This is a genomic window from uncultured Chloroflexus sp. (assembly GCF_938091255.1).
Classification (GTDB): domain Bacteria; phylum Chloroflexota; class Chloroflexia; order Chloroflexales; family Chloroflexaceae; genus Chloroflexus.
The window spans coordinates 115,344-203,601 of record NZ_CALLJH010000007.1 but is presented as its reverse complement, the minus strand read 5'-3'; the positions used below and the strand labels follow the sequence as shown (position 1 = coordinate 203,601).

At 58.5% G+C, this 88,258-nt stretch carries 83 protein-coding genes and 1 tRNA gene (1 of these 84 running past the window's edge); 32 read left to right on the top strand and 52 right to left on the bottom strand.

Annotated features, from left to right (window positions below):
• The 9 genes from Q1A00_RS04020 to Q1A00_RS03980 form a co-directional block, all read right to left on the bottom strand.
• Positions 1–611 (bottom strand): restriction endonuclease subunit S (locus tag Q1A00_RS04020; protein ID WP_299755369.1); only part of this gene is annotated, 611 nt, incomplete at its 3' end.
• Positions 611–2,734, bottom strand: coding sequence for a class I SAM-dependent DNA methyltransferase (locus Q1A00_RS04015; RefSeq protein WP_299755366.1), 2,124 nt, complete (start codon positions 2,732–2,734; stop codon positions 611–613). The genes Q1A00_RS04015 and Q1A00_RS04020, both read right to left, overlap by 1 nt.
• A gap of 269 nt (positions 2,735–3,003) precedes the next feature.
• Complete coding sequence (locus Q1A00_RS04010; RefSeq protein WP_298482111.1) at positions 3,004–3,426, bottom strand: rhodanese-like domain-containing protein; 423 nt, start codon at positions 3,424–3,426, stop codon at positions 3,004–3,006.
• A 169-nt stretch (positions 3,427–3,595) separates the two neighbouring features.
• On the bottom strand, positions 3,596–5,362 hold the full coding sequence (sulP, locus tag Q1A00_RS04005) for a SulP family inorganic anion transporter (protein WP_299755363.1): 1,767 nt from the start codon (positions 5,360–5,362) through the stop codon (positions 3,596–3,598).
• Between the two features lie 9 nt (positions 5,363–5,371).
• Positions 5,372–5,869, bottom strand: coding sequence for a protein tyrosine phosphatase family protein (locus Q1A00_RS04000; RefSeq protein WP_298404046.1), 498 nt, complete (start codon positions 5,867–5,869; stop codon positions 5,372–5,374).
• A gap of 112 nt (positions 5,870–5,981) precedes the next feature.
• Positions 5,982–6,350, bottom strand: coding sequence for a rhodanese-like domain-containing protein (locus Q1A00_RS03995; protein WP_298404043.1), 369 nt, complete (start codon positions 6,348–6,350; stop codon positions 5,982–5,984).
• A gap of 103 nt (positions 6,351–6,453) precedes the next feature.
• Positions 6,454–7,029, bottom strand: coding sequence for a DsrE/DsrF/DrsH-like family protein (locus Q1A00_RS03990; protein ID WP_298404040.1), 576 nt, complete (start codon positions 7,027–7,029; stop codon positions 6,454–6,456).
• Positions 7,030–7,082: 53 nt separating this feature from the next.
• Positions 7,083–7,331 carry a sulfurtransferase TusA family protein gene (locus tag Q1A00_RS03985; protein ID WP_298404037.1) on the bottom strand — a complete coding sequence of 83 codons (249 nt, stop codon included), beginning with the start codon at positions 7,329–7,331 and terminating at the stop codon, positions 7,083–7,085.
• A 72-nt stretch (positions 7,332–7,403) separates the two neighbouring features.
• Positions 7,404–8,585 (bottom strand): MBL fold metallo-hydrolase, encoded by a 1,182-nt coding sequence (locus Q1A00_RS03980; RefSeq protein ID WP_298404035.1) that lies wholly within the window; start codon positions 8,583–8,585, stop codon positions 7,404–7,406.
• A 322-nt stretch (positions 8,586–8,907) separates the two neighbouring features.
• Here Q1A00_RS03980 and Q1A00_RS03975 point away from each other — a divergent pair, with 322 nt between their 5' ends.
• Both Q1A00_RS03975 and Q1A00_RS03970 read left to right on the top strand, forming a co-directional pair.
• Positions 8,908–9,486: a peroxiredoxin family protein gene (locus Q1A00_RS03975; protein ID WP_298404032.1), complete on the top strand. Its 579-nt coding sequence runs from the start codon at positions 8,908–8,910 to the stop codon at positions 9,484–9,486.
• A gap of 69 nt (positions 9,487–9,555) precedes the next feature.
• Positions 9,556–10,134, top strand: coding sequence for a peroxiredoxin family protein (locus tag Q1A00_RS03970; protein WP_298404030.1), 579 nt, complete (start codon positions 9,556–9,558; stop codon positions 10,132–10,134).
• A gap of 196 nt (positions 10,135–10,330) precedes the next feature.
• Here Q1A00_RS03970 and Q1A00_RS03965 read toward each other — a convergent pair whose 3' ends face one another.
• Complete coding sequence (locus Q1A00_RS03965; protein WP_299755357.1) at positions 10,331–14,848, bottom strand: right-handed parallel beta-helix repeat-containing protein; 4,518 nt, start codon at positions 14,846–14,848, stop codon at positions 10,331–10,333.
• A gap of 464 nt (positions 14,849–15,312) precedes the next feature.
• Between Q1A00_RS03965 and Q1A00_RS03960 the strand changes: the two genes are divergently transcribed.
• Positions 15,313–15,792 carry a hypothetical protein gene (locus tag Q1A00_RS03960; RefSeq protein WP_298404024.1) on the top strand — a complete coding sequence of 160 codons (480 nt, stop codon included), beginning with the start codon at positions 15,313–15,315 and terminating at the stop codon, positions 15,790–15,792.
• Positions 15,793–15,815: 23 nt separating this feature from the next.
• Here Q1A00_RS03960 and Q1A00_RS03955 read toward each other — a convergent pair whose 3' ends face one another.
• The 4 genes from Q1A00_RS03955 to Q1A00_RS03940 all read right to left on the bottom strand — a co-directional run bounded on the left by Q1A00_RS03955 (position 15,816) and on the right by Q1A00_RS03940 (position 19,470).
• Entirely contained in the window at positions 15,816–17,090 is a 1,275-nt protein-coding gene (locus Q1A00_RS03955; RefSeq protein WP_298404021.1) for an Nramp family divalent metal transporter, read from the bottom strand.
• Between the two features lie 284 nt (positions 17,091–17,374).
• Positions 17,375–17,450: transfer RNA gene (locus Q1A00_RS03950), tRNA-Arg, on the bottom strand.
• Positions 17,451–17,497: 47 nt separating this feature from the next.
• Positions 17,498–18,709: an anion transporter gene (locus tag Q1A00_RS03945; RefSeq protein WP_298404019.1), complete on the bottom strand. Its 1,212-nt coding sequence runs from the start codon at positions 18,707–18,709 to the stop codon at positions 17,498–17,500.
• Positions 18,706–19,470, bottom strand: a complete 765-nt coding sequence (locus Q1A00_RS03940) for an IclR family transcriptional regulator (protein ID WP_298404016.1) — start codon at positions 19,468–19,470, stop codon at positions 18,706–18,708. The genes Q1A00_RS03945 and Q1A00_RS03940 overlap by 4 nt, the downstream gene beginning before the upstream one ends.
• 169 nt (positions 19,471–19,639) lie before the next feature.
• Between Q1A00_RS03940 and Q1A00_RS03935 the strand changes: the two genes are divergently transcribed.
• Together Q1A00_RS03935 and Q1A00_RS03930 are read left to right on the top strand one after the other, a co-directional pair.
• Complete coding sequence (locus Q1A00_RS03935; RefSeq protein ID WP_298404015.1) at positions 19,640–20,179, top strand: DapH/DapD/GlmU-related protein; 540 nt, start codon at positions 19,640–19,642, stop codon at positions 20,177–20,179.
• Positions 20,180–20,283: 104 nt separating this feature from the next.
• Positions 20,284–20,943: a DUF1405 domain-containing protein gene (locus Q1A00_RS03930; protein WP_298404013.1), complete on the top strand. Its 660-nt coding sequence runs from the start codon at positions 20,284–20,286 to the stop codon at positions 20,941–20,943.
• A gap of 142 nt (positions 20,944–21,085) precedes the next feature.
• Here the strand turns inward: Q1A00_RS03930 and Q1A00_RS03925 are convergent, their stop codons facing one another.
• The 4 genes from Q1A00_RS03925 to menH form a co-directional block, all read right to left on the bottom strand.
• Entirely contained in the window at positions 21,086–22,537 is a 1,452-nt protein-coding gene (locus Q1A00_RS03925; protein WP_366144829.1) for an o-succinylbenzoate--CoA ligase, read from the bottom strand.
• A gap of 20 nt (positions 22,538–22,557) precedes the next feature.
• On the bottom strand, positions 22,558–23,466 hold the full coding sequence (locus tag Q1A00_RS03920) for a 1,4-dihydroxy-2-naphthoate polyprenyltransferase (protein WP_298404011.1): 909 nt from the start codon (positions 23,464–23,466) through the stop codon (positions 22,558–22,560).
• A gap of 62 nt (positions 23,467–23,528) precedes the next feature.
• A complete protein-coding gene (menB, locus tag Q1A00_RS03915) occupies positions 23,529–24,356 on the bottom strand; it encodes a 1,4-dihydroxy-2-naphthoyl-CoA synthase (RefSeq protein ID WP_298404008.1) in 828 nt (275 codons plus the stop codon).
• Positions 24,357–24,596: 240 nt separating this feature from the next.
• Positions 24,597–25,400 (bottom strand): 2-succinyl-6-hydroxy-2,4-cyclohexadiene-1-carboxylate synthase, encoded by an 804-nt coding sequence (gene menH, locus Q1A00_RS03910; protein WP_298404005.1) that lies wholly within the window; start codon positions 25,398–25,400, stop codon positions 24,597–24,599.
• A gap of 130 nt (positions 25,401–25,530) precedes the next feature.
• Between menH and lon the strand changes: the two genes are divergently transcribed.
• Positions 25,531–27,963 (top strand): endopeptidase La, encoded by a 2,433-nt coding sequence (lon, locus tag Q1A00_RS03905; RefSeq protein ID WP_298404002.1) that lies wholly within the window; start codon positions 25,531–25,533, stop codon positions 27,961–27,963.
• A 29-nt stretch (positions 27,964–27,992) separates the two neighbouring features.
• On the opposite strand, the gene Q1A00_RS03900 is transcribed toward lon, so the two are convergent.
• Positions 27,993–28,343, bottom strand: a complete 351-nt coding sequence (locus tag Q1A00_RS03900) for a DUF309 domain-containing protein (protein ID WP_298482115.1) — start codon at positions 28,341–28,343, stop codon at positions 27,993–27,995.
• 4 nt (positions 28,344–28,347) lie between these two features.
• On the bottom strand, positions 28,348–29,451 hold the full coding sequence (locus Q1A00_RS03895; protein WP_299755348.1) for a glycosyltransferase family 1 protein: 1,104 nt from the start codon (positions 29,449–29,451) through the stop codon (positions 28,348–28,350).
• Positions 29,452–29,830: 379 nt separating this feature from the next.
• On the opposite strand from Q1A00_RS03895, the gene Q1A00_RS03890 reads away from it, so the two are divergent.
• Entirely contained in the window at positions 29,831–30,883 is a 1,053-nt protein-coding gene (locus tag Q1A00_RS03890; protein WP_298403994.1) for a CehA/McbA family metallohydrolase, read from the top strand.
• Here the strand turns inward: Q1A00_RS03890 and Q1A00_RS03885 are convergent.
• Entirely contained in the window at positions 30,873–31,580 is a 708-nt protein-coding gene (locus Q1A00_RS03885; RefSeq protein WP_298403992.1) for a metal-dependent transcriptional regulator, read from the bottom strand. The genes Q1A00_RS03890 and Q1A00_RS03885 overlap by 11 nt on opposite strands.
• 170 nt (positions 31,581–31,750) lie before the next feature.
• Here Q1A00_RS03885 and Q1A00_RS03880 point away from each other — a divergent pair, with 170 nt between their 5' ends.
• The 10 genes from Q1A00_RS03880 to Q1A00_RS03835 all read left to right on the top strand — a co-directional run bounded on the left by Q1A00_RS03880 (position 31,751) and on the right by Q1A00_RS03835 (position 43,445).
• The gene (locus Q1A00_RS03880) at positions 31,751–32,527 is read left to right on the top strand and encodes an enoyl-CoA hydratase-related protein (RefSeq protein WP_298403989.1); all 777 of its coding nucleotides are present in this window, start codon (positions 31,751–31,753) and stop codon (positions 32,525–32,527) included.
• A gap of 60 nt (positions 32,528–32,587) precedes the next feature.
• Entirely contained in the window at positions 32,588–35,053 is a 2,466-nt protein-coding gene (locus tag Q1A00_RS03875; protein ID WP_298403987.1) for a PAS domain S-box protein, read from the top strand.
• A gap of 63 nt (positions 35,054–35,116) precedes the next feature.
• Entirely contained in the window at positions 35,117–36,367 is a 1,251-nt protein-coding gene (locus Q1A00_RS03870) for a M24 family metallopeptidase (RefSeq protein WP_298403985.1), read from the top strand.
• A gap of 87 nt (positions 36,368–36,454) precedes the next feature.
• Positions 36,455–37,807 carry an MFS transporter gene (locus tag Q1A00_RS03865; protein ID WP_298403983.1) on the top strand — a complete coding sequence of 451 codons (1,353 nt, stop codon included), beginning with the start codon at positions 36,455–36,457 and terminating at the stop codon, positions 37,805–37,807.
• Between the two features lie 67 nt (positions 37,808–37,874).
• The gene (locus tag Q1A00_RS03860) at positions 37,875–39,020 is read left to right on the top strand and encodes a glycosyltransferase (protein ID WP_299755342.1); all 1,146 of its coding nucleotides are present in this window, start codon (positions 37,875–37,877) and stop codon (positions 39,018–39,020) included.
• Between the two features lie 109 nt (positions 39,021–39,129).
• Positions 39,130–39,762 carry a lipopolysaccharide biosynthesis protein gene (locus Q1A00_RS03855; protein WP_298403979.1) on the top strand — a complete coding sequence of 211 codons (633 nt, stop codon included), beginning with the start codon at positions 39,130–39,132 and terminating at the stop codon, positions 39,760–39,762.
• On the top strand, positions 39,741–40,394 hold the full coding sequence (locus tag Q1A00_RS03850) for a YveK family protein (RefSeq protein ID WP_298403975.1): 654 nt from the start codon (positions 39,741–39,743) through the stop codon (positions 40,392–40,394). Before Q1A00_RS03855 ends, Q1A00_RS03850 begins: the two co-directional genes overlap by 22 nt.
• An 86-nt stretch (positions 40,395–40,480) precedes the next feature.
• A complete protein-coding gene (locus Q1A00_RS03845; protein ID WP_298403973.1) occupies positions 40,481–41,125 on the top strand; it encodes a CpsD/CapB family tyrosine-protein kinase in 645 nt (214 codons plus the stop codon).
• Positions 41,126–41,545: 420 nt separating this feature from the next.
• Entirely contained in the window at positions 41,546–42,232 is a 687-nt protein-coding gene (locus tag Q1A00_RS03840) for a response regulator transcription factor (RefSeq protein ID WP_298403971.1), read from the top strand.
• A 151-nt stretch (positions 42,233–42,383) separates the two neighbouring features.
• On the top strand, positions 42,384–43,445 hold the full coding sequence (locus Q1A00_RS03835; RefSeq protein ID WP_299755336.1) for an ATP-binding protein: 1,062 nt from the start codon (positions 42,384–42,386) through the stop codon (positions 43,443–43,445).
• A 165-nt stretch (positions 43,446–43,610) separates the two neighbouring features.
• Here the strand turns inward: Q1A00_RS03835 and Q1A00_RS03830 are convergent, their stop codons facing one another.
• The 4 genes from Q1A00_RS03830 to Q1A00_RS03815 all read right to left on the bottom strand — a co-directional run bounded on the left by Q1A00_RS03830 (position 43,611) and on the right by Q1A00_RS03815 (position 48,500).
• A complete protein-coding gene (locus Q1A00_RS03830) occupies positions 43,611–45,911 on the bottom strand; it encodes a penicillin-binding transpeptidase domain-containing protein (protein ID WP_298403965.1) in 2,301 nt (766 codons plus the stop codon).
• Positions 45,912–45,936: 25 nt separating this feature from the next.
• Positions 45,937–46,470 (bottom strand): rod shape-determining protein MreD, encoded by a 534-nt coding sequence (gene mreD, locus Q1A00_RS03825; protein WP_298403962.1) that lies wholly within the window; start codon positions 46,468–46,470, stop codon positions 45,937–45,939.
• Positions 46,443–47,351 carry a rod shape-determining protein MreC gene (gene mreC, locus Q1A00_RS03820; RefSeq protein WP_298403959.1) on the bottom strand — a complete coding sequence of 303 codons (909 nt, stop codon included), beginning with the start codon at positions 47,349–47,351 and terminating at the stop codon, positions 46,443–46,445. Before mreC ends, mreD begins: the two co-directional genes overlap by 28 nt.
• Positions 47,352–47,420: 69 nt before the next feature.
• On the bottom strand, positions 47,421–48,500 hold the full coding sequence (locus Q1A00_RS03815; RefSeq protein ID WP_298403956.1) for a rod shape-determining protein: 1,080 nt from the start codon (positions 48,498–48,500) through the stop codon (positions 47,421–47,423).
• Positions 48,501–48,887: 387 nt separating this feature from the next.
• On the opposite strand from Q1A00_RS03815, the gene Q1A00_RS03810 reads away from it, so the two are divergent.
• The 7 genes from Q1A00_RS03810 to Q1A00_RS03780 all read left to right on the top strand — a co-directional run bounded on the left by Q1A00_RS03810 (position 48,888) and on the right by Q1A00_RS03780 (position 56,073).
• Positions 48,888–50,978: a putative cobaltochelatase gene (locus Q1A00_RS03810; protein ID WP_298490012.1), complete on the top strand. Its 2,091-nt coding sequence runs from the start codon at positions 48,888–48,890 to the stop codon at positions 50,976–50,978.
• An 87-nt stretch (positions 50,979–51,065) separates the two neighbouring features.
• A complete protein-coding gene (locus tag Q1A00_RS03805; RefSeq protein ID WP_298403950.1) occupies positions 51,066–52,604 on the top strand; it encodes a S1 RNA-binding domain-containing protein in 1,539 nt (512 codons plus the stop codon).
• 135 nt (positions 52,605–52,739) lie between these two features.
• Positions 52,740–52,913 (top strand): 50S ribosomal protein L34, encoded by a 174-nt coding sequence (gene rpmH, locus Q1A00_RS03800; RefSeq protein WP_298403947.1) that lies wholly within the window; start codon positions 52,740–52,742, stop codon positions 52,911–52,913.
• Between the two features lie 93 nt (positions 52,914–53,006).
• Positions 53,007–53,414: a ribonuclease P protein component gene (rnpA, locus tag Q1A00_RS03795; RefSeq protein WP_298403945.1), complete on the top strand. Its 408-nt coding sequence runs from the start codon at positions 53,007–53,009 to the stop codon at positions 53,412–53,414.
• The gene (locus tag Q1A00_RS03790; protein WP_298403943.1) at positions 53,411–54,355 is read left to right on the top strand and encodes a YidC/Oxa1 family membrane protein insertase; all 945 of its coding nucleotides are present in this window, start codon (positions 53,411–53,413) and stop codon (positions 54,353–54,355) included. Before rnpA ends, Q1A00_RS03790 begins: the two co-directional genes overlap by 4 nt.
• 47 nt (positions 54,356–54,402) lie before the next feature.
• Entirely contained in the window at positions 54,403–55,068 is a 666-nt protein-coding gene (gene jag, locus Q1A00_RS03785) for an RNA-binding cell elongation regulator Jag/EloR (protein ID WP_298403940.1), read from the top strand.
• Between the two features lie 153 nt (positions 55,069–55,221).
• A complete protein-coding gene (locus Q1A00_RS03780) occupies positions 55,222–56,073 on the top strand; it encodes a PfkB family carbohydrate kinase (protein WP_298403937.1) in 852 nt (283 codons plus the stop codon).
• A 31-nt stretch (positions 56,074–56,104) separates the two neighbouring features.
• Here Q1A00_RS03780 and Q1A00_RS03775 read toward each other — a convergent pair whose 3' ends face one another.
• Entirely contained in the window at positions 56,105–57,955 is a 1,851-nt protein-coding gene (locus Q1A00_RS03775) for an APC family permease (protein ID WP_298403934.1), read from the bottom strand.
• 186 nt (positions 57,956–58,141) lie between these two features.
• On the opposite strand from Q1A00_RS03775, the gene Q1A00_RS03770 reads away from it, so the two are divergent.
• Positions 58,142–59,176 carry an ATP-binding cassette domain-containing protein gene (locus Q1A00_RS03770; RefSeq protein WP_298403932.1) on the top strand — a complete coding sequence of 345 codons (1,035 nt, stop codon included), beginning with the start codon at positions 58,142–58,144 and terminating at the stop codon, positions 59,174–59,176.
• Positions 59,177–59,204: 28 nt separating this feature from the next.
• Entirely contained in the window at positions 59,205–59,960 is a 756-nt protein-coding gene (locus Q1A00_RS03765; RefSeq protein WP_298403929.1) for an ABC transporter permease, read from the top strand.
• A 184-nt stretch (positions 59,961–60,144) separates the two neighbouring features.
• Here the strand turns inward: Q1A00_RS03765 and Q1A00_RS03760 are convergent, their stop codons facing one another.
• The 21 genes from Q1A00_RS03760 to Q1A00_RS03660 all read right to left on the bottom strand — a co-directional run bounded on the left by Q1A00_RS03760 (position 60,145) and on the right by Q1A00_RS03660 (position 78,911).
• Entirely contained in the window at positions 60,145–61,104 is a 960-nt protein-coding gene (locus tag Q1A00_RS03760; RefSeq protein WP_298403926.1) for a peptidoglycan DD-metalloendopeptidase family protein, read from the bottom strand.
• An 85-nt stretch (positions 61,105–61,189) separates the two neighbouring features.
• Positions 61,190–61,474, bottom strand: a complete 285-nt coding sequence (locus tag Q1A00_RS03755) for a hypothetical protein (protein ID WP_298403923.1) — start codon at positions 61,472–61,474, stop codon at positions 61,190–61,192.
• A gap of 234 nt (positions 61,475–61,708) precedes the next feature.
• A complete protein-coding gene (locus tag Q1A00_RS03750; RefSeq protein ID WP_298403921.1) occupies positions 61,709–62,167 on the bottom strand; it encodes an SRPBCC family protein in 459 nt (152 codons plus the stop codon).
• 17 nt (positions 62,168–62,184) lie between these two features.
• The gene (locus tag Q1A00_RS03745; RefSeq protein ID WP_298403919.1) at positions 62,185–63,354 is read right to left on the bottom strand and encodes an NAD(P)/FAD-dependent oxidoreductase; all 1,170 of its coding nucleotides are present in this window, start codon (positions 63,352–63,354) and stop codon (positions 62,185–62,187) included.
• Between the two features lie 205 nt (positions 63,355–63,559).
• Positions 63,560–63,997: a hypothetical protein gene (locus tag Q1A00_RS03740; protein WP_298403917.1), complete on the bottom strand. Its 438-nt coding sequence runs from the start codon at positions 63,995–63,997 to the stop codon at positions 63,560–63,562.
• 37 nt (positions 63,998–64,034) lie between these two features.
• On the bottom strand, positions 64,035–64,322 hold the full coding sequence (locus tag Q1A00_RS03735; protein WP_298403915.1) for a hypothetical protein: 288 nt from the start codon (positions 64,320–64,322) through the stop codon (positions 64,035–64,037).
• A 19-nt stretch (positions 64,323–64,341) separates the two neighbouring features.
• Positions 64,342–65,259 (bottom strand): (bacterio)chlorophyll synthase, encoded by a 918-nt coding sequence (gene bchG / locus Q1A00_RS03730; protein WP_298403912.1) that lies wholly within the window; start codon positions 65,257–65,259, stop codon positions 64,342–64,344.
• 59 nt (positions 65,260–65,318) lie between these two features.
• Complete coding sequence (gene bchU, locus Q1A00_RS03725; RefSeq protein ID WP_298403909.1) at positions 65,319–66,383, bottom strand: bacteriochlorophyllide d C-20 methyltransferase BchU; 1,065 nt, start codon at positions 66,381–66,383, stop codon at positions 65,319–65,321.
• A 32-nt stretch (positions 66,384–66,415) separates the two neighbouring features.
• Positions 66,416–66,919: a hypothetical protein gene (locus Q1A00_RS03720; protein ID WP_298403906.1), complete on the bottom strand. Its 504-nt coding sequence runs from the start codon at positions 66,917–66,919 to the stop codon at positions 66,416–66,418.
• A 33-nt stretch (positions 66,920–66,952) separates the two neighbouring features.
• On the bottom strand, positions 66,953–67,666 hold the full coding sequence (locus Q1A00_RS03715; RefSeq protein WP_298403903.1) for a lipase: 714 nt from the start codon (positions 67,664–67,666) through the stop codon (positions 66,953–66,955).
• Positions 67,667–67,677: 11 nt separating this feature from the next.
• Complete coding sequence (locus tag Q1A00_RS03710; RefSeq protein ID WP_298403900.1) at positions 67,678–68,361, bottom strand: alpha/beta fold hydrolase; 684 nt, start codon at positions 68,359–68,361, stop codon at positions 67,678–67,680.
• 3 nt (positions 68,362–68,364) lie between these two features.
• Positions 68,365–69,141 (bottom strand): hypothetical protein, encoded by a 777-nt coding sequence (locus tag Q1A00_RS03705; protein ID WP_298403897.1) that lies wholly within the window; start codon positions 69,139–69,141, stop codon positions 68,365–68,367.
• A 15-nt stretch (positions 69,142–69,156) separates the two neighbouring features.
• Entirely contained in the window at positions 69,157–70,038 is an 882-nt protein-coding gene (locus tag Q1A00_RS03700) for a hypothetical protein (protein ID WP_066783726.1), read from the bottom strand.
• A gap of 12 nt (positions 70,039–70,050) precedes the next feature.
• Positions 70,051–71,058, bottom strand: coding sequence for an alpha/beta hydrolase (locus Q1A00_RS03695; protein ID WP_298403894.1), 1,008 nt, complete (start codon positions 71,056–71,058; stop codon positions 70,051–70,053).
• A 15-nt stretch (positions 71,059–71,073) separates the two neighbouring features.
• Positions 71,074–72,177 carry an ArsA-related P-loop ATPase gene (locus Q1A00_RS03690; RefSeq protein WP_298403891.1) on the bottom strand — a complete coding sequence of 368 codons (1,104 nt, stop codon included), beginning with the start codon at positions 72,175–72,177 and terminating at the stop codon, positions 71,074–71,076.
• Positions 72,178–72,243: 66 nt separating this feature from the next.
• The gene (locus Q1A00_RS03685) at positions 72,244–73,467 is read right to left on the bottom strand and encodes an ArsA family ATPase (RefSeq protein WP_298403888.1); all 1,224 of its coding nucleotides are present in this window, start codon (positions 73,465–73,467) and stop codon (positions 72,244–72,246) included.
• Between the two features lie 46 nt (positions 73,468–73,513).
• Positions 73,514–74,848: a hypothetical protein gene (locus Q1A00_RS03680; RefSeq protein WP_298403883.1), complete on the bottom strand. Its 1,335-nt coding sequence runs from the start codon at positions 74,846–74,848 to the stop codon at positions 73,514–73,516.
• 43 nt (positions 74,849–74,891) lie between these two features.
• Positions 74,892–76,010 (bottom strand): hypothetical protein, encoded by a 1,119-nt coding sequence (locus Q1A00_RS03675; RefSeq protein ID WP_298490014.1) that lies wholly within the window; start codon positions 76,008–76,010, stop codon positions 74,892–74,894.
• Between the two features lie 60 nt (positions 76,011–76,070).
• Positions 76,071–76,313: a bacteriochlorophyll c-binding family protein gene (locus Q1A00_RS03670; protein WP_066783739.1), complete on the bottom strand. Its 243-nt coding sequence runs from the start codon at positions 76,311–76,313 to the stop codon at positions 76,071–76,073.
• Positions 76,314–76,396: 83 nt separating this feature from the next.
• Complete coding sequence (locus tag Q1A00_RS03665) at positions 76,397–77,596, bottom strand: TRC40/GET3/ArsA family transport-energizing ATPase (protein WP_298403874.1); 1,200 nt, start codon at positions 77,594–77,596, stop codon at positions 76,397–76,399.
• A gap of 439 nt (positions 77,597–78,035) precedes the next feature.
• Positions 78,036–78,911, bottom strand: coding sequence for a hypothetical protein (locus tag Q1A00_RS03660; protein ID WP_299755316.1), 876 nt, complete (start codon positions 78,909–78,911; stop codon positions 78,036–78,038).
• A gap of 201 nt (positions 78,912–79,112) precedes the next feature.
• Here Q1A00_RS03660 and Q1A00_RS03655 point away from each other — a divergent pair, with 201 nt between their 5' ends.
• The gene (locus Q1A00_RS03655) at positions 79,113–79,502 is read left to right on the top strand and encodes a globin (protein ID WP_298403868.1); all 390 of its coding nucleotides are present in this window, start codon (positions 79,113–79,115) and stop codon (positions 79,500–79,502) included.
• Positions 79,503–79,522: 20 nt separating this feature from the next.
• Here Q1A00_RS03655 and Q1A00_RS03650 read toward each other — a convergent pair whose 3' ends face one another.
• The 3 genes from Q1A00_RS03650 to Q1A00_RS03640 all read right to left on the bottom strand — a co-directional run bounded on the left by Q1A00_RS03650 (position 79,523) and on the right by Q1A00_RS03640 (position 82,161).
• Positions 79,523–80,413 carry an alpha/beta fold hydrolase gene (locus Q1A00_RS03650; protein ID WP_298403865.1) on the bottom strand — a complete coding sequence of 297 codons (891 nt, stop codon included), beginning with the start codon at positions 80,411–80,413 and terminating at the stop codon, positions 79,523–79,525.
• Positions 80,414–80,536: 123 nt separating this feature from the next.
• Positions 80,537–81,613, bottom strand: coding sequence for a DUF4097 family beta strand repeat-containing protein (locus tag Q1A00_RS03645; RefSeq protein ID WP_299755313.1), 1,077 nt, complete (start codon positions 81,611–81,613; stop codon positions 80,537–80,539).
• Between the two features lie 26 nt (positions 81,614–81,639).
• A complete protein-coding gene (locus tag Q1A00_RS03640; RefSeq protein WP_298482122.1) occupies positions 81,640–82,161 on the bottom strand; it encodes a phosphatase in 522 nt (173 codons plus the stop codon).
• A 188-nt stretch (positions 82,162–82,349) separates the two neighbouring features.
• Between Q1A00_RS03640 and Q1A00_RS03635 the strand changes: the two genes are divergently transcribed.
• The 5 genes from Q1A00_RS03635 to Q1A00_RS03615 are packed head-to-tail and all read left to right on the top strand — an operon-like array spanning position 82,350 to position 85,771.
• Entirely contained in the window at positions 82,350–82,844 is a 495-nt protein-coding gene (locus Q1A00_RS03635) for an NYN domain-containing protein (RefSeq protein WP_298405792.1), read from the top strand.
• Between the two features lie 13 nt (positions 82,845–82,857).
• Complete coding sequence (locus tag Q1A00_RS03630; RefSeq protein ID WP_366144830.1) at positions 82,858–83,721, top strand: class I SAM-dependent methyltransferase; 864 nt, start codon at positions 82,858–82,860, stop codon at positions 83,719–83,721.
• The gene (gene folB / locus Q1A00_RS03625) at positions 83,714–84,097 is read left to right on the top strand and encodes a dihydroneopterin aldolase (RefSeq protein WP_298405796.1); all 384 of its coding nucleotides are present in this window, start codon (positions 83,714–83,716) and stop codon (positions 84,095–84,097) included. The genes Q1A00_RS03630 and folB overlap by 8 nt, the downstream gene beginning before the upstream one ends.
• On the top strand, positions 84,094–84,753 hold the full coding sequence (locus tag Q1A00_RS03620; protein WP_298405798.1) for a RibD family protein: 660 nt from the start codon (positions 84,094–84,096) through the stop codon (positions 84,751–84,753). The genes folB and Q1A00_RS03620 overlap by 4 nt, the downstream gene beginning before the upstream one ends.
• A gap of 22 nt (positions 84,754–84,775) precedes the next feature.
• Entirely contained in the window at positions 84,776–85,771 is a 996-nt protein-coding gene (locus Q1A00_RS03615; RefSeq protein WP_298405800.1) for a zinc-binding alcohol dehydrogenase, read from the top strand.
• 136 nt (positions 85,772–85,907) lie between these two features.
• Here the strand turns inward: Q1A00_RS03615 and Q1A00_RS03610 are convergent, their stop codons facing one another.
• Together Q1A00_RS03610 and Q1A00_RS03605 are read right to left on the bottom strand one after the other, a co-directional pair.
• Positions 85,908–86,066 carry a hypothetical protein gene (locus Q1A00_RS03610; RefSeq protein WP_298405802.1) on the bottom strand — a complete coding sequence of 53 codons (159 nt, stop codon included), beginning with the start codon at positions 86,064–86,066 and terminating at the stop codon, positions 85,908–85,910.
• A gap of 223 nt (positions 86,067–86,289) precedes the next feature.
• Positions 86,290–88,258, bottom strand: partial view of a hypothetical protein gene (locus Q1A00_RS03605; protein WP_298482126.1) — the 3' portion only. It continues 2 nt past the right edge of the window; the window shows 1,969 of its 1,971 coding nt (coding positions 3–1,971); the start codon is cut by the window's right edge — 1 of its three bases falls inside, at position 88,258; its stop codon occupies positions 86,290–86,292.

Sequence of the window (88,258 nt, the reverse complement as noted above, 5' to 3'; positions counted from 1 at the left end):
GCGAGCAGGTCGCGTTTGTGGGCAATCAGCGCGTCTATGCGCGCCGTCTCGCGGTCGAGATATTCGGCGATGGCGCGCTGTTCGGAGAGGGGAGGAAGTGGCGTTGGAAAGTCATTGATGAACCTGTCTGGCACTCGTTTTTGTCCTGCTGTGCCATACATTTGTGTTTCACCCATGCCCCGAAACTGATGAGAAAGCGTCAGATAATACACAAATTGCCGCTCGATGAGGGGTGTGGCTCTGATGACATGCAACTCGGTTGTTCCAAAGCCTATTCCACTTGCAAGACCGAATGCTAGAGCGCCTTTGCCATTCTCAAAACTCGGCGTGATTTTTGCAACAATAACATCGCCATCTCGAAAGTAGGTAAAACCTTGTTTGATTTCTTTGAGCGGCTTCGTTAGTTCAAGGTCTAAAGTGCCATTCCCAACGCGCTCCATCGGTAAGAAAGAAACTTCGGTATCGTCAGGCAAATGAGATACTTCGGATTTGGACGGATTGATGCTTGCCACAAACTTCAACCTTCGCACATCCCAATGACTCGGAATCTCCCCCAGCCATTCCACGCCGGAGGGTTTATAACGCGGGTAAGGAGGGTAACGTCCGTCCATCACAGCCACTCCCGCAGCAGGTCGGCAATCTGGCGTTCTTTTTCCTGAATCTGGCGCGCCAGTTCGGCGGGGTGCGGCGGCGGGGTGTACTTGTAAAAGTAGCGGTTGAAGTTGATTTCATAGCCCACCACGCCCACCTTGCCGTCTTTGTCATCGCAGAAGGCTTGGTCAATCCAGGCGTCGTCCAGGTAGGGTTTCACTTCGCGCTCGAAGTAGGCAAAGACCATATCTTCGGTAGAGACGTTGCGATGCGCGGTAGAGACGTTGCAGTGCAACGTCTCTACGACGGGTGTCGGTGGGGCGTATTTGAGCGGCACGTTCTCGTGGTCGCGCAGGTCGGGGTCGGGTTCCCATTGGGGGAGAGCCGTTGCATGCAACGGCTCTACGCGGAAACGCACCGGCACGGGCAGGGCGGTCTCGTCGCGCTCGGTCAGGGCGTTCAGGATGGCTTTGCGCAATGTAGGGGTGATTTTTGGGATTTTTGGCAGAGACGTTGCATGCAACGTCTCTACGGCGTCATCCAGCCAGCGCAGGTACTCCGCCGGGTTGCGGCTGGGGCGGTCGGGCAGGCGGCGCAAGGCGTCCAGTAGAGCCGTTGCACGCAACGGCTCCTTCTCGCTCAGCGCGGCAAAGGCAGGCTGTTCTTTCAGCCGCTCGATGCGTTCCGGCGCGGCGTGGAAGTTCAAGCGCAAGGGGCGCTCGATGCGCACGCGGCGGTAGCCAAAGTCGGCGTTCTCGAAGACGCGGCAATAGTCGTTGTTCTCCATCGCGCGGTAGAGTTCCACAATATCCATCCCGTTATGCTGGCGCGTCACTAAGCGGCGCTTGTTGCCCAAACTGCGCGGGGTCATCGGCGCCCAAAAATCGGCGGCGTTGACCAGCGTCACCTTGCCCTTGCGCCGTGCACTCTTACGGTTGGTCAGAATCCAGATGTAGGTGGCGATGCCGGTGTTGTAGAAAATCTGCTCCGGCAGGGCGACGATGCCTTCCAGCCAGTCGTTTTCGAGAATCCAGCGGCGGATTTCGCTCTCGCCGCTGCCGGCGTCGCCGGTGAAGAGCGGCGAGCCGTTGAAGATGATGGCGATGCGGCTGCCGCTCTCGTCTTCAAAGCGCTTGGCGAGCATGTGCTGCAGGAACAGGAACGAACCGTCGGTGATGCGCGGCAAGCCCGCGCCGAAGCGCCCGTCGTGCCCCTTGGTCTCGTGCTCGTTGCGGATGATGTGCTCAACCTTTTTCCACTCCACGCCAAAGGGCGGGTTGGAGAGCATCAGGCGGAAGCGTTTGCCGGCGTGCCCGTCTTCGCTGAAACTGTTGCCGAACGCCAACCGACTTGGGTCTTCGCCTTTTAGCAACAGATCGGCTTTAGCGACGGCGTAGGAGGTGGGGTTGATTTCCTGACCGAAGAGATAGACTATCGGCGGCGAGTTCATCCCCTCGCTGCGCTCTATGATGGCGCGCCTAGCTTCAGTCAGCATACCGCCGGTGCCGCAGGCGGGGTCGTAGACTTCGATGATTTTGCCGGGCTGGATGAAACTGCCGTTTTCGCACAGCAGCAGTTCCACCATCAGGGCAATCACTTCGCGCGGGGTGAAGTGTTCGCCGGCGGTCTCGTTATATTGCTCGCTGAAGCGGCGGATGAGTTCTTCAAAGACCATCCCCATCTCGTGGTTGGGGACGCGGTCGGGGTGCAAATCCACTTCTTCAAAGGCTTTGAGAATCGGGTAGAGCAGGTTCGCCGCCTGCAAGCGCGAGACCTGCCGGCGGAAGTCGAACTTTTCGAGGATGTCCTGCACGTCGGGGCTGAAGCCGTTGAAGTAGGCGACCAGATTTTGCGCTAGGTCGCTTGGAGCGTTCAACAAACGTTCCCAATCGAACTCGGAGTAGTTGTAAACCGACGAGTTGCCCGCCGCTTTCGACAGCACAAGATGGAGATTTTCCAGTTTGCCTTTGTACGTATCATAGGCTTGGCGCACAGCGGCGCGGGTGGGCGCCATCGCCTGGTCGAGGCGGCGCAGCACCACCAGCGGCAAAATCACATCGGCGTACTCGTGCGGCTTGTAGTCACCGCGCAGCAGGTTGGCAAGGTTCCAAATCAGGTCGGCTTTTTCGCGGAAATTATTCATAGGACTGATATCCTGACGTGCAGCTATTGAGCTATAGCATTGTTACCCAACTCGCTAACCGGTAGCGCAATGCACTGATAGCAAAACTGTACATTATGCAAACGTCCACGTAGGTGCAGGTATAACAGTCACCCTATACGATTTGCCGATCATCAAACTAGCAGTATGCGGCAAACAGACGTTTGCGCGCAGCATACTGCCAGTACTGAATAACCCCATCTATATTACAGCACAACCGGTAGAAACGCACAACCGTGCGTCTCTACCGGTTACGGGCCAACCATCATCGCATAGCCGGCGGCCTTCCATGCGCGCATACCGCCGGCGACATTGATCGCCTCAAAGCCGCGTGAACGCAGCAGATCGCACGCTACTGCACTGCGATTCCCTGATCGGCAAATGCAGACAATCGGCTTATCGGTGGGCAATTCGTTCAAACGCTGTTCAAGTTCTTGCAGCGGGATGAGCGTCGCCTGCGCGATCCGTCCGTCTTGGACAAATTCCTGCGGCGTGCGCACATCAAGCAAGAAGAAATTTTCATTCTGATCAAGCATCGTTTTCAGGTGGGTTACGTTGATTTCTGCCGGCAGCTTGGTCGTCGCCGCCGGTGCGGTGTTCGTCGTAGTGGCTGGCCCGCAGGCGGCAAGCGTGACTAACACCAAGAGGAATACACTGATGAAAAAGCGTCGCATGGGTGTACCTTTCAAATCAGATAGCGACGTAGCACAACGATGCCGTTATGGAGGGCGGTTGTTCAACTGCCGCACAGCTCAGTAGAATTCGCACCGGCCGCCCCTTCCAGTAAAAGCGCGCTCCCCTGCGTAAGCAGGGGACGCCACCCAACACGATAGTTACGATATGTCAATCTCGGCATCCCAAGGCCAACATCGCAGCGTGGGTCGTCATGTGAATATGATCTTGGCCAATCTTATCGAGCAACTCCGACTGCTTGAGCCGATCCATGACCGGCCCTTTAATATCGGCAAGATGGAACTCGACGCCGGCGTCGTGCAGACTATCGATCAGACTGTCGAGGGTATGCAAGGCGCTTGAGTCAATGAAGTTGATTGCCGAACCGATCAGTACCAGATGCTTCACTTCTGGTCGTTCGGCCACAATCCGCAGCAGGGTCTGCTCGAGATAGCGCGTGTTGGCGAAATAGAGGCTCTCGTCAACCCGCACCGCGACCACGTGCGGCCATGTCTTAACCGGATGCCGCTCAACATTGCGGTAGATCTCACTCTCCCCCAATCGCCCCACAATCGCAATGTGGGGCCGGCTCGTCCGCCAGAGGTAGAGCACAAGTGCCGAGGCCACCCCAACAAAGATGCCGGTCTCGATGCCAAGCACCAGCACCGCGACGAAGGTGAGCAACCACGTGAAGGCATCGCCGCGGTTCGTGCGCCAAATCCGCTGCGGCTCGCGCAGATCGACTAACCCAATCACCGCGACGATCACAGTCGCGGCCAACACCGCCTGCGGCAAGTAATAGAAGATCGGGGTGAAGAAGAGCAGGATCAGGGCGATGCCGGCGGCGGTAATCAGCGACGCCAAACCGGTAATCGCACCAGCCTGCGCATTGACCACCGAACGGGCAAAACCGCCGGTCACCGGATAGCCGCTGAAGAAGCTGGCGGTGATGTTGGCTGCTCCGAGCGCAACCAATTCCTGATCGGGATCGATGGCTTGCCGGCGCTTACTGGCCAGCGCCTTCGCCACCGCAATGGATTCAACCACGCTCACCAGTACGATGGTCAGCGCCGTTGGCAGCAAGGCTTGCGCATCGGCCATCGTCATAGCAGGCATGCTGAGCGGCGACAAACCGGGAGGAATCGCGCCAACCACGGCCACCTTTGCCGTCTGATCGAGCTGAAAGGCCTGTGCGATCACAATGCCGAGAATGACGGCCAGCAGCGGCGCACCGCTCACGATCAGGGTAACGGCCAGCGGCGGCAACCCCGCCCGCCGCAGCAACGGGCGTAACCCCTGCCGGAAGAAGAGCAGCAGGCCAATGCTGCCCAACCCAATCGCCAGCGTTACAAGATTGGTCTGACCTAAGCCGGCAATCGCTTGGGCAATCGTCTCGTAGATATGTTCGCCGCCAATTCGGTAGCCAAGAATATATTTCAACTGGCCAACTGCAATGATTAGCGCCGAGGCGCTTGTGAATGCTGCCAGCACTGGGTGCGAGATAAAGTTAAGGATCGCTCCCAGTCGCAATACCCCTAACGCCAACTTGATTGCGCCGACCATGAACGCCAACAAGAGGACTAACTGGATATAGCGTTCGCTACCCGGCGTTGCCAGTGGACTAACACCACTGAAGACCAGCAGTGAGGTAATTGCCACTGGTCCGACTGAAAGCTGACCCGACGTACCGAGCAAGGCATAGACGATCAGCGGTGCTACCGAGGCGTAGAGGCCGATCTGCGGCGGCAGACCGGCCAACTGCGCGTAGGCCATGCTCTGGGGAATGAGCATGATGGCGGTGACAATGCCCGCCACTACGTCGCTCGGCAAATGCTCGCGCTGGTAGCGACGCAGCCAGTTCAGAAACGGTAGATAACGGTAGAGCGCCGCCAGCAGTGCGGCTTGAACGCCGGACTGGCGAGCAGAAACGGGCGCCATAATATCCCCCTACCCCTGCATACCAACGCGCTCGAAGAAGTCACCCGCGCAAAATGCAAACGTCTCCATCGCATCATCATCGTAGCCGGCAGCGCGTAGTTCGGCCTCGGCCTGCTCGCGCGTCCATCCTTGATGCATCATCCGGTAGAGCATCCAGATCAGACCGACACGAGTCGCGCTACGACAGTGGAAGATGAGCTTACCGGTTTCCGGGTCTTCGACAATGCGGGCAAACTCGGCCAGATGCTCCGGTTCAAGCTCGTAAGCCGGCCACGGTGCATGAATATAGCGCAAACCGGCAGCGCGGGCATTGGCCGCCTGCACTGCCGCCCGCTCAGGATCGCTACGGATATTCAAAACCGTTTTGTAGCCCGCTTCGGCAAAGCGTTGCCAGTCTTCCGGCTGCGGCTGCGCTGCGAGCAAAACCTGCTCGGTGACCGCATAGCTGCGCAGCGGCGCGACTTCAGTTTGGTGTTGTAAGGCGTTGCAAGAAGTCTGATGATGCATAGGTGTATCCTCGGCGAGGGCGATGCAGTGCGACGCCCCCACAACATGCGAATCTGTACAACGTACCGTTGGCGATTATCGAGGGCGGTAGAGACGTTGCAATGCAACGTCTCTACTGTTGGCGATGGATGGGGTAGCCGGCCCGTTGCCATGCTACCATCCCACCGACCACATTGGTCACGTTGGTGAAGCCATGGCGCTGGAGTATCTCACAGGCCACTTGGCTGCGGTTACCCGACCGGCAGATGCAGACGATCGGCTGATCCTTGGGCAATTCATTCATCCGCATCGCCAGCATCGGCAACGGCAACAGCCGCGCCCCAGCCACATGGCCGTCATAGGCAAACTCTTCGGGCTGGCGAACATCAACCAGCACCATCAGCTTGTGGGAGTCCAACTGGGCTTTCAACTCTTGCACGGTCATCGTGCCAATTTGATTGGCTTGCGTTTCACGTGGATTGCGAAATAATTGACGAAACATTGTCTCATTATCCTTTCTCAATAAATGACGGCGCGCCCTCTTTGGCCGAGTGATCGCGCCGTCGTCGATCAGATTTTGCTTTTGGCCTGCCTTGGCCCTTCTGTTAAATGAACAGGGTCACTTTGGACCGGGCGGCATCGCCAAGGAAAGTCGCCACACCACCGGTTTCCAACCCTTCGACCAGCTCTTCATCTTTGATGCCGAGCAACTCGCGCGACATATCGCAGACAACCATCCGCACCCCCAACTCACGCGCCATTGCAAAGAGTTCTTCTGGCGAAGCAACATCGTGCTGCTTCATCAAGCCTCGGATGATTTGTGCGCCGGCACCGAAGAAGTTCATCTGCGACAGACCCAGCTCACCCAGCTTGCCCGGCAGCATCGCGGTGAAGCCTTGTTCGAGCAGGTTTTTGCCGCTGAAGACCTTCTGCTTCTTGACCGCGCTGATACCCCAGAAGGTGAAGAACATGCTCACTTCGAGACCCATCGAGGCGGCGCCGGTGGCGATGATGAACGCGGCGATTGCCTTGTCAAGATCGCCAGAGAAGACGACCATTGCCAGCCGATCTTCGATCCCCTGCGCCGGCGACTGCTCAAGCGCGGCGACGCGCTGCTCGAGTTCGGCAATCCGGGCTAGCAGAGCTTGCGTATCAACGGCTTCCGTCATCGGTGTTGTCATTGATTTTCCTTCCTTCACGTATGTATTCCACCTGCCGGAGCAACCGCTTTGGGTTAGGCCGTGCGGCGCAGATAGTGAATGTACAGCTCCTGCCCATTCTCTTGCACGGTCTCTTGCGCAATCAGCTCGACATTCTTGGCCGTCTTGACCCACCCCTGAAAATCGGCCACCGAACCGCGGTCGGTCGAAATAACCTGCAACACCTGCCCCACCGGCAGCTCAGTAATCGCCTTGCGGCTCTTTACTAGCGGCATGGGGCACTTCGCGCCCTTTACGTCCAATGTCTGATCAAAATGCGGCATGTTGGTCTCCTCCTCTATTCACCGGCGGCAGGCGTATCACCTGCCGCCCAACTATTCTCTATTGTACGATACTCACCCGGCCAATGCACAGATATTCTTGCCCAACTCCAACTCGTTTGCCTTGCCCTCGCACGGTTCGACCAGCCCAATATTGACCCGCTTGATCTCGACGTACTCCGGCGGGAAGACCGGCAGGTGGCTGAGCACGAAGCTGGTGAACTCTTCCAGCGTGCGCGGCTTGAGGCTGTCGTTCTGCGCCAACACCTGCTTGTACGGCGCGGCAAAGATCCCGTTCCCGGCATCTTCATCAAGGGTGCTAAAGTGAGCCGGCAAGATCACGGTATCGTCGGTCAGGTGACGTGGCAGCCACTCGAACATGCTGCGGTAGAGGATCGGCGTCCACGCCTCACCTTTGCCACCGAGGTCAGGCCGGCCAAACGAGCGCAGGAAGATACCGTCACCGGTAAACAGGTAGCGACCGCCGTCCGGCGTTTCGGCAAGGAAGTTGACTTGGCCGAGCGTGTGGCCCGGATACCAAATCGTCGTCATCCGTACCTGCCCGATCTGAAAGACCTGCCCGTCGCGCAGCGGTTCGTAAGCAATCACAGCCGGCAGCATATCAATCGGGTGAATAGCATCGTAGGGGTGGATGTAATACGGCGCGCCGGTCTCTTTGGCCAGCGCTGGGCCACCACTGATATGGTCGGCGTGGACGTGGGTATCGAGAATAGTGGTGAGCTTCGCGCCGGCACCATCGATCACTTCGCGGTAGACATTGATGTGACGAAGCGGATCGACGAGTGCGGCCTGCCCATCGCTGATAATGGCAAAGCTGAGATCACCACGTGCCGGGCGAGCAATCTGAACGATCCGCCCCCAAGCAGCCTTCACCACATCACGCACATCGTAGTAGTTACCCCATCCGATCATGCCCTCGCTCAACGACACTGCCCGGTAGCCGTGGTTGTTCAGCACCTCAGCCACGTACTGCGAGGCGCCGCCCTTAGCGCAGATGACCACCACCTCTTCGACATCCTTCGGCAAGCGAGCCAGCGCAGCCTCTTCATCTTCGATAAAGTCGTAGTACGGCAGATTGAGCGTGCGCAACGTCGCATGCCCTTCAACCGGCATACGCTTAAACTCATCTTCGTTGCGCACATCGAGGATGAAGAGCGGCTGCGCACTTAGCAAGCGGGCATACAGTTCGCGTGGCGAAATCTCAGTGACGGTTGATTGATTCTGGGTGAATGTCATTGCTCTGCAACCCTTTCATTCTTTGTGAACCGATACACTTTTTTGGTTCACTGGTAGCATACCGCGCCAGCGTTAGAGCTATACGAGGGTTTTGTAAGGGTTTGGTAAGGAAAATGACACCGTTAGCCACTTCTTTCCGCTCGTCGATCAGAGAGCGTGCAACGCTTGTCCTTACCTCTCTCCTATACGAGATGATGCTCTCATTGACACGAGCCAGCATTTTCCCATCTTCCGTAACAACAATTCTCGCGTTTTACTACGATCACCAGCTAAACCTGAGGTATACTGAAAAATAGATCGCTATCCAATGAAAGGAATGACCATGGTTCGCCCACTCGTACCATTGACCGATACGTTTCTCAATGAACTCTTCCGACCGCGCGGCCCGACCAACGTACCACCGGTGGGCAGTGTCGCGCCCGACTTTACCCTACCTTACGCTCAATTTCTCAGCGGCCCGCCTGAAGATCGCGTTGAATATGGCCGCACCATCACGCTCAGTGCGCTGCGCGGACGACCGGTCGTGCTCAATCTCACCCGTATTTTCAGCGAACGAGTCTTCTGCCCCAACTGCGCACCGCACTTGGCTGCCCTACGCACCCAGTACGAAGAGTTTGCCCGTCGGAATGTTCATTTGCTGGTTGTTAGTAGCACCGATCTTGAGACAACCAGCTACGTCGCCGAGGTCTTGCGCGCGCCATACCCAATCCTGAGCGACCCAGAGTGGCGCGTCTTTACCCAATACGGCATGGGATCAGCAATGGGAGCACCACTCCCCGGAGTCTTCATTATCGACGCACAGGGTATCATCCGCTGGAATTGGGCCGCCCCCTTTTCACCGATCTTTTCACCGCCAGACATCGATGAATTGACCACCGTGCTCGATAGCCTTAACAACTAATAACCTCCGTTGTACGGGCACAGCACTACTGTACCCGTACAGCGTACCCTGCCGCAACAGGAGAACCCAATGGCACGACCCTTTATTCCGCTGACCAACAAATGGCGCCAAGAATTCATCCGCCCGCGCGGCCCGGCCAACGTGCCGCCTGTCGGTAGCGAAGCGCCCGATTTCACCCTCCCCTACGCCCAATTCCTTAGCGGCCCGCCCGAAGACCGGGTTGAATACGGTCGCACTATCACCCTCAGCGCCTTGCGCGGGCAACCGGTAGTGCTTAACCTCACCCGGATTGTCAGTGACCGCTTCTTCTGACCGCATTGCGCGCCGCAACTGGATGCGTTGCGGGAGCAGTACGAGGTCTTTGTGCAGCGCAATGCCCATCTGCTCGTGGTCAGCAGTACCGACCTCGACATGACTAGTTATGTGGCCGAAGTGTTACGCGCACCGTACCCTATTTTGAGCGACTCCGAATGGGGGGTGTTCTACCGCTACGGTGTCGGATCGTTACTGGGAGTGCCTCTCCCCGGTACCTTCGTCATTGACGCGCACGGCATCATTCGCTGGAGCTGGGTAGCGCCACTGGCAGTCGTGTTTACGCCGCCAAACCCGACAGAACTGGCGGCGGTGTTGGATAGGGTTGCTTCGTAGCCACTAAAATAGCAGGTGTGCCAGTTCACCCATCTGGCGTTGGAGCCATTCGATGGCATCACCCGCTTCTGAGCAAAAACAGCACCCTTCTCCTGCATAGCAGGAGAAGGGTAGGAGTAAGGGCAGACTCCCAATCGAAACCCTATGTCGCAGCTACAGGATGCGGTCAAGCGGCATATCTGGCCTCACGGACACACTACCTCGCCACCAACGGCACATACACCTCACGGCGCGTGCCGATCGTGAAGCTCATCGTGTACGGCGCTGCCAATGCATTCCCAGCGACATCCTTTACGCCTGTTGTTACGGTGACGCGGTAGACACCGTTGTGCAACAGGCTGCGTGGCGTTACCACTATATAATTGGCGCCACTGTCAAAGCGCACGCTCGCCGCCACCGATGTACCGTCACGGGTCAGCGTTACCGTCGTTGGTGTCAGCGTTGTCTCATCAAGCGCCTCCGACACCTCCACCAGCACAACCGGCCCATACACCACCCCCTCGGTATCAGTATAGATCGGCGTAGAAGCCAACCCGGTGGCATCCGCAAGGTTGCTCCATAATACCCGTGGCGGTGTTGTGTCGCCCTGCGGCGTCACCTCAATGCTCACCTGCGCCGCTCGGCTCGTGGACGTGCCGTTGCTCACGCGGAAGGTAAACGCATCAACGCCGGTGAAATCCGCGGATGGCGTGTAGGTCAAGTTCGGCGCCGTCCCGGTTAGGGTACCGCCGCGCGGCTGCTCCACCACCTCATACGTCAACGGCAGGTCACTGACCTCACGTCCGCGTAACGTGATTGCACGCGACGTGCGGTACGTCGTGGTGATAGATTGCGGCTCGGCCACCAGCGGCGCCACCAGATTCACCCACGTATTCGTCGGTGTCTCTTCCGGCACGCTGGGGAAATAGACCACCGCTTGGTTCGCCACCACCGTCCCCGACGCTAGACCGCTGCGCAATTGGACGGTGTAGGTAATGATTCCCTGCGAATCGGCGGCCCCCTTCGGGCCAAGCTCGCCAATGGTCCAGACCAGCTCACGAGTGGCGGGCAGATACGTCCCGCTGCGATTGACGAACGTCACTGTATTCGCATCGAGCGCGTCGGGCAGTTGATTGACTACGTACACCCCGTAGGCCCGCCCATCACCCTCGTTCTCGTAGCGAATGGTGTAGGTGATGGTCTGGCCGGGCAGCAGATCGCCTGCTGGGCCGGTGATGTCATTGGGGTCGCGCGCAATGACCAAGCGACTATTCTTCTGGCAATTTACGCCTGATTGCGATGATGAGGTGCATCCCACGCCGGGCACACAACACTCATTCAGCGCGCATGGCAACACTTCCGGCTTCGTGTAACAACCGCTTACACAGCGCCAAACGGTGCGGTTCGGCACGCCGACCCATTGATACAAATTCCACCACGCCTCTTCGCACGTCGTCAGATCACCGGTGCAATCATGGCTACTCGGATTCCCGGCACATTCGGCAAGACACTCGGTAAGATCCGCAATTTCGCCAAACACCGGCACATTATCAACCTTGACGAGATCCGACTTGATATCAGCCGCGCAATTGGCCAAATCAGCCACCTCTCGGCTTCTGAGCGCCATGACACAGTTCACGCCGGTGAGGGTGATGTCGATAGCATCCGACAATTTACCGGCTACCGTCTTCAAAGCTACCTTGCCGATGCAGTTACGCAAACAACAACCGCCATTGCTGCACAACTCCGGACTCATCAGAGTACCGGGCCACGCCGCTTGCCCGATCGCATCCCACGTGCCCCAGAAGCGTTCTTGGTCAGTGGCAATATTCCATTCCATGCCGCCAGTGCCATCGGTCACGCTAAACGAGCGGGCAGCAAAGGTAGACGCAAATGCTTTGGCACCATCGCTTTGGATCAAGCGAATACTCCGCTGTTGCGGATTGATAAACACCGCTTGGCTCACGATGCCAGTGTTCAAGGTGATTCGTTCGGCGCTGGCCCAGAGGTAGCCAGCCGCCAGCGCTTGGGCATGCAACGCTTGCAACTGCGACATACTCGCTGCGAAGGAATCCCATTGACTCCGGCTCAGGGTTTGGTACGCCGTCATCGTGGTGGGGGTGTAAGATAGATACGGCTCTAGATTGAGCAAGCCGGCATTGTAGTTTTGCGCGCTCAAGACCGTCGCCACGGTGTCAGGCTGATTGGGCGGAATGCCCCACCGGTACTGCACCCGCACCCACAACCGCCCTTGGGCACCGGGCATCATATCGCCTAACCGCCAAATCACCTGATGGCGCGCCGGCCAATAGACCCCGCCATCACTGCTCTCGATGTAATACGCCAATGACGGTAAGCGCATCATGACGACGGCGCCTTGCACCGTCATGGTCATCGGATTGAGATATTGCACCACGTAATCAACAATCTCACCGGGACTGTAGCGTTCCGGGCCGCCAGTGCGCAAGAGAATATCGGTTGCGGGCGCCTCACCGCTCTGCGGCGTCCTCAGCCACGGATAGAAGAGGATATTGTCGCCGACATCATCCCCTTGCCCACCGGGATTCTGGGTGGAGTGGTACGGCCCGCTGGAGTGGTCCCAATAGTTGTTGCGCGCATCAAGCACCGGCACATTTCCCCAATTGGCAACCGCTACTTCAGCCGTATCGTGCAGATGGTTGTACTGCAAGATTGGCGGCGTAGGCACATTCACGCTCTGGAAGTCAAAGCGTACACCTCGACTGGCCGAATGGTGAATTTCGCAATTCTGAATATTCACGACCGGCAAACCAACGTCAGGATAGCCCCAGCTTAGATCGACGCTAGCCCGTGTACGCCCGCCGCCATACGCCACCTCACAGTGGCGCAGCGTGACCGTCGCCCGCTGATAGGCAGAGATGCCCTCCCACCAACCCGGCGTTGGTGTGTTGGCGGTAAAGATAATTGGTTTCTCAGCCGTGCCCAGCGCTATTAGCGACGCCTGATCCGACACTTCTAGCCGGGTTTCGCTGTTGTATTTGTTTTTATCGAAGCGCAGGACAGTCCCCGGCGCCAACGAGAGCAGCGCATTGGATGAGAGAACAATATGATTGGTGACGCGAACCGGTATGCCGATGCCGTCGAGATCCCATTGCCGCCCGCGGCTCACCGTGCAACCCGGGATCGTCAATTCGTCAGTGCCGTTGCCGGTGGCCGTCAGGTTGCGCGCCGTGATCGAGCCATTGCAGTACCAGAGGAAAGCCGGGCCAACGTTGTAGGCAAAGTGCAGATCGCTTACGGTTGCATCGACGTTATGGTCATCCCAGTAAATGCCGCCACGATGATAATCCGTGTCGGCGCGCGTGCCGTTATTGGCGATTGTCAGATGACGCAACGTGGGTGAGATAATGCCATTCGAAGTATAGCTCCCGAATCCCGCCCAGCCGTTGTCGGCGATGCGGCCGCCGTCCCACGTTACATTCAGCACGCCGCCACTGCTTGTTTCTAGGTCAACACCAAACTTCCCGTTATCGGTAACGTCAACGTTGGTCAAGACAGCCGCCGCCGTACTGTTGCTGGGGGCGTATAAGAAGAGACCAGTCTCTCTATTATGGTGAATCCGACAATTCTCGACGGTAGCGTCGGTCGTATTGATTTCAAGACCGCCGTCGCCGAAGTGACCATCATGACCATAGCTGATGTCACAGTGGCTCAGACGCAGGGTGCTGCCAGACTGCGCCCACAACCCAAGCCAATAGGTTGGCGTCTGAGGCGACGCGCTGGTGAACACAATCGGCTGGTCTGCTGTGCCGACGGCCCGCAACGTGCCGCCATTGGCCACAGCAATGCCAAATCCGGGTTCAAACTGTAACCATGTCCCCGGCGCGACCGTGAGCGTGCGACCCGCCGGCACGATAAGCTGACAAAGCGTGAAACCGCATTTGGCGCCAAACACTGCCCCACCGAGGGTCACATCTTGGGCCAAGGGGCGGTTAAAACCGTCAATCGTCACCTCATTGCGCGTGTTGCCGCTAAAGGTAATATCACGGTAACTGGGCTGCATATTGATGGTGGATTGGAGAAGAGCATACCGCCAACTATTACCGGTATTCGCGTGGTCGGCGATATGCACCGAATGGATCGTTGGCGTCAACCCACCACCATTCAGGTAGATGCCCATCCGTCCGCCGGCGCGCACCTCACTGTTAGTCATCGTGAACTGCGCCCCGGCTTTGACTTCGATCTGCGCGTCACTCCAACCATCGAGTATACCGTTAAATAAGGAACCGCCCGCGTAGCGCACCTGTACGTAATCGAGCGTGGTCTCGCTACCCGACGTAAGCACCATGCCGTACCAGTCGCCCGCCGCAGGCACTGTGGCGCTGCTGTCGCCGTTGGTATCGCCACCGGCGCTATCGTCGGCGAGGCTGGTAAAGATAATCGGCTGTGCAGCGGTGCCCTGCGCAATCAGCCGGCCATCTACCCGCAGGCCGTCGCCCGTAGGGCCGAACTTTACAACCACCCCCGGCTGGATAGTCAGGGTCGCGCCGGCTTGCACAATCAGCACGCAGTTGTTCACCACATACACATTGCCGGTTACCCACGTCGTATCAGTCGTAATCGGGCTACAGGCCGGGATCACAGCTTGCAGATAGATGCGCCCCTCAGCAGCCGGTTGCACAGGCAGCACCGGTAATGATAGCGCAAGTATGAGCAGCAGTGAACTGAGGAATGAGGAACGGAGTACGGGGCGCATCACCTGCTCCTTTCTGCCATTCGAGCAAATTGACAAGGAGATGATAAGAGGAAATGAACGGGTGGAGACGGCGCCGTATCTATAAGGATGTTGCAATGATTGTACAGTTAACCAACAATATTATCCAGAAAAAGGAACTTTCCTGCCGGTTAACAAACATTATCTATCTTGATTTTGATGAAATATTTTTAATAAAATCGCAATAAATCTTGTGATTGTTTGAACTAAAAACTTTTTGTTGATAAAACACTAAAACAAGAGCATCCAAAAAATTAAAGACACGCTCCTAGCGCACGATTATTAACCGTTTATACACCAAAAAGCGAAGGCCACTAACCTTCGCTTGACAGAGAAAACATTGACCCACACTCGGGATGATGCCCGGCTACCTCCAGCTTCCATGCTGCACTGATTAGCGCTACACTACTGACAGGATCACGTGATAGCGGTGAGAGGATGAACAAATGAACCATACGCCAACCACAGTCATTTTCCCCACGCTGCTAGCCCGCAACCTCAACGGGCGCACGCTCACCTTGCCGGCAGAGTTCGGCGGCGCGCTTAACATCGCCATCATGGCGTTTCGCCGCTGGCATCAAGCGCTCGTTGACGCTTGGTTTCCGTTCCTTAACCCGCTGCTTGCCGCCTATCCTGACCTGCGAGCCTACGAGCTGCCGATCATCGGACGGCAATACACCCTTGCCCGCCCCTTCATCGACGGCGGGATGGCGTTTGCTATTCCTGATCCAGAAGTGCGCAATCGGACACTGACGATCTATAGCGATGTGCGGCAGGTGACGGCAGCGTTACAGATTCCCACCACCGAGACGATCACGCTACTCTTAGTTGATCGCACCGGACGCATCTTCTGGCGCGACACCGGCCCCTACACCGCCGAACGAGCGGCGGGGCTTGAGCAAACGCTGGCCGGACTGCGGCAATAATGGCTGATCGGGGTAAAACGGCGCTAAGCGATCACCGCCTGCACAATCAGCGCAATATTGAGCAAAATGATCACCGCAGTGATCACACTCGCGACAACAGTCGTCAGCCACCGATTGCGCAAACTGCCCATGAGGTGACGCTGGCTAGTGAACCAAATCAGCGGGATCAACGCAAAAGGCAGCGCAAAACTGAGCGCCACTTGGCTTAGCACCAACGCCCACGTGGGGTCGATCCCCAACGCAATGACCACAAGTGCCGGCGCCATGGTGATGATCCGCCGTACCCAGAGCGGCGTTTCCCAACGTAAGAACCCCTGCATGATCGTCTGACCGGCCAACGTACCTACTGCTGACGATGAAATCCCAGCGGATAGCAACGCTATCCCAAAGATTATGCTCGCTGATGAACCAAACAACGGCGTCAAACTCTGATATGCCCCCTCAATGGTGGCCACATCGTAGAGACCATGGCGATAAAAGGCGGTTGCAGCCATAATCATCATCGCGGCATTGACCAAACCGGCAATGCTGAGCGCAATGATCATGTCAACCAGCTCGAAACGATAAATAGCGCGCCGCTCAGCTTCGGTACGACCTACAATCCGTCGCTGCGTGAGTGCCGAATGGAGAAAAATCGCGTGCGGCATCACGGTGGCGCCAAGGATACCGGCCGCAAGGATGAGACTATCGGTTCCAGCAAGCTGGGGCACGACGGCATGAAAACTGACCTCACGCCAGTCAGGACGACCAAACGCCAGCTCGGCGACATAACAACCGGCAACGGTAAACAACAACCCCGCAATCACTGCTTCGAGGCGGCGAAATCCACGACGCTCCAAACCAATGATCAGCCACGTCACCAACGCTGTCAGCACACCACCCAAGAGCAATGGTAAGCCGAAGAGCAACTGAAAGCCGATTGCCGCCCCGATAAATTCGGCTAAATCAGTGGCAATAGCCGCTAGCTCGCTGATAAGCCACATCACCCAAACCACCGGCTGCGGAACGTGCTCACGACAGAGTTCAGCAAGACTATGACCAGTAGCAATCCCAACCTTCGCTGACAACGCTTGGATCAACATTGCCGCTAGGTTGCTGGCAACAACCACCCAAAGCAACATCACGCCAAAGCGGGCACCTGCCTGCACCGCGGTGGCAATGTTGCCTGGATCGATATATGCCACCGCTGCTACAAAGGCTGGCCCAAGGAATGGCAAGAGCCGAAGCACCCTTTGGTAGAACGACTCGAGATGAAAGAGTTTAGTACGGCTTGGGCGTGTATGAGGAACAGCATCCATCTTTAACCCGCCGGTAACAATGCTTAGGAAGCAGTAGGATCGTATCGGTATGGCAAGATTTTGTTTTAGCCAGACCTAAATCTCAATTTCTATCCTACCGTAATAACTGGGCAGCGTCAAGCGTATCGTTATCAATCAACGACATATCGGTAAGAAATCTTCCTTCACCAGCACGGGCTATAGGTGTGCCAAACCAATCCATTCATTTCGTCAAGCAGTTGCTGCGTTTCGTGCCAACATAGAACGAGCGCCGATCTGTTTCCAGATCGGCGCTCTATCCTCGATGGCGCCCCCGGCGCGACTCGAACGCGCGACACGCAGTTTAGGAAACTGCTGCTCTATCCCCTGAGCTACGAGGGCATTGCCCGTCCGAGTCTACCATACTCTGGATTGCCGTGCAAGATAGGTCACACTAGCACAAAACTTACCGCCACGGTCAAGATCGTCACCGGCAGACCCACCTTCAGGTAGGCGCCGAAGCTCACCTGCACTCCCCAGCGCGCCGCGAGTTCGGCCACGATCAGATTGGCGACCGAACCGAGCAGGGTGAGGTTGCCGGCTAGCGTTGCGGTGGCGGCTAGTGTCAGCCACGCGCGCTGCTGATCGGCAAAGGCCGGAATTAAGCCCTGCAACAGCAACACTGCCGGGACGTTGCTGATCAGGTTCGAGAGCACGACCGACACCAACCCGAACGGTACCATCCCGGCTTGAGCAAGTGGAGCTAGGGCCGTGAAGAGTAGCTCCGTCCACCCTTGCGTTGCTAGCGCATGGGTGACCACAAACAACCCGATAAAGAAGGTAAGTAACCCCCAGTCAATCGTCTTGAAGACTCGTTCGGGCCAGATGCGGCGGGTGGCGAGCAGCGCTCCGGCGGCAACAAAGGCGGCCAGCGGCACCGGTATGCCAACCAGAAAGGCGATCAGCATGAGACTGATCACGATCGCCGCTTTGCGTAGCAACGGACGGTAGACCCGCGTGCGCAAGACGTTGGGCGCCGCCAGCGCTCCGCCGCGAAATTCGTCGCGGTAGACGAGCGTTACAACAACCCAACAGATCACTAATCCGATCAACGCGGTCGGTGTTAGCGCAGCGGCAAAATCAAGGTAGGGAATCTTTGAGGCGCTGCCAATAATAATATTCTGTGGGTTACCGGTGATAGTGGCAGTTGAGCCGATATTGGCTGCAACCGCCAACCCGATCAAGTAGGGCAGTGGGTTGCGCCGCAAGGCGCGGGTCACATCGAGCACGATCGGCGTCATCATCAGCACAATGGTGTCATTCAAAAACAGCGCCGAGAGCACGCCACTTGCGCCGATGACTAACGCTAACAATGAGCGCGGGCCGCGGGCGAATTGCACCACGCGCTGGGTAACGATGCCAAAAAAGCCGGCCAGAAAGAGGCTACCGTTGATGACCATCATGCTAAACAGTAGCAAGATGGTGTTGAAATCAATCGCCTCATACGCTTGCTCTAGCGACATCGCACCGATGCCAAGCAGCAGCGCCGCTCCGATCAATGTGATCGTGGTGCGGTCGGCGCGTAGCAATGGCCAGCGCCCCGCTGCCACGCCAACAATCGTCGCGATCACAATCAACAATGTTAGGACAGGAACGATCATATGTCTGTGTGGAAACCCAATTGCCGGCTACATGCAAGTGCGGCCGCCCGCACCCGCGGCCCAAGCGCCTCGGCCCGCACCCGATCAAGCCGGTTGGAAGGCCCCGACAAGCTGATTGCTCCTACCACCTGCCCACGTCGATCAAAGATCGGTGCCGCGACGCAGCAAACACCTTCCTCCCGCTCTTCGTCATCGATGGCAAAACCACGTTCGCGCGCGATGGCTAGCTCGGTACGCAGATGGTCACGGTCGGTAATCGTCTTGTTCGTCCATCGCTCGAAGCGACCGGTTGCGAGGTACTGTTCGAGTTCAGACGCTGGCAACGCCGACAAAATAGCTTTGCCACCGCCAGTACAGTACAACGGCGTGCGTTGGCCGACTTCGGTGAACATTCGCACTAAGTGCGGGCTAGGGATTTGCTCTTGATAGACTGCGGCATCGCCCTGTCGAATAATCAAATTACTCGTCTCGCCGGTCTCAGCAGTAAGCTTCACCAGCTCGGCTCGCACAATGCGGATGAGGTCAAACCGACGGCTTTGCGCCGCACGCGCGGCAATTTCCAGCAATCGTGGCCCCGGCCCATACCGACGCGTACTTGCTTCTTGCGTTACATAGCCTCTGGCCGCTAAACTAGAAAGGAGACGATGCACTGTCGCTATCGGCAGATTGAGACGCTCGCTTAATTCTGAGACACTGAGATCATCATTTGCCAGCGCGAGCGCCTCTAACACATCGAAGGCACGATCAATTGACTGTACCATACATTTTCCGCCATCCAAAACATTTTTCCACTATAGTGTAAGGGAAAGCGCTATTTTTTGCCAGTTTCCGTTAGCTTCGCTGCTTACATCAACACTACTTGTTGAGAGTGTGGTCGGGACTATAATACAGGTACGTTCCTGATGATATCTCGCTACTCTATACCCACCTATGACCAACAGCATCGATTGTATCCACCCTGATGGCCTCGGCTCAACCGCCGAGCGCAAGGCCCGCCTGCGTAGCGCACCGCTACCCGGCCCGCACAATGCGCTCTGGTACTTTCCCCAATTGGCCGGCGGGTATCCGCGTATTATTCGCAATGCCGCGCTGATCCAAGTGGCTCGCTATACGCCGAGCATTCCGCTCAAGAACACGATCTATCGGCTACTTGGGGTTAACGTCGCTCCGCACGCTAGTGTCGGCCTGATGGTGATGTTCGATATCTTCTTCCCCGAAGACATTACCCTCGGTGAGAATTGCGTGATCGGGTACAATACGACTATTCTGTGCCACGAGGTGACCCGCTCTGAGTGGAAGCGTGGCCCGGTAGTGATTGGTGCTGACGTGACAATCGGTGCAAATTGTACCATTTTGCCGGGAGTAGTTATCGGCGCCGGTGCGACGGTTTCGGCCATGAGTCTGGTTAATCGCGATGTGCCACCGGGAGCGTTCGTGGGTGGAGTACCAATCCGACGGCTGGATCGATGAATGGTAACACCCCACGGTACTACCCACGGCTGGGCGGCTCCGATGATGATAATGGTACCGCCACACGGCGTGCGGCTCCATAATGAGTAGTGACAGAGGATCACATGCGCCACATTCGCCAATTTATCGACTGGGTATATGCATTTATCACCGGCCATCCGTTCATTTTCTGGATGTGTATGGCGCTCAATCTGTTCGGTGTCGTCTGGGGCGGGATTGTCTGGTATGGGCCGATGTTGGCCTCATCGCCGCTATGGGCATGGATCTTTATCCCCGACTGCCCAGCCGCCGCACTCTATGCCACCATTGCCTTCATCTTGATCCGCTATGGCCGCGCTGTGCCGTGGTTTACCGCCTTTGCTGCCTTCGCCTGCATGAAGTACGGCTTGTGGACATTGGCCTTCTGGTCGCGCCATTGGCTCGGCGCCGGCGCCGTCGAACCGCTCGAGCTGATGCTGTTTGTGTCACACATTGGCTTAACGTGCGAGGGTATTTTACTCGCGACGCGCATCGGCCCGCTTGGGATGGGCACCCGCGCTGCCGTAGCCGGCTTCTTTAGCTTGTCAATTGTGGTTGATTATGGCCTCGGTTTTCATCCGCCACTGACGTGGGTGGTCACGCCAGCCTTTGCCATGTGGACGGCAGTGATATTGACGAGTGGGCTGGGCTTCTGGCTGACCCGGCCGTCAGTCGTGGTCGCGCAGCAGATCGAGGCGCGCGGGTTGCAGCTTAAGAGTGATTACGGCGCACCACAACAAGATTGACGCAGGTCCCAATCACGTTGCGCCCTTTGCGCTCTTCGCATTTACATTGTTCTGTGCGTTCCAAAACATGCTCTAAGTCTGTCCCAATCACGTTGCGCCCTTTGCGCTCTTCGCATCCTTGCGTTGTCCATCCCTTGCACCTTCACGTCACTCGCTGCGCCAGCCATGCTCGCAGCTCGTGCCGGCGGAGCTTGCCTGCCGCTGTGCGCGGCAGTTCATCCACAACCACAATCGTGCGCGGCACTTTGTAGCCGGCCAGCCGCGCGCGGCAATGCGCAATTAGCTCCTCACTTGTCACTGGCTGGCGCAGCACCACCGCCGCAACCGGTTGCTGGCCCCATTCGGGGTCGGGTAACCCCACCACACCTGCTTCTGCTATAGCCGGATGCGCGAGCAGCGCCGCTTCAACCTCAGCCGGATAGATATTCTCACCACCAGCGATAATCAGATCACTGCGCCGGTCAACCACGTAGAGGTAGCCTTCCCCATCAAGATAGCCCACATCGCCGGTGGGCAGCCATTCGTCAGGCTGACGCGGCGACATTCCCAGATACCCCGGCGAAATGGTCGGCCCCCGCAGACAGATTTCACCCACCTCACCCGGCGCCGCGTCGTGGCCGTCTGGCGTCACAATCCGCAGCTCAACCGGCAACAGCGGCTTGCCCGCCGAACCGAGCCGCTGTAAGGCTTCGGCAGGAGCAAGCGTCGCCGCTTGCGACGCCGCTTCGGTCATACCGTAGGTCTGCGTCACCGGAATCCCGCGCGCTGCACACTGTTCGAGCAACGGTCGCGGCGCCGGGCCGCCGCCGAGCAAGACACAACGCAGGTGCGGCGGGAACGGCGCGGAATCAACGGCGAGCAACCGCTGCAACATCACCGCCACCAACGAGACGATGGTCACGCGCTGCACATCAAGATCACGCCGCACCAATGCCGGATCAAACCGTTCGTGCAAGATGACCGGAATGCCGTAAATCACCCCGCGCAGCAAGATGCTCAAGCCGCCTACGTGGAAGAGGGGCAGCACTGCAAGCCAGCGGTCGTCGTCGTGCAAACCAAGGTTGAGCATGGAGCCGATTGCGTTCCACCAGTGGTTACCGGCGGTGAGAATCGCACCTTTTGGCTGCCCGGTAGTGCCCGACGTGTAGATGATCGTATGCGGCGCGCTCAGGTTGATTGGCGGCGCCGGCGGCGGAGGCGCCGCTGCGGGGGCGGCCAGTTCTTCCAGCGTGATAATGGGCACAGCCCCCGCCGCTGCGCGCGCTGTCGCTATCAGTTCACGTTCGGTGATCAACAGGGTCAGCGCGCTGTCGCGCACTTGAAAAGCTAGCTCGGCAGCGGTAAGCCGGGTATTGAGCAGCACCAGCGTCACGCCGGCGCGCGGTGCAGCATGCACAACTACAGCGTATTCCGGCCGGTTGCGCGCTAGCAACGCCACGCGCGATCCCGGCGGCACGCTTTGGCCCAGCCGCACCGCCACCGCGCCCGCCCAGCAGTCAAGTTGGGCAAAAGTGTAGGTCGCTGCCGCGCCGATCAGCGCCGGCTGATGGGGACGCAGAGCGGCTTGCCGTGCTAGCCAATCGGGGAGTTGCATCATCACAGAAACAACAGCCTCTACCCTAACAACAACCCGATGGCAAAGAGCACCCCAAAGAACAGGTGCAACCTTCCGGTTCCGACCAATGCCTTATTCAACGCTCGCCCGCGCTCACGGTTGACGAAATCGATCAGGTTGAGCGCCATCGGCGCGGTGAGCCAAGCCAGCAGCGTGAACGGCGATTCACCGCCCCACATCCACGCCAGTGGCAACAACACAAAGGCGCCGATCACTAGCACCGCAAACTCGCTGCGAGCAAAGCGTTCGCCGAAGATCACCGCCAGCGTGCGCTTGCCCGCTTTGCGGTCAGTTGGCGCATCGCGCAGATTGTTCACCACCAGAATCGCCGTTACCAGCATCGCCACCGGTAACGCAGCCCACAATGCCACCCAACGGAATTGGCCGGTGTGGGCGTAGTCGGTGCCAATCACGGCCACCAATCCGAAAAAGACAAAGGTGAACAGATCACCAAGACCGTTGTAGCCGAGCGGAAACGGGCCGGCGGTGTAGAGGATGCCGGCGGCAATCGATAGCAACCCGATCACGAGGATCGGCCAGCCGGCTACGACGATCAGATAGATGCCGGCTATGGCCGCAATGCTAAAACTGATCAGCGCCGCCGCCAGCACCGTTTTGGCCGGCAACAGGCCGAGCTGCGTCACCCGTGGCGGGCCAAGCCGCTCACTGGTATCGGCCCCCTTCTTGGCGTCAAAATAGTCGTTAGCCAGATTGGTACCGATCTGGATAAAGAGCGCCCCTAGCAAGGCCGCCAGCATCACCAGTGGCTGAAACTGACCGGCGCTAAACGCGAGTGCCGAACCGACCAGCACCGGCACCACGGCGGCTGGCAACGTCGCCGGACGAGCGGCCATCAGCCACACCTTCAACCGTGACGGCGGCGCTGCCGGAGCTGCTTTAGAGGTCATCCTTGGGCTCCCTTTTGTGCATCAACGAGACCTGCACTCTCGCATCTTTGCGGTATCCTTCTTCACGGATAGCGCCGGAAGCGACGGAAGTTTGGTTTACGCTTTTCGAGAAATGCTTGCTTCCCTTCCTGTGCTTCCTCTGTGAGATAGTAAAGCAAGGTCGCATCACCGGCCAACTGCTGCAACCCGGCATAGCCGTCGGCGGCAGCATTGATGCTCGCTTTGAGCATTCGGATCGCTAGCGGGCTATGCTCCAAAATCTCACGCGCCCACTGCACCCCTTCGTCTTCTAGCCGCTCAAGCGGCACCACTGCGTTCACCAAGCCCATGTCTAACGCTTGCTGGGCATTGTACTGCCGACACAAGTACCAAATCTCGCGCGCCTTCTTATCGCCGACCATGCGGGCCAGCAGGTTCGAGCCGTAGCCACCATCGAAGCTGCCCACCTTCGGCCCGGTCTGGCCAAAGATGGCGTTATCGGCAGCGATGGTCAGATCGCAGACCACGTGCAACACATGGCCGCCGCCGATGGCATAGCCGGCCACCAGCGCGATGACCGGCTTGGGAATAATCCGGATCAGGCGCTGGAGATCAAGCACGTTCAGGCGCGGAATCTGGTCTTTACCGACATACCCGCCAACACCGCGCACGCTCTGATCGCCGCCCGAACAGAACGCCTTATCACCAGCGCCGGTAAACAGAATCACACCGATCCGCTCGTCGTCGCGCGCGCGCGAAAATGCGTCAATCAGCTCATTAACCGTTTCAGGCCGAAACGCATTACGCTTTTCGGGCCGGTTGATCGTGATTTTGGCAATCCCCTCGCCAGCCGCGTCGTGCTCGTAAATAATGTCAGTATAGTCGTGAACTTTGACCCACTCGATTGGCATACATCTCCTCGCTGTTGTCAGATTGGCAGCCTATAGATAATGTACCACAACCTTATCCGACCAACGTTCCCTATCATCTATTTCGGCCCGAAGGGTAAATGATTTGCTGTTCGATGTTCAATCGGAGAGCCGCACGGCCGTGCGGCTTTCCGGTCGGCAGGATGCCCGCGTTCCCGGATGGCCATCCACCGTTGTCGCCCGTTGTCACCCAGATGCCCACATTCCTAAATGGGGGGCTATTCACCATTCGCTATACATCATCAATCCCGCCACTACTTCTGGCTGCTCCAAATGTACGGCGTGACCGGCATCCGGCACGATCACGTGACGCGCATGTGGCATCAGCGCCGCCATCTGCGCTGCGATGGCACAGAACTTTTCGTCAAGTGCGCCGGTGATGAGCAGCGTGGGGGTAGCGATGGCTGGCAACGCCGCCCACAACGACGGCTGCCGCCCAACACTCAGGCCACGGAGAGCGTTGGCGTAGCCATGGGCGCTGCCGGCTAAGCGTTGTGCCCGCTGCACTGCGCGTACTGCCGCTGGTAAGCGTTGTTGCGTCGCAAAGATTGGTTGCTCCGCCCAGTAATCGACAAACCACTCAAGACCCTCGCGCTCGATCCGGGCCGCCAGCGCCTCATCACTCGCTAAGCGGGCTGCTCGTTCGGCTGGATCGGCCAAGCCCGGCGAGGCACCGATCAAGATTTGCCGCCTGACTCGTTCCGGTGCATGAGCAGTCAACAATAATCCGATCCGGCCGCCCATCGAATAACCGCACAGATCAACCTGTGCCAAGTGCAGGTGATCGAGCAGCGCCAGCAGATCGGCCACGCACTGCTCGATCGCATACCGCGCCGGATCAGCGGGAGCGTCACTCTGGCCATGCCCGATCAGATCAACCATCACCACCGTGTAACGGGCAGCAAGGGCCGAAACCAGCGGTTGCCACGTCTGAACGTTGCCGGTAAAACCGTGCAGCAAGAGCAACGACGGCCCCGCCCCGACGAGTTCGACGTGCAAAGTAATGCTATTGAGCGAAATCTTCACCGTATTCTTTCCGTGAACAACCAACAAGTAACGCGCAATCTGCCAGTATATGCTACACTGAACATACAACATATACCAATGCGCAGGCATATTGTCCATCGTATCTGTCGGCCTGCGCAGGAGCGAGGCTATGACCACGACTCCGGCCAATGAACAATCGACATCACCTGTGACCGACACAACGCTCGTCGAGCGTCCGGTGTTGCCTCTGCTCGATAGCGTCCTCTTTCCACAGATGCTAGCGCCGCTCTTCGTTAATGATGAGCGCGCAATCAATGCGGTAGAGCAAGCAGCAGCTGGCGACCGCATTGTCCTCGCAGTTGCTGCCCGTGGCCCGACCGAAGACTTCTCGGTTGGGATAAATGACTTGTACAGTGTTGGTGTAGAAGCCGTGGTACAGCGCCTGCGCCGCCTTCCGGACGGTACGCTGAGTATCGTGCTTGAAGGGCGACAACGCATGCGGATCGTTCGTGTGGTGGCTGAACACCCGGCGCTGCGTGTGCTGGCCGCGCCACTCGAAACCCCGCCGCTCGATGAAGATGCGGCACTGATGGTCGAGGCGCTTAGCCGCACGATCTTGACCACCTTCGAGAAGATCGTGCGTCTGTCGCGCAATTTGCCCGACGATGCCTACCTCACCGCCCTCAACAGTGCCGAACCCGGCGAGTTGGCCGATATCATTGCCGCCTTGCTGCCTATCTCGGTCGAAGAGCGGCAAAAGATCCTCGAATTGGTCGACGTCGAGCAACGTTTGCGTCAGCTCGAAATCTTGCTGGCAAAAGAGTTAGACCTGCTTGAACTCGAAAACCGTATCCATAGTCAAGTACAGCAGGAGGTTGACCGCAGCCAGCGTGAACTGTTCTTGCGCGAGCAGTTGCGCGCCATTCAACGCGAACTCGGTCAAGAGGATCCGTCGCGCCGCGAGATTGCGCTCTTGCGCGAACGGGCTGCCGCTGCCGGCCTACCTGCACACGCGATGGCCCGCTTCGAGGAAGAATTGGCCCGGCTCGATCTTATCTCGCCAATGTCACCCGAACATGGTATGTTGCGCACGTATCTCGATTGGCTGATTTCGCTGCCGTGGAGCAACGCTAGCCCAGAGAATCGCGATTTGCGCGCAGCCGCAGCGGTGCTCGAACGCAACCATTACGGTTTGCGCAAAGTTAAGGATCGCATCCTTGAGTACATCGCCGTGCGCCAACTGGCCGGCCCCGCCCGTCGCGCGCCCATCCTCTGCTTCGTCGGCCCGCCCGGCGTCGGCAAGACGAGCCTCGGTCAGAGCATCGCCGAGGCGCTAGGCCGCCGCTTCGTCCGCCTCAGCCTTGGCGGCGTGCACGACGAGGCTGAAATTCGCGGTCACCGCCGCACCTATATCGGCGCACTGCCCGGACGCATCTTGCAGCGGATGAAGGTGGCCGGCACGATCAACCCGGTCTTTATGCTCGACGAGGTTGATAAGCTGGGCAGTGATTTTCGCGGCGATCCAGCGGCAGCCCTGCTTGAGGTGCTCGATCCAGAACAGAACAGCACCTTTAGCGATCACTATCTCGATCTGCCCTACGACCTCAGCCAGACCCTGTTCATTACCACGGCCAACGTCGCCGACGCCATCCCTGACGCGCTGCTCGACCGTATGGAACTGGTGGAGTTGCCGGGTTATACCGAGGATGAGAAGCTACATATTGCCCGCCGCTTCCTCATTCCGCGCCAAATGACTGACAGCGGCCTGCCGCCGGCGACGATCCGGTTCGGAAATGAAGCGATCCACGCGATTATCCGCAATTACACCTACGAAGCCGGCGTGCGTAACCTCGAACGCGAGATTGGCGCGATCTGCCGCAAAGTCGCTCGTCGCATCGCCGAGGGCAAACGCTACCCACGCCAGATCACGCCACGCGCCTTGCCGAAACTGCTCGGCCCGCCTCGTTTTGAGATCGGTAAGGTTGATCCGCACGATCACGTAGGGGTAGCGATCGGTATGGTCTATACCAGTGCTGGTGGCGACATTATGCCGGTAGAAGTGGTGTTGATGGACGGCAAAGGCAACCTGCTGCTGACTGGCCAGCTCGGTGAGGTGATGCAAGAGTCGGCGCAGGCTGCGCTCTCGTTTGCCCGCGCTAACGCTGCGCGTCTGGGCATCGAGGGCCGCCACTTCGATAAGCTCGATGTCCACGTCCACGTCCCCGAAGGTGCCACCCCAAAAGATGGCCCGTCGGCAGGGGTGACTATCGCCACGGCGCTGATCTCAGCATTGACCGGCCGCACCGTGCGCCACGATATTGCGATGACGGGCGAGATTACCTTACAAGGGCGCGTTTTACCGATTGGTGGGGTAAAAGAGAAGGTACTTGGCGCGTACCGGGCCGGCATTCGCCAGATCATTCTACCTAAGCGCAACGAGCACGATCTGGCCGAGATTCCGGCAGTCTTGCGCCGGCAATTGACGATCCATCTCATTGAGCGGATTGAACAGGCGCTCGATCTGGTACTTGGCCCGCCACCACCGAAAGAGCCACGTCGTGCGCCGCGCGTTATCCCGCGCCGGTTGGATAATGACGATTAACGGGCAAGTCGCAGGGGCATAGCACGCTGCTATGCCCCTAGGTTAGGCCCCTCTCCGCTCGCCGGATCAGCCAGTATTGCCGCCATCGCCATGGCCAACGCCACCACATCGACTCCGCGATAGACTGCCGGCAATTGCGCCAGCCGGCGCTGCGCTTTGGCCCAATTGAGCCGCAAACCGCGCAGATTGCCCTGCCGCCACTTTACTAACGCCGCTGCGGTCTGGATCAAAGCCTTGTAAAACTCGGCCTCTTCCCCCTGCGCCGCGCGCCAGCAGATTTCCCATTGCTCGTGGGCATGCCAATACTCGCCGGCGTTGAAGAGCTGCATACCAGCCAGAAAGGGATCGGACACAAGGGTTGGTTCGGTCGTATGTTCCATCGTTTCAATCCATTATCAATGCCTCAAGCGTCCGCCGCGCACACGCTTCCCACGTGAACTGGCGCGCACGCGCCAAACCGCGTTGCCGCAGATCAGCGCGCAAGGCCGCATCATCATGCATGCGCATGATCGCGGCGGCAATAGCATTCGTATCGAGCGGGTCAACCAGCAACGCCGCATCGCCGGCCACTTCCGGCAGCGACGAGATCGTGCTGGTAATGACCGGCGCACCGCATGCCATCGCCTCTAGAACTGGTAAGCCAAAGCCTTCGTAGAGCGAAGGAAAGACAAACGCCAACGCACCGGCCAGTAGCGCGGGCAGATCGGCATCGGCTACATAGCCAGTAAAACGAACCCGATCGACAACGCCTAACTCGTTGGCCCGCCGTTCGATCGGTTCGCTCAGCCAGCCGCGCTTGCCAGCCAGCACCAGATCAAGATCGTAACCGGCAGCCAATACGGTCGCCAGCGCCTCAATCAGCCGCGCCAGATTCTTGCGCGGCTGCACCGTACCGATATACAAAAGATATGGACGTTGCGCCAAGCCGTAGCGCGCGCGCACAGCCGCAACACACTGCGGATCGTCCGGCGGTCTAACTTCCGCGCTCAAGCCAAGGTGCGTGACCATAATCCGGTCGGGATCGATCCCATACCAATTGACCAGATCGCGCTTGGTGGCATGGGAAACGGCCAGCACGCGCCGGGCCGCGCGTAAACTCCATCGCGTCGTCACCTCGAGTTCGAGCCGACGGCGAGCGGTATGCGCCTCGGGAAAGACCCGATAGCCTACATCGTGAATGGTCACTACCGTAGGCGGATGGAGCAGCGGCACGACATGCGCCGGCACAAACAACACCTGCGGGCGTGCGCGCCAACTGGCCGGCCCAAGGCGCAGATGCGTCCACAGTCGCGGCCAGCGAATATCGCGCACCTGCACTCGCTGGCTCAGCGGCGGTAACCGATCGTGCCCACCGTTGATATAAAGGCGAAATTGCACCTCCGCCGGCGCGATCCGGTCTAAGGCCGCAATCACCTCATAGCTGTAGCGTTCGGTACCAGTGCGCTGAGCAACCGTCGCCCGGCTGGCATCGATGTCAATGGTGATCATAACGTGGGTATAGTAGCATATCTTAGTAAACGCAAAGGCGCAGCGGGCGCCGAGAGCGCAAAGGTTTTTTAGGACGCACGGGCGCTGATAAACTGCCCGTTCTCCGCGCCGACCCACGCAAAGGTTTTTTGGAAAGCTGCTCCCCGTTTGTTATTGCGAGCTGCGCGTAGCGCGGCGAAGCAATCCCCACGAGAGCGAGAGCCATCCCTACACGCATTGGTGTGTGCGAGAGCAGGAGCTGGCTGCGGCCAATCCGCCCCGCATAATCACAGCCAGCACACGGCCCTGCCTAACACTTGACATCCACGCATCGCTAGTGTCGCTTTGCGGCTATACTATCTATAACAACCGCGTATCGATGTTACTAGCGGAGAACGCTATGAACTATCCCTTCATCTACCCCGGCGCAATCCACATGCATACCACCTACTCGGACGGATCGGCTACCTTTCCGCAACTCATTGCCGCTGCCCGTGAGGCTGGCCTGCGCTGGGTGATTGTCACCGACCACGACACCCTCGAAGGCTTGCCCTTTGCCGGCTGGCACGACGATGTATTAGTCATCGTCGGCCATGAAATCACCCCTAATCACAACCACTTCCTCGCCCTCAACGTTGACACGGTGATTAGCAACCAACTGCCACCGCAACAATTCATTGATGAAGTGTACAATCGCGGCGGCTTCGGCATTATTGCCCATCCCGACGAGCGAATCCGCAATTCGTTTAAAGACATCTACCGTTGGGATGACTGGACGATTGATGGACCAAGCCAGCGCGAAGGGCGCGTCGTTGGGCTAGAGTTGTGGAATTTGATGAGTGATTGGGGCGAGCACCTAACCGAGCGCAACAAACTGGCGCTGGTGCTCAACCCGCGCTTGGGCCTGAGCGGGCCGACGCTGGCGACTTTGTGGTGGTGGGATCGGCTGAATATGGCCGGTCGGCGCACCTTCGGTATCGGTGGCGTCGATGCCCACGGATTCAAACGCCAAGCGCCATGGGGCGAGATCGAGGTCTTTCCCTACCCGTGGATCTTCCGCACCCTTACCAACTACCTTCTACTTGCCGAACCGCTCAGCAGTGATGCGAAAGAGGCCACCAATCAGGTCTATGCTGCGTTAACCGCCGGACGTTGTTACTTTGCCAACCGGCTTGATGGCGAAGCGCCATCGATCATCTTCCGTCTCAGCCGGCCCGGTGAAACAGCGGAAATGGGCGACACGATCAGCCTCGCCGGCGGACCGTTGCTGGTAGAAGTTGATGTTGGCGTCGATGCGTATGCGCGTTTAATTGTGAACGGCGAAGTGATGACCAGCGGCATTCGCCGCATCCGCCAAACGGTTGACGACGACGGCATCTACCGCGTCGAAGCGTATTGGGGCGGCAAACCGTGGCTCTTTACCAACCCGATCTTCGTGACCGCTACGACGTAACTGCCGGCTCCTCAGTCTCAACTTCGATCGTGCGGGCCAAGCGTCGATCAAGCGGCACCGGGGCGGTATCGCAAATCTGCACCGTCAACGGCCCGTCAAATGGCGCACTGGCCATTACCACCACCCGCGCCCCGGGCACAAGACCGAGATCGGCCAGATAGCGCAGCCGTTCAGCCGCCTGATCACGCACCCGCGCAATCCGCGCCGGTTGGTGGAGCGGCAGATCGGCCAGCCGGATGGCGCGGGTGGCAGGCAACGCCCCATCAACGCCGGGGATCGGGTCGCCGTGCGGGTCAAAATCCGGGTAACCCAGTCGTTCGGCAATCCGCGCCTCGAGCTTCTCGCTGATGTGGTGTTCGAGCCGCTCGGCCTCTTCATGCACCTCATCCCAACTATAACCGAGCGCTTCGACAAGGTAGAGTTCGAGCAAGCGATGATGCCGGATCACCTCCAATGCAATTCGCTCGCCAGCGGGCGTCAGCACCACGCCTTGATAGGGCGTATGCTGCACCAGATTCATCTCGGCCAGCTTCTTAATCATCCCAGTAACCGAAGCTGGGCGCGACCCGCGCTGCTCGCCGAGCATCGTTGTCGTCACCGCACCGACCTGTTGTTGTAGCAGATAGATCGCTTTCAGATAATCTTCAATGGCCGGCGTAATCCGGTTGGACAGATTGGCATCTTCGACAGGGGTCAAGGCGCGTCTCCTTCTGGCGGCGCAAAACCCGGTTTTGCTGGCTTCAATGTACCATAGAGCAGCTACTTCCTGCAACGGGCGTGGTACAATCGGGTTACGACAACTAACGTAATGATGCTGCATTGTAATATCGTTACGCATTTACCGCCGTATATGAAGGAGCAACTGTCATGAGCGACGAACCATTGATCATCAGTACAATCGAAGGCCCAATCGCGATCGTAACTCTCAACCGGCCACAGGCGCTCAACGCCCTCAGCCCAGCACTCATCGATGATCTTATTCGCCATCTCGAGATGTATGACGCCGATGACTCGATCCGGGTCATCATCATCACTGGGGCCGGACGGGCTTTCGCTGCCGGCGCTGACATCAAAGCAATGGCCAACGCCACACCAATAGAGATGCTTACCAGCGGTATGATTGCCCGCTGGGCCAAAATTGCGGCCATCCGCAAACCGATGATTGCCGCTATCAATGGCTACGCGCTCGGCGGCGGCTGTGAGCTGGCAATGATGTGCGACATTATTTTGGCCAGCGAGACGGCCCAATTTGGCCAGCCTGAAATCAACATTGGCATCATTCCGGGCGCCGGCGGCACCCAACGCCTCACCCGCGCCCTTGGCCCCTATCGCGCCATGGAGATGGTCTTGACTGGCGCGACGATCAGCGCCCAAGAAGCCTACGCGCATGGGTTAGTGAACCGGGTCTGCCCGCCGGAAACCCTGCTTGACGAAGCGCGCCGAGTGGCGCAGACGATCGCCGCTAAATCGCCGCTTGCCGTGCAATTGGCCAAAGAAGCGGTGCGCGCCGCCGCTGAAACGACCGTGCGCGAAGGGTTGGCCATTGAGTTGCGCAATTTCTACCTCCTCTTCGCCAGCGAAGATCAGAAAGAGGGCATGCGCGCCTTTATCGAAAAACGTGCCCCCAACTTTAGCGGGCGGTAACTATGTTAGAGCGACCAACCAACCGGATCAAACCTTCCGCAATGCTCAGAGGACACAGTTATGGATATACACGAGCGATTGCGATCTCTTGAACGCGAAAATGCCATCTTACGTCAACAGCTCTCAATCCTCCGCGCACAGTTTACCGCGAGTTTGGCCGCTCAAGAGTTGCCGTTCGATATGGTCTTTCATCAATTGCCCATCCCAATGGTGTTGTTTGCACCTGATGGGCTGTCAGTGGCAATGAATCGGGCCAATGAACAATTGGTGGCGACCCCCATTGATCAGATTGTTGGGCGCTACAACATCTACCACGATCCGGCAGCCCAGAAGCGCGGCTTCGTCGCTGCCTTCGAGGCTGCTCGCCGCGGCCAAATCGCTGCTATGCCGCCAACTCCCTACGATACCGCCGAAGCCGAGATCGAAGGTCGAACTATTGATCAACAATTTTGGTCAGAAACAACCTATTTTCCGATCTACGATCACATGCACCGGCTAGTGCTCATCGGTGAAATGAACCGTGACGTGACCGATTGGGTGCGGATCCGCGAAGAAGAACAACGCCTTGCCGCCGAACTGCACGAACGCGAACGGCGCTTTGCCGCACTGTTTGATCAATTGAACATTGGGATTGTGGTCATTGAAGAGAGTGGCCGGATTATCGACTGCAACCGAGCCATCGCGACGCTGTTGGGGTTTGAGCGCGAAGAGCTGATCGGTAAGATGATCTTGCATCGCACCCATCCCGATGATCGCAACACCGATTTGCTGCTGTGGGAAGAATTACTCAACGGCAACCGCGATAGCTATACGATCGAAAAACGTTACCTGCACAAAGACGGTCATATTGTTTACGGTCGCATGACCTGTTCGGCGGTGCGTGACGAAGAGGGCAAGATTACGTTTCTTGTCCGCTTGATCGAAGATATTTCCGCCCAACGCGCTGCCGAAGCTGCGGTTGAAACCAGCCGCCGGTTGTTGCAAGACATTATCAATCAGATACCGGCTCTGATCTTTGTCAAAGATGCCGAAGGGCGCTATCTGATGGTCAACGAACGATTGGCTAAATTTTCTGGCTACGAACCGCCGGCAATGATCGGCAAGCGTGATGAAGATCTGTTTCCGCCGGCACTCGCCGATTACTACCGCTCGTTCGACCGTGAAGTCATGCGTCATCGCCGCCCGATCCAACGCGATGACGATCGCTGGACGGCTAATGGGTTGACGGCGTTTACCACCATCAAATTTCCGCTATTCGATCACGAAGGGAAGATCTACGGCATCGCCGGCATTGCAATCGACGTCACCGAACGGCGCCGGATGGAGCGCGAACGAGAACGGATCGAGCAGCAACTGCGCGAGACTCAGCGTCTTGAGAGTTTAGGGGTTATGGCCGGCGGGATTGCCCACGATTTCAATAATCTGCTCGTCGGCGTGTTAGGCAACGTATCGCTCGCCCTCAACGAACTACCAGACGATCACCCTGCTTATCCATTACTGGTGCAAATCGAACAAGCTGCGTTACGCGCCACCGAGCTGACTAATCAATTATTCACGTACACTGGCCGCCACCAACCCGAAATGCAACGGCTTGACCTGAGCCGGGCCGTGGAAGAGATGCAAACATTGCTGCGCAGTATCTTACCCAGACGGGTTGATCTGATCATCCAACCCTCCCCAACTCCATTACCAATCGAAGGCAATATTGCCCAGATCCAGCAGGTGTTGATGAATCTGGCCATTAACGGCGCAGAAGCCATTACCGGTAACGGCACCGTAACCATTATGACTGAGGCGCGTGAGGTCAGCGCCGATGAGATGGCCACGATGCAGATCGGCGCTGACCAGCCACCCGGATGTTACGCAGCGCTGATTGTCAAAGATACCGGCCATGGGATGGACGAAATCACCAAAGCGCGCATTTTCGATCCGTTTTTCAGCACCAAATTTACCGGTCGCGGCCTTGGCTTAGCGGCGGTGAATGGAATTGTGCGCGCCCACCACGGCGCGCTGCATATTGAAACCGAACCGGATCATGGCACAACGTTTACCGTCTTTTGGCCAATGACAACCCTTTCTGATACTATCTCAACCCCCCCTCAAGAGTCGCAACCGATGCAAGCAGTGATTGAACAACCGTTGGCTCAAATCGAACGATTGGCATTGGTCGTTGATGATGAGCCTGACGTGCGTGTGGTGGCGCAACGGATGTTGCGCCGGCTAGGATTCACCGTCTACGAAGCCGCTAGTGGCACCGAGGCGCACCAAGTGCTCGACCAGCATGGCTACCAATTAGCGCTCGCCCTCATCGACTTGACGATGCCGGGCCAAACGGGTGATGAGCTGGCGACCGAAATCCTCAGTCGCTACCCATCCTTGCGGATCGTTCTGATGAGTGGCTTCTCACAACAAGAATTACCGGCACATTTGCGAGCGAGCGGTATGGTCTCTTTTTTGGCTAAGCCGTTTACGTTAAGCTCACTCACTACGACAGTAACAGCAGCTCTTTCATCGCATGCGTTATAATAGTCGAGATTCAGGTTGAGCGATGACCCAACCCGGCGCTGTGTAGAAAGACGATCTCACGCTATGATCATCACCCCCGTTGTGACTTCGCTCCGTATGCAGAGCGATCTGCGCGCGCAATGGCTAGCTGAACGCTTGACGCTGCTGTTACCCGAACTAATGGAACGCGCCAAAATCGATTTGTGGATGGTGACTGCGCGTGAATACAATGAAGACCCAGTCATTATGACGTTGCTTCCAGCGCCGGTGATGAATGCCCGTCGCCGTACAATTCTGCTCTTTGCCCGTCGCCCTGATGGCACGGTCGAGCGACTGACGCTTGATCGCTACGGTTATGGCGATCTCTACCGGCAGGCTTGGGATCCTGACACCGAATCACAAGATGACTGCTTAGCCCGCCTCGTTGCCGAGTATGATCCGCAACGGATCGGGATCAATATGTCTCCAACCTTTGCTTTTGCTGATGGTCTGACCTACACTGAATACCAACGTCTCTGCGCCACCCTTGGCCCTCGCTACGCTGAACGTTGCGTAAGCGCCGAAACGATTGTCATCGGTTGGCTCGAACGCCGTATTCCAGCCGAATTAGCGGTCTACCCGGAATTAGTTGCGCTTGGTCATCGGATCATCGCTACCGCATTTTCGCGCGCCGTGATTACACCCGGCGTCACCACAACCGATGATGTCGTTTGGTGGCTGCGCCAAACGATGCACGAGGCCGGTGTGCAAGCTTGGTTCCAACCAACGGTCAACCTTCAAGCTCGTGGCATGCCATTTGACGCCCCGCCAACCCGCAACCGAATCTGGCCCGGCGATTTGATCCATTGTGATGTTGGATTTTGCCACCTTGGCCTATGTACCGACCAACAACAGCATGCGTATGTATTAGCGCGCGATGAAACCGCACCGCCTGCAGGGCTGATCGCCGCGTTAGCCCAAGCAAACCGGTTGCAAGATATCTTGTTAGCCGAGATGCGTGTTGGGCGTACCGGCAATCAGGTGTTAGCGGCAACCCGTGCGCGCGCGCTGGCCGAAGGTTTGCAACCTTCGATTTATTCGCATCCGCTTGGTTATCACGGCCATGCTGCCGGGCCGGCGATTGGATTGTGGGATCACCAAGAAGGTGTGCCCGGCGCCGGCGATTATCCTCTGTACGACGAGACTGTTTACGCCATCGAGTTAAATAATGTGGCGCCCGTGCCCGAATGGGGTCATCAACCGGTACGCATTGCCCTCGAAGAAGATGCTGCGCTGATCGGGGGCACTATGGTATGGTTGCATGGCCGGCAAACGCAATTGCACGTGATCGAATAACGATGGGTTCAGAGCAGGCATTGCTATAAAGGCGGTTCCCTTCCATTCTTTATCTGCTATCCCTTGATTAGCGATGAAGGAGGTCGCATGACTTCGGTGGCCGTGCCCGAAACCGATACCCGCCGCGCGATTATGACCGTGTTGTTCGTGGGTGTCTTTATGTCAGCGCTCGACTCGGCAATCATTGGCCCAATCGTGCCAGCGTTGCGGGCTGCATTTGCGATTGACAACACGCAAGTGGTGTTGGTCTCGATTATCTTTACCCTCTGTTCGCTGAGCAGCACAACGTTGATGGCCAGTCTAAGCGATCGCTACGGGCGCCGCAATGTCTACCTGCTCAATGTCTTTGGCTTTGCTATCGGTTCGCTGATGATCGCGCTGGCATCCGATCTGACGATGGTGTTGCTGGGGCGCGCCGTGCAAGGTGTCTGCGCCGGTGGCATTACCCCCACCGCTAGCGCCGTGATCGGCGATGTGCTGCCCTCGGCGGAACGGGCGAAGGCGCTGGGCTTAATTGGCGCGACTTCGGGGATGGCTTTTCTGGTCGGGCCGGTAATGGCTTCATTGATACTGGCCGTTGCCGATTGGCACTGGATCTTTTTACTCAATTTGCCGGTCGCCGCAGTGGTCATTTTTCTCGGGTGGCGCGCCTTGCCCCGCTCGGCTGCCCATCACGAAGCGGCCAATGGCGCTTTCGATTGGCAAGGGCTGGTGCTGCTGGTGCTGATCTTGGTCAGCACCACGCTCGGCATTAACCAATTGCTCGATCGCATCTTTGGGATGACCATTTGGCCGTGGCTCTTCCTCTTGGTCGCAGTGCTGACCCCCTTGCTCGCATGGCGCGAAACGCGCGCGCCGGCACCCCTGTTGCCACCACGGCTCTTTACGAACCGCCAATTGCAAGTGGTCTATCTGCTGGCCGTCGGTTCCGGCATCTCGATGGGCAGCATTATCTTCATTACTTCGGTCGCGGTGAATTTCGGCGTGCCAATTAGCCAAGCCGGCTTCTTCCTGCTGCCGCTAGTCTTCCTTGCCTCGGTGACATCGGTGATCGCCGGACGGTGGTTGCCGCGCATCGGTGGGCGGATGACGATGGTGACCGGCTACAGCCAATTGACGGTCGGCACTGCCCTGTTGGGTCTGCCCGAAGCGCCGTTCTGGCTCTTTGTCGTCGCAACGCTCATTATGGGTAGCGGCTTGGGCATTGTGGTCGGCGGCGCGTTGCGCGCATTGGTACTGGAAGAGGTGGCCGCCTCTGATCGCGGTGTCGCCCAGAGCGTCATCAATATCACGATTAGTATCGGCACGCTGATCGCCGTGGCGCTAATGGCCAGCATCGCCGACAGTTTTGACTTCCCAACCGCTTACCTTGTCTGCGCTGGCGCGATGGCGCTGATGACAGCGATGAGCTTCGCTCTCCGCCGCCAATACAGCAGGTAAACGCAACCGCAGGAATGTGCTATCCTATCCGGCAACGGCAACCGGCCGGATAGGATAGGTGTTGGCTATGCAGGTCGCACTGGTACACGACTATCTGAACCAATACGGCGGCGCCGAGCGCGTGCTCGAAGCCCTCCACGAGCTGTTCCCGGTAGCGCCGGTCTATACCTCAATTTTCGATCCGGCAACTATGCCGGCTGCTTACCAACACTGGGATATTCGCACCTCGTTTATGCAGCGCTTGCCGGCATGGCGCACCCAGTTTCGCCGCTACGTGCCGCTGTATCCCACTGCCTTCGAGCAGTTTGATCTGCGAGCCTATGATCTCATTATCAGTAGCTCGAGCGCCTTCGCTAAAGGAATCATTCCCCGACCGGGAGCGTTGCATATTTGCTATTGCCACACACCGATGCGCTTCGCTTGGCGCACCGGCGATTATGTCGCTCGTGAACAGATTAGCGGCCTCCAAGCACGATTGTTGCCGTTTCTACTCAATTATCTGCGTATGTGGGATGCTGTCAGCACTAATCGGGTCGATCTCTTTGTGGCCAATTCACGCGAGGTCGCCGGACGGATTGCCCGCTACTACCGCCGCCCGGCGATGGTGATCCCGCCGCCGGTCGATCTGCCACCCTATGAGCCACGCCAGCCCGAAGACTTTTACCTCGCAGGTGGGCGGTTGATCCCCTACAAGCGGCTGGAATTGGCGATCGAGGCGTTTAACCATCTGCGCCTACCGCTCAAGATTTTTGGTGATGGCCGTGATCGCGCGCGGCTCGAGCGGATGGCCGGCCCCCATATCGAGTTTCTCGGCTGGGTTGATGAAGCAACCCGGCTCGATCTGTTCGCCCGCTGCCGCGCCTTTATCTTTCCCGGCGAAGAGGATTTTGGCATTACCCCGCTGGAAGTATTGGCGGTTGGCCGGCCCGTCATCGCCTATGCTGCTGGCGGCGCACTCGAAACGCTCGTTGAAGGCGTAACCGGACGCTTCTTCTACCAGCCGACCGCCGCCGCGCTGGCCGCCGCCGTTGCCCTCTCTCGCACCGATCCAGTCGATTCGCTCACCCTGCGCCACCACGCCGAACAGTTCAGTCGTGAACGCTTCCTTACCGCTATGCGATCTTTTCTCGATGAGGCGTTGGCTGCCCAACGCGCTGGACGCCTGCTTGAGTTTGAGCAGAGTCTGTATCGCCAATCGGTTGCAGCAGGATGATCAGCAACGCAATGGCTAAAGTATAGTAAGATGAGCGAGAGCGGCAACGTCGCTGATCACTGTCGCTATCCGACCCCGCAATCTTGCATAAGACGCTATTATCTACACTATGGAACTCATCACGCTTATTCGCATTGCCCGCCGGTTTTGGCTGCTTATACTGCTGCCGGCACTGATTGCCGGCGGGTTGAGTCTCTGGTTCGATCTGCAAAAACCACCGCGGTATGCCGCAACATCCCGGTTGTTGATCACTTATCCGATTGTTGGGGCAGAAGACACGGTTGATAACTGGCAGATCACTGAGTTCTTGCTCGATGACTTGCCGCAAGTCTTGAGCAGTGCCGCGTTTGCCAACAAGCTACAGCCACTACTTGCTGCGCGCAACGTCCCCTTGACGACGGCTGAAATTCAGCAGGGGCTGCGCGTAACCCTACTACACCGCACCGTTGATCTACGTGGCGAGGCTGCCTCACCGCAAGCGGCCCAAGCATTGGTCGAAGCGGCAATTACGCTGTTGCAAAGCGACGGTCTCACCTTTTGGGGCCGCACCAACGCTCAGTTGAATGTGGTGGTACTCGATGGGGCTAGCGAGCCACAACCGATCGCTTCATTGCGCACGACGTTGTTCGATGCCGCCCTCCGCGCTGCGTTGGGCTTCGTTGCCGGGTTTGCGCTCGCGGTCGTCGCCGCTGTGCTGCGCCCGGCCCAAGGGGAACGCTTATGGAAATCCGCGACTATGTGAATGTGCTGATCAAGCGCTGGTGGGTGATTGCCCTCACTGCAATCGCGGCAGTGGTCGGCGCGTATGCGATCAGTAAGCTACTGCCGCAAACCTTCCGCTCGCAGGCAGTCTATCTAGCGCTGGCCAATCAAGCTGACAACGGCCTCAACATTGTGCTGCGCAACTCGATGAACAGCTACCGCGAGCTGGTGATGCAACCGAGCGTGCTCGACCAGATCAGCCAGCAGATCGGCCTCGACATCAGCGGCGAACGCCTCATGCGTGATGTGAACATCCAACCGCGCCCCGATGAGCAGAAGATTGTGATCGAAGTCGATCTGCCACGCCTCGATCAATCACAGGCGCTGGCCGATGCGGTCGGCGAACGGATTGTTGCCGAAGTCAACCGAATCAACGCCACCCTCGAAGGCACCGCTCGGATCAACGTTACTCGCATCCAACCGGCCCGGCTGGTCGAGATCCGGCCTAATACCCGGATCAACATGCTGGCCGGCGCGATCCTTGGCTTGGTGGTAGGCGTATTGCTGGCGTTTGTGCTCGAATACCTCGACGACACGCTCAAAACGCCGGAGGATGTGGAACGCTTTGTCGGCCTGCCAACCCTAGGGGCGATTCCGCTGGCCGAGAAGTGAGTTTTTCAGATGAAGGGCGGCAACGCTACTGCTGCGCCGCCCACCGCTTCACGCCTTCACGCTTATTGTAAAGACAGGCAGGAGTGATGCTCGTGACATCGTCGCCCGAGCAGATGTTGATCACGCTGCGCGAACCGGCCTCCGCCGCCGCCGAAGCGTATCGCACGCTGCGCACCAATATTCTCTTTTCGAGTCTCGATAAGCCGATCCATACGTTGCTGCTGACCGCCGCCGAGCCAACGCCGGAAAAGAGTCTGACCGCCGCGAATCTGGCCGTTACCATGGCCCAAGCCGAACAGCGAGTCTTGCTGGTCGATTGCGATCTACGCCAGCCGGCCCTACACACCATCTTCGGCATCTCGAACGAACAGGGTCTCACCAGTTCGATTCTCGATCAAGATGCGCCGCTCGCCATCCAGCCGACCGAAGTGCCGGGATTGAGCTTGTTGCCCAGCGGGCCGCTGCCTCCCCGTCCCGCCGATCTGCTTGGCTCACGCCGTATGGAAGGGCTGCTGGCCCGCCTGCGCCAAACCGCCGACATCGTGATCTTCGATACGCCGCCGGTGCAAAGCTACACCGACGCACTTGTTCTGTCTACTCGCGTCGATGGCGTCTTGCTCGTGGTGCAAGCCGGTCGCTCGCGCCGCGACCGCGTGCGCGAGGCGCGCCAAAAGCTTGAGAAGGTCAAAGCCAACCTGCTCGGCGTCGTTCTCAGCAACGCGCGGACGTGACCATAGCAGTGGCATAGCAGTGCTATACCCTATGCGGCACAGCAATCACTCCCCTTTCCCACTTGTCATTGCGAGCCGCACAGAGGGGCAGCATGGGGCCAGCGCCCTGCAGCGAAGCAATCTCTTGCAAGCGCAGAACCAGCCTGCTCAGGCATGCGCTTCGCTAAAGGGGGCTGACTGCGGTCGAGCAACACCCAGCGCGGCTAGACGCCGCCGCTCCCTCGCCATAGCGACATTGCCCCCGATCACGGAATCAGTCCGCTCCGGTATAATGCGCTTTAACAGAAGAATTTGCTGCGGGGACAGGGTACACCACGCTATTGTGTACCTCCATCATTTCCTCGCAACGACCCAAGAGCAGTCAAGCCGCGCGATATAGCCCATCCGGTAGACCACCTTGTCGCCAACGGTGAGGGATCTATGCAACCGACCATCCTCGTCGTCGATGACGAAGCCAGCATTCGCAACGTCGCCAAAGCCTACCTCGAACACGCTGGGTATCGTGTCTTATGCGCTACCACCGGCCCCGAAGGCTTGCAGATGGCGCTCGAAGATCAGCCCGATCTGATCGTGCTCGACTTAATGCTGCCCGGCATGGACGGGATGGAACTCGCTGCCCGCCTGCGCGAACGTTCCGACGTCTTCATTTTGATGCTCACCGCGCGCAGCGACGAGATGGATCGCGTCGCCGGTTTGCGCGTCGGCGCTGACGATTATTTAACTAAACCATTCAGCCCACGCGAGTTAGTTGCCCGCGTGGAAGCCATCTTGCGCCGGCGCCGCGGCAAACCGGCCAAGAGTTCGATTATGCGCTTCACCCACGTCGAAATCGACCCCGACACCCGCGAAGCGCGTGCCGCCGGCCAATTGCTCGAACTCACCCCCACCGAATTCGACCTGCTGCTGGCGCTCGCTCGCAACCACAACCGCGTTCTCAGTCGCGAAGACCTAATTGAAAAAGTATGGGGTGCTGACTTTTACGGCACCGACCGAGTTGTTGATGTCTACGTCAGTCAAGTCCGGCGCAAAATCGAAGCCCTTACCGGCGAAAACCTCATCCGTACCGCCCGCGGCGTCGGCTACCGATTCGTTGATACGCCGGCGTAGGAGGCAACCCTTAGGTTGCTAATCCCTAGGGGAGCCGCACGGACGTGCGGCTTTATGGAACGGATCGTTAGCAATGGGGTAGGAGCTGCACAGCCATACGGCGCTGCAGAACGATTCATTACCCAATTTAGTTATTGATCGGCATGCCAAAATGATTCACTTCTGGCGACAACTCCGCTGGCAAATCATCGGCGCCCAAATGCTGGTCGTTGTCGTTGGCGTGGTGGCACTCAGCCTCACCGCCAACGCCCTACTCGAACAGACTGTCTCTCCCGATCAACTTGCCACCGTGCGCGCAACCGTCATACAAGCCCTTACTGTCGCAGCGATCGCCGCTACCATCGCTGGCCTCACCACCAGCATCCTGCTCGTGCAAGTCATTTTGCGCTCGCTGCGCAGCATTGCCCGCAGCAGCCAGCGCATCGCCGCCGGTCGTTACGACGAGCGCGTACACGTGCCGGCCAGCGACGAACTGCGCGCCGTCGCCGAAAGCTTCAACCAGATGGCTGAAGCGCTCGAACAGATCGAACAGCGCCGCGTTGCCATGATCGGCAACGTCGCCCACGAACTACGTACCCCGCTGGCCGGCATCGAAGGCTACCTCGAAGGCTTAATCGACGGCGTATTGCCCAATGCCCCCGAAACCTTCATCGACATGCAACACGAAGTGCGCCGCTTGCGCCGCCTAGTTGACGATTTGCAGACACTATCGCGGGTCGAAGCTGGCCAAATATCCTTGCATTTCACTACGTTCGACATCAACGATGTCATTAGGCGCGTCGTCGCTCAACTGAAACCACAAGTGCTCGACGGCTGTCTACGGATCGTCTACGAATATAATGAATGGCCACTTCTTACCTACGCTGACCCCGACCGCGTCGCTCAAATCTTGCTTAACCTTATCGGCAACGCGATACGCTACACTCCCGAAGGTGGTTGCATTACCATCCGCTCTACCATCGCCGACGAACAAGTACAGGTTAGCGTGACCGACACCGGCATCGGCATCGCCCCCGAACACTTACCTTACATCTTCGAGCGCTTTTACCGAGCTGACCCGTCGCGCTCGCGGGCCAGTGGCGGCAGCGGCATCGGCCTCACCATCGCCCGCCATCTTGCATGGGCCATGGGCGGCGACATCAGCGCCGCCAGCGCCGGTCTTGGTAAGGGAAGTACCTTCACCGTCACGTTGCCACGGGGATCAGAGGGGTAACGTAAGGTATGCATCACGCCTGCCATCACGAGCGAAGAGATGGAGAATCAAAGCCTCACCTAAGGCTTGGCGAGAGCGAGGGAGATGCGACCATCACCAAACAACAACGGTTAGCAGTGCTAACATCGCTCTGTCTGGCTCCACCAGAATGGATACGTGTTTGCTCTACCGTGGTAACACTGGACAGAATGGCGGCGGATTTTCTGGCGGAGTGATCCCGAAGTAGGCCTGCATGATCTGCGTCACCGCCGGCACGGCAATCGTTGATGAACCATCATTGAGGTCACCGACACCTTCCACCAACACAACCACAACGATCTCAGGGTTTTCGTAGGGGGCAAACCCAACAAACCATGCATGACTTTGCCGTACCAACCGGCCATCGGCAGTGGTGAGCAACGGCCCAAACTCGGCTGTACCCGTCTTGCCGGCAATCCGCAAACCCGAGCAGGCTTCCCGTGCTGCAACACCCAAACCGTCAGTGATCGAAGCCCAGAGACCTTGCCGAATCGTCACCAGATGTTGTGGATCGATCGGTGCTTTTCCGATTGGCTCTGCTTGGATTTGCTGCACAAGCTGGCCATTCTCATCAACGATCCGGTCAACCACGTGCGGGCGATAGAGGGTGCCATCGGTCGCTATTGCGCCGGCAGCCACCGCCAGTTGCAGTGGCGTCACTTCGAGATAGCCCTGACCGATCGCGGTATTGTAGGTATCACCGGTCGTCCACGCTTCACGCAAGACCTGCGCCTTCCACGCCCGCGTCGGCACTCGCCCGCCAGCCTCACCAACTAGATCAATCCCGCTTGGCCGGCCAAAATTGAACCACGACAACCCCTCGACTAGTTGGTCAATACCGAGACCAGTGATCCGCAAGGCACGCTGATCAAGGTTGGTCGCCTGATCGTTGCCGCCAGCAATACTGGCGAAAAAGACGTTTGACGAGAGGCGCAGCGCATCACGCACATCAATCAGCCCATTGTCACGATTGCGCACCGAGTTGGGCAAAATAAACTCAGCGCCACTGCGTTCAATCAGGCGTAGCAGACCGGGATCACGGAGTTTCGTATCGGCAGCAATCACCCCTTGCTGCAACGCTACCGCTCCCACGAACTGCTTTAGTGTTGAACCGGGCGGATATTGACCGGCAATAGCGCGATTGGTAAACGGCGCTAGCCGCTGCAACTCGCGTTGCGCTTCGGCGCTCGGCGGTGCTAGCAATGCCCGCAGATCATTGGCCCGCGCCGGATCAACCCAGATATTGTTGTCGTAATCGGGCAGGCTGACCATCGCCAGCACTCGTCCGTTGCGCGGATCGAGTGCAACTGCAACCCCAGCCACGATGGGATCATATGCCCGTTTGTGCGCTTCGCGCACCGTTTGCCGCCGCTGCTCGCCTTCATTGATCCAGCGCTGTAAGATGCGCTCAACTTCGGCCTGAAACCGAGCATCAATGGTCAGCACCAGATCATGACCGTTGGCGACCGGGCGCAGCGTAGTAACATCGCTGACCGGGCGCTGCAACGCATCAACGAGCAATGAGTCAATACCCATCTGACCGCGCAACACCTGCTCATACGCGCCTTCAAGGCCATCTTTGCCAATCTGATCACTCGGCAAATAGGGCGGCAACCCAACACTGGCCGGATCAATGCGCTTGGTCATCAGTCCGCACGTTGGCGCGTTGGCCGTAATATCAACCAAACCTCGCAGCCACGAGCTGGCCGGATTCACGGCCACTAGCTCGCAGGCATTGATCCGGCCCACGTAACCGAGCAGGTGCGACAGCGAGGGAATGGCACTGCTCAACGGGTAACGCCGGCGGAAACCTTCGATCACTCGTGCGCCGGGCAAGTAATTGGCGTTTTCGCGCAATGCTAATACCAACTCCGGCGAAATATCCTCTTTAATCACGACCGGCTGGTAACTCCGAGCGTTGGCCTGTTGCAAAAGCTGTTCGACCGGATTGGCCAGTATTGCGACGTCGCGATAGGTTTGGCTAATCGTTAGTGCACGCAAGATATCGGGCGGAGCAATGGTAAGCGTGAGGGTCGTAGTTGACGTGAGCGAAGGCAGTGTCCCCAATACTGCTAACTCGGTGCGCAAGCCGGGGGTCGTTTCAATTGCGCTGGCAGGATCAATAATGAGAGTTGCCGGCAACCCGGCAATCTGCGCCAGCCGGGCCAACGTCAACGCCCGCTGCTCAGGCGCGCTGCTTGCTGACGGCAATTGGCCCGGCACCACTGCCAGATTATAGATCGGCACGCTCTCGGCAAGTAATGCCCCGCGCGCATCGAAGATCTCGCCGCGCCGCGGTTGGTTGGTCAGATACCGACGGGTGGTGACTTCAATATCGGCGCCAAACCGCTGCGCATCAGTTTGCACCAGTTGCAGTTGCGCCAGCCGCGCCACCAGCACAACCACCACGAGCAATAAGACACTCCGTAGCGCAATGATTCTCGCCATAACTGGGCATCAGCCTTTCGCTTATCTACCCATCCGCTCGCACCAACCGGTAAACAATCGCCACCGCCGGCAGGGTTGGAATCAAAGCCAGCAGCACCGATGGGGCCACCACCACCAACCCATACCTCTGCCAATCTGCGATTACCGGTGAGGTAATCAAGGCCAGCGTTACTTCGTAGATAACCGTACCAATAGCCACGGCTAGCAAAGGTACGAGCGGACGTTCTACGGCAAACCGCCGGGCAGCTAAACTGACAATGACCACTGCTAGGAGTTGGGCCACGGCATGGCTGCCGAGCGGCATAGTGCCCAACACATCAAGCGCCAACCCACCGTAAAATGCCCACCACACCCCGCGCATCAACCCGCGCACCGGTTCGGCAGTGCCGGCGCCAACCAAGGCGCGCGCAATTGCCAGTACCAGCAGGATCGGGACACTAAAGCCTGCGAGGCCCGTCAGCAACGTTACCTGCACGAGCGCCAGCGCCAGCAAAACCAAGGCCAGCCCCAGCTCGCGCGCCAGCCGTTCTTCTATTCGTCTTGGCTGAGAATCACCCACACGTAGCGCACCTGATCCGGATCGACAAAGGGCCTGATCGCACCTATCTGGCGCTGTCCCTCTTGCTGTACCGTCTCGATCGCACCGATCGGCACGGCTGCCGGCATCGCCGCCAGATCGAGTGGCAGATCAAGCGCCCCGCTCAAACCGGCGGTCACCACCCGCTCGCCCACCCGCATCGTTACGTTGCGATCGATTAATTCCACCCGTAAACGCGAGCCGCGCTGCCATTGACCTTGCATCAACCCTAACGGTGCGCCATCGGCCTGCAACAAACGCACGCTGAGCTGGCTACTGATATCGGTAATCATCAACACATCGGCGGTGCGCGGCCCCACAGCCTCTACGACACCAATGAGGGCCGGTGAGCTACCCGGTTGCTGCCCGATCACTGCCATTCCTACCCGCACACCATCCTCAGCGCCGCGCGCGATGGTTAACACTCGCCGCGCCGCATCGGGCGCGCGCACCATCACCTCAGCGCCGAGGATTTTCCATGGGTACGTGCGGGTAATGGCCAGTTGCTGACGTAAAAAGATATTCTCAACTCGCGCCTGTTCAAGTCGCAGCACTTCACTGTTGAGGCGCGCATTTTCCGCTTCCAGTTCAGCAATCCGGTTTTGCAACGCCGCCACGTCACGCGGTGTCGCCCACCACGACTCGATCATAGCACGGCGCTCGCTCAACCAGCCGGCTAGCGGTTGCACCGCCTCGCGCACTGCCAACCGCGCCGGCGCCACAATCCCTTGCCGGTCGAGGATGATTAGCAGTACGCTGATCAACGCCAACCCAACCGCTAGCGCGACTACTCGCCAATAATGACGATCGCCGCTGCGATCACGGCGTAATTTCAGTGGGCGATCATCGAGAAAGTCGCGCATGCGCTATCTCCGTACCCGCCTTCGCCTGCTAGTCAAGGGTAATCTGCTGTCGAGAAAGTCGCGCATGCGCTATCTCCGTACCCGCCGGCTCGTTTGCGCGCGCGTCAGAATATCTTGATAGACGCTATTATCGAAGTGTTCGACCATCTTGCCGGCGCCGCGAGCCACACACGAGAGCGGGTCTTGCGCGATATGCACCGGCATGCGCGTCTCAGCTGCAATCCGCTTATCAAGGCCATGCAGCAACGAGCCGCCGCCGGCCAGCATGATCCCATGCTCCATAATATCGGCCACCAGCTCCGGCGGCGTCTCTTCGAGCGCGGCCCGCACTTCGGCGACAATCGCATTCACCGGGCCGGCAATGCCCTCGCGTAACTCAACCGAGCTGATCTCGATCGCTTTGGGCAAGCCGGTTAGCAGATCGCGCCCGCGCAACACCACTTTAATCTCTTCATCAAGCGGATAGGCCGAACCCGCGGCAATTTTCGCTTTTTCAGCCATCCGTTCACCAATCAAGAGGTTGTATTCGCGGCGGGCAAACTGAATGATCGCCTCGTCAATCTCGTCGCCGGCGATCCGGATCGAGTGATTGATGACAATGCCGCCAAGGGCAATCACCGCAATCTCGGTGGTGCCGCCGCCAATATCAACGATCATCGATCCAATTGGCTCTTCGACCGGCAACCCGGCCCCGATCGCAGCCGCCATCGGCTCTTCCACCACGTAAGCTTCACGCGCTTTGGCATTCAGCGCCGCTTCGCGCGCCGCGCGCTTCTCGACTTCCGTCACACCCGATGGCACGCCGACCACCACCCGCGGGCGGGGATCGACTAACGGCAATGCGGCATAGGCATGCGCTTTCTTGATAAAGTAGGCTAGCATCTGCTCGACCACATCGAAATCGGCGATCACGCCATCCTTCAATGGACGCACCGCCACGATATTAGCCGGCGTTTTGCCTACCATCGCCTTGGCTTCCGCCCCGACCGCATGAACCTTCTTGGTGCGCGTATCGATGGCCACCACCGATGGTTCGCTAATCACAATGCCCTTGCCGCGCACATGCACTAACGTGTTGGCAGTGCCCAGATCAATGCCAAGATCGCGGCTAAAAGCGCCAAAAATCGTATTGAAGGGGTTGAAACCCACGAGTACACTCCACGTCTTACCCGCCGGCAGCCCGCTGCTGCCGTCACCAAACTCAACGCCGGGATAAGCCCGGATTGAATCGCTATATTATAGCATACTGGCCCACCGTAATTCAGACACGGATCCGTGTCCATCTACGTACCATTCCTCCACCCGCGTTCATCCGTCTCCCATTCTCCCCTGATCACGCACAGCGTCATTTGACTTTTCGGCGGCTTTATGACACAATTGCTATGATGCTTCGTTGCAAGCACGTGGACGTGTTCGCTGTAAGCATTGCCGTAGGTCAAGTTTGCTCGCCGGATGATGAAGATGCCACATCCCAACATTATGCGGCATTGCTGCTATGGCTTCTGGCTCGCATTGAGCTAGAAGATTTTTGTTGTCGTGAATATCACAAGCCTTCCGCAACGACCGGTCTATCCATTCTCCGCCATTGTCGGCCAAGAGCGGCTCAAACGCGCTCTGATTCTCAATGCGATCAACCCCCGCATTGGTGGCGTGCTGATTCGCGGCGAGAAGGGGACGGCCAAATCAACCGCGGTGCGCGCGCTGACGCGCTTGTTGCCATCGATCAACGTAGTGGTTGATTGCCCCTACAGTTGCGATCCCGACACGCCGGCGACGCTGTGCGCTTCTTGCCAAGCCCGTCTCGCGCAAGGGCCGCTGCCAACGATGGTGCGCCCGATCCGACTGGTGGAATTGCCGGTTTCAGCCTCGGAAGACCGGGTGGTAGGCTCGCTCGACCTCGAACACGCGATTACCGAAGGTCAACGCCGCTTTGAGCCGGGGTTGCTGGCGCAAGTCAATCGCGGTGTGCTCTACGTTGATGAGGTCAATCTGCTTGACGATCATCTCGTCGATCTGCTGCTCGACGCCGCAGCGATGGGCGTGAACACCGTCGAGCGCGAGGGTGTGAGCGTGTCGCACCCGGCCCGCTTCATCCTCGTCGGCACGATGAACCCCGAAGAAGGTGAATTGCGCCCGCAGTTGCTCGACCGTTTCGGCTTGGCGGTGGAAGTGGTTGGCCTGACCGATGTGAATGACCGTGTGGCCGTTATCGAGCGGCGCATGGCCTACGAAGCCGATCCGTTCGGCTTCATCCAGCAATGGCACGAAGCTGAGGAGTCATTGGCGCAACGAATTGCCGCTGCCCGCGCCTTGCTGCCTCAAGTGCGGATCGATCGCACCGACATGGCGGTTGTCGCCAGTCTCTGCATTGAGATGGGGGTTGATGGCCACCGCGCCGATCTGACCATCCTTGAAACGGCCCGTACCCACGCGGCTTGGAGTGGCCGGCGCATGCTGCTCGCCGAAGATATCCGGCTGGCCGCCGAACTGGCCCTGCCCCACCGTATGCGCCGCCAACCGTTCGGCGAAGTCAAGCTTGACGAGCAACGGATGGCCAGCATCCTTGACCAATATGGCAAGCGGGTCGAAGAGGTCAGTGCGCAGGCTGAAGTAAAAAAAAACCCTGACCTCACCGATGTGAGCAATGGCAACGATGAAGGCGGCAATGAGAGCGGCGGCGGCAGCGCCACGGTTTCGGTTGGCGGGGCCGGTACGCCCGAAGCGACCACGCCAACCGATGATCGATCAACCGGCGGTGCTGAATACAAAGCTGGGGACATCTTTAAGCCGCGCCGCCTCGAAGCGACGCCTGATCGCCGTCAACGTCACGCTCCCGGTCGCCGCTCGCGCTCGCGCACGACGCGCAAGCAAGGGCGCTACATTACCAGCCGTCGCGCCGCGCGTGTGACCGATTTGGCGCTCGATGCCACCTTGCGCGAAGCGGCGATCTATCAGCGTAAGCGTCGCACTGAGTTGATGCATACCATTGGCTCGCCCCATCGCCGGCATCCAAAAGTGTTGATTAAGCGGTCTGATCTCCGCCAAAAGGTGCGGGTCCGCCGCACGCGCAATGCGGTGTGCTTCGTGGTTGATGCAAGTTGGAGCATGGCCGCCGAAGAGCGAATGCAAGCCACCAAAGCCGCTGTCCTCTCGCTGCTGCGCGATGCTTATCAACGCCGCGATCAGGTGGGTTTGGTCAGCTTTCAGCGCGATTATGCCCGCGTGCTATTGCCGTTGACCAACAGCGTCGATTTGGCGCAACGCCGCTTGCAATCGCTGCCGACCGGTGGCAAGACGCCGTTGTCACGCGGTTTGATTACCGCCTTCGAGTTGCTCGAACGCGCTCGCCGGCGTGATACAGAAGTGGTACCGCTGATGGTACTATTAACAGACGGGCAGGCAAATGTGGCGCTGTCGGACTTGCCGCCCCAGCAAGAGGCGTACCGGATCGCAGAGATGATCGCCGCGCATCAGATCCATTCAATTGTGATCGATACCGAGCACCCGAATTTCGATCGGGGCCTCTCGCGCCGGCTGGCCGAATGTTTGCGCGGTGTGTACTATCGGTTGGAAGATCTGCATGATGACGGCCTTGTCCGTGCGGTGCGGCAGCAAATGCGCTCGTAATATACGTCGGTGTGCGTCCGGCAACGTGGTTGCTTGATGCCACAACCATAGCTTCGGTAATCGTTTACGTGAGGAGGAAGGTAGGAAATGACGGATCAGGTACGTAGGGATGAGGTCGCTGCGGGCGAGCTGCCTGACACGCCTCTCGCGGCAGCTACTGCTCCGGCGGCTGAGGCTGCCGTCGCCGCGCTTACTCAGCCGGCAGAGGCGGTAGCGCCTACCCCTGAGCAGGAGGCGGACCAGCCCGCCGCCGCAGGGGAGGCTGCTGATGCTCCGGCGGCAATGGCTCCAGCCACCGCAGATGAAGGTGCGCCCTCCGCGGCGGAACCGGCCGGCGCAAGTTTTACGCCGGTGGGTGAACAACAACTGCAAAAACCGCGCCGGTTGAAGGATTTGCAACCCGGCATGGAACTGGAAGGCAAGATTACGTCGATCGCGTTGTACGGCGTCTTCGTCGATATTGGCGTGGGCCGCGACGGTCTCGTCCATATCTCAGAAATGAGCGATCGCCGGATAGAGACGCCTTCGGAATTGGTGCAGATCGGCGATACGGTAAAGGTGTGGGTCAAGAGTATTGATACCGATGCGCGCCGGATCAGCTTGACGATGCGCGACCCTGCCCGGGCGGAAACGCCGCGCCGTGCGCGCCAACCGCAGCAACAATCGCAGCCGCGCCGTCAAGAGATCGACCGCGAGAAGCTGGCCAGTCTGCGCGTTGGTGATGTCGTCGAAGGTGTGATTACCGGCTTTGCCCCCTTCGGCGCCTTCGCCGATATCGGCGTCGGCAAAGATGGCTTGATCCACGTCAGCGAACTGGCCGAAGGTCGGGTTGAGAAGCCGGAAGATGCGGTGAAGGTCGGTGAGCGCTATCAGTTTAAGGTGCTTGAGATTGATGGCGAGGCTGCCCGCATCAGCCTGAGCCTGCGCCGGGCGCTGCGCACCCAGCGTATGCAGCAGCTTGAGCCGGGCCAGATTGTCGAAGGCACCGTTAGCGGTATCGCTACCTTCGGCGCTTTCGTTGATATCGGCGTTGGCCGCGATGGCCTCGTCCATATCTCGGCGCTCGCCCCGCACCGCGTGGCCAAGGTTGAAGATGTGGTTAAGGTCGGCGATAAGGTGAAGGTGAAGGTACTCGGTGTCGATCAGCAGAGCAAGCGGATCAGCCTGACTATGCGCCTTGAAGAGGAGCAGCCGGAAGCAGCGGCGAGCGCTGAGGCAAGTGAGCCGGCGGAAGAGGCCGCGCCTGCCCGTGGTGGCCGCAGTAACTTTGAGCGCTATACCGCGGCCGCACAGGCAGCCCGTGAGCGGGGTGAACGCGGCGAACGCAGCGAGCGCGGCGAACGCAGCGAGCGCGGCGAGCGGCGTGATCGCCGCGAACGGCGCAGCGCCCAGCCGGCTCCTGAAATGTATGTCGTCGGCGAGGAAGATGAAGACACCTTTGAGGGCAATGCTACCATTGAAGACCTGTTGACGAAGTTCGGCGGGCCGAGCAATCGCCGCGATCGTGACCGTGATCGCCGCCGCCGCGACCACGATGATGATGAAGACGAGATTGAGCGCCCATCGAACCGCCGCCAGCGCGATGCGATCCGGCGCACGCTCCAGCAAATTGGTCACGATGAATAAGCGCACCGCTTGAGGATGTTAACTGGCCTGCCGGCGACGTTGCCGGCAGGCGACTATTTGACATGCATCCAGCGCGACGAGTATAATGGCAACAGTTTTTGTCAATAAAGAGATAATCTCTGAGGAGTACATACAATGCCCAAGCGAACATGGCAACCGAAGCGTATCCCGCGCCGCCGCAAACACGGCTTTCGGGCGCGGATGGAGACCAAAGACGGGCGCGCAGTGCTCCGTCGCCGGCGTCTCAAGGGGCGCTGGAAACTGACGGTGAGTGATGAGCGGCGAGCGGTGCGCCGCGGACACCGCTAATGACGGGATGGGACGGGTTATCGCCTACAGAGTCGCCCTCAGCGGCTGGTCATTGCGCCATCTGTGGCCGATAGCCCGTTTGTTTTTTTACCTATGCGACGCGCAAATCGGCTCCGCCGGCCCGAACAATTTCGCCGCGTCCGGCAAGAAGGTCGCACCGTTACGTCACCGTGGCTGGCCCTAACTGCCGCACCGGGCCGGCGCAATGCAGTGCGCTGCGGGTTCGTCGCAGGCCGGCGGATCGGCGGCGCAGTGCAACGAAATCGGGCTCGCCGGCGCGTCCGTGAGGCAGTTCGCCTGTTGCTACCATCATTGCAGCGCGGCTACGATTTGGTCGTTATCATCCGCTCGCCTGAAGTGGTTGAAGCGCCCTTTAGCCAGTTACAAGCTGATATTGCCGCACTTCTGCGACAGGCCGGTCTCTTAAACACGCCGGAACCCGAATCAACTGCATCGACATCGGCAACCTCACATCCACAATACGAACGGGGATCATCATGAACATTTGGTCGGCATTTGTTGGTTTGCTCGAACAATTGCTGCTCTTCTTCTCATCATTGACTGGCAACATGGCGCTAGGGATCGTGCTCTTCACAATCGCGGCGCGCCTCGTTATTCTGCCCCTGACGCTCAGTTCGCTCCGTTCGAGCCGCCGTATGCAAGAGGTGCAGCCGATCTTGAAGGAGATCCAGCGCAAATACGGCAAAGATCCCCAGCGCCTCCAAGAAGAGACGCTGCGTGTCTACCGTGAACATAAGATTAATCCGGTCGGTGGATGTTTGCCGCTCTTGCTGCAATTGCCGATCTTTTTCGGCGTGTACCAAGCGGTGTATCACCTGATGGTGCCCGAACAACGGGTCAACCTGAGCGCCGCCGCCGCTGAAATGCTGAAAGACGAACGGCTGGCCCAGATCCTTGCCGCCCCCTTCTTTGGCATGGATCTCGGCGTTCCAGCCTTTGGCCCTAATGGGTTCGCCGGCTTCGCCTATCTTATCTTGCCGGTGCTCTCGATCGTCTTGCAGTTGATGCAACAGTTGATGGCGACGCCGCGGGTGCAAGATCCGCAACAAAAGGCGTTTACGCAGGCAATGTTGATTATGCCGTTCGTCTTCGGCTACATTGCCTTTACCTTCCCTACTGGCGCAGTTCTGTACTGGGTCATTAGCAGCGTCATTGGCGTCATCCAGCAGTATTTCACCTCGGGTTGGGGATCGTTGGCCAATTACCTGCGCTTCCTGCCCCCCGATAACCGCCCTGCCCCAGCATTATCGTTTGCGCCGGCACCTGCCGGTCAGGCGGCTGAAGCGCAACCTGAAACTCCAAAGGTTGATTTCTGGTCGGTGATGCGGCCGTTGACTGAAGCGCCGGTAGAACCGAGCGAGACCGCTGGCGAAGAGCATCGCGCAGCGCGCCAGCACCCAAACCCGCGTCGCCGTCGCTAGGGACAAGATACGTTTAAGCAACCGGTCACAGTGACCGAGAGGTGTCTATGAAGCGCATCGAGATCAGCGCGCGCACCGTCGCCGAAGCTGTCGAGCTGGCGTTGGCCCAATTGGGCCGCGATCGCGATGAAGTGGCGATTGAGGTGCTTGATCCGGGCGAGAATGGTGACGAAGCATTGGTGCGCGTCACCGTTGTCGAAGATGAAGAAGAGCGACCGTCCATCGAGAAGGTGAGCGCTATTGCCCAACGTATCCTCGAAGATCTGCTCGAACGCATGGATATCCATGCGTATGTGACGGCTGTTGTCGCGCGGGTGCCCGGCCCGCAGGGTGAACCGGAAGATACAATTACCTTGCACGTTGAGGGTGCCGACGAAGAGGCGATGGGGCTACTGATCGGACGCCGCGGCGAGACGCTGCGCTCGCTCCAGTTTTTGCTAAATCTGTTGGTGAGCCGGCGCGTGCATGCATGGCCGCAGTTGGTGGTTGATGTGGGCAACTATCGCCAACGCCGCCAAGAGTCCCTCGAAAGTCTTGCCCGCCGGATGGCGGAACGGGTGCGCCAGACCGGCCGGCCGATTATGTTGGAACCCATGGCTGCCTACGAGCGACGGATCGTTCACCTTGCCCTGCGCGACGACAAGACGATTTATACCGAGAGTTCCGGTGAGGGCGAGAATCGTAAGATTGTGATCTATCCGGCAAAATCGTAACCGGTAGGGGGCTGGTTGCTAACTGGCCCCCGCTTGTTTCTCGTTGACGACCTATCTTGCTTTTACGTCAAACGCGCCACGAGCGAGTCGTCGCCGTAAACTGTTGTTTCTCGTCTACGACCTATCTCGCCTTCACGTTTGCGCTGGCACCCTATGATTGATTTTGTTGCTATCGGCCACGTGACCCGCGATTTGCTGCCGGCTGACGCAACTGCCGCTGGCGGCACCGCTCGCTTCGCTGCGCTGCTGGCACAACGGCTTGGCTTGCGTCCGGCAATTGTCACCGCTAGCGCCGAACCGGCCCCCGTCGGGGTGGCATGGGCAAACATTGCGACCCACATTAGTTCAACCTTTGAAAACCGCTACACGCCTACTGGCCGACGCCAGTGGCTTCATGCAGTGGCACCGGCAATTAGCGCGACCGCTATCCCACTTGGCTGGCGCACTGCCCCCATCGTCTTGCTCGGCCCGGTCGTGCATGAATGCACCCCGACATTAGCTACAGCTTTTCCGAGCGCCTTGATCGGCGCCACAGCCCAAGGATGGTTGCGTGACTGGAACGATGACTTGCCATCACCTATTCGGCTGCGCCGCTGGCAACCCGCGCCCAAAGAACTGGAGCGCCTGCATGTGCTCAGTCTCAGCAGCGAAGATGTGGGAGGCGATGATGAATTAGCCGCCTATTATGCCGGCCTCACGCCGATCGGCATTGTCACCTACGGCGCACGCGGCGCGACGATGTTCTTGCACGGCAAGCCTCACCATATCCCCGCCTACCAAGCCCAAGAGTGCGATCCCACCGGCGCCGGCGATGTCTTTGCCACCGCCTTCCTCATCCGGCTGTGGGAAACTGGCGATCCCTTTGCTGCAGCCCGATTCGCCGCCGCCGCTGCGGCCTGTGCTGTAGAAGGGGTCGGTGATACGGCATTGCCCGATCGGGCGCAGATCATCCAGCGTATGGCTGGAGGTAACCGAGCAATTGATCATATCACGAGAAGATCGTAGGGGCATACACTGTGCGCCCCTCTCAACAAAATCACCGCTCTAACCGATACGGCACACTGGTCACGACATTGCCGCGTAATCGCAGGGTAGTTTTGATCAACAAACCGGTCTGGTTGTGCAACAGGTGTTCCCACCAACGCGCCGGCACAAATTCGGGCAAGATCACCGTGATCACATCATCACCATAACGCGTCTCGACCTCTTCGATGTAGCGCACAATCGGGTTGATCAGCGAGCGGAATGGCGATTCGAGCACGACCAGCGGAATATCGCACCCCCAATCGCGCCAGCGCGTGCGTAACTTCTCGGTTGCATCAGGATCAAGATCGACGTATACAGCGGTAACATTGTCGGGCGCGATCGAGCGAGCGTACTGTAACGCCGGCAACACCCCACGATGAATGCCGCTCACCAGCACAATCGCCGTGTGGCGGCGCAGTTCGGGCGGCAAGATAGCGCCGCTCAACGACAATTGCTCGGCCACGCGGCGATAGTGCAGGTTGATGGCGCGGAACATCAAGACCAGAATCGGGATGGCCGTGATCACCATCCACGCGCCATGAACAAACTTCGTGACCATTAAGATCACCAGCACGATCGCCGTGAGGAAGGCGCCGAAACCGTTGATCATGGCACTGTGCAGCCACCCCGGTTGGCGCAAACGCAAATGACGGCGAACCATGCCCGATTGCGAGAGGGTAAAGGAAGTAAATACACCTACCGCATATAACGGCAGCATAGCAATCTCATTAGCTCGAAAGATAACCACCAGCAGGGCTGAAAACATTCCCAGCACCAGAATCCCATTTGAGAAGACCAACCGGTCGCCTCGCGAGGCAAACTGGCGCGGTAAGAAGCGATCGCGTGAGAGGAAGGAAGCGAGGCGCGGGAAGTCAGCAAAGGCCGTATTCGCAGCCAATACCAAAATTAAGGCAGTCGCTACCTGAATGAAGACGTACACTGGCCCCACGCCAAAGATTGTACGCGCAATCTGCGAGACGATCGTCTCGTGAGTAAACTCATTCGGTACCGCTTGATGCGTGTACGCCAGCCACGTGATACCTAGAAACATCGTGACTAACAGCGAGATCATCCACGTGAGGGTGATCGCCGCATTGCGCGCCTCTGGCGGTTTGAACGCTTGCACGCCATCGCTGATCGCCTCAATCCCAGTCAGAGCAGTACAACCGGCGGCAAAGGCACGCAAAATCAACCACAGCGAGAGCGCCTCGCCGGTGGGAGGAATGTCCGGATCAATTGAATGCGTCACCGGCTCGGCGCCAAATACGAGATCATGCCCGACACCGACGACGATCATCAAGAGAATGCCGGTGATAAACCCATACGTCGGGATGGAAAAGATCACGCCGCTCTCTTTAGCGCCGCGCAAATTGGTAATGGTGACGATCAGAATGCAGACGAGGGCAATCTCAACTGCATGATCGCGGAGCGCCGGAAAGCCCCAGTTCGTTGCCAATGACGTGATTGCAGCGACACCAGCCGAGATGCTGACCGCGACGGTCAACACATAATCGATGAGCAACGCGCCGGCGGCTACTAAACCCGGCATATCACCAAGATTATCGCGCGTTACGATGTAGCCGCCCCCGCCTTGCGGATACGCTTTGATCGTCTGCCGGTAAGAAAAACCAACGATCAGCAACAACAACGCAATCGCGCCAGCAATCGGCAACGAGAGACCAAGCGCCGCACTCCCGCCAAGAATGAGAATAGTGAGGATGGCTTCGGTTGCATACGAGACTGAAGAGAGCGCATCTGATGAAAAGACTGCCAACGCTGTCGTTTTGCTGAGCCGTTCTTGGTGTTGGTGTTCGGTAGCAATCGGACGGCCAACCAGAATGCGCTTGATCTGGGCAAACATAGCCGCAGGTTCCTTGCTAATGTGCGAACGCAACAGTTTTGGGCATAGAAAGACGGAACGCAATCTGCGCGCGGCAGTCGGCGTTCCGTCGGCTGTCGAACGCATGGTCGATTACAATCAACCTGCGCATCGTCATTGACGCTTGCCGTGCGATCATAGCACTATCATCAGTGAAAGTCAATCCCTGTGACGGTTCTCACAGATGGGCTTGACATCACTGCACAGGCGCGTTATGCTCTGAAAGAGTTGGAGCCTGATGACCAAGGCACGGTGATGAACGAACACGCTGTTGAAACACAGACGCTGGTCAAACGGTACGGCACGGTAACGGCGCTCGATCGCGTCAATCTCCAAGCACCGGCCGGGCGGATCTACGCTTTGCTCGGCCCAAACGGGGCGGGCAAAACGACCCTGCTCAGTATTCTCACCACCTTACTCCCACCGACTTCCGGCAGCGCGCGCATTCTCGGTTATGATGTCGTGCGCGATGCAGCCGAAGTTCGCTGCCGGATCGGGGTAACCTTTCAAGAGATGGTGCTCGATCCGCTGCTGACTGGGCGTGAGACGCTCGATTTTCACGGTCGCCTCTATCGCCTGCCAGCCGCTGTGCGTCGGCAACGGATTGCTGAATTGGTTGAGTTGGTGCAATTGACCGATGCCATCGATCGGCCGGTCAAGAGCTATTCTGGCGGGATGAAACGGCGGCTTGAATTGGCCCGTGGTCTAATGACTGATCCGCAGGTGTTGGTGCTTGACGAACCAACGCAGGGCCTCGATCCGCAAAATCGGGTTAATATCTGGAGCTATGTGCGCGATCTGAACCGCCGTCGTGGAATGAGCATCTTGCTTACGACCCACGCGATGGATGAAGCCGAGGCTTTGGCCGACCTCGTAGGCATCATCGACCACGGTCGCCTCATTGTCGAAGGCAAGCCGGGTGATCTGATCGCTTCGCTCGGTTCTGATGTCATCCGAGTGCGCGGGAATGGTGATTTTCAGCATCTGGCCACGGTTGCCACTGCAATTGATGGCGTGAACCGGGTCGAGACTGACCCAGCCGATGGCTTGGCCCTGATTTATACCGACAACGGTAGTCGTCGTTTACCGGCGGTGCTGAATGCGATCAGCAACAACGGCTTCGCCATCGAAGATGTCACTCTTGCCCGCCCATCGCTCGGCGATGTGTTCTTGCACTATACCGGCACTGCACTGCGTGATTAACGCTTTCATACTGCGAGAGGAGCACTCGATGTACGCCACGTATGTGATCTGGACGCGGCACATGCGCAAATTCGTTCAGCAGACCGAAGAGCTGGTTGGGTTGGCGCTGCAATCTGTCTTGTGGGTGGTGCTCTTCGGGGTCGGCATGCGCGGGATGATTAGCGATGTTGGCGGTAGTGATTATATGTCATTTATTCTGCCGGGCATCATTGCCCTCAGCGCATTGGGCGGCGCAGTTGGCGGCGGCATGGTATTGTTGGATGAGCGGCTGCGCGGGATTGTGAAAGAGTATCTGGCCGCACCGATCCCACGCTTGAGCATTTTGTTGGGTAGTGCGGCGAGTACCGCAACCAAGGCGCTCTTTCAAGCGACGCTAATGTTAATCATTGGGTTGCTTATGGGGGCGCGCTTGGCGATCAACCCAGTTGGCTGGTTAGGTGCGCTCGTTTTGCTCGCGATCTTTGCCATCGGCTTCAGCGGGCTGGCACTCGGTGTAGCGGCTATTTCGCGCAGTATCGCCGGCTATCACGGCATGATTTTTCTCTTTAACCTGCCGCTGTTGTTTGCCTCGAATGCACTCTACCCGCTATCAGTGTTGCCGGGATGGATGCAAGTAATTGTGCTCATCAATCCAGCAACGTATCTGATCGACGCTGTGCGCGCTTTGGCGTTCGGGGTGGAAGCCACCCTGCCGCTGTGGGCCAGCGGTCTGGTGCTGGCCGTTTTTGCTGCTGCGAGCATGGCCTTCGCCCTGTCGCTCTTCCAGCGTTCGTTGCGGGCGTGAAGAATAGCCGCGAAAAGACACAGAAAACACAAATGATTGCGGCTTAACACAGAACAAGGTGCTTGCCTGTAACTGTTTTGATGGCAACACCCATTGAAACCGAACGCTAGCAGCAGCCAGATGGTGGTGTAGTGGTACTGGTTCATCCAACGATGTTCGTGCTGTTTGCATCTTTTTGCGGCTATTATCTCCCCCCACACCCCACCAACGTCGTCGGATCAATATTGACATCGCCGCGCCAGACTTGATAATCAAGGTGCGGGCCACTAGCAAAACCGGTACTGCCCATTAAGCCGATCACTTCGCCGGCCCGCACCTGCTGCCCATCAATCACCGTCACAATCGCCAAGTGCGAGTAGCCGGTGCGCCAAACTCCGTCCGCTGCCAATACCCAGACGTGGTGACCAGCAGGATAGCTATTCAGGGTCACCCTCACCACCCCATCGTGGGTAGCAACAACCGGCGCATACCAGCTCGGCCCCGGCTCGGCCAACCCATCGCCGTCGCCGTCAACCGCCAAATCGATCGCACCCCAAATATGGGCCGGCGCGTGGGTGCCAACGCCATACCCTTGGGTGATGACAACTTGGCCTGATGAAGGCTGCACTGGGCAACCGTGGGGACCAGCTTCATCGAGGTAAAATTGGGGAACCGCTGGAGGGGTTAGCACAAGTGGCGGCGCGGGAGCGATGAAGGGTGCCAGCGCATCGGGCGTAGGGGTCGCCAACGCGACGGGACGCGCACGACTCACTGCCAGTTGCGTTGGCGCTGCTGCCGGCAAGGCCGCTGTAGGGATGGCTTCGATGAGACGAGCGCCGGCCTGATTGAGCAGAGAAGCCTGCAATTGACGTTGGAACGTGGGAGCGACGTCTGTCGCCAGCGGTGTCACCGCCAGCGTCGCAGCTAACCCAGCCGTTAATGCGAGCGGCCAGACGTTTGCTGGTGGCGATGGTCGCGGTAGCGACGGCAGTAAAGCTGCGGGTGACAAGCCCAACACCAATGCAATCGCCTCAACCTCACCGCGGCTGAGGCGACGCATCCCATATTCGGCTTCGGCAATAACCCGTGCCGGGATCCCGGTTAGAAGCGCCAAATCAACAAAGGTCAAATCGCGAGTGCGGCGAAGCTGGCGAAGTGTCTGCATCTTAATCCTCTTGGCACAACACAGTTAGTTGGAAGATAGCACAACCATGCTGCGCTCAAGATGACAAGATGCCTACAAATGCTGCTTAATCGCCGTTCACACGCCGTTCTTTTGCCGCGTACTCGGCCTCAAGCTCGGCTAACTTACGCCGGCGTTCACGCTTCTCAAGCCGATTAAGGGTGATGTAGCCCGCTAAAATCGAGACAAACAACGCTGGCCACATCAACCAAGCAAGGCTAATTTTAATGCTAATCGCAAAGAGCAGCCCAAATAGGCCGATGAACACCCCGCCGGCCACCATATACACTTCAAAGCTGGTGCTGGCAAGATAGACCTCATCGCGCGGGCTAAACCGTTGCTGTCGCGCCATACGCAACCTCTCATCACTGACGAACCTGCTATCCTGATAGCTGTATGCTAGCACAGGGTTGGATTGCATTGTAGTAGATGAAACGATGCAGTTTTTGTGCAATATCTGTGCTTTTATGCAAATATCAATCACAAAATGATAAGGGCGGGTGTGAAACCCGCCCTTACGATGCAGAGCACCCACTCTGCCAATCTTCCCACCTCGCGCCATCACTAACAGGCGATCGCGCCGCCACTAGCGCGACTGGGCCGCTGCCGGTTTGCCACTGCCTTCGATAATCATGCGCAAGCGGTCAAGCTGGATACGCATATCGAGCGAGGCAAAGATCTGGCCGATGCCTACGACGAACACCCGCAGACTAGGATCGGGCACTTCGTACTCCACCCGATTCTGCACAACCGTGCGATCGCCATCAGCAAACCAACGCCAGAGTTCTTTGCCGCACCACAGACCATCGATCGTCAGCAAGATATGGCCGCTATCGCGTTCGGTGACAGTGTAGGTCGCACCGGCTAGCGCCAGCGACTTGAGGCGCAGTTTATGCTTGCTGCCCAACGCCATCAAGTCACCCTCAATCGGATCGAGCACCACCAACGGCGAGCGCCACTGGGCCATCAATTCGGGATCGGTCAAGTAACGCTCGACGGTGGCAGGTGGCGCTTTAATTGAAACAAACTGTTCCTGCACGATCATAATCATGCTCCTATCGCTCAGGCGCTTTCAATGGTAGCGCGGTAATACTCTTCAATTCCCCGTTTCAGCATGAGCGCCGGATACCCCATCACCGGCACACCTAATGCGCTCCCGATAGCATCATTTGGCCCTAATGAAACAACTTCGCCGAGCTCGACCGGCTCGTAGGGCCTTGGCGCTTCTCCCCGCGCTTCAGCCGCCAGTTCTGCGGCCAAATGGGCACCCTGCCGAATGGCGTATGATGCGGCGGGCGGCAAGACACCTCCCCGACCATCAGACACAGCGGCGCAATCGCCAATGGCAAACACGACAGCTTGCCCATTGACCCGCAAGTAGCGGTCAACCAGCACCCGCCCGATCCGATCGGTTGGGAAGCCGGCCTCGGCCAAGAGGGCTGGCGCGCGCACGCCAGCCCCCCAGACAATCGTTCCGGCGCGTAAGATCCGGCCATCGGCAAAGCGCAAGCATTGCGGCTCGACCTGCGTTACCGGCGTTTTAAGAAACACATTCACACCGAGGCGTTCCAAGCGGCGCACAGCCTCCTGACTTGCCCACTTGCCGAGGTGCGGCAGCACATGATCTTCGCGTTCAATCAGGGCAATGCGCACTTCCTTACGGGGCGCACCGGTTTGCTGGCACAGATCATCGGCCCATGCCGCCAACTCGCCGGCCAACTCACAACCGGTATAGCCACCGCCAACGATCGCTGTTGTCATCGTGATCCGCAACTCGGTCGGATCAGTTAACGACGCCGCTTTAGTAAATTGAGCGATGATGTGTTTACGCAACGCGACGGCGTGGGCGAAGGTATGAAGTGGCAGCGCATACTCACGGGCGCCGGGCACATTGAAAGAGGTCTCACTGCCTAGTGCCAACACCAGCCGATCGTATGGCAAGCTCCGGCCGTCGGCCAACGTCACCGTGCGCTCAAGCGGATGGATTGCCGTCACGCGCCCTTCCACCCGCTCGATATCACGGCCTTGCAACAAATGATCGAGTTGATAGATCGACTTCTGATCGGCAATCCCGGCGGTTGCGGTCAAATGCAACAACTGGATTAACTGGTGATACGGATGTTGATCAACTAAGCGGATGGTAATATCAAGCCCTTGTTCACGGCGGAAACGGGCCAGATCAAGCGCTGTGCGCAAACCGGCATAGCCGGCGCCGAGAATAACGATCTGCATGGTCACAAAGCTCCGTGGACTGGTCACGACAGGCGGGTGTAGATCACGCTACATCCCCTCTTTACAGAATACCACGGCTCGGTTGCCGGTCAACCGCACAACAGGCGCAGATCACACACCTTTGGCAGCGAGAGACAGACGCAGAGGAATGGGTGCGTCTCGCCGCATCCCACCCCTCTGCGTCAGCCACAACTCCACCGAGCGATCACGGCGCCGGCGGCGTCTTGGGCGGCGTCTCAACCCACTCATCAACCTTGGCTGCACCCTGCTCAACCGCGTCGGCAGCCCGTCCGGCAGCCCGGCTAAAGCTCGTGCCAAGCTCTTCCGCCGCGCGCGACAGCCGCTCGGTAAACGAGCGCACCTGCTCGCCAACCTGCTTCGGGCTCGGCAACGAGATCTGCGGTGGCTCAGCCGCGACGATATCATCAACTACCCGCTCTGAAATATTGGCCAGCTCTTTCGGAAATGCCACCACCGCCATTGCTACCTCGGCCATCGCCCGGCGCACGCGGCGGCGCGAATTGCGCGGCAACAGCACCAGCGGCACCGAAGCAACTGTCAGGCCAATCCGGGTTGCCCCCCCGACAAAACTAGCCGCCAGCTCAAACAAGCCATCACGCTCGTTGGTCGTCTCATTGCTCATACGTCTCTCCTCCTCTGCTCACAGAGAGCAACCGGCGTTACTTCGCCTCAGTCTTTTCTTCGCCCTCAGCCGCCCATTTCTCGATGCTCTTGCCAGCGATTTCGGCGAAATCACGCGGCAACGAGGCGAAGGCGTACATCAGCTCCTTGGTCGCATTACGCATGTGCTGGCGCGACTCTGGCGGCAGCAGCGCGAAGGGCAGCGTAAAGACCGACATGCCAAGGCGAACTACGCCGCCGCCGAACTCCATCGCCGACTCGACAAAGCTGTCACTGCGCCGCACCGGGACGCTGCGCACTCGGACCTCACCTTCAGTCTCCGTCATCTTCGCACCTCCTTAACGGTCAGCCAAAATAGCCGCCCACCAGAAAACCCGAGACAATCTGGATCAAGGCCACAAATGGGTTGGAGGCTAGCAGGTAACGCACGTAATTCTGCTGGTTTGGTTCACGGTAGAGCTTAATCTGATTATAGATCGGCACTACCAATGCCAGCAGAATAAACGCTGCCACCCAGTATTGCCCCCACACCAACGCCAATATCATCAGCATTGCCTCGAAGCCGTTAATCGTTGCGTAAGCCACAATTAGCGTGCGCTTCACGCCAATCGCAACCGTGAGTGATTTCAGGCCCAACCTGCGATCACCCTCAACGCTCTTAATATCGTTAAGAAAGAGCAAGCCGGCCGCTAAACCGCCATTGATCAACGCTACCACCACGCTTTGCCACGTCAATGGCGCAAATATCAGATGGCCAGCCATCCAGCTCATACTAACGTAACCCAACCCGACTGCCGGCGGCCCCAACCAGAAATGTTTCTTCAGCTTGATCGGCGGCATGCTGTAGATTACCGACAGCACGATACCGACAAAGGCGAAGAAGACGATCAACGGCTGACCAAAGACCAGCGACACCAGCATGGTTGCTGTGCCGAGTACGATCCAATTCCAGCGTGCCTCATTCAGCGTCACAATGCCGGCCGGAATCGGGCGTTGTGGATCGTTGATCGCATCCAGTTCACGATCGAAATAATCGTTAATACTCTGGCTGAAGCCGGTACCGAGCGGGCCGGTCATCAACGCGCCCAACAGTATGAGCCACCAGTGATCGGGCCGCGTCCAGTCAAAACCTCGCTCGTAGCCTGACGCCAGTGCGCCACAGAAACAGACCAGCACCGGCGAAATCCACGTCACCGGATCGGCAAGCTCGATATGGGCCCGGATTTTTCGGCTGAGCGAGACGTGCTGTTCAGTCGAAATCATAGTTGCTTACCGCATTGCCGGGCAGAAGCTGCACCGGTCACACATGGCTGAACCTTCGTTTACGGTTTTACCGCCTGATACAAAACGTGTTCGTACCCCTCATCGAAGGTCACGTCGGTAAACCCGATTTGGCGCAGCAGATCAGGGTAGATCGCGTGATCCTTGAACTCAAGCACCGAAAAGCCCATCCCAATCGCGCACAGGTAGTGGGTCAGATAATCGTAGTTTGGATGCTGCGGATCGCTGATTACCATATCGAGGATCAGCACCTTCCCGCCACTCGGCAACGCATCGTAGGCCTTCTTGAGCAACATCGAGCAGAACTGCGCATTCATCGGGTAGAGAATGCGCGAGAAGAGCACTGCATCACCGGGAGGATACGGCTCGCGGTACATATCGACCGCCACCGGCGTAATCCGGTCACTCAGACCTTTGGCCGCTACATTCTCGCGCACTAGATCGAGCGCGCTGGGCAAGTTGATCAACTTCACCTTGAGATTGGGGAAGGCTTGACAGAGGGCCGCCGCAATATCGCCAATGCCGCCGCCGACATCGATCAGCATCTGCACATCGGCCAGCCGTGCCCGCTTGACTAACAACTCGACGAAGAGCTGGATATTCGAGCGGTGCAACGTCTCGTAAAACAGGCTATCTTCGCGAGTGCGCGGCGGATGCGGCACAATGCTGGTAAAATCAACCTTCCCGCGCACCACATCAGCCAGCCGCAGGTAGTAATTCTCGATTAAATCGGAAATATAATCCACGAACGGCACCATCGTCATATTGCGATGGCGTTCGGGATCGGCAAAGAATTGCTCGGCGAAGGGGGTGAGCTGCCAGCGATCATCTTTCCGCGCCGCCAGACCTACCTGCTCGAGCGTAATCAAGAACTTCTCTAGCCGCGACGGCACTGTCTCGGTCAAGGTTGCCAGATCAGCCAGCGTGCGCGGTTCGGCAGCCAACAGATCAAACAGCCCCAAATCTTTTGCCGCCTTAATCACGAAGAAATCCACCGTGCCCTTAAACACCATATCATAGGCACGGTTGGTTGCGGCAAATAGCTCTTGTTGCTCAAGCGCCGCGGTGCCCGTCGTGGTTGGTTCAACCGAAGGTGAAGTCGTCATGCGGTCCCCCTCGCGCACAAGTGCGATGTAACTTAAGAAATAACCGACTCTGAACCCTGCTTAGATACTGCTGCTTGCCGGTTCAACCACGGCTGGAAGAAGATCGGAATAAAACTCAGCCACCAACTGACATACCCTAGCCATGCAAAGAAGCGATGCAACCGGCGTTTCTGCGGATAATCACGCATCGACTCGCCCCAGCGATGGCCGGTGATCATCGCTCCAACCATACCGATGGTTGGCAACGGGCCAGTAATCATGAAATAGATCTTCAACCAGCGTGGTTGGTGTTGCCCGCCAAAATGCTCTTCACGAAAGAGCCGGCCAATCCCGACCACTGCGACCATTACGTTCATCAGCCAATCGAGCGCATGCGCGATATTCGCTAACCGATTGCGCAATGCTGCACGCTCTGGATGATGCGTATTCACCTCTTGCCGGCAGAGATAGAGCACTGCGGTATAACACGCAAGCGATACACCCGACACAGCCGCCATAGCGTACAGAATAAACCGGTCAATGTGCGATGATTTCATGCAATTTGTATTATAGTACAAATCAGCGACATTTCAAACAACAACTGATGAGGATCCCAACAACACTCGTTGCCAGTATCTTAACCCTTCCGGGTCGCCATACCACGGACGACCGTGGATAGGAGAGTGATGCAACCCGGGCACGACCAAATACTCGGCGCCAGCTAGCGCTGCGCAGGTCAGCGTTGTAATCCCGTCACCCCACGCCTGCGCGCCGGCAGGGCCGTCGATCAGCACGTAGCTGTTATACGCCATCCGCTCAACCCAGCGTCCTCGCCGATTGGCCTGAATGCTGCGGCCAATAATCGAGGTATAGCGGATCTGATCATAATACGCGCCGGGATAACAACGATTAGTAAACCCGACGGTCTGGCGCGTCCAGAACTCTTGGCTATGGTGCGGCGTACCGAGCATGATCAAGTGATGCACGAACCGGTGGCCGCCATAGATGTCACCTTTGTACGGCTGATCACCGAGATACATGCGCGCCACCGTGCCACCGACACTATGGGCCAGAAGAGTCACGGTTTCAGCGCCGGTTTCGCGCAAGGCCCGAGCGACCGTGTCGCGCACAATCCGCAACACCGGCCGAAAATCCCAATCACGGGTTAAAGCCCAGCGCATACGACCGATTGGGGTCACGAAGACGCGAAAACTAAATGGTGGTTGTTCGAGCGTCCGCGCCAGTGCCGCAAAATCGCTCGGACTGGTCAGATAACCGCCAATAATCACCAGCGGACGGGCCATAGCACTCCTGATCAATCCTCAAACCACAGCGGCACTACATCCCGTGCGCCGTACCACGTCGCCGGCGCGTTATACGGTGCATGGCGCGCACCCTCTAAGATCAAGTTGTCGGCACCGGCCAGATAGCACGCTGCTGTCGGCACAATCCCATCGCCAACCAAATTCCCATTGCCGAACGAAACCTCATAGGAACGATAGGCAATCATCTCTTCGGGATTGCCGAAACGACGGCCACGCACACTCCGCCCTGCTACAGCGCGATACTTGACGTGAGGAAAAGCTGCGCCGGGATACCGCGCCTCAAGCCAGTCGGCAAACTGTTTCACCCAGATCTCCGACGTGGCATGGGCCGTCCCCAACGTGGTTAAGCTTGCTACCACCTCATGGCCGGCATAACGCACCCCTTGATACGGCTCATCGGACAAATAGGCGCGCGCAATCCGACCGCCGGCGCTATGGCCGATCAAATCAACTTTATCAGCGCCGGTTTCTTCAAGCGCAATCCGCACCGTCGCTGCGAGCGCATCAAGCGCCGGCCCGAAATCAGGATCGCGCAAGCGTGCCCACGCTAACCGGCTGAAATCAACCACATACACGATCCGATTGTATGGCGGCGAGGCTAGCACGCGCGCCATACCGAAGTAATCGGCGGGCGACGACAGCCACCCGCCCATAATCACTACCGGACGGGGCATAGTCTACTCTTTATCTTTGTCTTCGGAACGAGACTTAGGCTCATCCGTAGCCACTGGCGTTTCGGCGGCTGGAGGAACCGTCGATGGCATTGATTGGGCCGGCGCCACCGCAGCAGAAGCGACATCATTACCATTGCCGTTATCAGCGACCACCTTAATCCGCCGGATCGTCTGCGGCTGTTGCTTGGTCTTCTCGCCGGGCAAGGCATCAACTGCGGCATTAAACAGGTCACAACCGATGCGAACCAGCTCCTCGGTCTGGAAGCGAATCCAATGACCGTAGAAGTTCAGCACCTTCTCAGTCGTCGTGCGCACCTCGCGGGTAAAGGCCTCAAGCCCCTGCGGCGGCAAGGCCCCGCGCGCATACGAACGCAGCAGATATCCGATTGGCTGCACATCAGGCGGCAACTCATCACCGGCGAGGCTCAGGCGGGCTGGCGTGGCAGGCACCTCCTCGCTGGCCGGCCGATAGGTTGCTGGAGCAAAGCTGCGCGGCGTAAACGAGGGCGTGCCAGGCGTGTATGATGCCGCACCGGGCGTATACGAACCCGACGGCGGCGGATAGCCATACGATGGCCGGCTCGGCGCAGCCGGCTCCGCTTCGCCAGCATACGGCACTGGCGTGTCATCCAAATTCAACAAACGCTTCAACCAATTGGGCATCCACTGATACCGTGCATCGATACTGCGACGGGGGTCTTCATTACTCAGACCAAACCACCGGCGCGCAAATCCGGGCAGCCAACGAACAGTCGGGTTTTCTTCTTCGAAGCGATTCATACGCGCTCCTCTCTATCACGAGCCAAAAGCGAAGAGACGGCGACGCTGCGGCACATACGGCGCGAAACAGAAATTGATAATGCGCTCAAGATCATCATTTGGATAGCGCCGATCAAGCGTAGCGATTGAATCAAGGACATACATGAGTTGCTCCACCGGCGTTTCCGGTTTGCACCGCACCAACTTTTTAATCAGGTGGCGACGCAGATCTAGGCTGTAACGCAGCGATGTGCTCGCCAAGCGGGCTAACAATTGATCCCGCACATCAACATTTTTCGTCAGGCGATCAAGCCAACGCGCTAACCCCAACCGCTCGCTGCGATCCAGATAGTAATTAATCAGATCGGCTAACCCAGCCGCCGACGTCACGCTGACCACCTCGGCCCACCGCTTGCTGAACGCCATCCGGCTAAAGGCCGGCAACTCTTCGAGTTGTTCGATCAACTGGCATGCTGAATGGTACGGTTCGCGCTCAAACGTGCGGCGCAGACCGGCTTCGCGTTCAGCCAGCATCGCGAGCGCCTCGCGCACCACACCATCGCTATCATCGTAGCCACCGTGGCGCAGGTGCATTTCATGGGCCAACTCGTGCAATGCAATCCCCACACTTCCGTCTTCATCCCAGCGCCCAAGCAGCACGGTCGAACCAGAGCGCGGTGAAAAGCTGCCGCTATCGCCCCACGCCGTCTCGCGCCCGTTATCCAGCGCCTCGAAGGTCAGGCGCTCATCGAGCACTGACGAGGGCATATCAGGCCACATCTTAGCGACCAGCCGGCGCACCTTGCCGGCCAATCGGCGGGGCCGGTAGGTATACTGGCCGACCGACAGCGGGCGGTCATCAGCCCGCTCCATATCGATGATCATTTGTTGGCCGCCAGAACGAAGCAACAACTGCATACACCGACCTCCCTAGCGAACGCCTTTCAAGAAGAGGCGCATAATTTGAATGACGTGCTCGGGCAATTCAAACAAAATTAGATGACCGCACTTCGGCACTTCCAAAAATGAACTATTGGGGGCGAGCGCCACCAATTTGCGCCCATCGGCCGGACGCATGATCGGGTCGTTGGCGCCGGCCACCAACAAGAGCGGCTGCTGGATCGTCTTGGCTTGCTCGGCCACGGCGGCCAAAATCTCGGGGCGCGACAATTCGGTCGCCGATACCCGCACTGCTGCCGGATCGCAATAGCGCAAACCGAGCGTGCCGAGCCGAATATCGCTAATGGATGGGGTATTCTGCGCCATCACTAGCCGGGCATAGATAAAGGGCAGCCACCACAGATTACGCCGCTCGATCGGGCGCAACACCCTGTTAAACACGGTATCGAGCAAGCGCGGCACAAACTGCGAAGCAAACTTATTGTACGGCAGCAAGCTAAAGTTAAAGAAGATCAGCGAGCGCACTAATTCGGGTTGGTGGGCTGCCACGTGCAGCCCAATAAACGCACCGAGCGAGAAAGCAGCCACGTGGGCCGGACCAAGATTCAGTGCGCGTGACAACGCCTGCACATCGGCGCTAAACCCGGCCACGGTATAATCTTGGCGCGGATCGCTATCAGAAAAGCCGTGCCCTTTCAAATCGTAGCTCACCACGCGGTAACCGGCTTGCGCCAGTGGATCGATCACGTGATGCCACCAAAACGACGAACAATCCCAGCCGTGGATGAGCAGCAACGGTTCGCCATCGAGCGGCCCGACATCTTGATAGTGATGCACAACGCCGTTCAGCTCGATAAAGCGGGCGCGGGCCAAGAGCGCGCGTTCACCTTCCAGCCGGCGCCGTTCACGGGCACTCAACTTGCCGGCAAGGCGTGTCGCCACCTCATTGACATACTCAATATACTTGGCCGTTGGCGGCGCATCGATCGGTCGCGCCGGCGGTCGATCGATCGGGATCGGCTGGGCAAGCACTGACATAGGCGCCCCCCTTCGCTACTCTACCCACAACCGCAACAATTCACCCTCGACCCGCGCCCGTAAGCGACCGCCATCAACCAACCCCGGCAATAACACATGCCGGCGCAACTGGCCGAGTTGGACGACAACCTCTTCGCTTGCCACTGCAATATCGAGCGATTTGGCATCGAGGAAAGGGATCAGCAGGCGCAGATCACGCTCATTACTCACCGGACGCGGCGGTTCGACAGTGAAGATGTCACCATCACGGTAGAGCGCCGCTCCGCGCAAAGCCCACGTATCGCGATCAGCCGGCGTCAGCTCAAGCTGACCAACCCGCAACAACGGACGCGCCCGGCTGGTCTCGTGGCTGAAATCGTGGCGGCTTTCGTCATCGACTTGGTCGGGCTGGCCATTCACAATCACTTCATCGCTAGCTAACCCGAACAGACCAAAGGCGGTTAACGCCGCACGCAGCGGCGGCAAGCGCAACTCTGGCGGCAACGCCACCATCCGCACCCGCGCCCCGCTCTCGGTTTCGAGGCGAGCGCGTTGTTGCTCAAGCTCAATTCGTAACTCTTGCAAGGGCGCAGTCGCGCTAGGCGCCACGATCGCTGCCGGAATCATTGCCTGCTCTTGCGACGCACGCGACTTACCGGGACCGCGATCAAGGCCGAAGATCAGGCGCACTGCCCAGCGCAGCACATCAGGCAACGTCAACGCCCGGATGAGAGCGTCAGGTGACGGGCCATCGAGAATCAACAGATCGAACCGACCAGATTGCCGGGCACGTTCGGCGACCAACATCACCGCCACCGCATCAATGCCGGGGAAGGCCGGCAGCTCATCAGGACCAAGATCGCGCAGGCGGGCCACCAGCCCGCTGCGCAGCGACGGACGCACTTGCTCCCAACGGCGGGCAACCTCCTCGTGGGGATGAATCTCCATCGCCGCGAGGTTCGGCTCAAGTTCCAGCGGGCGTGAACCAAGCACTTGGTAAAGCAGATGGCCGAGCAGATGGCTGGGGCCACTCGAAGCCACCAAGGTACGATACCCACGCCGAGCGGCGTGGCAAGCCGTCGCGAGCGCAGCCGCGCTCTGTTGGAGTTGATGATAGGCAGTAAAGATCAGCGTGCGCATGCAGAGTGCTCGCAACCGGTGCACAATGCAACCGGAATAGACAACGGAGAGGCGGTAGCAATCACGTTAGGCCGCCTCAACTTGCTGTTTGCCGCTGGCGCGGGCAGCGCTAGCCTCGTAGAAGGCCAGCCGCAAGACGCCATCTTCATAGCGATGTTCACCGAGGACACAATCGTACAACACCCGTGGCAAGGCAATTGTGCGCTCGATCCGCCCGACCGTAATGGTCAAATCGGGACCGCTATGGCTTACTTCGATCGACTCACCGACATCAAGGAACGGCAACCGCAAACAGAGATCATATTGGCCGGGTTCGCCATCTTCGCTCCACTGCTCGAGCCAGATCGGCCGTTCATCGTAGAGCAGCGCCCCCGGATCGACATCGCCGAAGGTCAGCCGGCCAACGTGCAACAGCGCATCAACTCCGATCGGTTCACCACCTTGCAACACGGTACGGAAGATTGGCGTCGGCGCAAAGCTCGCCTCAATCTCAGCCAGATACTGCTGCTGGAGGTTGACCCAGTAATCAAAGTACGGGCCAAGATCAGTGCGGTGTGGCAAAATCTTATTCACCAGCACCGCATCGAGTTGCAGGCCATACAGGCTTAGGAAGGTATAGGCACGGCGTGTCTCAAGCAACGGCAAGCGCTCCGGATTCAGCACCAACCGCACCGAAACCGCCGAACTGACCAAAAAGTTGGCCAGTTGATCCATCCGTTCGAGCAGCTTGCCCACCTCTTCAAAGAAGCGGTCATCGGGCAAATCACGCCGGAACGGGCGGGCGACATTCGCGATCCCGCGATAGACGCGGAATAACCGCTTTCCAGCTTCACCGCCGATGATCATTTCGGGGTAGGCCAACAAGCGCAACGTATTGCCGGTCGGCGCGGTATCAAGCACAATCGCATCCCAACGACCGCTCTGCGCTTCATCCATCACCCGTTGCAACGCGAGGATTTCATCAAGACCGGGCTGATTGGCCAGTTCAGCAGCCGTTGAGCGTTCAATACCACGAGCCGAATAGGTCGCTGTCACGAACTGCTGAAAGCCACCCAGATTCTGGCGCCACTCATAGATCGTATCCACTTCGAGACCATAGAGATGGGGAGCCAGCGGTGTTGGCCGATCGCGGCTGATCGGTATCCCCATCACATCGGCCAGCGAGTGAGCCGGATCGCTCGAGAGCACCAGTGTGCGGCGGCCAGACTGCGCCAGAATCACTGCTGTCGCCGCCGAGAGCGTCGTCTTACCAGTACCGCCCTTACCGGAATAGATAATGACTCGCGTCATAGTGCCTCATTCGCCTGCTGCAACCTTATTCCCCGCCCACGTTCGATCACTGCGCTTCCGGCTCATCATCCGATCGGCCATTGAGCGGTTCACGCGCCGACGTACCGGCGCCGCTGCCACTAACTGCGGCAGGGCGGTCGGTGCGATTGACCACCACGCGGCGCACCGGCATCGACGAGCCAGTCTCCTCGACCGGCGGTTCGACCCGGCGCACACTAATGGCGCGGCGCACCGGTTGCGGGCCGGCGGTTTCAGGCGCCGGCGATGCCGCCGGTTCAGCCGCCGCCGGCGAAGGCGTTGCTTGCCGTACCGTGGCTCGCACCGCAATCCGGCGCTGCACCGGCTGCTCGGCGCTTGACTGTGGTTCGGTTGGTTCAGCAAACCGGACAGCAGCGCGCACCACCGGCCCCACAGGAGCCAATGGCCCGCCCTCCGCCTCTTGCTGGGCAGCAGCATAATAGATGCCACGCATCGCATTACGGCGCACGCGCGGATCTTGCATATTGTTCAGCAACTCGGTCGCGCCGCTCATGATCTCGCTCGCCCGCCGCAGACCGCGCGCCAACCCGCGTGGCACCTCAAGCATCAAGCGCAACGACCGACTCACCTCGTACATATTGGGTTGTTCGGGTAACGTTGGCAATGGGCCGACCGGCGCCGGCGTCACACCAGCCGGAGCACCGCCCCGCTGGCTCTCGTAAGCAGCGATCAGATTGCTCGGTGAAGCGGGAGCAGGCTCTTCTTCCTCCTTGGCAGCGCCAAACTTCCACCATGGCTTCTTGGCCGGCTTCTTCGGCTCTGGTTCCGGCATCGGCGGCGGAGCCGGTTCGCTCATAAAGAACGGCGGCAGGGGCTTGCGTTCCACGGCTGGGAACTCAGCCTCAAAGGCCTTCACCAATTCTTCCCCGCTGACACCGGCCAACACTTGGTCACCGACCCATGCCACCATTTTGGCCAGCATATCAACATCTTCCGCCGGCATGTAATCGAGCGTATTCACAATCACCCGCTCAGGTTGGCCGGGGTCTTGCACCTCGCCGAGCGCAACGCGGCGCTTGCGTGGTGGCGTTGCCGGAATGCGCAGCGCAAGGCTGACGCGACCATGCCACGGATCCCATGTCTCGGCGCGCACCACATCAACATCGCTCCAAGGAAAACCATCGACGGTATCGTTAAAGAAGCCGCGCGCCCACAGAATCAGCCGGCGGTCGGTCAACGCGACAAAATCAGCCAGCGCAAGACCGCCAACCCGGCGGCGATTCTCATCGAGCAACGTACCATCGAAGAGAGCAAGCAGCGTCTCGCCTTCCTCCAGCAAATCGCGCTGGCGCAATTCCTCGACGCTCGCCATGCTCACATTGACACCGAGAAATGGGCTCATACCTGCTCCTTAGGGCGGTTGCGACCGCCAATGCTACCAACAGCTATGCTTGATCGTGATCGGCATCACCCGAACCGCTCAACGCTGTGAGTGGCGCGCGGCGAACCGGCGCGCTCCGGCGGCGGAGCGGAATTTCACGCCGATCCGGCATCTCGATGGATGACGCCCGCTTGGTCAGCGGGATTGGCGCTGACGGCTGCGACGCTGGCGTTTCTGGCGGCGCCGGAGTACGTCGACGCAACGGTATTTCGTGATAACGCGGCCCAGCCGGCGGCGCGGGAGACGGCTCCGTCACCGGTGGCTCGACGACCGGCGACCCCGCTGGTTCAGCTTGGGCTTGGCGCGTAGCCGCTTGGCGGTTTAAAAACGCCATCGCCATCTGCTGGGCAGCAGGATTACTGGTGACAGTTTGGACTAAGTCATTAACAGCACGGATGGCTTCGGTCAATTCACGGATACTTGCCGGACTCAAGTCAAACGGTAAATCTGCCTCACGCAACGTGCGGCGCAGGGTATCCCACGCTGAACGGGCGAGACGGCCGGCAGTAAAGATTTGATTAGGCGGCAAATTTGCCGGGTCAACTACAAAGGGCGCATTTGGCGTCGCCGGCGTGCGTGGCGCACCGCCGGGCCAACGATAGGGCATTTCATCGGGACGCAACGCATCTTCGGAACCATAAATTGCGGCACCAAGTGCTGTCATCACCTCAGGCGCCGCTTGGCGGGCATCCATGCCGGCAGCCAACGCCGCACGCGCTGTTTCAGCCGCTGTGCGCAACAAGATCATCAACGCCGGCACATACGCTTGCGGCACCAGCGTGAGCGTGAAGACTTGCGCTTCGGCATCAGGCGCGCTAAAGCCGAGCGTCACCATCCCGTGAATCGGATCGATTCCCCGGCCATCGATCAAGGTCAATTCGCTCAACGGAAATGCAAAACACAGGTGGCGCCCATAATCACGGGCCCACAACACCACCCGCAAATCGGTAATCAGGCAATAGTCGTGCAGCGTGGGGCCGCTCAGCCGGCGCCCCTGCTGATCGAGCAGCACGCCATCAACCGCGACTAGCACCTGCTCATCAGGATCGAGCACATCAAGCCGCGTAATCTCTTCGAGGTGAGCTGGAACGGTAGTATGGCTGTAATAGAGCAGGTTAATCATAACGCTCCCAAGGGATCGGCGTGAGGTGGCGAGCAGCGCACCTCACGCCTGCCCGCCAACCTAGCGGTTGAAGCGCGAGCGGATGCGCTTCGGACGGAAGCCGTTGCTCGAGCTGCTGCTGAAGCCGCTCTCGCCCGAGCCGCTCCGGGACACGCCCGGGTAAGCATTGCGGTTGATGTTGTCAACCGCGGCCGCGGTGGCTTGCAGCGCATTCGAGACCCACTGCCAGTGGCCTTGGAACATAATGTCGCCGATCTGCGCCACTTGCGCCGACGACTCCGAGAACCAGCCTCTCGTCGCCATGCACACACCTCCTTAACAATGCGAACTCCCCATATTTAGGTCACCGGAGGCATGCCTCCGAGAAACCCCACCATCAAGCTGCCTTAGCGCGACGCCATCTGCGGCGCCATGAAGGGTACGCTCAACCACTCACCCTCCATCTCCGCCTGACCGGCTTCGAGGCCGGCTAGACTAGTCGGCAGCGTCAACACCCGCCGGAAATCACCGATCTGCACCACCAACTCATCACCGTTCTGATACAGATCGAGCTGGGAAACGTCGGCGAAAGGCAACCGGATCTTCACTCGATAGTACTTATCGCCGACCTTGGAAATATCGAGCGGCGCGCGATCGTAGAGCACAGCGGTCGGATCCATGTCGCCATAGATATCGTCACCCATCTGGCGCAACTTCTCAAGCCCCACCACCTCTTCGGGGTAGTACGGTACCCGCCGGATGGGCAACGGCACAAAGGAGTGCTCGACATCTTGCAGGTAGCGCTGTTGCACATCGCGCCAGTGGTTCAGATAGCCGCTGTCTTGATCAAGCGGAAGGATCTTGTTGACCACCACCATATCGACGGTCATACCATACATCGACAGGTAGGTCAACGCTCGCTGGCTCTCTTTGATCACCATCTTTTCGGGATTCATCACCAGCCGGATCGAAGTCTCAAGCGGATTCGCCAGCGTCGCCGTCACGCCCTCCAACTGGCGGAACATATCATCAACCGCCTCGTACACCTCCGGCGGCGCAACCATCTTATTGAGGGTCGGATTAATCTTGCTCATCGGGCGGAGGATCGGTTTGATCACAAACCGCTCGGCACCACGCAGCATATTAATCGCCCACTTAAACGTTTCGGGCGCTGAGAGCAGCCGCAGCGTCTCTCCGGTCGGCGCGCAGTCGATCACGAGCAGATCGTAATCACCGCGCTCCTTGTGCTTCTTGATCCGAATGAGTGGGAACGCCTCCTCCATGCCCGGCAAGACGCTCATCTCATCGGCTAAAATGCCCTGCACGCCCTGCTCGGCCATGAGCTGAGCGAAGTGTTCGCGCACGATGCCCCAATTGCTCTCGATGTCGTGGTAAATGCTGACTTCGAGCGCGTCAAGGTTCTTGGTGATCCGAACGGGTTCAGGGCCGAGCGGCCCCTCGAGATCGAGCGAGTCGGCCAGCGAGTGGGCTGGATCGGTGCTCATCACCAACGTCTTTAAGCCACGATCCGCAGCCCGGAGGGCCGTTGCTGCCGCGACGCTTGTTTTGCCAACGCCGCCTTTTCCGGTGAAGATCAGAGTGCGCATCAGGGCCTTTCCAGGAGCTTACTGCTCGGCTGTCATCGACCGCCGCCGTGGCGGCGTCCAGAGGTTACGATCGAATACCACATGGAGTTTTTGCTTAAAAGCCAAAACCTGCGACTATTCGGCTGATTTTGGCCTGTACCGCAATAGTAGCACGAATATCGGCAAGTGTCAACAAATGTTGCTCATATGTATCAGAAAGAGATCACAACCTTACCGCATTCTGATGATGTACAGCGCTTTATCGCGCTTGTGTTGGAGCAGTGCAGCATAGCTCTTTCTTGCAATATAACGGCTCAGTCGCTCAGTTTCTTCTCACTGGAGAGCAATATTTCTCGTGGTATGATTTGCAACGAAGCAATCGCCATCACACCACAAACAACATCGCGCTCTGGCTGGCTGCCCATCTCATATCTGCTATTACTCTGTACCGTGGCCGTTATTATACCAGCTCCGCCGCCATTTTGGCGAGGGTTTTGAAAAGATCTTCGCGATCTATGTGGCTTGGCCATGGCGCTACGAGCCATACCTCATTGTGCGTGACGACAGCGCCGGGATCTAAGCGCTGCAATGGCGCAAGCGTTTCTAATTCGGTACAGCCTTGGTCATAGTAGATTTCGAGGTTACTGTTGCGATCAGGGTAGGTTTGATCAGGATGATAGGCAACCTGCTTGAGAAATACCACACCGTGATGCAGATAGGCTAACCAACCGGCTTGGCTATGCGCGCCGATCTTGGCCGGTGGGCCGCTTAACGAGGTGTTGATGAGGATGTAGTCGGCAGTGAGGTGGAGCCGCGGGTCGGGTAACGGGGTGTAGGGCCATAGGGCAATCTGGCGATCAGGCACGAGTGGATTCGCCAGCGGCTGTTCATTATGCAGCGGCAATATCGCTACCCCGCCCGGCGCCAGTTGGGTGATTGCCCACGGTGCCAATTCCACCGGCCACAGGCCATGATTAGTCAGGGTGTGGCACAGACGCACGCGCGGTTGCACTGGATCAAGTGTGATTGTGATCGTTTTGGCAATCCCGCCCGGATCAACGGCGCTGCGCAAGACGATGCCGCCTGCTACCGGCTCGGCGGCGGGGCCATCGAGATCGGGCCAATAGCTGCGCGGAAAGGCTTCAGGGGCATGCCAGAGCCGGTGGCCACCGAGTAAGGCAAACTCGCCCCACGGTGTTGCCCAACGCGCCGCCGGTGTTTCGGCCAAGAGGTTGGGGCCACCGTCAAGCTGTAAGCCGAGAATGCGCGGCCCGCCGGCGGCCAGCACGGTGAGCCGCAGACGTTCAGTAGCGATAGACAGGGTGGGGTAGGTCATAGCGGCTGGTGTCTGATATGGAGTGCAGCAGTTTGACTGCCGCACTTCATCGGGAAACGCTTTCGGGCCGGGTTCGCCCCGGCAGTCGTTTGTGGCTCTCCAGAATGATCTAGAATACGGACGAACCACTGGACTTATGGTAGCATAAAAACAGCGCCGGCGACGGCGCAACAGCGATGATCATGTAGTGCAGGCATTCCTATGAGCGCACCAACCATTTATGAGCAGATCGGTGGCGAACCCACCTTCCGCCGGATTGTTGATAGCTTCTATGCGCGGGTGGAGGCTGACCCGCGCCTTCGCCCCATGTTCCCAGCAGATCTTGAGCCGGGCAAAGAGCACCAACGGCTCTTTCTAATGCAATATTTTGGCGGCCCGCGTACCTATAGCGAACGGCGCGGCCACCCACGATTGCGGATGCGGCACGCGCCGTTCCCAATTGGGCCAACCGAACGCGATGCGTGGCTCGAACATATGCTGGCTGCGCTCGATGAAGCTGGCGTGCCGGAACCGGCTCGCAGCGTGATGGCCGAATATTTTCGCAATGCAGCGCAGGCGATGATGAACCAGTGGGATCCGTCGTCGCCGTAACAACGACGACGGATCCAACATTAGGCGGGCAATTGCCGTAACCACGGCAGCAAGATGTCGAGAAACTCCTGCGGGGTCTCGTCGAAGGGACAATGACCGCTATCGGAAATGATCTTGATCTCGGCATGCGGAATCATACGTTGCTTGATAATCTCGGCATGCGCCGGCGGAATCGACTGGTCTTCCGCCCCCCAGATCAGCAGCGTGGGCATCTGAATTTCGCCCGGCGTGAGATCGAGCACGAGATTGGCAAATTCACGACTGACCTTGAGGTACGAACCGGCGCCATAGCGACGCAACGGGCCGCTAAACGTCTCCACCAACTCCGGCGTCACACACTCTTTGCGATGGTAGGCTGAGAGCAAGCCTTGCCGCACGCCCCAGCGATTACCGAAGACACCGGCTAACGCTTCACCGATCAAAGGCGCGCCAATCGCATCAAGCATGAGCCGGTCAATGGGACTGAGCGGGCGGGCCTGCAACTGGGCACCTGAACTATTGACCAGTATGAGTGCCTTGACTAGATCGGGGTAGGAGCGGGCGAGTTGGGCGCTAACGACGCCACCCATCGAGTGGCCGACCACCACGGCAGGCTGGCCAATAGTATCGCGGATGAACGCCGCCGCCTGCGCCGCCCATCGCTCGCGGCTGGGCCGCCCTTCAGGACGGGCAGAATAGCCGAAGTAGTAGAGATCAATTGCGTAGAGGGTGTGTTCACCGGCAATCGGCCGCATCACCGGGCGCCAATGATCGATTAACGCACCGTAGCCGTGGATCAACAACACTGGCAAGCCTTGTTGGGGCGATGAGATCCATGCCCGCATTGGGCCGTCAGGGCCGTTGCGGTATTCTTCGCGAATTTCAAATCGGCGTGTAGACGGTACGCTTGTCTTTGGGTGCATAGTTGCCATCTATGAATACTCCATGATAGGTGCTGCATAACACAAACGTGGTTTGCTCATCATCAGCATACCACGTTTGCAGATATTTTGCACAGATTTTGCAAGGAGAGACGTAGCAGTGCTATGTCTCTCCTACGGTGAACGAAATCGCACGGTGATGTTGCCCGACGTTGATGTCACATTCAGGTCGACCCCACCCTCACCGATCCTCATCGTCAGTGAACGTCGATTGACAACCTGCGCTGCAAGAGGATCAGGCACATTGATTCGTCCGCTAACGGTGCTGAATACCAGATGAGCATTGGTCAATGATTGCAGGGTAAGGTCAATATCACCGGAAATAGTATTCAACTGCTGCGGTGCAGCCAACAAACGACCGGTAAACGATATCTTACCGTTGGTGGTACTCACCTCCAACCGAACCGGCTCAGCCGTTTCGATATTGACATTGCCAGAGACAGTCGTGATCTGGATTGTGCCCAGCGCACCGCGCAGCGTTACGTCACCGCTGGTCGTTTGTACTCTCACATCATCAAGCTGGCCAGTAGCGGTGAGATCACCACTTACGGTCGTCACCCGCACTAAGCCGCGATAATCGCGCAGATCGAGATCACCGCTCGTCGTATTGATAGTCAGTTGGCCGCGCGCACCGTCGGCGATAACATCACCGCTCATTGTGCTGATCGTTCCGCTCGCTGCGGTCTGGCGCAGCGTCACATCACCCGACACAAGTGAAATGTTGAACGTCACATCAGGCGGCAAGGCTAGCTCAAGGCGGGCATACGGGTTACGGCCAAAGCTCCATGGCGCCCATGGTTGATGATTGACATTAATGTAGAGGGTATCGCCGCGCTGCTCGATATGTACATCAATTTGGGCGGCAGCATCGGCAGCCGCGTTCGCCGCCCAGCCAAACCCCAGCCGCGAGCCACTGACGATCACTTCTTCGCCGGTCGTACCGTTCACTATGACCTGATCGTTCATGCCGCTCACTTCAACTCGCGCCACTGTGAATCGTTGCGCTGGAATGGTTTGCGCGCTATCAGAACGGGCAAGATTCAGATCAATCCCAGCAATCGTGCCCCGGCTCAACAGTTCAAACAACAACCAGCTCAGCCCGCCGAGGATCAGAGCAATCCCCAACAATCGCCGGCCGATGCGGCGCTCGACCGGACGTTCCGGCCCGATCGGCAGATCAGTTATACGCATCGTTCATCCCCCTCGCGTTATGCACTTCACTGCATCCGACGCTTTGCCGGCAGTGAGAGTTGCAACGTCGCCCAGTTCCGCACATACGCGACCTGCGCCGGCGTCTCGGGACTATGGGGATGAACGGCGGCTTTAGCGACAGTTTGCCACAGGCGCGCCAATGTTGCCAACGCCGAGTCACCGGTGTGGCCGTGACGCACCAACCAACACCCCACTGCCATGCCAGTGCGGCCAATCCCGCCGCGACAATGAAGATAGACGGTCGCGCCGCGATCACGCGCTTGGTCAATCGCGTCAAGGATCGCGTTCATCACGGCCGGCGACTCCGGCAGACCAAGATCGGGGATAGGAAAGCGAAGATGCCACACAAGAGACGGCAGCGCAGCGGCGTAAGCCCACGCTTCTTTGGGTTCTGTCAGATCGATAAAGCACGTGACGCCAACTGTGACATACCGCTCAAGACGAGCAGCATCAGCCGCAGTGTGAGCAGGATATTCGCCGGCAAGGAAGCGCGGCGCAACGAGATATGAGTTAGGATGGGGCAGCATGTATGGTATCCCTTTGTCATTGCATGCTATCGTGCTCCGCTTGTTATTGCGAGCGAAGCGACCCAATTCCTCAGCGTTCGTTCTCGCTAGAGCAGGGGATTACGGCGGGCGCTCCGTACCCTCGCAATGCAAACCGACACGCAATCAAACACCAGCAGCGCAAGCCACATATCAGGTACAATAGAGACATGCCTATTTTAATCGACGGTCACAACCTGATTGGCCAGATGCCCGACATCGAATTGAGCGATCCCGACGACGAGGCGAAGTTGGTTGCCAAACTTCGCCGTTACGCTGCGCGCAAGCGTGGCCGTAAGCTTGTGGTCGTCTTCGACGGGGGCGTGTACGGCCACCCGCAGAATCTGAACGGCTACGGGGTTGAGACGCGCTTCGCCAAACCGCCGCAAACCGCCGATCACGAACTTATCCGGCAGATTCGGGCTATTCGCCGGCGGGAAGAGTGGTTGGTCGTTTCCTCAGACCGGGCTATCGTCGGCGAAGCGCAAGTGCGCGGCATTTCGGTTATTTCGGCGCAAGAGTTTGCCCGTCGCTTGCAAGCTCTTGATCAGCCGCGCGTCAATGCCCGCGATAAACGCGCCGATCGCCCGCTGAGCAAGGCTGAGATTGAGGAATGGTTGAAGTTTTTCGGCGTTGATGAAGACGAAGATACCCACTATTATTGAGCACAGACCGATGATACCCGACCCGATCACCGAACAAAATCGCCGCTCGTGGAATGCGGTGGTGCCGGCCCATACCAGCCATCGCGCCGATGAGGCGGCCTTTTTGCGTCATGGCGGTTCGACGTTGTTCCCGGAAGAGATGGCGCTGCTTGGCGAGATTCGCGGTTGCCGGCTGCTGCACCTGCTCTGCAATACCGGGGCCGATAGCCTCTCGCTGGCAGCGCAGGGAGCGATTGTTACCGGCGTTGACCTTAGCGACGCCGCGATTGCCTATGCGCGGGAGCTGAGCGCGGCGAGTGGCATTCCGGCCACGTTTGTGCAGGCTGATATCTACGAATACTTGGCGACGGCGGTAGCAGATGGTCTGCACTTTGATCGCATCTACGCTGGTTACGGCGTGATCTGCTGGCTGCGCGATCTCAATTCCTTCGCCGCCGGCATCGCCCGCATGCTCGCTCCCGGCGGGCGGTTTGCGCTGATGGAGTTTCACCCGGCCTCGAATATGTTTAGCGCCGATTGGCGGCTGGCTTACAATTACCCGCAAGGCGGCGAGCAATTAACCCTGCCGGGAGTCGGCGATTACGTCGGCACGGCTGAAGGCGGGTTGTCGCCATCTGGATTCCTGCCCGGTGTACGCGATTTTGCCAACCCAGAGCCATGCATCCTCTACCGCTGGGGAATTGGCGAGGTTGTCACTGCCCTCGCACAGGCCGGACTACGACTCTGTGAACTCCATGAATACACCTATACCAATGGCGAACGACCATTCGAGCGGATGGTACAAGGAGAAGGCCGCCGGTGGCACGCGCCGCCCGATGTGCCGGCGATCCCGCTAATGTATGGGTTGGCGGTAGAAAAGGATCGTGATAATGAGTGATTGGGGAATCGGCCACGACCGGATCATCTTGAGCGGGATGCAATTCATCGGCTATCACGGCACCCGCCCGGAAGAAAACCGGCTTGGCCAGCGGTTTGTGGTTGACGTGGCAGTAGAACTCGATCTGCGTACCGCCGGTGCAAACGATGACCTTGGTCAAACGGTTGACTACAGCCAGATTCACGAGCGCGTGCGCGAGATTGTCTGCGGGCCGGCGTTGCAATTGACCGAAGCGGTTGCCGAACGGATTGCAACAGCAGTGCTCAATGACCATCCACAGATCCGCGCAGTGGCGGTGCGGGTGACGAAACCGGGCGTGCGGCTCGGCGATACCATCCTCGCCGGATCAGTAGTTGAGATTGTACGCCGACGATGAACCGACCACGAGTCACCCTCAGCTTTGCCCAAACACTCGACGGACGAGTGGCGGCAGTTGATGGCAGCTCGCAGTGGATCAGCGGATCCGAATCGTTACGCTTCTGCCATAGCGTCCGCGCTGCCCACGACGCGATCATGGTCGGTATTGGCACAGTATTGCGCGACGACCCACGTTTGACAGTACGGCTAGTGGACGGGCGCAATCCACTGCGGGTGATCGTCGATAGCACGCTGCGCACACCGCCGACCGCAGCGGTGATCCGTGATGGCGCAGCGCGTGGCACAGTGATTGCCTGCACTGACGCAGCGCCAACCAAACGGTGCGAAGCGTTGCGGGCGTGTGGCGCGACGGTGCTGAGCTTCCCGGCAACACCAGACGGCAGAGTCGATCTGGCGGCGCTGCTGGTCGCACTTGGTGAGTGCGGCATTGCCAGCGTGATGGTTGAAGGCGGCGCACGACTGCTGACCAGCCTGTTGCGCGCACGTTTAGCCGATGCCGTCGCCATCACTATCGCACCGCTGATTCTCGGCGCGGGGCCGGCAGCGATCGGCGATCTCGGCATTACAGCGCTCGGTCAGGCGATCAAGGTGCGCAACGCAACGTGGACAACCTACGGCGCTGATGTGGTGGTGGAGGGGCAGATTGAATACTGAACACTCCTTAGCGAGCGCATCAATGCCCGCCGATGCTATCTGGGTTACTGCACCGCGCACCGTAGTGGTACGCCGCGAAACTGCACCACCGCCGGCAGCCGGCGAGGTGCGGGTAGCTGCCATTGCCTCGTTGATCAGCCATGGAACTGAACGGCTAGTGTATCGCGGTCAGATCGACCCGACATTGCCCCTTGACCTGCCGACGCTCAGCGGCAGCTTCGCCTTCCCGATCAAATACGGCTACGCGATTGCCGGACGGGTGATCGATGTTGGCCCCGGCGTAGACGGTCTCAACATCGGCGATGCAGTCGCCGCCTTACACCCTCACCAGAGCGTCTTTACTCTGCCGGCACATCTGGTCAAGCGGCTGCCGGCCAACCTCGATCCAGCATTGGGCGGATTTTACGCTAATGTCGAGACGGCGCTCACCATCTGCCACGACGCCGCGCCGCGGCTGGGCGAAACGGTGGCGGTGCTGGGGCAAGGCGTGGTGGGGTTGCTGGTGACGCAGCTCTTGCTCCGCACCGGCGCGCGCGTGATTGCGATTGACCCCGACCCGTACCGGCGCGAGCTGGCAGAACGCTTTGGCGCGATCACACTGGCCCACGCCGACCCGGCAGCGATTGTTGAACTGACCGGCGGAAAGGGAGCTGACATCGCCATCGAGGTGAGCGGCGCGCCAGCGGCGTTGCAACAGGCTATTGACGCGGTAGCCGTTGAAGGGCTAGTGGTAGTGGCCTCGTGGTATGGGCAAAAACCGGTCACACTCACGCTCGGCGGCCATTTCCACCGCGGGCGAGTGCGCGTGCGCTCATCGCAGGTAGGCTGGCTAGCGCCGGAAACCCTGCCCCGTTGGGACTACGCCCGCCGAACGGCGACAGTGATGGAGTTGCTTCCCCAACTTCGACTCGCTGAGTTGGTCAGTCACCGTTTCCGGCTTGCGCAAGCAGCAGATGCTTATGCGTTGCTCGATATATCACCGGCAGGATTGATCCAGATAGCGTTTGAGTACGATTGAGATGTAAAAAACATACAATGGGGGGGTCAGTCGAAGTATTCACGTAACGCAGCAAGCGTCATCTTTGCGAACACCCCCTTGAGACTACACAGCAACCGATAGATTACTATTCGCCACCAGTTACCCCTATCTTGCCCTATAACCCTATACAGCCGGTGGCAAGTGAGCCGGCAAACGACTCTACCGCCATCATCAGATTGAACACCAGCGCCTGTTTGATCTTTGTCAGCAGGTACGTGGCAATGTGTTGCTCACGTACAATGAAGAAGAAGTAAAAGAACTGGTCCGAGCGCATGGATTTAAGATGCGACTCGTGCCAATGAAAAACACTCATCATGCGACAATGTATGAGTTAGTGATTGGACGTTCTCTGGCATAGCTTGATAACTTGCCGGTCATTCGCGAGGGACGAGGCAATGATTGGGTGCAATCAGATGGCTTGTAAAGAGGAGCGTCTCGCTGCACGTCAATGTATTCGCTCAGCGCGTATCCACCGCCAACCGTATCAATTCATAGCCCTATGCAACCCGTGTCGGTTGCTGTCTGAAAGCGCCAACAATGAGCACAAGACCGCCGGTTACCGAGCCAACTCCCAAGCAGACAACCAGCATTGCCAATCTCTGCGCAGCGAGGTCAGTCAACTCAGAGCGGGGCAGGTACCACGCCCAGTGATCAACAAGGTGTTGGTTCGGCGGATCGTAATACCATGCCCAACGCGGCAACGGATGTTTGGGCAGTGGTGCAATTGCGGTGTCAACCACGTTCAGCGTCGTTTCACCAATCGTAACGCCTTGAAACGAGACGATGATCGGGCCGAGCGGATCATTCCGATCACTAAAACCTACCGTGAGCGGGTTCCATGGCCGAGCGATAATCTCTAGACGCACGCGCCCGGGTTCGATAAGGATGTTGTACACCCGTCGCTGCCCCTGTGGCTGACGCCCCAAATCATACCCATTGAGACGAAACCGTACCCCGCTTGTAGGCGCCGAGTGTGGACGTCGGTCATCGAGGATAAACCTGAGCCGAGCACCCTCCACCGTGGTACAATTCACGATACCGTGCGCACCGGTACGCCGAGGAAAGATCGCTCCATCCGTTGCTTCGGTGGCGTACAGGCCGTCACCTAAGTGACATACCGGCGGCGCTGCACCATAACGCTGCCAGCGCTCGACCAGTAACCGCCAATGGCCAACAAGAGGAGAAGCAGCCGGTTGGTAGAACTGCTCCTCGGCTGGATACAGCACAACATACGTATCAAAATTCAACAGCACGCCACCCAAATTGCCGGCAAAACCGAGGAGTCCGGTGAGAACGGCCAGCGCTACACGCCGGTACGTGACAGCCGGTTGCAGCGCCTCACGTAGAAACACACCGGCCCCGAGAACAACGAGCGGCGCTACCACGGGAAGCAGAAAACGTGGCCCCCACACACCTCCACCCGGCCACTGTCCCCAGCATGCATACAACACTACATGTGACCCGAACAGTCCAAGCATAAACAGCACAACCGTCCGTTCACCCCGCCGCCAGAGTGCGATCCCGCCCGGTAGCGCCAACAAGATCGGCGGCGCAAAGAGAAATACACTCTTGCCGGAACTGAATAACAGACCGATGAGACCCTCTTGTAACGGTGTAGTGAACGTGTATGCCTCACTCGCATAGCCGGAAGCAAGCGGTGTGTCAAACCGAGCAAGGTTGTACCACATAAAGAGCAACAGACCGGGAATTGTGCCGATAATCCACAGGGTTAGAGCACCGGCGGTATTGACAACACACCTGATCCTGCGAGCAGAACCGGTGAACTGCAACGCACTCGTCTCGTCTAACGAACGGCGCCACGCTTCCCATAAGACATACCCACTAATGATTGGCAGCACGACACCGGCCGCGATCCGTGTCGTTAGCAAGAAACCTGCTGCTAAGCCAGAGATAAGGAAGGAAGTCCAGCGGGCAGGCGGTCTGAGATACCGCCATGCCGCATAAGCACGCTCGGCAGCGATCAGGATCAGCAATCCGGCCAGTGGTTCAGAAAAGAAAGTACGAGCATACGGCCATGCGAAAGTTGCCAACCCATAGAGCAACGCAAGTATAGCAGCCCATAGCGTTGATGCCCCAAGCTGCCAAGCCCAGCGAGCCAATACAGCGCATGTTGCAGCAGTGACGAAACTATTGAGCATCGTCACAGTGAAACGGGTTGCAAAGTCAGCCGAGCGGCCGATAGGAGCAATCAACTCGCCAAGGCGATGGAACGGGATGGCGAGCAGAGAAGGGAGAAGGCCATACGGTGAATAGGGTTGCTCATTGCGACCGGGACGTAACGCGGCAACCGGAGCGCCGTCTTCCACTAATACAGCCACATCACCCCGCTCAATAAGGCTGCGAGTCACCGCGAGCATCGTTTCTTCATCGGCTGAATAGGTATGGCCGCTCATCGTGAGCAGATAGAAACCGCAGAAGAGTAGAAAGATCGCGCCTAGGAGACGC

Bases quoted from the DNA above. Each gene is read 5' to 3' on its own strand.
- Q1A00_RS04015 (WP_299755366.1), bottom strand. From the start codon at position 2,734: ATGAATAATTTCCGCGAAAAAGCCGACCTGATTTGGAACCTTGCCAAC.
- Q1A00_RS04010 (WP_298482111.1), bottom strand. From the start codon at position 3,426: ATGCGACGCTTTTTCATCAGTGTATTCCTCTTGGTGTTAGTCACGCTT.
- sulP (WP_299755363.1), bottom strand. From the start codon at position 5,362: ATGGCGCCCGTTTCTGCTCGCCAGTCCGGCGTTCAAGCCGCACTGCTG.
- Q1A00_RS04000 (WP_298404046.1), bottom strand. From the start codon at position 5,869: ATGCATCATCAGACTTCTTGCAACGCCTTACAACACCAAACTGAAGTC.
- Q1A00_RS03995 (WP_298404043.1), bottom strand. From the start codon at position 6,350: ATGTTTCGTCAATTATTTCGCAATCCACGTGAAACGCAAGCCAATCAA.
- Q1A00_RS03990 (WP_298404040.1), bottom strand. From the start codon at position 7,029: ATGACAACACCGATGACGGAAGCCGTTGATACGCAAGCTCTGCTAGCC.
- Q1A00_RS03985 (WP_298404037.1), bottom strand. From the start codon at position 7,331: ATGCCGCATTTTGATCAGACATTGGACGTAAAGGGCGCGAAGTGCCCC.
- Q1A00_RS03980 (WP_298404035.1), bottom strand. From the start codon at position 8,585: ATGACATTCACCCAGAATCAATCAACCGTCACTGAGATTTCGCCACGC.
- Q1A00_RS03975 (WP_298404032.1), top strand. From the start codon at position 8,908: ATGGTTCGCCCACTCGTACCATTGACCGATACGTTTCTCAATGAACTC.
- Q1A00_RS03965 (WP_299755357.1), bottom strand. From the start codon at position 14,848: ATGCGCCCCGTACTCCGTTCCTCATTCCTCAGTTCACTGCTGCTCATA.
- Q1A00_RS03960 (WP_298404024.1), top strand. From the start codon at position 15,313: ATGAACCATACGCCAACCACAGTCATTTTCCCCACGCTGCTAGCCCGC.
- Q1A00_RS03955 (WP_298404021.1), bottom strand. From the start codon at position 17,090: ATGGATGCTGTTCCTCATACACGCCCAAGCCGTACTAAACTCTTTCAT.
- Q1A00_RS03945 (WP_298404019.1), bottom strand. From the start codon at position 18,709: ATGATCGTTCCTGTCCTAACATTGTTGATTGTGATCGCGACGATTGTT.
- Q1A00_RS03940 (WP_298404016.1), bottom strand. From the start codon at position 19,470: ATGGTACAGTCAATTGATCGTGCCTTCGATGTGTTAGAGGCGCTCGCG.
- Q1A00_RS03935 (WP_298404015.1), top strand. From the start codon at position 19,640: ATGACCAACAGCATCGATTGTATCCACCCTGATGGCCTCGGCTCAACC.
- Q1A00_RS03930 (WP_298404013.1), top strand. From the start codon at position 20,284: ATGCGCCACATTCGCCAATTTATCGACTGGGTATATGCATTTATCACC.
- Q1A00_RS03925 (WP_366144829.1), bottom strand. From the start codon at position 22,537: ATGCAACTCCCCGATTGGCTAGCACGGCAAGCCGCTCTGCGTCCCCAT.
- Q1A00_RS03920 (WP_298404011.1), bottom strand. From the start codon at position 23,466: ATGACCTCTAAAGCAGCTCCGGCAGCGCCGCCGTCACGGTTGAAGGTG.
- menB (WP_298404008.1), bottom strand. From the start codon at position 24,356: ATGCCAATCGAGTGGGTCAAAGTTCACGACTATACTGACATTATTTAC.
- lon (WP_298404002.1), top strand. From the start codon at position 25,531: ATGACCACGACTCCGGCCAATGAACAATCGACATCACCTGTGACCGAC.
- Q1A00_RS03900 (WP_298482115.1), bottom strand. From the start codon at position 28,343: ATGGAACATACGACCGAACCAACCCTTGTGTCCGATCCCTTTCTGGCT.
- Q1A00_RS03895 (WP_299755348.1), bottom strand. From the start codon at position 29,451: ATGATCACCATTGACATCGATGCCAGCCGGGCGACGGTTGCTCAGCGC.
- Q1A00_RS03890 (WP_298403994.1), top strand. From the start codon at position 29,831: ATGAACTATCCCTTCATCTACCCCGGCGCAATCCACATGCATACCACC.
- Q1A00_RS03880 (WP_298403989.1), top strand. From the start codon at position 31,751: ATGAGCGACGAACCATTGATCATCAGTACAATCGAAGGCCCAATCGCG.
- Q1A00_RS03875 (WP_298403987.1), top strand. From the start codon at position 32,588: ATGGATATACACGAGCGATTGCGATCTCTTGAACGCGAAAATGCCATC.
- Q1A00_RS03870 (WP_298403985.1), top strand. From the start codon at position 35,117: ATGATCATCACCCCCGTTGTGACTTCGCTCCGTATGCAGAGCGATCTG.
- Q1A00_RS03865 (WP_298403983.1), top strand. From the start codon at position 36,455: ATGACTTCGGTGGCCGTGCCCGAAACCGATACCCGCCGCGCGATTATG.
- Q1A00_RS03860 (WP_299755342.1), top strand. From the start codon at position 37,875: ATGCAGGTCGCACTGGTACACGACTATCTGAACCAATACGGCGGCGCC.
- Q1A00_RS03855 (WP_298403979.1), top strand. From the start codon at position 39,130: ATGGAACTCATCACGCTTATTCGCATTGCCCGCCGGTTTTGGCTGCTT.
- Q1A00_RS03850 (WP_298403975.1), top strand. From the start codon at position 39,741: ATGGAAATCCGCGACTATGTGAATGTGCTGATCAAGCGCTGGTGGGTG.
- Q1A00_RS03845 (WP_298403973.1), top strand. From the start codon at position 40,481: ATGCTCGTGACATCGTCGCCCGAGCAGATGTTGATCACGCTGCGCGAA.
- Q1A00_RS03840 (WP_298403971.1), top strand. From the start codon at position 41,546: ATGCAACCGACCATCCTCGTCGTCGATGACGAAGCCAGCATTCGCAAC.
- Q1A00_RS03835 (WP_299755336.1), top strand. From the start codon at position 42,384: ATGATTCACTTCTGGCGACAACTCCGCTGGCAAATCATCGGCGCCCAA.
- Q1A00_RS03830 (WP_298403965.1), bottom strand. From the start codon at position 45,911: ATGGCGAGAATCATTGCGCTACGGAGTGTCTTATTGCTCGTGGTGGTT.
- mreC (WP_298403959.1), bottom strand. From the start codon at position 47,351: ATGCGCGACTTTCTCGATGATCGCCCACTGAAATTACGCCGTGATCGC.
- Q1A00_RS03805 (WP_298403950.1), top strand. From the start codon at position 51,066: ATGACGGATCAGGTACGTAGGGATGAGGTCGCTGCGGGCGAGCTGCCT.
- rpmH (WP_298403947.1), top strand. From the start codon at position 52,740: ATGCCCAAGCGAACATGGCAACCGAAGCGTATCCCGCGCCGCCGCAAA.
- rnpA (WP_298403945.1), top strand. From the start codon at position 53,007: ATGCGACGCGCAAATCGGCTCCGCCGGCCCGAACAATTTCGCCGCGTC.
- Q1A00_RS03790 (WP_298403943.1), top strand. From the start codon at position 53,411: ATGAACATTTGGTCGGCATTTGTTGGTTTGCTCGAACAATTGCTGCTC.
- jag (WP_298403940.1), top strand. From the start codon at position 54,403: ATGAAGCGCATCGAGATCAGCGCGCGCACCGTCGCCGAAGCTGTCGAG.
- Q1A00_RS03780 (WP_298403937.1), top strand. From the start codon at position 55,222: ATGATTGATTTTGTTGCTATCGGCCACGTGACCCGCGATTTGCTGCCG.
- Q1A00_RS03775 (WP_298403934.1), bottom strand. From the start codon at position 57,955: ATGTTTGCCCAGATCAAGCGCATTCTGGTTGGCCGTCCGATTGCTACC.
- Q1A00_RS03765 (WP_298403929.1), top strand. From the start codon at position 59,205: ATGTACGCCACGTATGTGATCTGGACGCGGCACATGCGCAAATTCGTT.
- Q1A00_RS03760 (WP_298403926.1), bottom strand. From the start codon at position 61,104: ATGCAGACACTTCGCCAGCTTCGCCGCACTCGCGATTTGACCTTTGTT.
- Q1A00_RS03755 (WP_298403923.1), bottom strand. From the start codon at position 61,474: ATGGCGCGACAGCAACGGTTTAGCCCGCGCGATGAGGTCTATCTTGCC.
- Q1A00_RS03750 (WP_298403921.1), bottom strand. From the start codon at position 62,167: ATGATCGTGCAGGAACAGTTTGTTTCAATTAAAGCGCCACCTGCCACC.
- Q1A00_RS03745 (WP_298403919.1), bottom strand. From the start codon at position 63,354: ATGCAGATCGTTATTCTCGGCGCCGGCTATGCCGGTTTGCGCACAGCG.
- Q1A00_RS03740 (WP_298403917.1), bottom strand. From the start codon at position 63,997: ATGAGCAATGAGACGACCAACGAGCGTGATGGCTTGTTTGAGCTGGCG.
- Q1A00_RS03735 (WP_298403915.1), bottom strand. From the start codon at position 64,322: ATGACGGAGACTGAAGGTGAGGTCCGAGTGCGCAGCGTCCCGGTGCGG.
- bchG (WP_298403912.1), bottom strand. From the start codon at position 65,259: ATGATTTCGACTGAACAGCACGTCTCGCTCAGCCGAAAAATCCGGGCC.
- bchU (WP_298403909.1), bottom strand. From the start codon at position 66,383: ATGACGACTTCACCTTCGGTTGAACCAACCACGACGGGCACCGCGGCG.
- Q1A00_RS03720 (WP_298403906.1), bottom strand. From the start codon at position 66,919: ATGAAATCATCGCACATTGACCGGTTTATTCTGTACGCTATGGCGGCT.
- Q1A00_RS03715 (WP_298403903.1), bottom strand. From the start codon at position 67,666: ATGGCCCGTCCGCTGGTGATTATTGGCGGTTATCTGACCAGTCCGAGC.
- Q1A00_RS03710 (WP_298403900.1), bottom strand. From the start codon at position 68,361: ATGCCCCGTCCGGTAGTGATTATGGGCGGGTGGCTGTCGTCGCCCGCC.
- Q1A00_RS03705 (WP_298403897.1), bottom strand. From the start codon at position 69,141: ATGAATCGCTTCGAAGAAGAAAACCCGACTGTTCGTTGGCTGCCCGGA.
- Q1A00_RS03700 (WP_066783726.1), bottom strand. From the start codon at position 70,038: ATGCAGTTGTTGCTTCGTTCTGGCGGCCAACAAATGATCATCGATATG.
- Q1A00_RS03695 (WP_298403894.1), bottom strand. From the start codon at position 71,058: ATGTCAGTGCTTGCCCAGCCGATCCCGATCGATCGACCGCCGGCGCGA.
- Q1A00_RS03690 (WP_298403891.1), bottom strand. From the start codon at position 72,177: ATGCGCACGCTGATCTTTACTGCCTATCATCAACTCCAACAGAGCGCG.
- Q1A00_RS03685 (WP_298403888.1), bottom strand. From the start codon at position 73,467: ATGACGCGAGTCATTATCTATTCCGGTAAGGGCGGTACTGGTAAGACG.
- Q1A00_RS03680 (WP_298403883.1), bottom strand. From the start codon at position 74,848: ATGAGCCCATTTCTCGGTGTCAATGTGAGCATGGCGAGCGTCGAGGAA.
- Q1A00_RS03675 (WP_298490014.1), bottom strand. From the start codon at position 76,010: ATGATTAACCTGCTCTATTACAGCCATACTACCGTTCCAGCTCACCTC.
- Q1A00_RS03670 (WP_066783739.1), bottom strand. From the start codon at position 76,313: ATGGCGACGAGAGGCTGGTTCTCGGAGTCGTCGGCGCAAGTGGCGCAG.
- Q1A00_RS03665 (WP_298403874.1), bottom strand. From the start codon at position 77,596: ATGCGCACTCTGATCTTCACCGGAAAAGGCGGCGTTGGCAAAACAAGC.
- Q1A00_RS03660 (WP_299755316.1), bottom strand. From the start codon at position 78,911: ATGACCTACCCCACCCTGTCTATCGCTACTGAACGTCTGCGGCTCACC.
- Q1A00_RS03655 (WP_298403868.1), top strand. From the start codon at position 79,113: ATGAGCGCACCAACCATTTATGAGCAGATCGGTGGCGAACCCACCTTC.
- Q1A00_RS03650 (WP_298403865.1), bottom strand. From the start codon at position 80,413: ATGGCAACTATGCACCCAAAGACAAGCGTACCGTCTACACGCCGATTT.
- Q1A00_RS03645 (WP_299755313.1), bottom strand. From the start codon at position 81,613: ATGCGTATAACTGATCTGCCGATCGGGCCGGAACGTCCGGTCGAGCGC.
- Q1A00_RS03640 (WP_298482122.1), bottom strand. From the start codon at position 82,161: ATGCTGCCCCATCCTAACTCATATCTCGTTGCGCCGCGCTTCCTTGCC.
- Q1A00_RS03635 (WP_298405792.1), top strand. From the start codon at position 82,350: ATGCCTATTTTAATCGACGGTCACAACCTGATTGGCCAGATGCCCGAC.
- folB (WP_298405796.1), top strand. From the start codon at position 83,714: ATGAGTGATTGGGGAATCGGCCACGACCGGATCATCTTGAGCGGGATG.
- Q1A00_RS03620 (WP_298405798.1), top strand. From the start codon at position 84,094: ATGAACCGACCACGAGTCACCCTCAGCTTTGCCCAAACACTCGACGGA.
- Q1A00_RS03615 (WP_298405800.1), top strand. From the start codon at position 84,776: ATGCCCGCCGATGCTATCTGGGTTACTGCACCGCGCACCGTAGTGGTA.
- Q1A00_RS03610 (WP_298405802.1), bottom strand. From the start codon at position 86,066: ATGCGCTCGGACCAGTTCTTTTACTTCTTCTTCATTGTACGTGAGCAA.